Source organism: Pararhodobacter aggregans, from assembly GCF_003075525.1.
GTDB classification, from domain to species: Bacteria; Pseudomonadota; Alphaproteobacteria; order Rhodobacterales; family Rhodobacteraceae; genus Pararhodobacter; species Pararhodobacter aggregans.
The window spans coordinates 1-113475 of the sequence record NZ_QDDR01000008.1 but is presented as its reverse complement, the minus strand read 5'-3'; the positions used below and the strand labels follow the sequence as shown (position 1 = coordinate 113475).

107 protein-coding genes and 1 tRNA gene (1 of these 108 only partly in view) are annotated in these 113475 nt (G+C 68.7%); 45 read left to right on the top strand and 63 right to left on the bottom strand.

What is annotated here, in order from left to right; genetic code table 11:
- Positions 1-6: the beginning of an enoyl-CoA hydratase gene (locus DDE23_RS15475; RefSeq protein ID WP_107752691.1), read on the bottom strand. Its footprint begins 783 nt before the window's first position; 6 of the gene's 789 nt are visible here — the first part of the coding sequence; its start codon is at positions 4-6; the stop codon falls past the left edge of the window.
- A 57-nt stretch (positions 7-63) separates the two neighbouring features.
- Between DDE23_RS15475 and DDE23_RS15470 the strand changes: the two genes are divergently transcribed.
- Positions 64-498: a PaaI family thioesterase gene (locus DDE23_RS15470; protein WP_238150006.1), complete on the top strand. Its 435-nt coding sequence runs from the start codon at positions 64-66 to the stop codon at positions 496-498.
- 43 nt (positions 499-541) lie between these two features.
- On the opposite strand, the gene DDE23_RS15465 is transcribed toward DDE23_RS15470, so the two are convergent.
- A tRNA-Val gene (locus DDE23_RS15465) sits at positions 542-616 on the bottom strand.
- 182 nt (positions 617-798) lie between these two features.
- Here DDE23_RS15465 and DDE23_RS15460 point away from each other — a divergent pair.
- The gene (locus DDE23_RS15460; RefSeq protein WP_107752689.1) at positions 799-1173 is read left to right on the top strand and encodes a cytochrome-c oxidase; all 375 of its coding nucleotides are present in this window, start codon (positions 799-801) and stop codon (positions 1171-1173) included.
- A 63-nt stretch (positions 1174-1236) separates the two neighbouring features.
- On the opposite strand, the gene lon is transcribed toward DDE23_RS15460, so the two are convergent.
- From lon to DDE23_RS15430, 6 genes are all read right to left on the bottom strand, one after another.
- Positions 1237-3645 (bottom strand): endopeptidase La, encoded by a 2409-nt coding sequence (gene lon / locus DDE23_RS15455; protein WP_107752687.1) that lies wholly within the window; start codon positions 3643-3645, stop codon positions 1237-1239.
- Between the two features lie 227 nt (positions 3646-3872).
- A complete protein-coding gene (gene ribD / locus DDE23_RS15450) occupies positions 3873-4952 on the bottom strand; it encodes a bifunctional diaminohydroxyphosphoribosylaminopyrimidine deaminase/5-amino-6-(5-phosphoribosylamino)uracil reductase RibD (protein ID WP_107752988.1) in 1080 nt (359 codons plus the stop codon).
- A 112-nt stretch (positions 4953-5064) separates the two neighbouring features.
- Entirely contained in the window at positions 5065-5532 is a 468-nt protein-coding gene (gene nrdR, locus DDE23_RS15445; RefSeq protein ID WP_107752685.1) for a transcriptional regulator NrdR, read from the bottom strand.
- Positions 5533-5667: 135 nt separating this feature from the next.
- A complete protein-coding gene (locus tag DDE23_RS15440) occupies positions 5668-6093 on the bottom strand; it encodes a L,D-transpeptidase (protein ID WP_107752683.1) in 426 nt (141 codons plus the stop codon).
- Between the two features lie 118 nt (positions 6094-6211).
- Positions 6212-6895 carry an ABC transporter ATP-binding protein gene (locus tag DDE23_RS15435; RefSeq protein WP_107752681.1) on the bottom strand — a complete coding sequence of 228 codons (684 nt, stop codon included), beginning with the start codon at positions 6893-6895 and terminating at the stop codon, positions 6212-6214.
- Complete coding sequence (locus tag DDE23_RS15430) at positions 6888-8174, bottom strand: lipoprotein-releasing ABC transporter permease subunit (protein WP_107752679.1); 1287 nt, start codon at positions 8172-8174, stop codon at positions 6888-6890. Before DDE23_RS15430 ends, DDE23_RS15435 begins: the two co-directional genes overlap by 8 nt.
- 181 nt (positions 8175-8355) lie before the next feature.
- Here DDE23_RS15430 and DDE23_RS25140 point away from each other — a divergent pair, with 181 nt between their 5' ends.
- Genes DDE23_RS25140 through DDE23_RS15420 form a run of 3 tightly spaced genes read left to right on the top strand, consistent with a single transcriptional unit; the run spans position 8356 to position 9977 of the window.
- Entirely contained in the window at positions 8356-8802 is a 447-nt protein-coding gene (locus DDE23_RS25140) for a hypothetical protein (RefSeq protein WP_107752677.1), read from the top strand.
- A 4-nt stretch (positions 8803-8806) separates the two neighbouring features.
- A complete protein-coding gene (locus DDE23_RS15425; RefSeq protein WP_107752675.1) occupies positions 8807-9013 on the top strand; it encodes a helix-turn-helix transcriptional regulator in 207 nt (68 codons plus the stop codon).
- A complete protein-coding gene (locus DDE23_RS15420; RefSeq protein WP_107752672.1) occupies positions 9003-9977 on the top strand; it encodes an NAD(P)-dependent alcohol dehydrogenase in 975 nt (324 codons plus the stop codon). The genes DDE23_RS15425 and DDE23_RS15420 overlap by 11 nt, the downstream gene beginning before the upstream one ends.
- Here DDE23_RS15420 and hutU read toward each other — a convergent pair.
- From hutU to hutI, 4 genes are read right to left on the bottom strand one after another with little or no spacing between them, the layout of a single operon-like run.
- Positions 9972-11651, bottom strand: a complete 1680-nt coding sequence (hutU, locus tag DDE23_RS15415) for a urocanate hydratase (RefSeq protein ID WP_107752670.1) — start codon at positions 11649-11651, stop codon at positions 9972-9974. The two genes, DDE23_RS15420 and hutU, sit on opposite strands and share 6 nt — an antisense overlap.
- A 25-nt stretch (positions 11652-11676) precedes the next feature.
- A complete protein-coding gene (gene hutG, locus DDE23_RS15410) occupies positions 11677-12471 on the bottom strand; it encodes an N-formylglutamate deformylase (protein ID WP_107752669.1) in 795 nt (264 codons plus the stop codon).
- Positions 12468-13985 (bottom strand): histidine ammonia-lyase, encoded by a 1518-nt coding sequence (hutH, locus tag DDE23_RS15405; protein ID WP_107752667.1) that lies wholly within the window; start codon positions 13983-13985, stop codon positions 12468-12470. The genes hutG and hutH overlap by 4 nt, the downstream gene beginning before the upstream one ends.
- A complete protein-coding gene (gene hutI / locus DDE23_RS15400; protein ID WP_107752665.1) occupies positions 13979-15163 on the bottom strand; it encodes an imidazolonepropionase in 1185 nt (394 codons plus the stop codon). Before hutI ends, hutH begins: the two co-directional genes overlap by 7 nt.
- Positions 15164-15229: 66 nt before the next feature.
- On the opposite strand from hutI, the gene DDE23_RS15395 reads away from it, so the two are divergent.
- Positions 15230-16594: a formimidoylglutamate deiminase gene (locus DDE23_RS15395; RefSeq protein WP_107752663.1), complete on the top strand. Its 1365-nt coding sequence runs from the start codon at positions 15230-15232 to the stop codon at positions 16592-16594.
- Positions 16594-17262 (top strand): UTRA domain-containing protein, encoded by a 669-nt coding sequence (locus DDE23_RS15390; protein WP_107752661.1) that lies wholly within the window; start codon positions 16594-16596, stop codon positions 17260-17262. The genes DDE23_RS15395 and DDE23_RS15390 overlap by 1 nt, the downstream gene beginning before the upstream one ends.
- 216 nt (positions 17263-17478) lie before the next feature.
- Here DDE23_RS15390 and DDE23_RS15385 read toward each other — a convergent pair whose 3' ends face one another.
- The 7 genes from DDE23_RS15385 to DDE23_RS15355 form a co-directional block, all read right to left on the bottom strand.
- Positions 17479-18393 carry an aminotransferase class IV gene (locus tag DDE23_RS15385; protein ID WP_107752660.1) on the bottom strand — a complete coding sequence of 305 codons (915 nt, stop codon included), beginning with the start codon at positions 18391-18393 and terminating at the stop codon, positions 17479-17481.
- Positions 18394-18444: 51 nt separating this feature from the next.
- A complete protein-coding gene (gene phoB / locus DDE23_RS15380; protein WP_107752658.1) occupies positions 18445-19137 on the bottom strand; it encodes a phosphate regulon transcriptional regulator PhoB in 693 nt (230 codons plus the stop codon).
- 9 nt (positions 19138-19146) lie between these two features.
- Positions 19147-19857 carry a phosphate signaling complex protein PhoU gene (gene phoU / locus DDE23_RS15375; protein WP_107752656.1) on the bottom strand — a complete coding sequence of 237 codons (711 nt, stop codon included), beginning with the start codon at positions 19855-19857 and terminating at the stop codon, positions 19147-19149.
- 69 nt (positions 19858-19926) lie between these two features.
- On the bottom strand, positions 19927-21009 hold the full coding sequence (locus DDE23_RS15370) for a sensor histidine kinase (protein WP_238150005.1): 1083 nt from the start codon (positions 21007-21009) through the stop codon (positions 19927-19929).
- A gap of 70 nt (positions 21010-21079) precedes the next feature.
- Positions 21080-21973: an endonuclease/exonuclease/phosphatase family protein gene (locus DDE23_RS15365; RefSeq protein WP_107752654.1), complete on the bottom strand. Its 894-nt coding sequence runs from the start codon at positions 21971-21973 to the stop codon at positions 21080-21082.
- Positions 21974-21978: 5 nt separating this feature from the next.
- Positions 21979-22743 carry a 4-hydroxy-2-oxoheptanedioate aldolase gene (gene hpaI, locus DDE23_RS15360; RefSeq protein ID WP_420330168.1) on the bottom strand — a complete coding sequence of 255 codons (765 nt, stop codon included), beginning with the start codon at positions 22741-22743 and terminating at the stop codon, positions 21979-21981.
- Between the two features lie 24 nt (positions 22744-22767).
- Positions 22768-23922 carry a M20 aminoacylase family protein gene (locus tag DDE23_RS15355; protein WP_107752650.1) on the bottom strand — a complete coding sequence of 385 codons (1155 nt, stop codon included), beginning with the start codon at positions 23920-23922 and terminating at the stop codon, positions 22768-22770.
- A gap of 222 nt (positions 23923-24144) precedes the next feature.
- On the opposite strand from DDE23_RS15355, the gene DDE23_RS15350 reads away from it, so the two are divergent.
- Genes DDE23_RS15350 through DDE23_RS15320 form a run of 7 tightly spaced genes read left to right on the top strand, consistent with a single transcriptional unit; the run spans position 24145 to position 34162 of the window.
- Positions 24145-24903, top strand: coding sequence for an IclR family transcriptional regulator (locus tag DDE23_RS15350; protein ID WP_107752648.1), 759 nt, complete (start codon positions 24145-24147; stop codon positions 24901-24903).
- A 7-nt stretch (positions 24904-24910) separates the two neighbouring features.
- Positions 24911-28753, top strand: coding sequence for a hydantoinase B/oxoprolinase family protein (locus tag DDE23_RS15345; protein WP_107752646.1), 3843 nt, complete (start codon positions 24911-24913; stop codon positions 28751-28753).
- Positions 28754-28812: 59 nt separating this feature from the next.
- Complete coding sequence (locus tag DDE23_RS15340) at positions 28813-30387, top strand: ABC transporter substrate-binding protein (RefSeq protein WP_107752643.1); 1575 nt, start codon at positions 28813-28815, stop codon at positions 30385-30387.
- A gap of 60 nt (positions 30388-30447) precedes the next feature.
- A complete protein-coding gene (locus DDE23_RS15335; RefSeq protein ID WP_107752641.1) occupies positions 30448-31455 on the top strand; it encodes an ABC transporter permease in 1008 nt (335 codons plus the stop codon).
- Complete coding sequence (locus tag DDE23_RS15330; RefSeq protein ID WP_107752639.1) at positions 31452-32339, top strand: ABC transporter permease; 888 nt, start codon at positions 31452-31454, stop codon at positions 32337-32339. The genes DDE23_RS15335 and DDE23_RS15330 overlap by 4 nt, the downstream gene beginning before the upstream one ends.
- A 1-nt stretch (position 32340) precedes the next feature.
- Positions 32341-33366: an ABC transporter ATP-binding protein gene (locus DDE23_RS15325; RefSeq protein WP_107752637.1), complete on the top strand. Its 1026-nt coding sequence runs from the start codon at positions 32341-32343 to the stop codon at positions 33364-33366.
- Positions 33359-34162, top strand: a complete 804-nt coding sequence (locus DDE23_RS15320; protein ID WP_107752635.1) for an ATP-binding cassette domain-containing protein — start codon at positions 33359-33361, stop codon at positions 34160-34162. The genes DDE23_RS15325 and DDE23_RS15320 overlap by 8 nt, the downstream gene beginning before the upstream one ends.
- Before the next feature lie 134 nt (positions 34163-34296).
- On the opposite strand, the gene DDE23_RS15315 is transcribed toward DDE23_RS15320, so the two are convergent.
- Positions 34297-35556: a flavin-containing monooxygenase gene (locus DDE23_RS15315; RefSeq protein WP_107752634.1), complete on the bottom strand. Its 1260-nt coding sequence runs from the start codon at positions 35554-35556 to the stop codon at positions 34297-34299.
- Between the two features lie 192 nt (positions 35557-35748).
- On the opposite strand from DDE23_RS15315, the gene DDE23_RS15310 reads away from it, so the two are divergent.
- From DDE23_RS15310 to DDE23_RS15300, 3 genes are read left to right on the top strand one after another with little or no spacing between them, the layout of a single operon-like run.
- Positions 35749-36165, top strand: a complete 417-nt coding sequence (locus DDE23_RS15310; RefSeq protein ID WP_107752633.1) for a RidA family protein — start codon at positions 35749-35751, stop codon at positions 36163-36165.
- A 4-nt stretch (positions 36166-36169) separates the two neighbouring features.
- On the top strand, positions 36170-36844 hold the full coding sequence (locus DDE23_RS15305) for a DUF1028 domain-containing protein (RefSeq protein ID WP_107752632.1): 675 nt from the start codon (positions 36170-36172) through the stop codon (positions 36842-36844).
- Complete coding sequence (locus tag DDE23_RS15300; RefSeq protein WP_107752631.1) at positions 36841-37794, top strand: LysR family transcriptional regulator; 954 nt, start codon at positions 36841-36843, stop codon at positions 37792-37794. Before DDE23_RS15305 ends, DDE23_RS15300 begins: the two co-directional genes overlap by 4 nt.
- A 28-nt stretch (positions 37795-37822) precedes the next feature.
- On the opposite strand, the gene DDE23_RS15295 is transcribed toward DDE23_RS15300, so the two are convergent.
- The 5 genes from DDE23_RS15295 to cysD all read right to left on the bottom strand — a co-directional run bounded on the left by DDE23_RS15295 (position 37823) and on the right by cysD (position 47621).
- A complete protein-coding gene (locus DDE23_RS15295; RefSeq protein ID WP_107752630.1) occupies positions 37823-38719 on the bottom strand; it encodes a transglutaminase family protein in 897 nt (298 codons plus the stop codon).
- Between the two features lie 9 nt (positions 38720-38728).
- Positions 38729-41143, bottom strand: a complete 2415-nt coding sequence (locus DDE23_RS15290) for a circularly permuted type 2 ATP-grasp protein (RefSeq protein ID WP_107752629.1) — start codon at positions 41141-41143, stop codon at positions 38729-38731.
- A 16-nt stretch (positions 41144-41159) separates the two neighbouring features.
- Positions 41160-44606, bottom strand: a complete 3447-nt coding sequence (locus DDE23_RS15285) for a transglutaminase family protein (RefSeq protein ID WP_107752628.1) — start codon at positions 44604-44606, stop codon at positions 41160-41162.
- A 175-nt stretch (positions 44607-44781) separates the two neighbouring features.
- Positions 44782-46683, bottom strand: coding sequence for a sulfate adenylyltransferase subunit CysN (cysN, locus tag DDE23_RS15280; protein WP_107752627.1), 1902 nt, complete (start codon positions 46681-46683; stop codon positions 44782-44784).
- On the bottom strand, positions 46683-47621 hold the full coding sequence (cysD, locus tag DDE23_RS15275; protein WP_272947886.1) for a sulfate adenylyltransferase subunit CysD: 939 nt from the start codon (positions 47619-47621) through the stop codon (positions 46683-46685). The genes cysN and cysD overlap by 1 nt, the downstream gene beginning before the upstream one ends.
- A 45-nt stretch (positions 47622-47666) precedes the next feature.
- Here cysD and DDE23_RS15270 point away from each other — a divergent pair, with 45 nt between their 5' ends.
- The 3 genes from DDE23_RS15270 (at position 47667) to DDE23_RS15260 (ending at position 50017) form a co-directional block, all read left to right on the top strand.
- Positions 47667-48692, top strand: coding sequence for a hypothetical protein (locus DDE23_RS15270; protein ID WP_133239577.1), 1026 nt, complete (start codon positions 47667-47669; stop codon positions 48690-48692).
- A 36-nt stretch (positions 48693-48728) separates the two neighbouring features.
- Complete coding sequence (locus DDE23_RS15265) at positions 48729-49214, top strand: metal-dependent hydrolase (RefSeq protein WP_107752624.1); 486 nt, start codon at positions 48729-48731, stop codon at positions 49212-49214.
- A gap of 71 nt (positions 49215-49285) precedes the next feature.
- On the top strand, positions 49286-50017 hold the full coding sequence (locus DDE23_RS15260; protein ID WP_107752623.1) for a glycosyltransferase: 732 nt from the start codon (positions 49286-49288) through the stop codon (positions 50015-50017).
- Positions 50018-50020: 3 nt separating this feature from the next.
- Here the strand turns inward: DDE23_RS15260 and DDE23_RS15255 are convergent, their stop codons facing one another.
- A complete protein-coding gene (locus DDE23_RS15255) occupies positions 50021-51031 on the bottom strand; it encodes a nucleotidyltransferase family protein (RefSeq protein ID WP_192883734.1) in 1011 nt (336 codons plus the stop codon).
- A 75-nt stretch (positions 51032-51106) separates the two neighbouring features.
- Positions 51107-52081 (bottom strand): KpsF/GutQ family sugar-phosphate isomerase, encoded by a 975-nt coding sequence (locus tag DDE23_RS15250; RefSeq protein ID WP_107752622.1) that lies wholly within the window; start codon positions 52079-52081, stop codon positions 51107-51109.
- A 162-nt stretch (positions 52082-52243) separates the two neighbouring features.
- Here DDE23_RS15250 and DDE23_RS15245 point away from each other — a divergent pair, with 162 nt between their 5' ends.
- Genes DDE23_RS15245 through DDE23_RS15235 form a run of 3 tightly spaced genes read left to right on the top strand, consistent with a single transcriptional unit; the run spans position 52244 to position 54706 of the window.
- A complete protein-coding gene (locus tag DDE23_RS15245; protein WP_107752621.1) occupies positions 52244-52936 on the top strand; it encodes a glycosyltransferase in 693 nt (230 codons plus the stop codon).
- A 16-nt stretch (positions 52937-52952) separates the two neighbouring features.
- A complete protein-coding gene (locus DDE23_RS15240; RefSeq protein WP_107752620.1) occupies positions 52953-53831 on the top strand; it encodes an N-acetylglucosamine kinase in 879 nt (292 codons plus the stop codon).
- Positions 53828-54706, top strand: coding sequence for an N-acetylmuramic acid 6-phosphate etherase (locus tag DDE23_RS15235; RefSeq protein ID WP_107752619.1), 879 nt, complete (start codon positions 53828-53830; stop codon positions 54704-54706). Before DDE23_RS15240 ends, DDE23_RS15235 begins: the two co-directional genes overlap by 4 nt.
- A gap of 464 nt (positions 54707-55170) precedes the next feature.
- Here DDE23_RS15235 and serS read toward each other — a convergent pair whose 3' ends face one another.
- A complete protein-coding gene (gene serS / locus DDE23_RS15230) occupies positions 55171-56463 on the bottom strand; it encodes a serine--tRNA ligase (protein ID WP_107752618.1) in 1293 nt (430 codons plus the stop codon).
- Between the two features lie 133 nt (positions 56464-56596).
- Between serS and DDE23_RS15225 the strand changes: the two genes are divergently transcribed.
- Entirely contained in the window at positions 56597-57157 is a 561-nt protein-coding gene (locus tag DDE23_RS15225; RefSeq protein WP_107752617.1) for an RNA polymerase sigma factor, read from the top strand.
- Complete coding sequence (locus tag DDE23_RS15220; RefSeq protein WP_107752616.1) at positions 57144-57491, top strand: DUF6768 family protein; 348 nt, start codon at positions 57144-57146, stop codon at positions 57489-57491. The genes DDE23_RS15225 and DDE23_RS15220 overlap by 14 nt, the downstream gene beginning before the upstream one ends.
- Before the next feature lie 7 nt (positions 57492-57498).
- Here the strand turns inward: DDE23_RS15220 and DDE23_RS15215 are convergent, their stop codons facing one another.
- From DDE23_RS15215 to DDE23_RS15205, 3 genes are read right to left on the bottom strand one after another with little or no spacing between them, the layout of a single operon-like run.
- The gene (locus DDE23_RS15215; RefSeq protein WP_107752615.1) at positions 57499-57987 is read right to left on the bottom strand and encodes a hypothetical protein; all 489 of its coding nucleotides are present in this window, start codon (positions 57985-57987) and stop codon (positions 57499-57501) included.
- A 52-nt stretch (positions 57988-58039) separates the two neighbouring features.
- The gene (locus DDE23_RS15210) at positions 58040-61168 is read right to left on the bottom strand and encodes an efflux RND transporter permease subunit (RefSeq protein ID WP_107752614.1); all 3129 of its coding nucleotides are present in this window, start codon (positions 61166-61168) and stop codon (positions 58040-58042) included.
- Positions 61165-62463 (bottom strand): efflux RND transporter periplasmic adaptor subunit, encoded by a 1299-nt coding sequence (locus DDE23_RS15205; RefSeq protein WP_116548248.1) that lies wholly within the window; start codon positions 62461-62463, stop codon positions 61165-61167. Before DDE23_RS15205 ends, DDE23_RS15210 begins: the two co-directional genes overlap by 4 nt.
- Before the next feature lie 124 nt (positions 62464-62587).
- On the opposite strand from DDE23_RS15205, the gene gatC reads away from it, so the two are divergent.
- From gatC to DDE23_RS15185, 4 genes are read left to right on the top strand one after another with little or no spacing between them, the layout of a single operon-like run.
- Positions 62588-62878 (top strand): Asp-tRNA(Asn)/Glu-tRNA(Gln) amidotransferase subunit GatC, encoded by a 291-nt coding sequence (gene gatC / locus DDE23_RS15200; protein ID WP_107752612.1) that lies wholly within the window; start codon positions 62588-62590, stop codon positions 62876-62878.
- Positions 62875-64359, top strand: coding sequence for an Asp-tRNA(Asn)/Glu-tRNA(Gln) amidotransferase subunit GatA (gene gatA / locus DDE23_RS15195; protein ID WP_107752611.1), 1485 nt, complete (start codon positions 62875-62877; stop codon positions 64357-64359). The genes gatC and gatA overlap by 4 nt, the downstream gene beginning before the upstream one ends.
- 34 nt (positions 64360-64393) lie before the next feature.
- Positions 64394-65185 (top strand): hypothetical protein, encoded by a 792-nt coding sequence (locus tag DDE23_RS15190; protein ID WP_107752610.1) that lies wholly within the window; start codon positions 64394-64396, stop codon positions 65183-65185.
- A 1-nt stretch (position 65186) separates the two neighbouring features.
- The gene (locus DDE23_RS15185; RefSeq protein WP_107752609.1) at positions 65187-65846 is read left to right on the top strand and encodes an N-acetylmuramoyl-L-alanine amidase; all 660 of its coding nucleotides are present in this window, start codon (positions 65187-65189) and stop codon (positions 65844-65846) included.
- A 266-nt stretch (positions 65847-66112) separates the two neighbouring features.
- Here DDE23_RS15185 and DDE23_RS15180 read toward each other — a convergent pair whose 3' ends face one another.
- The 3 genes from DDE23_RS15180 to DDE23_RS15170 form a co-directional block, all read right to left on the bottom strand.
- On the bottom strand, positions 66113-67411 hold the full coding sequence (locus DDE23_RS15180) for a DUF3422 family protein (RefSeq protein ID WP_107752608.1): 1299 nt from the start codon (positions 67409-67411) through the stop codon (positions 66113-66115).
- 126 nt (positions 67412-67537) lie between these two features.
- Positions 67538-68491 carry a YcjF family protein gene (locus tag DDE23_RS15175; RefSeq protein ID WP_107752607.1) on the bottom strand — a complete coding sequence of 318 codons (954 nt, stop codon included), beginning with the start codon at positions 68489-68491 and terminating at the stop codon, positions 67538-67540.
- Between the two features lies 1 nt (position 68492).
- Complete coding sequence (locus DDE23_RS15170) at positions 68493-69902, bottom strand: YcjX family GTP-binding protein (RefSeq protein WP_107752606.1); 1410 nt, start codon at positions 69900-69902, stop codon at positions 68493-68495.
- 99 nt (positions 69903-70001) lie between these two features.
- Between DDE23_RS15170 and DDE23_RS15165 the strand changes: the two genes are divergently transcribed.
- Together DDE23_RS15165 and truA are read left to right on the top strand one after the other, a co-directional pair.
- Positions 70002-70814: a Rossmann-fold NAD(P)-binding domain-containing protein gene (locus DDE23_RS15165; protein WP_107752605.1), complete on the top strand. Its 813-nt coding sequence runs from the start codon at positions 70002-70004 to the stop codon at positions 70812-70814.
- Between the two features lie 79 nt (positions 70815-70893).
- The gene (gene truA / locus DDE23_RS15160) at positions 70894-71664 is read left to right on the top strand and encodes a tRNA pseudouridine(38-40) synthase TruA (RefSeq protein WP_107752604.1); all 771 of its coding nucleotides are present in this window, start codon (positions 70894-70896) and stop codon (positions 71662-71664) included.
- 3 nt (positions 71665-71667) lie between these two features.
- Here the strand turns inward: truA and DDE23_RS15155 are convergent, their stop codons facing one another.
- The 3 genes from DDE23_RS15155 to DDE23_RS15145 form a co-directional block, all read right to left on the bottom strand.
- Positions 71668-72831 carry an acyl-CoA dehydrogenase family protein gene (locus DDE23_RS15155; RefSeq protein WP_107752603.1) on the bottom strand — a complete coding sequence of 388 codons (1164 nt, stop codon included), beginning with the start codon at positions 72829-72831 and terminating at the stop codon, positions 71668-71670.
- Between the two features lie 95 nt (positions 72832-72926).
- Entirely contained in the window at positions 72927-74051 is a 1125-nt protein-coding gene (locus DDE23_RS15150; protein WP_107752602.1) for a CaiB/BaiF CoA transferase family protein, read from the bottom strand.
- Between the two features lie 208 nt (positions 74052-74259).
- Positions 74260-75783, bottom strand: a complete 1524-nt coding sequence (locus tag DDE23_RS15145) for an MFS transporter (RefSeq protein ID WP_107752601.1) — start codon at positions 75781-75783, stop codon at positions 74260-74262.
- A 75-nt stretch (positions 75784-75858) separates the two neighbouring features.
- On the opposite strand from DDE23_RS15145, the gene DDE23_RS15140 reads away from it, so the two are divergent.
- Positions 75859-76398: a TetR/AcrR family transcriptional regulator gene (locus DDE23_RS15140; protein WP_107752600.1), complete on the top strand. Its 540-nt coding sequence runs from the start codon at positions 75859-75861 to the stop codon at positions 76396-76398.
- Between the two features lie 29 nt (positions 76399-76427).
- On the opposite strand, the gene DDE23_RS15135 is transcribed toward DDE23_RS15140, so the two are convergent.
- A complete protein-coding gene (locus DDE23_RS15135; protein WP_107752599.1) occupies positions 76428-76748 on the bottom strand; it encodes a nuclear transport factor 2 family protein in 321 nt (106 codons plus the stop codon).
- Between the two features lie 102 nt (positions 76749-76850).
- Between DDE23_RS15135 and DDE23_RS15130 the strand changes: the two genes are divergently transcribed.
- A complete protein-coding gene (locus DDE23_RS15130) occupies positions 76851-77759 on the top strand; it encodes a LysR family transcriptional regulator (protein WP_107752982.1) in 909 nt (302 codons plus the stop codon).
- On the opposite strand, the gene DDE23_RS15125 is transcribed toward DDE23_RS15130, so the two are convergent.
- Positions 77747-78298 carry a helix-turn-helix domain-containing protein gene (locus DDE23_RS15125; RefSeq protein ID WP_107752598.1) on the bottom strand — a complete coding sequence of 184 codons (552 nt, stop codon included), beginning with the start codon at positions 78296-78298 and terminating at the stop codon, positions 77747-77749. The two genes, DDE23_RS15130 and DDE23_RS15125, sit on opposite strands and share 13 nt — an antisense overlap.
- A gap of 69 nt (positions 78299-78367) precedes the next feature.
- Between DDE23_RS15125 and DDE23_RS15120 the strand changes: the two genes are divergently transcribed.
- Complete coding sequence (locus tag DDE23_RS15120) at positions 78368-79549, top strand: benzoate/H(+) symporter BenE family transporter (RefSeq protein ID WP_107752597.1); 1182 nt, start codon at positions 78368-78370, stop codon at positions 79547-79549.
- Here DDE23_RS15120 and DDE23_RS15115 read toward each other — a convergent pair.
- Positions 79527-80435, bottom strand: a complete 909-nt coding sequence (locus DDE23_RS15115; protein ID WP_107752596.1) for a DMT family transporter — start codon at positions 80433-80435, stop codon at positions 79527-79529. The genes DDE23_RS15120 and DDE23_RS15115 overlap by 23 nt on opposite strands.
- A gap of 182 nt (positions 80436-80617) precedes the next feature.
- Positions 80618-80929: an ETC complex I subunit gene (locus DDE23_RS15110; protein WP_107752595.1), complete on the bottom strand. Its 312-nt coding sequence runs from the start codon at positions 80927-80929 to the stop codon at positions 80618-80620.
- Positions 80930-81100: 171 nt separating this feature from the next.
- Between DDE23_RS15110 and uvrB the strand changes: the two genes are divergently transcribed.
- Together uvrB and DDE23_RS15100 are read left to right on the top strand one after the other, a co-directional pair.
- The gene (uvrB, locus tag DDE23_RS15105; protein WP_107752594.1) at positions 81101-83299 is read left to right on the top strand and encodes an excinuclease ABC subunit UvrB; all 2199 of its coding nucleotides are present in this window, start codon (positions 81101-81103) and stop codon (positions 83297-83299) included.
- A gap of 6 nt (positions 83300-83305) precedes the next feature.
- Positions 83306-83785 carry a YdcF family protein gene (locus tag DDE23_RS15100; protein ID WP_157958041.1) on the top strand — a complete coding sequence of 160 codons (480 nt, stop codon included), beginning with the start codon at positions 83306-83308 and terminating at the stop codon, positions 83783-83785.
- Here DDE23_RS15100 and DDE23_RS15095 read toward each other — a convergent pair.
- Together DDE23_RS15095 and DDE23_RS15090 are read right to left on the bottom strand one after the other, a co-directional pair.
- On the bottom strand, positions 83782-84183 hold the full coding sequence (locus DDE23_RS15095; RefSeq protein ID WP_107752592.1) for a universal stress protein: 402 nt from the start codon (positions 84181-84183) through the stop codon (positions 83782-83784). The genes DDE23_RS15100 and DDE23_RS15095 overlap by 4 nt on opposite strands.
- Positions 84184-84255: 72 nt before the next feature.
- On the bottom strand, positions 84256-84846 hold the full coding sequence (locus DDE23_RS15090; RefSeq protein ID WP_107752591.1) for a rhodanese-like domain-containing protein: 591 nt from the start codon (positions 84844-84846) through the stop codon (positions 84256-84258).
- A 150-nt stretch (positions 84847-84996) separates the two neighbouring features.
- Between DDE23_RS15090 and gyrA the strand changes: the two genes are divergently transcribed.
- The 5 genes from gyrA to gluQRS all read left to right on the top strand — a co-directional run bounded on the left by gyrA (position 84997) and on the right by gluQRS (position 90636).
- The gene (gyrA, locus tag DDE23_RS15085; protein ID WP_107752590.1) at positions 84997-87696 is read left to right on the top strand and encodes a DNA gyrase subunit A; all 2700 of its coding nucleotides are present in this window, start codon (positions 84997-84999) and stop codon (positions 87694-87696) included.
- 54 nt (positions 87697-87750) lie between these two features.
- The gene (locus tag DDE23_RS15080) at positions 87751-88101 is read left to right on the top strand and encodes a DUF6614 family protein (RefSeq protein WP_107752589.1); all 351 of its coding nucleotides are present in this window, start codon (positions 87751-87753) and stop codon (positions 88099-88101) included.
- Positions 88102-88160: 59 nt separating this feature from the next.
- Positions 88161-88379, top strand: a complete 219-nt coding sequence (locus tag DDE23_RS15075) for a hypothetical protein (protein WP_107752588.1) — start codon at positions 88161-88163, stop codon at positions 88377-88379.
- A gap of 81 nt (positions 88380-88460) precedes the next feature.
- Positions 88461-89792, top strand: a complete 1332-nt coding sequence (trmFO, locus tag DDE23_RS15070; RefSeq protein ID WP_107752587.1) for a methylenetetrahydrofolate--tRNA-(uracil(54)-C(5))-methyltransferase (FADH(2)-oxidizing) TrmFO — start codon at positions 88461-88463, stop codon at positions 89790-89792.
- A 1-nt stretch (position 89793) separates the two neighbouring features.
- Entirely contained in the window at positions 89794-90636 is an 843-nt protein-coding gene (gene gluQRS, locus DDE23_RS15065; RefSeq protein WP_107752586.1) for a tRNA glutamyl-Q(34) synthetase GluQRS, read from the top strand.
- Between the two features lie 20 nt (positions 90637-90656).
- On the opposite strand, the gene hisI is transcribed toward gluQRS, so the two are convergent.
- A complete protein-coding gene (gene hisI / locus DDE23_RS15060; RefSeq protein WP_107752585.1) occupies positions 90657-91016 on the bottom strand; it encodes a phosphoribosyl-AMP cyclohydrolase in 360 nt (119 codons plus the stop codon).
- A 34-nt stretch (positions 91017-91050) separates the two neighbouring features.
- Here hisI and DDE23_RS15055 point away from each other — a divergent pair, with 34 nt between their 5' ends.
- Positions 91051-91491 (top strand): iron-sulfur cluster assembly scaffold protein, encoded by a 441-nt coding sequence (locus tag DDE23_RS15055; protein ID WP_107752980.1) that lies wholly within the window; start codon positions 91051-91053, stop codon positions 91489-91491.
- 126 nt (positions 91492-91617) lie between these two features.
- On the opposite strand, the gene DDE23_RS25725 is transcribed toward DDE23_RS15055, so the two are convergent.
- From DDE23_RS25725 to sciP, 5 genes are all read right to left on the bottom strand, one after another.
- Entirely contained in the window at positions 91618-91746 is a 129-nt protein-coding gene (locus DDE23_RS25725) for a hypothetical protein (RefSeq protein WP_272947883.1), read from the bottom strand.
- Positions 91747-91824: 78 nt separating this feature from the next.
- Positions 91825-93912, bottom strand: a complete 2088-nt coding sequence (gene recG / locus DDE23_RS15050) for an ATP-dependent DNA helicase RecG (RefSeq protein ID WP_107752584.1) — start codon at positions 93910-93912, stop codon at positions 91825-91827.
- On the bottom strand, positions 93909-96149 hold the full coding sequence (ligA, locus tag DDE23_RS15045) for an NAD-dependent DNA ligase LigA (protein WP_107752583.1): 2241 nt from the start codon (positions 96147-96149) through the stop codon (positions 93909-93911). The genes recG and ligA overlap by 4 nt, the downstream gene beginning before the upstream one ends.
- A gap of 57 nt (positions 96150-96206) precedes the next feature.
- Entirely contained in the window at positions 96207-96920 is a 714-nt protein-coding gene (gene ctrA, locus DDE23_RS15040) for a response regulator transcription factor CtrA (protein ID WP_107752582.1), read from the bottom strand.
- 91 nt (positions 96921-97011) lie between these two features.
- Positions 97012-97290: a CtrA inhibitor SciP gene (gene sciP / locus DDE23_RS15035; RefSeq protein WP_107752581.1), complete on the bottom strand. Its 279-nt coding sequence runs from the start codon at positions 97288-97290 to the stop codon at positions 97012-97014.
- 152 nt (positions 97291-97442) lie between these two features.
- Between sciP and mnmA the strand changes: the two genes are divergently transcribed.
- Positions 97443-98582, top strand: coding sequence for a tRNA 2-thiouridine(34) synthase MnmA (mnmA, locus tag DDE23_RS15030; protein ID WP_107752978.1), 1140 nt, complete (start codon positions 97443-97445; stop codon positions 98580-98582).
- A 6-nt stretch (positions 98583-98588) separates the two neighbouring features.
- On the opposite strand, the gene DDE23_RS15025 is transcribed toward mnmA, so the two are convergent.
- From DDE23_RS15025 to pyrH, 14 genes are all read right to left on the bottom strand, one after another.
- The gene (locus DDE23_RS15025) at positions 98589-98900 is read right to left on the bottom strand and encodes a hypothetical protein (RefSeq protein ID WP_107752580.1); all 312 of its coding nucleotides are present in this window, start codon (positions 98898-98900) and stop codon (positions 98589-98591) included.
- A gap of 196 nt (positions 98901-99096) precedes the next feature.
- Complete coding sequence (gene lpxB / locus DDE23_RS15020; RefSeq protein ID WP_107752579.1) at positions 99097-100266, bottom strand: lipid-A-disaccharide synthase; 1170 nt, start codon at positions 100264-100266, stop codon at positions 99097-99099.
- Complete coding sequence (locus DDE23_RS15015) at positions 100263-101063, bottom strand: LpxI family protein (protein WP_107752578.1); 801 nt, start codon at positions 101061-101063, stop codon at positions 100263-100265. Before DDE23_RS15015 ends, lpxB begins: the two co-directional genes overlap by 4 nt.
- Positions 101060-101857, bottom strand: a complete 798-nt coding sequence (gene lpxA, locus DDE23_RS15010) for an acyl-ACP--UDP-N-acetylglucosamine O-acyltransferase (RefSeq protein WP_107752577.1) — start codon at positions 101855-101857, stop codon at positions 101060-101062. The genes DDE23_RS15015 and lpxA overlap by 4 nt, the downstream gene beginning before the upstream one ends.
- 3 nt (positions 101858-101860) lie before the next feature.
- Positions 101861-102346 (bottom strand): 3-hydroxyacyl-ACP dehydratase FabZ, encoded by a 486-nt coding sequence (gene fabZ / locus DDE23_RS15005; protein ID WP_107752576.1) that lies wholly within the window; start codon positions 102344-102346, stop codon positions 101861-101863.
- 91 nt (positions 102347-102437) lie between these two features.
- Entirely contained in the window at positions 102438-103124 is a 687-nt protein-coding gene (locus DDE23_RS15000; RefSeq protein WP_107752575.1) for an OmpH/Skp family outer membrane protein, read from the bottom strand.
- Positions 103124-105367 (bottom strand): outer membrane protein assembly factor BamA, encoded by a 2244-nt coding sequence (bamA, locus tag DDE23_RS14995; protein WP_238150001.1) that lies wholly within the window; start codon positions 105365-105367, stop codon positions 103124-103126. The genes DDE23_RS15000 and bamA overlap by 1 nt, the downstream gene beginning before the upstream one ends.
- 349 nt (positions 105368-105716) lie before the next feature.
- Positions 105717-105884, bottom strand: a complete 168-nt coding sequence (locus DDE23_RS25135) for a hypothetical protein (protein ID WP_157958040.1) — start codon at positions 105882-105884, stop codon at positions 105717-105719.
- Between the two features lie 114 nt (positions 105885-105998).
- Positions 105999-107324, bottom strand: coding sequence for an RIP metalloprotease RseP (gene rseP, locus DDE23_RS14990; protein ID WP_107752574.1), 1326 nt, complete (start codon positions 107322-107324; stop codon positions 105999-106001).
- Positions 107325-107338: 14 nt separating this feature from the next.
- Positions 107339-108517 carry a 1-deoxy-D-xylulose-5-phosphate reductoisomerase gene (gene dxr / locus DDE23_RS14985; protein ID WP_107752573.1) on the bottom strand — a complete coding sequence of 393 codons (1179 nt, stop codon included), beginning with the start codon at positions 108515-108517 and terminating at the stop codon, positions 107339-107341.
- Entirely contained in the window at positions 108517-109305 is a 789-nt protein-coding gene (locus DDE23_RS14980) for a phosphatidate cytidylyltransferase (RefSeq protein WP_238149999.1), read from the bottom strand. Before DDE23_RS14980 ends, dxr begins: the two co-directional genes overlap by 1 nt.
- On the bottom strand, positions 109302-110018 hold the full coding sequence (uppS, locus tag DDE23_RS14975) for a polyprenyl diphosphate synthase (protein WP_107752572.1): 717 nt from the start codon (positions 110016-110018) through the stop codon (positions 109302-109304). Before uppS ends, DDE23_RS14980 begins: the two co-directional genes overlap by 4 nt.
- A 56-nt stretch (positions 110019-110074) precedes the next feature.
- Entirely contained in the window at positions 110075-110638 is a 564-nt protein-coding gene (gene frr / locus DDE23_RS14970) for a ribosome recycling factor (protein WP_107752571.1), read from the bottom strand.
- Positions 110639-110772: 134 nt separating this feature from the next.
- On the bottom strand, positions 110773-111495 hold the full coding sequence (pyrH, locus tag DDE23_RS14965; RefSeq protein WP_107752570.1) for a UMP kinase: 723 nt from the start codon (positions 111493-111495) through the stop codon (positions 110773-110775).
- An 86-nt stretch (positions 111496-111581) separates the two neighbouring features.
- Here pyrH and miaA point away from each other — a divergent pair, with 86 nt between their 5' ends.
- The gene (gene miaA / locus DDE23_RS14960) at positions 111582-112532 is read left to right on the top strand and encodes a tRNA (adenosine(37)-N6)-dimethylallyltransferase MiaA (RefSeq protein ID WP_107752569.1); all 951 of its coding nucleotides are present in this window, start codon (positions 111582-111584) and stop codon (positions 112530-112532) included.
- Between the two features lie 128 nt (positions 112533-112660).
- Positions 112661-113475, top strand: an 815-nt coding sequence (locus tag DDE23_RS14955; RefSeq protein ID WP_116548247.1) for an AraC family ligand binding domain-containing protein, incomplete at its 3' end; no start/stop codon positions are given.

Sequence of the window (113475 nt, the reverse complement as noted above, 5' to 3'; positions counted from 1 at the left end):
GGTCATCTTGCCCTCCCCGTTCCTTTGGCCTGAGTCTATGCGGGTCAGCAGCGGGAGGAAAGCATGCAGACCCAGACGGACGCCCAGATGGACGCGACGTCCCTCAACGCCTTCATGCAGCGCGAGTTTCCGCAGGTCGCCAGCCAGTTCCGCATCGAGCGGGTGGCGCCGATGCAGGCCGATGTGCGGCTGCTGGTCGGCGAGCAGCATCTCAGACCGGGCGGCACGGTCAGCGGGCCCAGCATGTTCGCCCTGGCCGATCTGGCGATGTATGCCGTGCTGCTGGCGATGATCGGGCCGGTGGCGCTGGCGGTGACCACCAATGCCTCGATCGATTTCATGAGGAAGCCCGAGGCCGGGCGCGACCTGATCGGCCGGGCGCGGCTGCACAAGCTCGGCCGGACGCTGGCGGTGGGCGATGTGCTGATCGTGAACGAAGGGTCCGAGGCGGTGCTGGCGCGGTCGGGCATGACCTATGCGATCCCTCCCCGGCGGTAAACGCAAAGGACCGCAGCCTGTCGGCTACGGTCCTGAATGGGGATGGTGGGCGATAACGGATTTGAACCGCTGACATCTTCGATGTGAACGAAGCGCTCTACCGCTGAGCTAATCGCCCGCCGTGCGCGGGTCTATAGCGGCTCATGCGGGTGGGCTCAAGGGGGAAGTGTGCGATCTTGTGCAGCTTTTTTCCGCTGCGAAACCGAGATCCCGGATCCTGCTTTTCCCACTCACGAAACCGTGAACCATGCTAGGTTTCGCGCCGGGGGCGCGGCCCCTGGCTCTGGGTGGGAGGACCCGATGAACCTTTCCAAAAGCTTCCTGATCCTTGGTGCGTTGTATCTGCTGGTCGGCCTGAGTTTCGGCATCTACATGGGCGCGGCCCAGGAATTCGACCTGGCGCCGGTCCATGCGCATATCAACCTTCTGGGCTTCACGCTGATGACGCTGTTCGGCATCGTTTACCGGATCATTCCGGGGCTGGCCGACACGATGCTGGCGAAGGTGCATTTCTGGCTGTTCCAGATCGGCGCCTTCCTGCTTCTGGTGCTGCTCTTCGCGCTCTTGTCCCATATGGGACCCGAGGCGACGCTGGGCCCGCTCATGGGCGTGGTCGAGGTGGTGGTGCTGCTGTCGATCGTGGCCTTCCTCATCAACCTCTGGCAACGCGCCTGATCCCTGCATGAAAAGACCCGCCCCCGGTTGTCCGGGGGCGGGTCATGTCGGCAGGAACGGACCTCAGTGCGCCGTGGCCGACGAAGGGGCGTCGGAGCGGCCCAGGCGGGCGGCGATGGCGGCGGCCTCCTCGGCGGCGGCGTCCCAGTCGATCGGATCAGGCTGGCGCACCAGCGCGTGTTGCAGAACCTCACGCACATGGCTGACCGGCACGATTTCCAGCCCCGATTTCACGTTGTCGGGGATCTCGGGCAGATCCTTGGCGTTCTCGACCGGGATCAGCACCTTGGTTATGCCCCCGCGCAAGGCCGCCAGCAGCTTCTCCTTCAACCCGCCGATGGCGCTGGCATTGCCGCGCAGCGTGACCTCGCCGGTCATGGCGATGTCCTTGCGGACCGGGATGCCGGTCAGGACCGAGACGATGGCCGTGACCATGGCCAGACCCGCCGAAGGGCCGTCCTTGGGCGTGGCGCCGTCCGGGACGTGGACGTGGATGTCCATCGTCTCGAACACCGGGGGCTTGACGCCGATCTGGGGGCTGATCGAGCGCACATAGCTCGACGCCGCGTCGATCGATTCCTTCATCACGTCGCCCAGTTTCCCGGTCGTCTTCATCCGGCCCTTGCCCGGCAGCTTCAGCGCCTCGATCTGCAACAGATCGCCGCCCACCTGCGTCCAGGCCAGCCCGGTGACCACGCCGACCTGATCCTCCTTCTCGGCCAGGCCGAAACGGTGGCGCGGCACGCCGAGGAAATCGTCCAGATTGTCGGCCGTCACATCGACATGCGTGGCCTCCTTGCGGACGATCTGGGTGACCGCCTTCCGCGCGATCTTCGACAGCTCACGCTCGAAGTTCCGCACGCCGGCCTCGCGGGTGTAGTGGCGCAGCACCGCCGTCAGCGCATCGTCCGAGACGGAGAGTTCCGACTTCTTCAGCCCGTGGTTCTTGATCGCCTTGGGCAAGAGGTGCCGGCGGGCGATCTCGGCCTTCTCGTCCTCGGTATAGCCCGAGAGCGGGATGATCTCCATCCGGTCCAACAGCGGCCCCGGCATGTTGTAGGAGTTGGCCGTGGTGATGAACATCACGTCCGAGAGGTCGTATTCCACCTCCAGATAATGGTCGACGAAGGTCGCGTTCTGTTCGGGGTCCAGAACCTCCAGCATCGCCGAGGCCGGGTCGCCCCGGAAATCCTGCCCCATCTTGTCGATTTCATCGAGCAGGATCAGCGGGTTGGTGGTCTTGGCCTTTTTCAGCGCCTGGATGATCTTGCCGGGCATCGAGCCGATATAGGTCCGGCGGTGGCCGCGGATCTCGCTTTCATCGCGCACGCCGCCAAGGCTGATGCGGATGAATTCGCGCCCCGTGGCCTTGGCGACCGAGCGCCCCAGCGAGGTCTTGCCGACGCCCGGAGGGCCGACGAGGCACAGGATCGGCCCCTTCAGCTTTGCCGACCGCGATTGCACGGCGAGATATTCGACGATGCGCTCTTTCACCTTGTCGAGGCTGTAGTGATCCTCGTCGAGGACTTTCTGCGCCCGGTTCAGGTCCTTCTTGACGCGCGATTTCACGCCCCAGGGCAGGGCCAGCAGCCAGTCGAGATAGTTGCGCACGACCGTGGCTTCGGCCGACATCGGGCTCATCGACTTCAGCTTCTTCAGCTCGGCCTCCGCCTTGTCGCGGGCCTCCTTGGAGAATTTGGTCGATTTGATGCGGTTTTCCAGCTCGGTCAGCTCGTTCTGGCCGTCCTCGCCTTCGCCCAGCTCCTTCTGAATGGCCTTCATCTGCTCATTCAGATAATATTCGCGCTGGGTCCGCTCCATCTGGCTTTTCACGCGCGACTTGATCTTGCGCTCGACCTGCAGGACGCTGATCTCGCCCTCCATCAGGCCATAGATCTTCTCCAGCCGCTCGGCCACGTCGAGCGTCTCCAGCAGTTCCTGCTTGCGCGCCACCTCGACGCCCAGATGCCCGGCGGCAAGATCCGCCAGCCGCGCCGGTTCACCGGCATCGGCGATGGCCGAGAGCGCCTCCTCGGGGATGTTGCGCTTGATCTTGGCGTAACGCTCGAAATCGTCGCTCACGGCCCGGGTCAGCGCCTCGACCGCCTCGGGATCGCCCGCGGTCTCGTCGAGGATCACCGCCTCGGCCTCGAAATGCTTGTCGTTCTCCAGGAAGCGCGTCACGCGCACCCGGCTCTTGCCCTCGACCAGCACCTTGACCGTGCCGTCGGGCAGTTTCAGGAGTTGCAGCACATTGGCCAGCACGCCCACGCCGAACATGCCATCGGCATCGGGATCCTCGGCCGCGTGGTCGATCTGGGTGACCAGCAGGATCTGCTTGTCATCGCGCATCACCGTTTCCAGCGCGCGCACCGATTTGTCGCGGCCCACGAACAGCGGCACGATCATATGCGGAAAAACGACCATATCGCGCAGCGGCAGCACTGCATAGGCGTTGGTTTGGTTCGTCATACCTGACCTCAACTCGTTTGTGTCGTGCTCCCCCGCCCTCCCGGGATCACCCAGGTCTTGGGGGGATACGAGCCCTTTCGACGACATATCTGGTACCAGCCGCCCGGGAATTCAACTCCACCCGGGCAGGGTCTGCCCCCAGTGTGGCACAAGTATGCACCGATGGGGGCTCTTTTGCGAACTGGTCAACAAACCGTCACCGGACTGTCTTGCTGCCCAAAGCCGCGTCACCCGTCCCGGCGGCGGCGCCAGCGATGCATCAGATCGGCGCCCATCGCCTCGCAGCCGACCAGTTCCCAATCGGGCGCGTCGATCTCGGTCACCCCCAGCGCCGCCAGCCCGGCCGTGCCGTCCGAACCAAAGAGCCGCCCGGCGGTGAAGACCACCAGCTCATCCGCCAGCCCGGCCTGCACCAGCGAGGCCGCAAGCCCGCCGCCCCCCTCGCAGAAGATCCGCGTCAGCCCCCGCTCACCCAACCGCCGCAGCGCATCGGCGATGTCGATCCGCCCCAGCGCATCGGTCTCGCAGGCGATGAGCTCGGCGCCCCGCGCCGCCCAGGCCATGCGCGCGGGGACCGAGGCCTGGGGCCCGTGCAGCATCCAGACCGGCGCCTCCAGCGCGCTGCGACCCAGCCGCGACTCCGCCGCCACCCCCAGCCGCGAATCGGCGACGATCCGCACCGGCTGGCGCGCGATCCCCAGATCCCGCACCCGCAGGTCCGGGTCATCGGCCCGCGCCGTGCCCGACCCGACCAGCACCGCATCATGGCTGGCGCGCATCAGATGCACCCGGCGCCGCGCCTCGGGCCCGGTGATCCAGCGCGAAGCGCCGGTCACCGTGGCGATCCGCGCATCAAGCGTCAGCGCCAGTTTCAGGGTGACCAGCGGCCGCCCCTCGGTCAGCCGCATCAGGAATCCCAGATTGGCCCGCCGCGCCGCCGCCGCCTCGACCCCCTCGGTGACCGCGATCCCGGCCGCGCGCAGCATGGCATGGCCGCGCCCGGCGACCCGCGGGTCGGGATCGGTCAGCGCCGTCACCACCCGCGCCACACCCGCCGCGATCAGCGCCTCGGCGCAGGGCGGGGTCTTGCCGTGATGGGCGCAGGGTTCGAGCGTGACATAGGCCGTGGCGCCCCGCGCCGCCGCCCCCGCCTGGGCCAGCGCCCGCACCTCGGCATGGGGCCGCCCGCCGGGCTGGGTCCAGCCGCGCCCCAGCACCACGCCGTCGCGGACGATGACGCAGCCCACCGCCGGGTTGGGCCAGGTATTGCCCAGCCCCCGCGCCGCCAGCCCCAGCGCCAGACGCATGAACCGCCGATCGGTGTCGCTCGCGCCCTGTGCCATCTTCGTTCTTCAAATATCCTCGGGGGGTGAATTGGCCGTCAGGCCAAGAGGGGGGCAGACGGCCCCCCTGCCCCGGTCACTCCTCGCTCGCCGTCGCGGGCCTGAGCTCGGACACGAATTTGTCGAAATCGCCCGCCGCCTGGAAGTTCTTGTAGACCGAGGCGAAGCGCACATAGGCCACGGTATCGATCCGGGCCAGTGTCTCCATGACGATCTCGCCGATCACCCGGCTGGCGATATCCGTCTCGCCCATCGATTCCAGCCGCCGCACGATGCCCGAGATCATCTGCTCGATGCGCTCAGGCTCGACGGGCCGTTTCTGCATGGCAATGCGGATCGAGCGTTCCAGCTTGTCGCGGTCGAAGGGCTCGCGCTTGCCCGAGGATTTCACCACCACCAGGTCGCGCAGCTGGACGCGTTCATAGGTGGTGAAGCGCCCCCCGCAGGCGGGACAGAAGCGGCGTCTGCGGATCGAGACGTGATCCTCGGCAGGGCGGGAATCCTTGACCTGGGTATCGACGTTTCCGCAGAACGGGCAGCGCATGTCCTCTCCCTCGGGGTGGGTTCTTGCAAATCCACAGGGACTATAGGCGAGCCTCCATCCCTTGGGTAGGTGAAAAAGCCCGCCCCCAGATCGGGGGGCGGGCCTGTGGCTTCCGGGGCTCAGGGGAGCGGCCGGTCAGTCGGTGACGACGACGCGCATGTTCTCCATCCCCTGCTCCTGCACCATGGCGAAGAGGAGCGAGGCGTTCTCCTCGTCCAGCCGCACGCAACCGGCCGAGGCCGGGCGACCCAGGCGGCTGACCGCATCGGTGGCGTGGATCGCGTAATCGCCGTCATAGAAGATGGCGAAATACATCGGTGCGTTGTTGTAGCGGCTGGACCGGTGCCAGCGTGACAGCCATTGCGGCTGCCATTCGCCGCGCGGCGTGATCTTGCCCGCCCGCGCGGTCGAGACCGGCCATTCATAGCGCAGCATGCCGTCGACATAGAGGTAGAGCGTCTGCTCCGACACGCTGACCCGGGCAACGATCGCCTCGGCGCTGGCCGAGACGGGTGCAAGGAACAGGGCAGCCGCAAGCGCGGCCCCGATCATGGACTTCATTCCAACCCCCCGGTGGAAAAGGACTTTTACTAACGGGCGTGGCAGCGCCCATCCGGTCCAGTTCCCTAAAGCGGGGGTGGAGAGTCAAGAAATCCGGCTGGAATCCGCCGATTCCGCCTCAACCTGTTGCGATTCTGCCCGCATCGAGGCGCAGAACCCGGTCCATCCGCGCCGCCAGATCCAGATTATGCGTGGCGATCAGCGCCGAGAGCCCGGTGGCGCGCACCAGATCCATCAGCACGCCGAACACCTGATCCGAGGTCCCGGGGTCGAGGTTGCCGGTCGGCTCGTCGGCAAGCAGGATCTGCGGCTGGTTGGCCATGGCCCGGCAGAAGGCCACCCGCTGCTGCTCGCCCCCCGACAATTGCGCCGGCCGGTGGCCGCCGCGGGGCGAGAGCCCGACCTTGTCCAGCAGCGCCTGCGCCCGGGCCTGCGCCTCGGCCCGCGGCACGCCATTGGCGAGCTGCGGCAGGACGATGTTCTCGGCCGCGGTGAATTCGGGCAGCAGGTGGTGGAACTGATAGATGAAGCCGACCTGCTGGCGCCGCGCCGCGGTGCGGGCGGCATCGCCCATTCGCGTCATGTCAAGCCCGTCGATCACCACCTGCCCCTGATCGGCCGTGTCCAGCAGCCCGGCGATATGCAGAAGCGTCGATTTCCCGGCGCCCGAGGGGGCGACCAGCGCCACCACCTCGCCCCGCGCCAGCTCCAGCGAGGCGCCGCGCAGCACCTCGACCGGCCCGGCGATGCCGCCGCGATAGGTCTTGACGATGCCGTCCAGGATCAGGGCGGGGTCACTCATAGCGCAGGGCCTCGACCGGGTTCATCCGCGCCGCGCGGCGGGCGGGAAAGATGGTGACGATGAAGGACAGGCCCAGGGACAGCGACACGGCCTTCAGCACGTCCCAGAGCCTGAGCTCGGCGGGTAGCGCATAGATGCCGCGGATCGAGGCATCCCAGACCCCGCCCCCGGCGACATAATTCACGAAGGCAAAGATCGGGTCGATATAGAGCGCGAAAAGACAGCCCGCCAACACGCCGATGGCCGTCCCCACCACGCCGATGAGCGAACCGCAGAGGAAGAAGATCCGCAGCACCGAGCCCTCGCTCAGCCCCATGGTGCGCAGGATGCCGATGTCGCGGCCCTTGTTCTTCACCAGCATGATAAGGCCCGAAATGATGTTCATCGCCGCGATCAGCACCAGGATCGACAGGATGATGAACATCACGTTGTCCTCGATATCGAGGGCCCGCAGGAAGCTGCCCGCGCTGTCGCGCCAGCTCCAGATCATCGCCCGCTCACCGGCGGCGCGCAGCAGCGGATAGGTCATGTCCTCGACATGCTCGGGATCGGTGAGCATCACCTCGATCTCGTCCGCCACCCCGTCGCGGTTGAAAAAGCTCTGCGCCTCGGTGAAGGGCAGATAGACCCGCGTGCGGTCGATGTCGTAGCGCCCGGCGCTGAAGATATAGACCACCTCATAGGCGTTGACCCGGGGGCTGGTGCCAAAGGCGGTCTGCACGCCCTCCGGCGAGATGATGCGGATCCGGTCGCCGACCTGCACCTGCAAGTCGCGCGCCACGCCCTCGCCGATGGCGATCCCCTCCTCGAAGCGGTCGATATCGCCGCGGGCACGGGACGAATGGGCGATGCGGGGGATGGCCAGCAGGTCCTCGGTGCGGATGCCGAAGACCTCGACGCCCGCGTTGCGCCCGCCGTTCGAGGCCATGACCTGGCCCTTGATCAGGGGCGCGGCGCTGATGACGCCCGGGACCGCGGCCAGCCGCTCGGCCACGCCGTCGTAATCCTCGATCGTGTTCGACATCTGGCCCGTGGGGCTGACGGACGAGGTGTAATAGATCGTCGCATGGGCATTGGCGCCGAGGATGGTGTCGACGAATTCCGACCGGAAGCCCGACCGCACGGCCAAGGTCGCGATCAGCGCGAAGACCGCCAGCGCCACGCCGATCAGCGAAATCAGCGTCATCACGCTGACACCGCCCTCGGTGCGCCGGGCCCTGAGATAGCGCCAGGCGATCTGCCATTCAAAGGCGGCGAAGGGCGGGGTCTTGGCGGGCATGTCGGGGGCTGTCCGGCGAGGGGAGCGCGGCGGGGCCGCGCAAGGCGTGCGCAAGGTCGGGCGAAAGGCTGATGCGGTCAAGGGGGGTCTTGGTCACGCTGTCGTAGTGTATAGTATTCTTTACATCACGTCCTCTTTGCCTTACCCCATGTCCAATCGAGTCGACCTTTGAGAGCCCGCCATGTCCTTTACCGAGCGCAGCACGATTGCCGAGCTGGTCACCTCCCTCGCGGTGATCGCGCTTTTCACCTGGGTGATCGTCACCCGTCAGGCCGAGGGCGCCTTTGCCGGGCCCGAAGGGCTGCAGATCTGGGCGCGGCAGATCCTGTGGATGATCCCGGTCGGGATCGGCGTCGGCATCGGCGTGAGCGTGCTTCTGGCGCTGGCCTATCACGTCACCTTGCGTGAGGCCTTCGACGGGCTGGTCGATGAACGCGACCGGATCATCGTGCTCTTCGGCTGGAAGGTCACGGCGATCACCATTTCAACCGGGTTTGTCGCGGCCCTGGCGGCGCTGGCCTGGGGCGTGACGCCGCTGCTGGCGCTGAACCTGATGCTTGCCTCCTTCGCGGCCGGGGACCTTGCCGGGAACGCGGCGCGGCTCTGGCGCTACCGGCGGGGGTACTGAGCCCTTGGCGCAGATCACCAACACGATCCGCCGCCTGCGCTTTGACGCTGGCGAGATGACGCAGAAGGATCTGGCGGCGCGGGCGGGCGTCACCCGGCAGACCATCAACGCGCTCGAAGCGGGCAAGTATTCCCCCACCCTGGACCTCGCGTTCCGCATCGCCCGGGTCTTCGGCAAACCCCTGGAGGAGGTATTCCGCTATGACGACTGACACCATGCAAGCCGCCACCGCCCGCCGCTATGGCGGACCCGGGGTCATGGCCATCGAGACCCTGCCCCGCCCGGTCCCCGGCCCCGGTCAGGTGCTGGTCAAGGTCGCGGCCTTCGGCGTGACCCGGGGTGACGCGCGGATCCGGGGCCTCGACGTGCCGCGCGGCATGGGGCCGATGGTGCGGGCCTTCTTCGGCTGGACCCGCCCGAAACGCCCGGTGCCGGGGCGCGAATTCTCGGGCGTGATCTCGGCGCTGGGTCCGGGCGTCAGCGGCTGGAGCGAGGGGGAGCCGGTTCTGGGCATCACCGACGGCATGACGATGGGCGCGGGCGCCGAATATTGCGTGGTCACCACCGACAAGATGCTCGCCCGCCGCCCCGACAGTCTGACCGAGGCCGAGGCAGCCGCCCTGCCCTTCGGCCTGATGACCGCGGCCGATTTCCTGATCGACCAGATGGGCCTGCGCGCGGGCGAGCGGCTTCTGGTCAACGGCGGCAGCGGCGCCGTGGGCATGGCCGCGACTTGGCTGGGCGCGCATCTGGGGGCGCGGGTCACGGGCGTCGCCTCGGCCACGAACCACGCGGCGATGACGGCGGCGGGGGCCGAGCAGGTCGCCGATTACGCCCGACCGCTGCCCCAAGGCCCCTATGACGCGATCCTCGACGTGGCGGGGACGCTGCCCTATGCCAAGGCCGCGCCGCTGCTGGCGCCGGGCGGTCGCCTCGGCCTCGTCACCGCCGATTTCGCGGGTCAGATCGGCGCCGGGCTGCGGCCCCGGCGCGGGTCGCACCGGCTGTGCAGCGGGGTGGTCAAGGAAAGCCCCGAGAAACTGGCCCGGGTGCTGGATCTGCACGCGCAGGGATACCGGCCCGAGGTCACGCTCCTGCCCTTCGCGCAGATCGAGGAGGCGCATCGCCTCGCCTCCTCGGGCCACAAGCGCGGCAATGTGGTGGTGACGCTATAGGATGCCGGGTAGCACCAGTTGGTGCTCGCGCGCGCAATCCTTCGCGATCTCATAGCCCGCGTCCGCGTGGCGCATCACGCCCGTCGCCGGGTCGTTCCACAGCACCCGGCCCAGCCGGCGGTCGGCCTCGGCCGTGCCGTCGCAGACGATGACCATGCCGGAATGCTGGCTGAAGCCCATGCCGACGCCGCCGCCGTGATGCAGGCTGACCCAGGTCGCACCCGAGGCGGTGTTGAGCAGCGCATTCAGCAGCGGCCAGTCGCTGACCGCGTCCGAGCCGTCCATCATCGCCTCGGTCTCGCGGTTGGGGCTGGCGACCGAGCCTGAATCGAGGTGATCGCGCCCGATCACCACCGGCGCCTTCAGCTCGCCCGTCCGCACCATCTCGTTGAAAGCGAGGCCCGCCCGGTGCCGGTCGCCAAGGCCGATCCAGCAGATCCGCGCCGGCAGGCCCTGAAAGGCGATCCGCTCGGCCGCCATGTCCAGCCAGCGATGCAGATGCGCGTTCTCGGGGAACAGCTCCTTCATCTTGGCGTCGGTCTTGGCGATATCCTCGGGGTCGCCCGACAGGGCGCACCAGCGGAAGGGCCCGATCCCCTTGCAGAACAGCGGCCGGATGTAGGCCGGCACGAAACCCGGGAAAGCGAAGGCGTTTTCAAGGCCTTCGTCCAGCGCCACCTGACGGATGTTGTTGCCGTAATCCAGCGTCGGAACACCGGCATTCCAGAAATCGACCATTGCGGCGACATGCGCCTTCATGCTGGCCCGCGCCGCCTTTTCCACCGCTTTCGGGTCGCTCTCCTGCCTGGCGCGCCATTCGGCGACCGACCAGCCGAGCGGAAGGTATCCATGGACAGGATCATGTGCGCTGGTCTGGTCTGTGACAATATCGGGCCGCACCTCGCCCGCCTTCATCCGGCGCACGAGTTCCGGAAAGACCTCGGCCGCGTTGCCGATCAGCGCCACCGATTTGGCCTCGCCCCTGGCGGTCCAGTCGGCGATCAGCGCCAGCGCCTCGTCGAGGCTATGCGCCTTGGCGTCGCAATAGCGGGTGCGGATGCGGAAATCGGCCCGCGTCTCGTCGCATTCCACCGCCAGACAGCACGCCCCGGCCATCACCGCCGCCAAAGGCTGCGCGCCGCCCATGCCGCCCAGACCTGCGGTCAGGATCCACTTGCCGCGCAGGCTGCCGGCGTAATGCTGGCGCCCGGCTTCGGCGAAGGTCTCGTAGGTTCCCTGCACAATGCCTTGAGTTCCAATGTAAATCCATGACCCGGCGGTCATCTGGCCGTACATCATCAACCCGGCCTTATCGAGCTTGTTGAAGTGATCCCAATTGGCCCAATGCGGCACCAGATTGGAATTGGCGATCAGCACCCGCGGCGCGTCGGCATGGGTCTGGAACACGCCCACCGGCTTGCCCGACTGCACCAGCAGCGTCTGGTCGCTTTCCAGCGTTTTCAACGTGCTGACGATCAGATCGAAGTCCTTCCAGGTCCGCGCCGCCCGGCCGATCCCGCCATAGACCACCAGCTCATGCGGGTTCTCGGCCACATCGGGATGCAGGTTGTTCATCAGCATCCGCATCGCCGCCTCGGTCTGCCAGGACTTGGCGGTCCGCTCGGGGCCGGTCGGGGGGAAGATGTCGCGCGTGTTGTGGCGGGGGTTGTTCATGGGAAACCTCGTGTAATCAGCGCGTTCAGGCGCGAAGTTGCGGTGCCAGGGCAACGAGCCCCTGCAAGATCCCGCGCAGGATGGCGCGCAGGCTTTCGGCTTTGGCTGGGTCATAAGCGAAGGGCGGCGCCTCAGTGGCCAGATGGGTGATCTGCGCCAGTTCCATCTGGATGGCATGGACGCCCTGTTCGGGCCGCCCGTAGTGGCGCGTGGTCCAGCCGCCCTTGAACCGCCCGTTCAGGACCGTCCGGTAACCCGTTGCCTTGGCGCAGGTTTCCGCGACCAGCCTCTCGATCCGGGCGTCGCAGGACGCAGTGTTCACCGTACCGATGTTGAAATCCGGCAGCGTGCCGTCGAACAGAAAGGGAATCCGCGACCGGATCGAGTGGCAATCGTAGAGCACCGCCACCCCGTGCCGCGCCTTCACCCGCGCCACCTGCGCCGCCAGCGCCGCGTGATAGGGGGCGTGAAAACGCATCCGGCGATCCTCGACCTCGGCGGCATCGGGCGGTGTCTGCCAGATCGGCATGCCGTCGAAATCCGTCTGGGGCACCAGCCCGGTCGTGTTCTGCCCGGGATAGAGGCTTTCGCCGTCCGGCGGGCGGTTCGCGTCGATCACATAGCGGTGGAAGGTTGCCCTGACCACCGTCACATCCGGTAGCAAGTCCTTGTAAAGCTGATCAATATGCCAATCGGTATCGGCCAGGATCCGGCCCTGCGTGTTCAGCGCCTCCAGCACCTCAGCTGGCAGATGGGTGCCGGTGTGCGGCATCCCCAGGATCAGCGGCCCCGCGCCTTCGGTGACCTCGACCGGATTCATAGCGCGAACTCCAGACCTGCCGCGGAGGCCAGCGCATCGCCCCGCAGCAGCGCTGCCGCCCGCTCGATCTCGGGCGCGAGATAGCGATCCTCGGCCAGCGGCGGCACTTCGGCCCGGAGCGCTGCCACCGCATCGGCCAACCGGGGCGCTGTCGCCAGGGGCGCGCGGTAGAAGATCCCCTGCGCCGCACAAAGCGCCTCGACCCCCAGGATCACCGACAGGTTGGCGTTCATCCGCTGCAACCGCCGCGCGGCATGGGCGGCCATGCTGACATGGTCCTCCTGATTGGCCGAGGTGGGCGTGGAATCGGTCGAACAGGGATGCGCAAGGTGCTTGTTTTCGCTCATCAAGGCGGCGGTCGTCACCTCGGCGATCATGTAGCCGGAATTGAGCCCCGGATCGGGCGTCAGGAACGGCGGCAGGTCGTGACTGAGCGTCGGATCGACCATCAACGCCACCCGCCGCTGGGCGATCGCGCCGATCTCGGCCAGGGCCAAAGCGGTAATATCGGCCGCAAAAGCAACGGGTTCCGCGTGGAAGTTCCCACCCGAGAAGATGCCGTCCTCGGTCACCAGCGGGTTGTCGGTCACCGCATTCGCCTCGATTTCCAGCGTGCCGGCGACCTGCCGCAGCAGATCCACGGCAGCGCCCAGAACCTGCGGCTGGCAGCGGATGCAATAGGGGTCCTGCACGCGGCTGTCGCCGTCGCGGTGGCTCTCGCGGATCTCGGAACCGGCCATCAAGTCTCGCATCGCCGCCGCCACGTCGATCTGCCCGCGATGACCGCGCAGCGCATGGATCGCCAGTTGCAGGGGCGCGGTCGAGCCCATGATCGCGTCGGTCGAGAGGCAGCCGGTGACCAGCGCGGCCCGGGCCAGACGCCAGCCGTCGAAGAGCCCGGTCAGCGCCAGGGCGGTAGAAAACTGCGTGCCGTTGATCAGCGCGAGCCCCTCTTTCGGCCCCAGGGTGATCGGAGCAATTCCAGCTCTTTCAAGCGCTTGCAAGCCGTTCATGCGCTGACCCGCGAAGAACGCCTCGCCATGGCCCAACATGACCGCCGTCATATGCGCGAGTGGCGCGAGGTCACCCGAGGCCCCGACCGAGCCCTGCGCGGGCACCAACGGCGTGACGCCTGCGGCGATCAGCGCCTCGATCTGGGCGATGACCTCCCACCGCACGCCCGAAGCGCCGCGGCCGAGGCTGAGGAGCTTCAGCGCCATCATCAGCCTGGTGGTGCCCACGTCCAGCGCCTCGCCCACGCCGCAGCAATGGCTGAGGATCAGGTTGCGCTGCAGGGTCGCGGTATCCTCGGCCGCGATCTTGACCGAGGCCAGCTTGCCGAAGCCGGTGTTGACGCCATAGACCGCCGCGCCCCCCTCGGCAGCCTGCCGAACACGGGCGGCGGCGGCCTCGACCGCGGCGCGCGCGGCGGAGTCGAGGCGGAAAGCCGCGCCCTCGCGCCAGAGCGTTTCAAGCTGCGCGAGCGGGGCGGCGCCGGGGGTGAGGATCAGCATTCCTGGCCTTCGAAATAGCGGGTGTGGAGCGGGTTGAAACCGATGCGATAGGCGAGTTCGGCCGGGTCCCCGACGTCCCAGACGGCCAGATCGGCGCGCATCCCCGGGGCAAGGCGCCCGCAATCGGTGACGCCGAGCGCCCGGGCCGCGTGTTCGGTCACGCCGCGCAGGGCCTCGTCAGGCGTCAGGCGGAAGAGCGTGCAGGCCATGTTCATTGCCAGTAGCAGCGAGGTCAGCGGCGAGGTGCCGGGGTTGGCGTCCGTCGCCACCGCCATCGGCACCTTGTGGGCGCGGAAGGCGGCGACGGGCGGCCCCTGGGTTTCGCGCAGCGCGTAGAAGGCGCCGGGCAGCAGGACGGCGACGGTGCCGGAGGCGGCCATCAGCCGCGCGTCGGCCTCGGTCGCGTATTCGACATGGTCGGCGCTGAGCGCGCCATAGCGGGCCGCGAGCGCCGTCCCGCCCAGATGCGAGAGCTGTTCCGCGTGCAGTTTGACCGGCAGGTTCAGGGCCTTGGCTGCGTCAAAGACCCGGGCGATCTGCTCGGGAGAGAAGGCGATGCCCTCGCAGAACCCGTCGACCGCATCGACCAGCCCCTCGGCCGCGGCGGCCTGCAAAGCGGGGATACAAATATCGGACAAATAAACGTCAGGCATTTCTTTGTGACTGAGAGGCAGGCTGTGGGCGCCCAGGAAAGTCGTCACCACCCGGACCCCCTGCCCCATACCCAACCGTCTGGCAACACGCAGCATTTTCAGCTCGGTCTCAATGTCCAGCCCGTAGCCCGACTTGATCTCGACCAGTGCAACGCCCTCGGCCCGCAGGGCTTTCAGCCGCGGCAGGGCCTGTTGATAAAGCTGCTCCTCGCTGGCCTCACGCGTGGCGCGGACGGTCGAGACGATGCCGCCCCCGGCCCGGGCAATCTGCTCGTAACTCGCGCCCTCGAGCCGCAGCGCGAATTCGGCGGCGCGGTGGCCGCCATGCACCAGATGCGTGTGGCAATCGATGAGCGCGGGCGTGACCACCCGACCGCCCAGATCCCGGCGCGAGCCGTCATGGGTGAGCCCGGCCTCGGGTCCCGCATAGAGGATACGCCCCCCGCCGATGGCCAAGGCCCCGCGATCCGGGCCGAAACCCGGCGCCAGGCGGGTATTGGTCAGGATCAGATCAGCCGTTTCCATCTTGTGCGCCTCCGTTCTTGGGCTAATATGTATATACTTATTTGACCCGTCAATGCGGAGAATCCGATGACCCGCCTCTGGGCCGAACAGGCGCTTCTCGACACCGGCTGGGCGGCGGATGTGCGCGTCACGCTCGACGGCGCGCATATCGCCCGCGTGGAAACCGGGGTTCCCGCCGCGCCCGGCGACCAGCGGCTGGACGCCCTGCTGCCCGCGCCCGCGAACCTGCATTCGCACGCCTTCCAGCGGGCAATGGCCGGGATGACGGAACGGCGCGGCCCTTCCGCCAGCGACTCGTTCTGGACCTGGCGGCAGCTGATGTTCCGCTTCCTCGACCAGCTCACGCCCGGGGATGTGGAGGCGATCGCCGCCTATGTGCAGATGGAGATGCTGGAGGCGGGCTATGGCGCCTCGGTCGAGTTCCACTACCTGCACCATGCGCCGGGCGGGCAGCCCTATGCCGACCCGGCCGAGATGTCGGCGCGGATCGTGGCCGGGGCGGCGCGGTCGGGGATCGGGCTGACGCTCTTGCCGGTGCTCTACATGCAGGGCGGCTGCGACGGCCGGGCGCTGGGGCCGGGTCAGGTACGCTTCGGCAATGATGTCAAGGGGTTCGCGCGGATTGTTGAGGGCGCGGAAGCGGCGATCAAGGCCCTGCCCGGCGACGCCCGCCTCGGCCTCGCCCCCCATTCCCTGCGCGCGGTGACGCCCGAGGCGCTGGCCGAGGCCATCGCATTGCGCCCCGGCACGCCCCTGCACATGCATCTCGCCGAACAGGTGGCCGAGGTGGAGGAGGTACAGGCTTTCCACGGCGCCCGGCCCGTCGAGTGGCTGCTGGACCATGCCGCGGTCGACCCACGCTGGTGCCTCATCCATTGCACGCAGATGCAGCGGGCCGAGACGCTGGCCCTGGCCGCGACCGGCGCCGTGGCGGGCCTCTGCCCGATCACCGAAAGCTCGCTGGGCGACGGGATCTTCGACGGCGTGGCCTGGAGGCAGGCGGGCGGGCGCTTCGGGCTTGGGTCGGACAGCAACATCCGCATCGCCTTGACCGAGGAATTGCGCGTGCTGGAACATTCCCAGCGCCTGCGCGACCGGGGCCGGGCGATGCTGGCGACGGCGGAACATTCCACCGGCCGGGTGATCTTCGAGGGCGCGGCAAAGGGCGGCGCGCAGGCGGCCGGACGGCAGGCCGGGGTGATCGCGCCGGGGATGCTGGCCGATCTGGTGGCGCTGGACACCGGCTCGGTCGATCTGGAGGGCCGGCAGGGCGACGCGCTCCTTGACAGCTGGATCTTCGCGGGCGACGACCGGGCGGTGCGCGAGGTCTGGTCGGCCGGGCGGCATCTGGTCACGGGCGGGCAACACCGCGACCATGCCGCGATCGAGGCCGCCTATCGCGCGGTGGTGCGGCGATTGAAGGCGGCGTGATGGCAATGGGCTGGCAGGAGGTGCGCGACGAGGCGCTGCGGCGCATCCGCGCCCGCGACTGGCCGCCCGGCGCGCGGATCCCCGACGAGGCGGCGCTGGCGGGCGAACTCGGCTGCACGCGGGTCACGGTGAACCGGGCCCTGCGGGATCTGGCCGAGGCCGGTCTGTTGGAACGCCGGAGGCGGGGCGGCACGCGGGTGCCGCTGACCCCGGTGCGCCGCGCCACGCTCAGCATCCCGATCATCCGTCAGGACATCGCCGAACGCGGGCAGGAACCGGGCTACCGGCTGCTCATCGACCGGCTGGAGCCGGGCAGCGCCGAGGCGCGGGCAGCGCTGGGGGACGGCCCGCTCCGCCATGTCGTGGCGCTGCACACCGCCGGTGGCGCGCCCTATTGCCTGGAGGATCGCTGGCTCTCGCCCGCCGTGGTCGAGGGCGTGGATTTCGCCGAGGTCAGCGCCAATGAATGGCTGGTGAGCCACGTCACCTATGCCGAGGCCCGGCTCTCCTTCGGCGCGATGACGGCGGATGCCGCGCTGGCCGAGGCGCTGGGCTGCCCCCCCGGCGCTGCGCTCCTTCTGCTGGACCGCAGCACAAGGGCGGAAACGCCGATCACTTGGGTGCGGCTGATCTACGCGCCCGGCCACCGGGTCGACGCAGGGCTCTGAGCCGGAAAAGAAGGAAGAGAGGGGGGCCGTCTGCCCCCCTCTGCCCTGCGGGCATTCACCCCCCGAGGATATTTGGAGCGCAAAGATGGGGCTTAACGCCCTCTTAACCTTCATCTTTGTTCTTCAAATATCCTCGGGGGTTTCTCAAGGGGGTGGAAAACCCCCTTGAGCGGGGGGTGCGGGGGGCTGGCCCCCCGCTTCCTCCGGCCCGGACGATCAGCCCGGCGGATAGACCGACGCCTCGTAGAGCGCGCGCAGGCGGGCGGTCAGGGGGCCGGGGATGCCGCTGCCGATCACCCGCCCGTCGATCTTCGTGACCGGGGTCACCCCGCCCAGCGTGCCGGTGACAAAACTTTCGTCCGCCGAATAGACCTGCGCGAGCGTCATGTCGGTTTCGCGCACGGTGATCCCGGCGGCGCGGGCGGCGGCGATCACCGCGGCCTGGGTGATGCCCTTGAAGGAATAGTTGGAGGTCGAGGTCCAGACCTCGCCCTTCCGCACCACGAAGAAATTCGTCGAATTGCAGGATGCGACGAACCCGCGCGGGTCCAGCATCAGCGCCTCGTCGGCACCCGCGTTGATCGCCTGGATCAGCGCCTGGATCAGGTTCAGCCGGGAATGAGAGTTGAGGTGAAGGTCGAAGACATCGGGCCCCGAGGTGCGGAAGGTCGAGGTGAAGAGCGTGAGGCCCTTCGCCCGCGCCTCGGGCCGCGGGGTCTTGTATTCGGCGGTGATGACCACGGTCGGGCCGGACAGTATGAAGCGCGGGTCCTGGTTGGCCGTGGCCTTCACCCCCCGCGTCACCATCAGCCGCAGATGCGCGCCGTCCTCCATCCCGTTCGCCGCCAGCACGCCGTCGATGGCGGCGTTGATGCCGTCGCGGCCCTGCGGGATCTCCAGCGCGATGGAGCGTGCGCCCTCGAACAGCCGGTCGAGATGCGCCTCGCGCTGCAGGATCCGGCCGCGGACCAGCCTGAGCCCCTCCCACACGCCGTCGCCGAAGCCGAAGCCCGCGTCGAAGACGCTGACCACGGCCTGCGCCCTGGGCACCAGCTCGCCGTTGACCCAGACCAGGACATTTTCGTTACGGGGATCAGGGACATAGCCCTGGGCGGCGGTGGCGGTGTTCATCGGGGGACCCTTTGTCAGAGGCCCCGATCCGACCGCCCGCCGCCCGGAATGTCAATCCAGCGAATAGCCCGCGCCGCGCACCGTGCGGATCGGATCGTCGCCGCCCTTGGCCATCAGCGCCTTGCGCAACCGGCCGATATGCACGTCGACCGTGCGGGTATCGACATAGATGTCGCGGCCCCAGACCCGGTCCAGCAGCGCCTCGCGCGTCCAGACCCGGCCGGATTTCTCCATCAGCGCCGACAGGAGCCGGAACTCGGTCGGCCCCAGATGCAGCTCCTGCCCGTTGCGGTGCACGCGGTGCGCCTCGGGGTCGAGCGTCAGGTCCTTGACCTCCAGCACCTGCCCCGCGCGGGCCGGGCGCACGCGGCGCAGGTTGGCGCGGACCCGGGCCAGCAGCTCGTTCACCGAATAGGGCTTGGTGATGTAATCGTCGGCGCCCGTCTCCAGCCCCCGCACCCGGTCGCTTTCGTCCGACCGGGCCGAGACCATGATGATCGCCGCATCCGCCCCGCCCTTCTGGGCCTTGAGCTGGCGGCAGACCTCGATGCCCGAGACGCGCGGCAGCATCCAGTCCAGCAGGATCACATCCGGCGCCTCTTCGGCCGAGACCAGCAGGGCCTCCTCGCCGTCCGAGGCCGTGGCCACCCGAAAGCCCGCGGCCTCGAGGTTATAGGTGAGGAGCGCGCGCTGGGCCGGTTCGTCGTCGACGACCAGGACCAGCGGCGTGTCGCTGCGGCTCATGAACATTCCTTAGTCCGGTTGCACGTCGATGGTGGCGGTCGACTCGCCCTTGGGCCGGTCGCCGAACCGCTCGCCCGTGGCGAGGAAGATCACCTGTTCGGCCCCGCCCGTCACCAGATCGCCCATCCGTTCGACGTTCTTGGCGATGAAAGTGTAGTGCAGGCAGGCCGAGATGTTGCGCGGATCTTCCATCATATGGGTGATGAATTCGCGGAAGAGGGCGTTGGTCATGTGATCGACCTCGATATCGCGGTGGATCACATCCTCGGCCAGCGCGGTGTCGAGCCGGGCGAAAGCGTCCAGCATGTCCTTGAGCATCTGGCCCACCTGCCGCGCCTGGCGGCGGATCGCGGCGCCCGCACCCTCGATCTGCGGGGCCGAGGACAGGACCGGCACCCGCTTGGCCATGTTCTTGGCGTAATCGCCCAGCCGCTCGATATCGGCCGCCATCTTCATCACCGCGATCACCGCCCGCAGATCGCCAGCCTGCGGCTGGCGCAGCGCCAGAAGGCGGACGACATGCTGGTCGATCTCTTCCTCCAGCGCGTCGATGGCGTGATCGCCCTCGACCACCTGCTGGGCGAGATCCTCGTCGCGTTCCTCCAGCGCCCGGGCGCCGAGGGTGATGGCTTCCTCGACGCGGCCGCCCATGCCCAGCATCAGGTCACGGATACGCTCCAGGTCGTCGTCGAAGGCGGAATCGATATGCAGGCGGGTCATGCGCAATCTCTGTTGTTTGGACGCACCTTAGAGGTGCAATGTGACACTTCGGTGAAACCCCGGCCGCGATCAGGCCACGGGCAGCACCACGGCAAAGGTCGAGCCCTCGCCGCGGGTGGAGCGGATGGACAGCCGCCCCCGATGGCGGTTGATGATATGCTTGACGATGGCAAGGCCCAAGCCCGTGCCGCCCATGGTGCGCGAACGGTGGCCGTCGACGCGGTAGAAGCGTTCGGTCAGCCGCGGCAGGTGCAGCGCGTCGATCCCGTCGCCGAAATCGCGGATCCGCACCTTCATCACCGGGCCGGGGAAGCCGGGCGATTGTTCCTGCCGCTCGATCTCGATCTCGATGCGCCCGCCCGAGGCGCCGTATTTCATCGCGTTCTCGACGAGGTTGTGGAACACCTGCACCAGCTGGTCGCGATCGCCGGGGATCGCCGGGGCGTCGGGCAGGTCGCGGAAATCGACGGTAATCCCGGCGTCCTCGATCTGCGGGCGCAACGCCGCCAGCGTCGCCCGCACCACTTCGCTGAGCGAGACCTGGGCACGGGGGCGCACCCGTTCCTCGGCCTCGACCCGGCTCAGCGACAGAAGATCGCTCACCAGCCGCGACATGCGCTGCGCCTCGCGCTCCATGATGTCGAGGAAATTGGCCGTGGCCACCGGGTCGCCCTTGGCGGGGCCCTTCAGCGTTTCGATGAAACCCGCCAGCACGGTCAGGGGCGAGCGCATCTCATGGCTCACATTGGCCACGAAATCGCGGCGCTGTTCCTCGGCATGTTCGACCTGGCTGATGTCGCGCAGCGTCACCAGCACCGCGGCAAGGCCGCCGGTCGCCACCACCGGCGCCACGGTCACCCGCAGGATCGTCTCGCGCGTGGGGGTGGTCTGGATCATCCGCGCCTCGACCATGCAGGGGGCGCCCGGCGGATCGGTCAGGGTCGCCAGCCCCTTTTCCAGCGCCGCGGCGGGTTCGGGCTGGCGGATGTAGCTCAGCGCCGACGAGCCGACCAGGGGTGCCGAGAACAGCTCGCGCGCGGGCGGGTTCGCCAGCAGGATGCGGCGGTCGGGGCCGACCAGCAGTGCGGGGTCAGGCAGCGCGTCAAGCAGCGAGCCGCAATGGGTCAGGTCGGCGGTCATGGCAAGGCGCATTCTGGCTGGTCCGGGGTCGCAGGTCTTGTCGCAGCCCCTTGTAACAGAACCATGACGCCCGGGCACCCGGTCACAGCCCGGGCAGATCCAGCAAAAGCGCCGCGTGATCGCTGGCATGGGGCCGGTCGTCGCCCACGTCCGGCAGGCGCGGCTGATCGCCCCCGGCACTGCGGGCAAGCCCTGCGCGGATCGCCCGCGGCACGGCGTGCGGGACGCGCGCGGCCAGCGCGGGCGAGGCGATCATCGCATCCGGGCAGCCCCGCCTTTCGCCCTCGGCCCAGGTCCAGCGTTCGCCCTCGGGCATGCGTCGCGTCAGATCGACGCCGAAGGGCGCCAGCAGCGGCGCCACGGCCCGGGCGCCCTCGGGCGGGTCGTTGACATCGCCGAGCACCAGCCAGAGCGCGGCGGCCGGATCGGCAAACCGCCGCTCGATCACCCGGCGCACCGCCCAGGCCTCCAGATGGCGGCGGGTCCAGGCGGCCTCGGGATCGGGCCAGGGCGCCTTGAAATGCACGACGAACAGCGTGAGCGGCCCGAAATCCGCCGCCAGCAGGTCGCGGCTGAAGACCGGCAGATCCGCGCGCCCGTCGAGCCCCAGATCGCCTGCCCTCAGCCGGGCATGGCTTTGCGCGGCGAACGGCCTGCGCGCCATCAATGCGAGGTCGCGCCCTGCCCCGTCATTGCCCTGAAGACAGGCCCGCCAGGGCCAGGGCGCCGCCCCGGCCCCGCGCAACAGGTGGTCGTGGAAATAATCGAGCGAGTCGCGGTCGAAGACCTCCTGCAAGGCGCAGACATCGGCCTCGGCCCGGGCCAGCACCGCCGCCGTCAGCCGCCGGTCGGCGAAATCGAGCGCCCGGTCGAGGGCGCTGTCCCCATCCGAGCCATCGCGCGCACCGTCCAGCCGCTCGCGCCCCTCGGGCCGCCGGAGCCGCAGGTTCTGAACGTTGAAGGTCAGAACCCGCATGGCGTTCAGCGGAACTTGGCCGCCAGCGCCCTCAGCGCATTGGCCAGCACGGTGACGTCGATGCCCACGGCGCAGAAATTGGCGCCCGCAGCGATCCATTCCTTCGCCTGCGCCTCGTCCGTGGACAGGATCCCCGCCGCCTTGCCCGCCGCGCGGATGCGCCGGATCGCGTCCTGGATCGCCTGTTTCACCTCGGGCGTGTCGGGCTTGCCGCGAAAGCCCATATCCGCCGACAGATCCGCCGGGCCGATGAACACGCCATCCACCCCCTCGACCGCCAGAATATCGTCCAGCGCCGCCATCCCGGCCCGGTTTTCGACCTGCACCAGCAGGCAGACCTCGGCATCGGCGCGGTGGATGTAATCGGGGATGCCGGAAAAGCGCGAGGCCCGGGCCAGCGCCGCCCCCACACCGCGAATCCCCTCGGGCGGGTAACGCATGGCGCGGGCCAGTTCCGCCGCCTGCGCGCCCGATTCGACCATGGGAATGAGCAGGGTCTGCGCGCCGATATCCAGCGCCTGCTTGACCATCCAGACCTCGCCGATCGGCAGGCGGATCACCGGATGGGACGCCGAGCGCCCCAGCGCCGACAGCTGCCGCCGCATGGAGCGGATGTCATTGGGCGCGTGTTCGCCGTCGATCAGCAGCCAGTCGAAACCCGCCTCGCCCGCGATCTCGGCCGCGTAGTCATCGGCCAGACCGACCCAGCAGCCGATCTGCGTGCGTCCCTCGGCCAGCGCTGCCTTGAACCCGTTGTGTTGCATCGCAATTCCCCCCTTGCCAGCGGCGCCACCCTAGCGCGTGCCGCGCCGCTCCACCAGACGGGCGAAGATGCTGGCGCCGACCGGCAGGATACGGTCATCAAAGGTGAAATGCGGGTTGTGGACCGGCACGCCCGAGCCATGGCCGAGGTTGAAGAAGGCGCCCGGCACCATGGCTAGCAGATCGGCCATGTCCTCGGACCCCATGATGACCTCGGCATCCGCCGCAGCCCTGTCGCCGACCACGTCGCGGGCGGCCTCGACCAGATGGTCGACGCTCTGAGGATCGTTGCGCAAGGGGCTGAAAACGCCGCGAATATCGACCTCGATGGTGACATTGTGCGCCAGCGCCATCCCGGCGCAGATCTGCCGCATCCTTGTGTCGATCAGGTCGCGATCCTCGGGCCGGAGGAAGCGGAACGTGCCGCGCAGATCGGCGTGATCGGGGATCACGTTATAGGCCTCGCCAGCCAGAAACGCGGTCACCGACAGGACCACGGGATGCAGCGGATCGGCGTTGCGGGCGGTGATCTCCTGCAGCTCCTTGACCAGCCCGGCGCCGATGGTCACCGGGTCCTTGGCGAAATGCGGATAGGCGCCATGCGCGCCCTGCCCCTGCACGCGGATGTCGAAGAACGAGGCCCCGGCCTGCGCCAGCCCCGGGCGCAGCGTCACCTGCCCCATCGGGTGATAGGGCGAATTGTGCAGGCCATAAAGTTCGTCGCAGGGAAACCGCTCGAAAAGCCCGTCGGCGATCATGGCGCGGGCGCCGCCCAGCCCCTCCTCGGCCGGCTGGAAGATGAACACCGCCGTGCCGTCGAAATCCCGCGTCTCGGCCAGATAGCGGGCGGCGCCCAGCAGCATGGTGATATGCCCGTCATGGCCGCAGCCGTGGAAAACGCCCGCGTTTTTCGAGGCATAGGGCAGGTTCGTCAGTTCCTCCATCGGCAGCGCGTCCATATCCGCCCTGAGCCCGATCCGCCGCCCCGGCCCCCGCCCTTCCAGCACGCCGACCAGCCCGGTCCCGCCGATCCCGCGCGTCACCGCGATCCCCCAGCTTTCCAGCAATTCGGCGATGCGGGCCGAGGTCCGATGCTCCTCAAACCCCAGTTCGGGATGGGCGTGGAAGTCGTGGCGCAGCGCGGTCAGATCCGCGGCGAAGGCATCGATTCGGGGCAGAGTTTGCATGGGATTTCCGGGGGTTGAAGCGTCTCACGCGAGCGTGGCACCGCCCGGAGGCTTCGGCAAGTGCCCACACGAGGCCGAAAAAGCGGCAGGACTGCCCCTCTCGGCAGCAGTCAAAAAAACCGGGCTTCGCACATTGCAAAGACCGTTGACACGAATCACTCGCCGTCAAATAGTTGCATTCATCGGAACCGCAGTTCCATTTTTTGCAACTTTCTGGTCGCCATGTCCATCCTCAATTCCGCTGCCGCCGTCCTGCGTTGTTTCGGAGCCGAGTGCACCGAGCTCACCGTCATGGACACGGTCGAGAAGCTCGGCATCCCCAAGAGCAACGCCTCGCGGCTGCTCAGGGCGATGCGCGACGCGGGCCTGCTGGAGACCATCGGCCAGACCAAGCGCTTCCGCCCCGGGGTGCTGGTGCTGGATGCGGCGATCAGCTACCGGCGGTCCTCGAGCCTTGTCGAACGCGCGGCCGAAGCGGTGGCCAAGATCAGCACCGCCACCGGGCACACCGGCTATGTCAGCAAGCTGATCGACACCGAGGTGGCGGCGGTGACCGACCATCCCGGCACCCATTCGTTGCGCGTCGTGTCGAACATCGGCCGCCGCCTGACCGCGCATGGCAGCGGCACCGGGCGCGCGCTGCTGGCGCTACTCAGCGATGACGAGGTGCGGGCGCTTTTCGCGGATGGCATCGTGCCGCCCTCGGACCTGTCGCCGCAGAGCATCGACGAAGTGCTGGAACGGCTGGCCGAGGTCCGGCGCACCGGCGTCTCGTTCTCGGCGCAGGAATCGACGCGGGGCGTCGACGCGCTTTCGGTCGCGGTGCGCGACCCCGAAACGGGCGAAGCGGTCGCCCTGTGCATCGTCTGGCCGGCGGCGCTGGCCACCGAGGAAGACCGCAAAACCATCGAAACCATGTTGCTCGACGGCGCGGCCGAGGTCTCGGCCGCCCTGGGCGACAGGACACTCAGGAAAAGGTAAGGAAGACATGAGCGGAGCAAGCGGCACCGGGCGCTGGAGGGTCGGGTTCGACATCGGCGGCACCTTCACCGACTTCATCCTCTATGATGGCGCCCAGGGCAGCGTGACGCTGCACAAGCGCCTGACCACCCCCCACGACCCGGCCGAGGCCGCGTTGAAAGGGCTGGAAGAGCTGGTCGCGCTGCGCGGCATCGCGCTGTCGGACGTGTCCGAGATGGTGCATGGCACCACGCTGGTGACCAACGCGGTGATCGAGCGCAAGGGCGCGAAGCTGGGCCTCATCACCACGCAGGGCTTCCGCGACATCCTGGAGATGGGCACGGAACAACGCTATGACATCTATGACCTTTTCGTCGAATTCCCCGAGCCTTTGGCAACCCGCGACCGCCGGATCGAGGTCGCCGAGCGCCTGAACGCCGCGGGCGAGGTTCTGACACCCCTGGACGAGGCCGGCGTCACCCGCGCTGCCAAGGCCTTGGTCGCGCAGGGCTGCGAGGCGATCGCGGTTTCCTTCCTGCATGCCTATCTCAACCCCGCGCATGAGCGCCGCGCGGCCGAGCTGATCCGCGCCGCGGCGCCCGGGATCGCCGTGTCGATCTCGTCCGACGTGGTGGCCGAGATGGGCGAGTACCAGCGCACCGTCACCACCTGCGCCAATGCCTATGTGCAGCCGCTGATGGACCGCTATCTCAAGCGGCTGGAGGCGGAGCTGCGCAAGCGCGGGTTCCTCGGCTCGCTCAGGCTGATGCATTCGGCGGGCGGCCTCGTGTCGCTGGCCACCGCCCGCGAGCTACCGATCCGGCTGCTGGAATCGGGGCCTGCGGGCGGCGGTCTGGCGACCGCGCTCTTTGGCGAACTGGCGGGCCGGGCCGATGTCATCTCCTTCGACATGGGCGGCACCACGGCCAAGGCCTGCATGATCGAGGACAACCGCGCCGAAATCGCCCCGATGATGGAAGCCGCGCGGGTCCATCGCTTCACCAAGGGTTCCGGCCTGCCGATCAAGGCGCCGGTGATCGACATGATCGAGATCGGCGCGGGCGGCGGGTCCATCGCCGCGCTCGATGAGGTGGGTTTGCTGAAGGTCGGGCCCCACTCGGCGGCCTCGGACCCCGGCCCGGCCTGCTATGGCCTGGGCGGCCTGCAGCCGACCGTCACCGACGCGAACCTGGTGCTGGGGTACTACGACCCCGGCTTCTTCCTCGGCGGTCGCATGACGCTGGATCTGGAGGCCGCGCGGCGCGCGGTCGGCGCCGTCGCCGCGCCCTTGGGCTTGGGGATCGAGGAAGCGGCGCTCGGCATCCACAAGGTGGTGGCCGAGAACATGGCCGCCTCGGCCCGGGTCCATCTGATCGAAAAGGGCAAGGATCCCCGCAATTACGCCATGGTCGCCTTCGGCGGCGCCGGTCCCGCGCATGCGGTGAACGTGGCGCGCGCCATGGGTGTGGGCGAGGTCATCATTCCCCCGGCCTCGGGCGCGGCCTCGGCATTGGGCTTTCTGGTGGCGCCCCTCAGCTTTGAAGGCGTCCGCTCGCACCGCGTTGAACTGACGGGGGATTTCGACGCGGAGCCGCTCAACGCGCTGTTGCAGGCGATGGAGGAGGAGGGCCGCGGCCACCTGACCGCCGCCGGGGTGAAGGCGGCCGACATCAAGGTCGAGGTCCACGCCGACATGCGCCTCGTCGGCCAGATGCACGACATTTCCGTGGCCCTGCCGCCGGGTCCCATCGGCGCCGACAGCCTGCCCGCGATCCGCGAGGCTTTCGCCAAGGCCTATGAGGGGCGCTACACCAAGGTCTTCGACGGCGCGCGGATAGAGGCGGTGAACTTCCGCCTGCGCTGCGTCGGGCCGCAGCCCGCGATTTCCGTCACCGGCGCCGCCGGCGGTGCGGGCAGCGAGGGGCGCGTCAAGGGCACCCGCCGCGCCTGGTTCGCGGATGGCGATTTCGAGGCCAAGGTCTATGACCGCTATGCGCTGGTCCCGGGCGATACCTTCGACGGCCCCGCCATCGTCGAGGAGCGCGAGGCGACCACGATCATCGGCCCGCGCGACAGCGTGAAGGTCGACAATGCGCTGAACCTCTGCATCCGCGTCGCCGCGACCCAGCAGGCCGAAACCCGGATCCCGGCGGGCATGAGTCGCGAGGATGCGGTCACGCTGATCCAGGCCGACCCCATCGGGCTGGAGATCATGTGGAGCCGTCTGGTGAACGTGGCCGAGGAGATGTGGCAGACGGTCTGCCGCACCGCCTTTTCGCTGGTCATCTCGGAAGCGCAGGATTTCGCCTGCGAATTGCTGGATCCATTGGGCGAGACGCTGGCCCACAGCCCGCGCGCCATGCCGGTCTTCAACCTGACCCTGCCCCGCGCGGTCAAGGCTCTGCTGGAACGCTACCCGGCCGAGACGCTGCAGCCGGGCGACGTGCTCATCACCAACGACCCCTGGCTCTGCGCCGGGCACCTCTTCGATCTGGCCATCGTCACGCCCGCCTTCCGCAACGGGCGGCTGGTGGGGCTGCTGGGGACCGTCGGCCATGTCTCGGACATCGGCGGCACCAAGGATTCGCTGAAAGCGCGCGAGATCTACGAGGAAGGCCTGCAGATCCCGCCGATGAAGCTGTTCGAGGCGGGCAAGCCCAACGAGACGCTGTTCCGCATGATCGGCCAGAACGTCCGCAACGGCGAGCAGGTGATCGGCGACATCCAGTCCTTCGTCACGGCGAACGTGATCGGGGCCGAGCGGCTGGAAGCCTTCATGGCCGAATACGGGATGGAGGATCTGGGCGCGCTGGCGCAGGTGGTGCAGGACCTGTCGGAGGGCGCGATGCGCGACGCGGTGCGGGCCATTCCCGATGGCACCTATACCGGCACCATCACCAACAACCCGCTGGGCGAGGTGATGACCTATCCGGTCGCCATCAAGGTCGAGGGTGACGCCATGGTCATCGACTTCGACGGCGCCCCGCCGCAGCTGGCGCAGGGGGGGCTGAACTCGACGCTGAACTACACCGCCGCGCATGCGACCTATCCGCTGAAATGCATGCTGACGCCGAAGGTTCGCGGCAATGCGGGCTGCTACCGGCCCTTCACCGTCAAGGCGCCCGAGGGCTCGATCCTGAACTGCACCTATCCGGCCTCGGTCAATATCCGCACCCGGACCGGCTGGTATCTGGCGCCCAACATCTTCCAGGCGCTGGCCGGCGCCCGGCCCGAGGATGTGCAGGCCTTCACCGGGCTCGCCGTGGCCTCGACCGTCTACGGGCAGGATGCCACCGGCGCCTTCTACTCCGACATGCTGTTCTGCGGCGGCGGACAGGGGGGATCGGACCGGGGCGACGGGCATTCGGCGCTGCTGTGGCCGACCTCGGCCGCCAATACCTCGATCGAGCTGATGGAAAGCCGCGCGCCGATCCTGATCGAGGAAAAGGCCTTCGTCCCCGACACCGGCGGCGCCGGACGGCATCGCGGCGGTCTGGGCCAGCGGGTCGTGTTCCGCAAGCTGACCACCGACGGGCGCACCACCCTCGCCTCGGTCTTCCCCGAGGGCGTCAACAACCCGATCCCGGGCCTCTTCGGCGGCCAGCCGGGGGGGATGGCGCGCGGGCGGGTGATCGGCCCCGATGACGGGCTGATCGAGGATTGCGGCACCGGCAAGCTGGTGGAACTGCGCACGCCCGGCGAACGGGTGGAGCTGATGCTGGGCGGAGGCGCCGGGTTCGGCGATCCGGCCGACCGCGACCCCGCGCTTGTCGAGCACGACCTGAGGCTGGGCTACGTCACCCTCGACTATGTCCGCCGCTATCACCCTTCGGCCCTGACGGCGCGCGCAGAACTCGCCGCAACGGCCTGAGATCCGACCATCCCAACCGGCCGGTGCCGACCCGGCCGGACCCCAACACGGAGACCCGAATGTCCACCATCGACCTCAAGACCCTCTCGCGGCGCAGCTTTCTGGCCCTCAGCGGCGCCGGACTTGCTGCCGCCAGCTTCCCGCAGCAGATCTTCGCCCAGTCGGGCCGGAACATCCTGATTATCGCCTCGACCCAGGATATCCCGAACTACGACCCGCATACGGCGACCGGCTATTCGGCCAGCTTCTTCCTGCGCAACACCTACGAGCCCCTGGTCCGCGTCGCGGGCAACCCGCCGGAACCGGTGCCTGCCCTGGCCGACAGCTGGGAGGTCAGCGCGGACGGCAAGACCTATACCTTCATGCTGAACCCGGCGGCGGTCTTCCACGACGGCAGCCCGGTCACCGCCGAGGATGTGGTCTTTTCCTACCAGCGCGCGCTCAGGCTCGCCCGCGGCAACAGCTGGATGATCCGCGGCATCGTCGAGCCCGAGGGCGTGACCGCCGTCGACGCCCATACCGTGCGCTTTGACCTGGCGACGCCCTTCGCCGCCTTCCTGCAGGTGATCCCGTGGATCTTCATCGCCTCGAAAGCGATTGCCGAGGCCAATGAGGGCGGGGACGACAGCACCACCTATCTGCAGGCCAATGTCGCGGGCTCGGGCCCCTTCAAGCTGCGCCGCGCCGAAGCGGGCGCGCTCTATCAGCTGCAGCGCGCCGACACCGCCTGGCAGACCGGCGGCGGCAACCTCGACGGGGTGATCTGGCAGATCGTGCGCGAAAGCTCGACACAGCGGCTGATGCTGCAACGGGGCGAGGTGCATATCTCGGTCGACCTGACCTCGGAAGACATGGACGCGCTCGACGGCGCGCCGGGCGTGGTGCGGGTGATCGAGCCGGAATACCGCACCTTCTCGATCAAGATGAACACCGAACAGGGCCCGATGGCCGACATCAACATGCGCAAGGCCGTGGCCTATGCCATGAATTACCAGGCGATGCTCGATGCCTCGGGCTATGCCGAGCTGATGACCGGTCCGCTGCCCAACGGCATCCTCGGCCACAACCCCGAGCTGGAGGTCTACCGCACCAACCTCGATCTGGCGCGCGAGCATCTGGCGATGACCGACACGCCCGAGGGCGGGATCACCCTGCGCATGGTGCATGTGAACGGGCTGGAACAGCAACGCCGCTGGGCGCTCATCATGCTCGACAGCCTGCAGGCGCTGAACATCCAGCTGGACATCACGCCGATGAACTGGCCGGACATGGTGGCGGCCTGCCAATCGCCCGAGACCTTCCCCGACCTCTTCCCGGTCTATCAGACGGCCAATTACGGCGATCCCGACAACATCGCCTATGCCGCCTATCATTCCTCGCGCAATGGCGGCTGGCAGAACGCGGTCTACCACAACCCCGAGGCCGACGCGCTGATCGAGGCCGGCCGGACCGAGATCGACCCCGCCCGCCGGGTGGAGATCTACGGCCAGTTGCAGGAATTGCTGGTCGCGGATTGCCCCGACATCTTCGGCGTCCTCGAAAAGCGCCGTCTGGGGATGCGCGACGCGGTGCAGGGCTTTGCCTTCACCCCCGTCGCCTCGAACGCGATCGAGGCCTGGCCGCTGTCGCTGTAACCCTTCCGGGCGCGGGTTCAGACCCGCGCCCGCCCCTTCCCAACGCGAGGCCCCGAGGCAATGCTGCGGTTCATCCTGAGGCGGATCCTGCTGATCCTGCCGGTGCTGATCGGCATGACGATCATCATGTTCGTCATCGCCCGCGTCCTGCCGGGCGACCCGGTCGGCCTGGCCGCCGGTCCCAACGCCACCCGCGCCGAGATCGAGGCGCTGGCGCGCGAATTCGGCCTCGATCAGCCGCTGTGGGTCCAGTACTGGACCTATCTCTCGGGGCTGGTGCAGGGCGATTTCGGCACCTCGCTCTTCTCCCGCCGTCCCGTGGCAACCGACCTTGCCGCCTATCTGCCCGCGACGCTGGAGCTGGTCTTCTCGGCCCTGTTGCTGGCCATCGTCGTCGGCATCCCGGCCGGGCTGATGGCCGCCGTCTGGCGCAACAAATGGCCGGATTATCTGTCCAACATCCTGTCCGTCGCCGCCATCTCCATGCCGCGCTTCTTCCTCGGGCTGCTGTTGCAGCTCTGCTTCGCCATGTGGCTGATGTGGCTGCCGCTGGGCGGACGCTTCCCGATCATCTTCGACCCGCCGCCGGGCGTGACCGGCTTTTACACCATCGACTCGATCCTCGCCGGTGACTGGGAGTCCTTCTGGACCGCCATGCGCTACCTGGCCCTGCCCGCCATCGCCATGTCGCTGTCGCCGCTGGCCACGATCCTGCGGATGATGCGGGCCTCGACCATCGAGGTGATGCACCAGGATTACGTCACCACCGCCCGGGCGCTGGGCCTCTCACCCCGCCTCATCGTCTTCAAATACGTGCTGCGGAACGCGATCTCGGCCTCGCTCACCGTCATCGGCCTCTATTTCGGCTGGTTGCTGGGGGGCACGGTGCTGGTCGAGACTGTCTTCGACTGGCCGGGCATCGGGCTTTACGCCACCTCCGCCATCGTGTCCCAGGATTTCATGCCGGTGGTCAGCGTGGCGCTGGTGATCGGGGTCCTCTTCGTCACCGCCAATATCGTCATCGACGTGCTTTACGGCCTCATCAATCCCAAGGTCCGCTACCAATGACCGACGTGTCCCAGGACAGCCGCCGCAGCGCCCGGGCCGAGGCCTCGCGCCGCGCCTTCTACCGCTTCCGCCAGAGCCGCCTGTCGATGGTGGGCGCGACCATGGTCGCCGTGGTGCTGTTCTTCACCCTGTTCGGCAACCTGCTCGCCCCCTACCCCGAGCACGTGCGGGGCGGCCTGAACACCGCCGAGCGGTTCCAGGCCCCGTCCCTCGCCCATCCGTTCGGCACCAACGAACTGGGCCAGGACGTGCTGTCGCTGGTCATGGCCGGCACCCCGGTCTCGGTCGCGGCGGGCTTTGCCGTGGTGCTGATCGGCACCGTGCTGGGCGTGGTGGTCGGCGCCCTGGCCGGGTTCAACGGCGGCTGGATCGACGATGTGCTGATGCGGTTTTCCGACCTCATGCTGACCATCCCCAGCCTGATCCTGGCCATGGCGGTGGCCGCCGCCCTCGGCCCCGGCTTCGTCAACATGATCATCGCCATCGCCCTGTCATGGTGGCCGGGCTATGCGCGGCTGGTCCGGGGCGAGGTGTTGCAGGCCCGCGAAGAGGTCTATGTCGCCGCCGCCCGCGCCATCGGCGCCAGCCCGGCCCGGGTCCTCTTCCGCCACATCCTGCCCAACATCGTCTCGCCGATCATCGTCAAGATGTCGCTCGACATGGGTTTCGCCATCCTGACCGTCGCGGCGCTGGGCTTCATCGGCATCGGCGTGCGGCCGCCGACCCCGGAATGGGGGACGCTCTTGTCCATCGCCCGCAACTACATGCCGGATTTCTGGTGGACCGCGGTCTTCCCGGGCCTTGCCATGTTCCTTGCCGTCTTCGGCTTCAACCTTCTGGGCGACGGGCTGCGCGATGTCCTCGACCCGCGTGCGAGGCGCTGAGATGACCGCCCTTCTCGACATCCGCGACCTGCATCTGTCGATGCATTCCTTCGAGGGCGCCGCCAAGGTGCTGTCGGGCGTCAGCCTCAGCGTCGAAAAGCGTCAGATCTGGGGACTGGTGGGCGAGACCGGCTGCGGCAAGTCCTTGACCGGGCTGTCGGTGTCCCGCCTGGTCCGCACGCCCCCCGCCGAATACACCGGCGGCCAGATCCTGATGGACGGAACCGATGTGCTGGGGCTGAGCGAGCCGCAGATGCGGGCGCTGCGCGGGCGGCGGGTCGGCATGATCTTTCAGGACCCGACCACCAACCTGAACCCCGCCTTCCGCATCGGCACCCAACTCATTGACGTGGCACTCGCCGCCGCAAAGCACGATCCCGCCATTCTGGGGCTGGAGCCCGGCGCCGGACGGCGGGCGCGCAAGGCCGCCGCCCGCAAGCTCGCCATCGCCATGCTGACCGAGGTCGGCATCCCGGCGGCGGAATCGCGGCTGGACGATTACCCGCACCAGTTTTCCGGCGGGATGCGGCAACGGGTGCTGATCGCCATGGCGCTGATCGGCCGCCCGGGCCTGTTGATCGCCGACGAGCCGACGACGGCGCTGGATGTCTCGGTTCAGGCGCAGATCCTGACGCTCTTGAAGCAGATGGTGGCGACGCATGACATGGGCGTCGTTCTCATCACGCACAACCTCGGCGTGGTGGCGCAGACCTGCACCCATGTAGCGGTGATGTACGCCGGAACCATCGTGGAAAAGGGCCCGATCGAGGCGGTTCTGGCCGATCCCGCCCATCCCTACACGCAGGCCCTGCTGCGCGCGATCCCCGACCGCAGCGTCAAGCGCGGGCAATTGCAGGGGCTGGCGGGCGCGGTGCCGAACCTGATCCACCCGCCCCCCGGCTGCCGTTTCGCGCCCCGTTGCGCGCTGGCCCGGCCGTCCTGTCTGGAGGGGCCGCCGCCGGTCCATACCCGCGCCCCGGGCCATGCCGTGGCCTGCCCGGTGGTTGAGGAGGTGCAGCATGCTTGAGATCGAGAATGTCTCGCGCGTTTTCGCGGCCCGCAAGGGCATGTTCGGCTCCACCCCCGGCGTCCGGGCGCTGCACGAGGTGAGCCTGTCGGTCAGGAAGGGCGAAAGCTTCGGGCTGGTGGGCGAAAGCGGTTCGGGCAAGACGACGCTGACCCGGCAGATCCTCAGGCTGGATACGCCGACCTCGGGCCGGATCCTGTTCGAGGGCGAGGATATGGCCCGCCTCAGCCCTGCCGCGCTGCGCGCGCTCCGGGCCAAGGTGCAGATCGTGTTTCAGGACCCCTATGCCTCGCTCAATCCCCGCATGTCGGTGCATGACATCGTGACCGAGCCGATGCTCATCCACCGCGCCACGCTGGGGCTGAACCGGCAGCAGCGCACCGACCGGGCGGCGGAATTGCTGGAGCTGGTGGGGCTGGGTCCGCAGCACCTCTACCGCCATCCGCATGAATTCTCGGGCGGGCAGCGGCAGCGGATCTGCATCGCCCGGGCGCTGGCGCCGGGGCCGTCGCTGGTCCTGCTGGACGAGCCGACCTCGGCGCTGGACGTCTCGGTGCAGGCGCAGGTCCTGAACCTGCTGATCGAGCTGCAACAGCGGCTGGGGCTGACCTATTTCTTCATCAGCCACGATCTGGGGGTGATCCGGTATATCTGCGACCGGGTGGCGCTGATCTATCGCGGCGAGATCAAGGAACAGGGCGAGACCCAGCGCCTGTTCGACGCGCCCGAGAGCGATTACACCCGGTCGCTGCTGGCGGCGATGCCGCCGGATGTGGGGCGGGTCGCGGGGCGGTAGCCGCCGCCCGACTGGCGCCCGTAGGGTGCGTGCTCGCACGCACCTTTCCCCCTCCTCGCCCGATATGTCTCGCGCCAAGGGCCACGCCCCGGGGGGCGGCGCGGGCGCTGCCCCCCGGGCCGCCGGGCAGGAGGCTACCGCCCCGCCGCCCGCATCCCCTCGTCATAGACGCTGTAGGCCCGCTGAATCCCGATCTGGTCGGCGATGAAGCGCGCGTCGTGCCAGACGCCCCAGATAAAGGCCGAGCCGCGCCGGGTCTGCCAGGGCAGGCCCACGAAATAGACCCCCGGCACGCGCGAGACGCCCCGCGCATGCAGCGGGCGCCCCTCCGCGTCGAAAGTATCGACCTGCAACCAGCTGAAATCGTAGCCATATCCCGTGGCCCAGAGGATCGTGGTGATCCCCTCGGCCGCCAGATCCAGCGACAGGATCGGATCGCTCACGCAGGCCGGATCGGGCGGCAGCACCCGCGCCTGGGGCTCCTCGGGCAGCGCAAGGCCGTGGCGCAGAGCCCAGGCATCGGCCTCGTCCAGGACCGAGAGGTAATTCTCGTCGCCCTTGCGGATATTCTCGCGCAGGTCCGGCGCGAAGCGCATCACGCCCCCCTCGAACCCCTCGGCCCGGCCCAGCAACGTCATGCCCTGATGCGCCAGCGCCCGGAATTCGATGGTCTTGCCGCCCTGCGCGCCACTGACCGCGATGGTCACATGCTCGGTCCCCGGCGCGGGCGTGTCGATGTCCCACTTGCCCAGGACGCCCAGCCACCAGCAGTAATCCCGCCCGCGATAGGCCCGGGGCGGCCGCCCGTGCGGGCCCACGGACAGGAACACCCGGCGCCCGGCCTGCATCAACTCGTCCGCGATCTGCACGCCCGAGGATCCGCCCCCCACCACCAGCACCGCCCCCGGCGCCAGCTGCCCCGGATTGCGGTAATCCGCGGAATGAAGCTGGGAAAACCCGGCATCCTGCGGCACCAGGGGCGGAATCAGCGGCCGCTGGAAGGGGCCGGTGGCCGCGACGATGTTGCGGGCATCGAACACCCCGGCCGAGGTCTCGACCCGGAAGCGCCGTGTCCCCTCGATCCGCGTGGCGCGGGTCACGGTCACGCCCTCGCGCACCGGGGCGGCGATCTGGGCGGCATAATCGGCGAAATATTGCGCCACGGATTCCTTGTCGGGGAAGGCCTCGCCATCGCCCGCGAAAGTCCGGTGCGGGAAGCGGTCGTGCCAGGCGGGACCATTGGCGACCAGCGAATCCCAGCGTCCGGTGCGCCAGCGCTCGGCGATGCGGCCGCGCTCCAGCACCAGATGACCGACGCCCTGATCGCGCAGATGCTCGCTCATGGCGATGCCCGCCTGCCCGCCACCCACGACGATTGTATCGACCTTTTCCATGACATTCCCTCGCGCGCCTGATCCCCCCAGCCTAGGCGCCCTGCCCCTGCCCCGAAACACGGCATTGGCGAAGCCTTGCTTGGGCAAAGCCTAAGCCTTGTTAGGCGGATCCTCAGCAATGCTAAGCAACATCGTTGTGTTCGCCCCGCGCCCGCGCGATCATTCTGCCGAAAACCCTTCAAGGAGCCCGCCATGGCCCATAGGCGCCTTCGCCCCTTCAACACCCGCGACACCTATCCCGAACAGAGGCTCGACAACGACCTGTGCCAGGCGGTGGTGACCCGGGGCGGCAGCACAATCTGGATGCGCGGCCAATGCCCGCAGAACCTGGACGACGCGAAAAGCATCGACAGCCACGACCCGGTCGAGCAGACCCACAAGGTGATGCAGAACATCCGCCAGTTGATCGAAGAGGCGGGCGGCAGCATGGAGCATCTGGTCAAGGTGGTGGTCTATATCACCGATGTCCGCCACCGCGAGGCCGTCTACCGCACCATGGGCGAGTACATCAAAGGCGTCTTCCCCGTCTCGACCGGGCTGGTGGTCACCGCGCTGGCCCGGCCCGAATGGCTGGTCGAGATCGACGCCACCGCCGTGATCCCGGATTGAGGCGATGACCTTCTCGCTGGTGGCCCGCTGCGCTGAAACGGGGATGTTCGGGATGGTGATCTCGTCCTCCTCCCCCGCGGTTGCCGCGCGCTGCGCCCATGCCCGCGCGGGCGTCGGCGCCGTCGCCTCGCAGAACGTGACGGACCCGGCGCTGGGGCCGCAGGTGCTGGACCTGATGGCGGGCGGCATGTCTGCGGCCGAGGCGGTGGCCGAGGTCACCCACCGCGCGCCCTTCATCGACTACCGGCAGATCCTGGCGGTCGATGCGCAGGGCGGGACGGCGGTGCATTCGGGGGCCCGCGCGCTGGGGATCTGGACCTCGGCGCAGGGGGTCGATTGCGCCTCGGGCGGCAATCTGCTGGCCAATGACGGCGTGCCCGCGGCGATGGTTGCGGGGTTCGAAGGCAGCGACGGCCCCTTGGGCGACCGGCTGATCGCGGCGCTGCGGGCGGGGCTGGCCGCGGGGGGCGAGGCGGGGCCGGTGCATTCCGCGGGCCTGCTGATGGTCGACCGGATGCCCTGGCCGGTCGCCGATCTGCGCTGCGACTGGACCGAGGATTGCCCCATCGAGGCCGTTGCAAAGGCTTGGGAAATCTACGCCCCGCAGATGGCGGCCTATGTGCAGCGGGCGCTCGATCCCCGCGCCGCCCCCTCCTACGGCGTCCCGGGGGACGCATGAGCCGGGGCGCGCCGCCCCTGCGCTACACGCTGCGCCAGCTTGAGTATTTCGTGGCCGTGGGCGAGGCGGGCAGCATCGCCCGGGCGGCGCAGCGGATCAATGTCTCTTCGCCCTCGATCTCGACCGCGATTGCCCAGCTGGAGCAGGAATTCGGCCTGCCGCTTTTCGTGCGCCAGCACGCGCAGGGCCTCTCGCTGACCCAGGCCGGGCGCGAGATGCTGGAACAGGCCCGGGTCGTGTTGCGCGAGGCCGGGGCGCTGCGCGACATCGCCGGCGACATCTCGGGCAAGGTGCGGGGGCCCCTGTCCGTGGGCTGCCTGCTGACCTTCGCGCAACTGGTCCTGCCCGCCATGCGCCGCGGCTTCGAAGAGCGTTTCCCCGAGGTCCGCGTCCGTCAGCAGGAGCTGAACCAGGTCGAACTCTTCAGCGCGCTGCGGCGGTCCGAGATCGACGTGGCGCTGACCTATGATCTGGACCTGCCCGCCGATCTGCAATTCACCCCCCTCCTGCATCTGCCGCCCATCGCGCTGATGGGCGCGGGCCATCCGCTGGCCGATTGCGAGAGCGTCAGCATCGACCAGTTGAAGGATCACCCGATGGTGCTGCTGGATCTGCCGCTCAGCGCCGATTATTTCCTGTCCTTCTTCGAGGCGATCCATGCCCGGCCGCTGATCGCCGAACGAACCCGCGACATGGCGGTGATGCGCTCGATGGTGGCCAATGACTTCGGCTATTCCATCGTCAATGTCCGGCCGCTGAGCGATATCTCGCCCGATGGTAACCCGGTGCGCGCCGTGCCGATCGAGGGGCCGATCCGGGCCATGCGCATGGGTTTCCTGACGGCGCAGGACGCCGACCGCTCCAGCGCGGTGCGCGCCTTCATCGAGAACGGGGTCGGTCTGGTGCGCTCGGGCAGGCTGCGGCGGATCGGCGGGCTTCCGTTGGTCTGAAGCAGGCTTAGGGTCCGGCTAATCCCGCTCAGGCCGCGCCCGATTTCTCCAGAACCGGGATCATGTCGACCGCGTGCCGGGTCTCCTGCCCGCCCGCGGTGCGCATCGCGCCCATTACCGGCGCCACATCGCCGTAATCGCGCCCGCGCGCCACGACCACGTAATCCTCGCCCGCGTGCTGGTTGTTGGTCGGATCGAACTCGATCCAGCCCATGACCGGCCCGGCCCAGGCCCGGACCCAGGCATGCATCGCATCGGCGCCCTCCAGCCGCGGCTGGCCGGGCGGCGGCAAGGTGCGCAGGAAGCCCGAGACATAGCCCGCCGGGATGCCCACCGCGCGCAGCCCCGCGATCATCACATGGGCGAAATCCTGACAGACGCCGGATTTCTGCGCGAAAGCCTCCTCCGGCCCCGTCTCGACCGAGGTGGCGGCGCTGTCGAAGCGCATCGCCTTGTGCAGCGCCCGTCCCAGCACCTCGATCGCCTGACGGGCGGTCATGCCGGGGCTCACCACCTTGCGGGCGAAGGCGGCGATGGCGGGCACCGCGGGCACCCGGGCCGAGGCGCCGGTGAAATGATGCGGCGAGGCGGGGCCGAGGTCGGCGAGATCGGCCACCGCCCCGGGCAGCTCGGCCAGCAAGGGCGAGAGATCCGCCCCCTCGATCCGCGCCAGCCGCTCGACCCGCAGCGCCAGGGTCAGCCGCAGGTTGGAAATCGGCTGGTGCCAGACCGCCGCCGTCGTCGCATTGCCGAAGAAATCCTCGCCCTCGCGCCGTTCATCGGGGCGCGGCAGAATGCCGAGCCGCCGGGCGATCACCCGCTGCTCACCGGGCAGGTCGCAGGGCAGAAGGCGCATCAGCGTCCGCGAGCGGTCCGAGGTCGCCGCGTAATCGTAATCGATGGCAAGGGTGATGTCGTAGAGCATGCGCGCCCCTTACCGCAGGTAGGCGGCGGTGATCAGGTCGGAAATGCCGGAAAGCTGCGCCCTGAGCCTGAGCAGATGGGCCGGGCGGATCCTCTCGGGCGCGGTGACGCTGAGGAGCGCGTCGATCGGCACGATGGCGCGCGAGAGCGGCGCGAGGCGGCCGTTCTCCATCGCGCCCGGCAGGGCCGCGGCCTGTTCGCGCAGCGCCCGGATCTGGAACAGGACCGAGCGCGGGTTGTCCGCATCGAGCGCCAGCAGATCCACGACCGTGTTGCGCGAGGTCTCGACCGAATAGCGGCGGCGATGGGTGATGACGCTGTCGGCGACCTCGACCGCGAGGTCCAGCGCCCCCTCGGGCGCCTCGGCATCGGTCAGACCGTGCAGCAGCGCAGTCAGCGCATCGGCCCGTTCCAGCGCCCGGCCCATCGACAGGAAGCGCCAGCCCTGGAAGCGGTACATGTTGTCCTGCACCAGCCCCGAAAAGCCGGTGATCTTGCGCACCAGGATACCCATGGCGCGGGCCGCGTCGTCGCCGGGCTCGATCTTGCTGAAGGTGCTGCGCGCCGTGCGGTCGAGGTCGGTGATCGCCGCCCAGCCATCGACGGAAAAGCGGTCGCGCACCTTGGCCGCGCAGAGCCGCGCCGCGCCGATCCGGTGCAGCAGCGCCTCGGGCATCGGCTGGGCGACGTCGATGCCATAACCGCTGAGAAAGGCCCTGAGCCGTCGCAGCAGCGGATCGGCCGGGTTGTCGGTCGCCGCCAGCCGCAGGTGATAGGCGCGGATCAGGCGGATCGCGTCCTCGGTCCGCTCGACATAGCGGCCCAGCCAATAGAGGTTGTCGGCAGCCCGCGCGGGCACCACGCCGGGGCTGGCGCGGCGGAAGGGCTCGTCGGCGCGCGGCGACATGGAGATCTGCGGCACCGGCCGGTCCGAGACGATCCAGACATCGGCGACCGAGCCGCCCTTCTGCATCGCCAGCGCCGAGGCATCGCCCGAATGCCCGATCCGCGCATAGCCGCCCTTCATGAAGCGCCAGCCCTGCGGCGTGCGGGCGGCGAAGACCCGGATGGTCATGGGGCGCGGCAGGATCCGCCCCTCGGCCAGCGTCTCGCCCGGGGCGGTGACCCAGGCGGGGGTGGTGGACAGCGCCACCGCCTCCTGCCCGACCAGCGCGGGCCCCTCGGCCTCGATCCAGGCGCGGGGGTCGCGGGCGGGCTTGGCGCCGGGGGCGGCCTGCGCCGCCACGTCGAAGGGCAGGTCCGAGGACAGCGCGGGCCCGATCAGCATGCGCGCCGCATTCTGGCGCACATAGGCGCGTTCGGCCGCGCCGCCGCACCACCAGGTGGCGATATTGGGCAGGGTCAGCGGCTTGCCGGTCAGCACCTCGCTGATGCGCGGCAGGAAGGCCATCATCGCCCGCATTTCCAGCACTCCCGAGCCCAGCGCGTTGACCAGCGCAAGATTGCCCGCCCGCACCGCCTCGACCAGTCCCGGGGTGCCGATCCGGCTGTCGGCGTTCAGCTCCAGCGGGTCGGCAAAGGCCGCGTCGATCCGCCGCCAGAGCACGCCCAGCGGCTGCGGCCCCTCGATGGTGCGGACCTTGGCCTCGCCATTCTCGACCAGCAGATCCTCGCCTTCCAGCAGCATCAGGCCGAGGTAGCGCGCGATATAGGTCTGTTCGTAATAGGTGTCGTTCGAGGGGCCCGGCGTCAGGATCGCCGCCCGCGCCGCCGGATCGCCGCCCGCCTGCGCGAGACCGGCCATCGCCGCCTTGAACTCGCCGAAAAAGCCCGCCAGCCGGTGGATATAGGCCCGCGGGAAACGCTCGGGGAAGATCCGCCCGGTCGCCATGCGGTTCTCCAGCGCGAACCCTGCGCCCGAGGGCGCCTGCATCCGGTCGCCCAGCACCAGCCAGGAGCCGTCGGGCGAGCGGCCGATCTCGAAGGCCAGCAGGTGCAGGTAATGGCCGCCCGGCGGCTCGACCCCCACCATCGGCCGCAGCCATTGCGGCGAGGCGGCGATCAGCGAGGCGGGCAGATGCCCCTCGCTGACCAGCTTTCCCGGACCGTAGAGGTCGGCCACCACCGCCTCCAGCAGATCCGCGCGCTGGGCCAGCCCGGCGCAGATCTGCGCCCATTCGCTGTCATGCAGGATCACCGGCAGATGCGAGAGCGGCCAGTCGCGTTCCGCCATCGGGTCGCCGGAATACTGGCGGAAATAGACGCCCGCGTCGCGCAGATACTGGTTGCCGCGCTCGAACCGCGCCGCGATTTCGGCCGGTGTCAGCCGGGCGAAACGCTGGACGAAGCGCTGCCAGACCGGCCGCATCCGGCCGTCGCCGTCGAACACCTCGTCGGCCACGCCCGGCAGGCGGGCATAGTCGGCGAAAAGATCCGGCTCGGTATCTGGCAGGGCGGGCGGCATGGGGGTCTCCTGCCGCTCACATCAGCCCCGGCGGGCGCCGAAGGTCAAGCGTCAAAGGAAACTCGGGGTGCGGGGTCTCGGGCGCCGGGCGATAGGACCCGGCACTGTGGCCATGGGGTTCGAACCGCGCGAGCCTGCGGGCCTCGGCCTCGTAGGCATTGACCGGGAAGGTGTCGTAATTGCGCCCGCCGGGATGCGCCACGTGATAGGTACAGCCCGCAATCGCCCGGCCCGTCCAGTCGTCGTAGACATCGAAGACCAGCGGCGTGTTGACCGGCAGCACCGGATGCAGGCTTTCCGCCGGTTGCCAGGCCTTGAACCGCACCCCGCCGACGCTGACGCCCGAGGTGCCGGTGCGCGCCATCGGCACCGGACGGCGGTTGACCATGACGCGGTAGCGGTCCTGATGCAGCGTGGTCAGTTTCACCTGCAGGCGTTCGACCGAGCTGTCGGTGTAGCGCACGGTGCCGCCGATGGCCCCCGTCTCGCCCAGCACATGCCAGGGCTCCAGCGCCTGTTTCAGCTCCAGATGCACGCCTTCCGCCTCGATCTGGCCGCAGAAGGGGAACCGGAACTCGGCCTGGGCCTCGAACCAGACCGGGTCCATGTCGTAGCCATGCAGCCGCAGGTCGGCGAGCAGGCTGAGCAGATCCTCCCACAGGTAATGCGGCAGCATGAAGCGGTCGTGCAGCACCGTGCCCCAGCGCACCGGACGGCCCTGCACCGGCGCCTTCCAGCAGCGCGCGATGATGGCGCGCAGCAGCAATTGCTGGGCGAGGCTCATGCGCGGATGGGGCGGCATTTCGAAGCCGCGGAACTCGACCAGCCCCAGCCGCCCGGTCGGGCCATCGGGGGAATAGAGCTTGTCGATGCAGATTTCCGAGCGGTGGGTGTTGCCGGTCACATCGGTCAGCATGTTCCTGAGCAGCCGGTCCACCAGCCAGGGCGGCGGCAGGGCCCCGCCGTTCACCGGATCGCCGATCTGGCCCAGCGCGATTTCCAGCTCATAAAGCGTGTCATGCCGCGCCTCGTCGATGCGGGGCGCCTGGCTGGTCGGCCCGATGAAGAGGCCCGAGAAGAGGTAACTCAGCGCGGGATGGCGCTGCCAGATCAGGATCAGCGATTTCAGCAGGTCCGGGCGGCGCAGGAAGGGGCTGTCGAGCGTGGTGGCGCCCCCCACCACCACATGGTTCCCGCCGCCGGTCCCGGTGTGGCGACCGTCGATCATGAACTTGTCGGCGCCAAGCCGCGATTGCCGCGCTTCGTCATAGATCGCCTCGGTGGTGGCGACGCAATCCTCCCAGCTATGGGCGGGGTGGATGTTCACCTCGATCACCCCCGGATCGGGGGCCACGCGGATCACGTTGAGGCGGGGATCATGCGGGGGCGAATAGCCCTCGATATGCGGGGGCAAGTTCAGCTCGGCCGCCGTCACCTCGGCATTGGCGATGAGTTCGAGGTATTCCTCGAGCGTTTCGCAGGGCGGCATGAAGAGGCAGAGTCGCCCGTCCCGGGGCTCCATGGCGATGGCGGTCCGCACCCAGCCGCCCGCCGGATCCACCCCGTCGCCCAGATGCGCATCCTGCGGCTGGTAGCGCTGGCGCTCGGCCTCGGCCGCGCCGGGGCGGAAGCCTTGCGCATGGCCGGGCGTGACCGGCGGCACCATCATCGCCTGCTCGGCCTCTTCCTGGGCGATGCGGCGCGCTTCCTCGGCGATGGCGCGGCGGCGGGCCTCCAGCCGGTCGTGGAAATCGGGCAGCGGCAGGACCGGCACCGTGGGATCGGCGGGATAGGAATAGGGATATTGCGCGGGCGGGATATAGGGCAGCGAGCCCAGCGGCAGGCGGAAGCCGACCGGACTGTCGCCGGGAATGAGGAAGATCTTGCCGCGCCGCGGCTTCCACAGTTCCGAGCGCCATTTGGCGGGCTTGTCCGCCGCCTGCCACCAGCGCTGGATCGGCAGGATATAGCCCGCGGGCTCGGTCAGGCCCTGGTTGAACACCTTGGCATAGCGCGCCCGGTCCTCGGGGTTCTTCAGCTTGGAATTCTCGGGCGAGACATTCGGCGGCAGGTTGGCTTCCTTGAGGATCCATTCCGCCGGATCCTCATAGGCGGGCTGGGCAAAGCCCTGGTCGAGGCCCAGGTTCTTCGCGAAAGCCGCCATGAAGCGCCCGGCATCGTCGGCGGTGGCCGGCGAGGCAACCGGCGCCTCGCGCGCCACGAGATCGGGGTTCTTCCACACCGGCTGACCGTCGCGGCGCCAGTAGAGCGAGAAGGTCCAGCGCGGCAGGCTTTCGCCCGGATACCATTTACCCTGCCCGTAATGCAGGAAACCGCCCGGCGCGAAACGCTGGCGCAGGCGGCGGATCAGGTCATCGGCGAGCGCCCGCTTCTGCGGCCCGACGGCGGCGGTGTTCCACTCGGCGCTTTCGAAATCGTCGATGGAGACGAAGGTCGGCTCGCCGCCCATGGTCAGGCGCACATCGCCCGCGGTCAGGTCGGCATCGACCTTGCGGCCCAGCGCGTTGAGCCGGTCCCAGGCCTCGTCCGAGAAGGGCTTGGTGATGCGCGGATGCTCGGCCACCCGGCGGATCTGCATGTCGAAGGCGAAATCGGTCTTCAAGCCGGGGTCCGCCGTGAACCCGCCCGAGATCGGCGCCGCGTTGCGGTAATGCGGCGTCGCGGCCAGCGGGATATGGCTTTCGCCCGTGAACAGCCCCGAAGTCGGGTCAAGCCCGATCCAGCCCGCGCCGGGCAGGAACACCTCGACCCAGGCATGCAGGTCGGTGAAATCGTGGTCGGTGCCGGACGGGCCATCCAGCGATTTCACATCGGGCGTCAACTGGATCAGATAGCCCGAGACGAAGCGCGCAGCGAATCCCAGATGCCTGAGCACCTGCACCAGCAGCCAGGAACTGTCGCGGCAGGACCCCGAGCCGATGCCCAGCGTCTCCTCGGGCGTCTGCACCCCGGGCTCCATGCGGATCGTGTAATTCACCACCTGCGCGATGCGGGCATTCAGCCCGACCAGCATGTCCACCGTGCGCTGGCGGCTGAAATCGAGCCCGCCGATCAGCTGCGCCAGAAGCGGGCCCTCGGCCTCGGGCGTGCGGTAGATCGAAAGATCCTCTTTCAGCTCCTCGGGATACTCGAAGGGCCAGTGTTCGGCGCTTTCCTCGACGAAGAAATCGAAGGGGTTGTAGACCGTCATGTCGGCCACAAGATCGACCTCGATCTTGAACTCGCGCACCGGGTCGGGGAAGACGAAGCGCGCCAGCCAGTTCCCGTAAGGGTCCTGCTGGTGGTTCACGAAATGCCCGCCGGGGCTGACCTTCAAGGAATGCGAGATGACCCGCGTCCGGCTGTGCGGCGCCGGTCGCAGGCGGATGATCTGCGGTCCCAGCGTCACCGGCCGGTCATAGGTGTAATGCGTCAGATGGTGGATCGAGGCGTAGATTGCCATTCGCAGGGGCCTTGTCGCACGGATCGTTTTCAGCCCCACCTTAGGCCGAGACGCGCCGCATGCCAGCGTGAAACGCTTGCCCTGCCCTGTCGCAGCCGCTTTTCGCGGCAGGCGCCGAAAAAACCGGCACCGGGACGGGAGGGTCCGGCAGGCAGCGCCCGCCGGGCCCGTATCGTCAGGGGATCAGCCGGGCGATGATCAGATCGGCGGCCTCGTCCACGCTGGTTGCCGTGGTGTCGATGCGCAGTTCGGGCGTCTGGGGCGCCTCATAGGGGCTGTCGATGCCGGTGAAGTTCTTCAGCTGCCCCGAGCGCGCCTTGGCATAAAGGCCCTTCACGTCGCGCCCCTCGGCCACGCTGAGCGGCGTATCCACGAAAACCTCGACGAATTCGCCGGGCTGCATCATGCCGCGCACCATGTCGCGCTCGGACCGGAAGGGCGAGATGAAGGCGGTGATGACGATCAGCCCCGCATCGGTCATCAGCTTCGCCACCTCGCCCACCCGGCGGATGTTCTCCACCCGGTCGGCCTCGGTAAAGCCCAGATCCTTGTTCAGCCCGTGCCGCACGTTGTCGCCGTCCAGCAGGAACGTATGCCGGTTCATCCGCGCCAGCTTTTTCTCCAGCGCGTTGGCGATGGTCGACTTGCCCGAGCCGGACAGCCCGGTCAGCCAGACCACCGCCGGCTTCTGGTGCTTCATCGAGGCGTGGTGGTCGCGCGTGATGTCGGTCGCCTGCCAGTGGATGTTCGACGCCCGGCGCAGCGAGAAATGCAGGATCCCGGCGCCCACGGTCCGGTTGGTCAGCTTGTCGATCAGGATGAACCCGCCCAGATCGCGGCTCTCGGCATAGGGTGCGAAGGGGATCTCGCGGTCCGTCGTCACCGTCGCCACGCCAATCGCGTTCAGATCCAGCGTCTTGGCCGCCAGATGTTCCTGCGTGTTGACGTTGATCTCGTATTTCGGCTGGCTGATCGTGGCGCTGACAATCTGGGTGCCGATCTTCAGCCAATAGGCGCGGCCCGGCACCATCTCGACCTCGTCCATCCAGACGACCGCCGCCTCGAACTGGTCGGCGACCTCGAGGGGTGATTTGGCGGCGACGATCACCTGCCCGCGCGAGCAATCGATCTCGTCCGTCAGGGTGATGGTCACGGATTCGCCCGCGACGGCCAGATCTCGGTCGCCCTCCAGCGCCACGATCCGCGCCACTTTCGAGGTCTTGCCCGAGGGCAGCACCCGCACCTCGTCCCCCGGCCGCACCACGCCCGAGGCGATCATCCCGGCAAAGCCCCGGAAATCGAGGTTCGGCCGGTTCACCCATTGCACCGGCAGGCGGAAAGGCTTCGCCTGATCGGCGCTGGCATCGACCTCGACGCTTTCCAGATAGGGCAGCAGGGCCGGACCCTGATACCAGGGAGTATTGGCCGAGGGGGCGGTGATGTTGTCGCCCTTGAAGCCGGAAATCGGGATCGCGGTGAAATCCGTGATGCCGATGGAGGAGGCGAAGGCCCGGTAATCGGCGACGATCCGGTCGAAGACCGCCTGATCGTAGCCGACCAGATCCATCTTGTTGACCGCCAGCACGATGTTCTTGATGCCCAACAGGTTCACCAGATAGGAATGCCGCCGCGTCTGGGTCAGCACGCCCTTGCGCGCGTCGATCAGGATCACGGCCAGATCGGCGGTCGAGGCGCCGGTGACCATATTGCGGGTGTATTGCTCGTGGCCCGGCGTGTCGGCGACGATGAACTTGCGCTTTTCAGTCGCGAAAAAGCGATAGGCCACGTCGATGGTGATGCCCTGCTCGCGCTCGGCGGCGAGGCCGTCGACCAGAAGGGCGAAGTCGATCTCGCCGCCTTGGGTGCCGACGCGCTTGCTGTCGGCTTCCAGCGCCGCCAGCTGATCCTCGAAGATCATCTTCGAATCGTAAAGCAGCCGCCCGATCAGCGTCGACTTGCCGTCATCCACCGACCCGCAGGTGATGAAGCGCAGCATGGTCTTGTGCTGGTGGGTTTCCAGATAGGCGTCGATGTCCTGGGCGATCAGCGCGTCGGTCTTGTAAACGGGATCGCTCATCAGAAGTACCCTTCCTGCTTCTTCTTCTCCATCGAGGCGGCCTGATCGTGGTCAATGGCCCGCCCCTGCCGCTCGCTGGTGGTGGTCAGCAGCATTTCCTGAATGACCTCGGGCAGCGTCTGCGCGGTACTCTCGACCGCGCCGGTCAGGGGGTAGCAGCCCAGCGTCCGGAAGCGGACCGAGCGCATCACCGGCTCTTCGCCCTCGCGAAGCGGGAAGCGGTCATCGTCCACCATCAGGATCAGCCCGTCGCGCGTCACCGTCGGGCGCGGGGCGCTGAAGTAGAGCGGCACGATTTCAATGCCTTCGAGGTGGATGTACTGCCAGATATCCAGCTCGGTCCAGTTCGAGATCGGGAAGACCCGCATCGACTCGCCCTTGGCCTTGCGGGCGTTGTAGAGCCGCCAGAGTTCCGGGCGCTGGTTCTTCGGATCCCAGCGGTGGTTGGCCGAGCGGAAGGAAAACACCCGCTCCTTGGCGCGGGATTTCTCCTCGTCCCGCCGGGCGCCGCCGAAGGCCGCGTCAAAGCCGTAGAGGTCCAGCGCCTGTTTCAGCCCCTCGGTCTTCCACATGTCGGTGTGCAGGGACCCGTGGTCGAAGGGGTTGATGCCGCGCTCCTTGGCCTCGGGGTTCTGGTAGACCAGCAGCTCCATCCCCGCATCCCGCGCGGCCTTGTCGCGCAGCTGGTACATGGCCTGGAATTTCCAGGTCGTATCGACATGCAGCAGCGGGAAAGGCGGCGGCGCGGGGTAGAAGGCCTTCTTCGCCAGATGCAGCATGACGGCGCTGTCCTTGCCGACGGAATAGAGCATGACGGGCTTTTCAGCCTCGGCCACCACCTCGCGCAGGATGTGGATGCTCTCGGCCTCCAGCCGCTGCAGGTGGGTCAGGGTCTTCACGGACATTCCCGTATCCTTGTCTTTGTCGTTGACGGGCAGATAGCAGCGCGCCTATCTGTCATCACCCCCCAAATGGGGGGTCTCATGCGGATACCAGCGGAGGACAGCCCCGACATGCTGGGAGGCAGCCCCGAAACCGAGGTCCTGCGCCTGCTCCACGCCTCGGCCGCCGGGGCGGGGGTGGAGGCCTGGCAGCCCTTTCTCTCGGCGCTGGCCGAGTTGACGCGGGCCCGGGGGGCGCTGCTCAGGATCGAGGCCGCGGGCCTGCATGAAGCCCATGTCGGCACCCCCGCGCCCCTGCCCCCGCCCGAGGTTCTGCGCCCGCTCCGCCGGGACCGGGTCTATGCGCAGGACGAACTGGCCACCCCCGCGCCGATGCGGCTGATCCGCCTGTCGCCGCGCCCGGAGGCCCAGGCATGGCTTGTGCTTACCCATCCCCTGCGCGATTTCCGCGCGGTGGATGCGGCGCTGCTGGACCGGTTGTCGGTTCATCTGGCGCAGGGGGTGAAGACCTGGCTGACGCTGACCCGCGACCGTGCCGCTGCGCAGGAAAGCGCGCGGCTGGCCCGGGCGCTGGGGGCCGGCTGGCTCTGGCTCGAAGCCAGCGGCCGGGTGATCGAGGCCGATGCCACCGCCCGCGCCCTGCTCGGTCCCCGGCTGGCGGCGAACGGACGGCTCGACCTCGGCGACCCGCTCCTGACCCGCGCCTTCCGCCGGGCTCTGGATCAGGCCGTTACCGGGACCGAAACCCCCGGGATGGTGACCCTCTCGCGCAATCCCCTGACCCAGCTCGCCCTCCATCCCGGCCTTGCCGCCCCTGCCCCCGGCCTCGACCCGCTGGTCCGGGCGGGGGTCCGGCAGGCCCCCGCCGCCGCCACGCTGGACGCCACCGCCCTCGCGCGCTCGCTCGACCTCAACCGCAGCGAGACGGCGCTGGCGGTGCTGCTCTGCGACGGGCTGACGCTGGCCGAGGCCGCGGAACGGCTTGGCTGGACGCTGGAAACCGCCCGCAGCGCCTCGAAACGGATCTACGCGCGATCCGGCAGCAGCGGCCAAAGCGCGCTCATCCGCCGCATGCTGACCGGCGCCGACTGGCTCGCGCAGAGGTGATTGGCTCCGTCCCCGCCTGACCGCCATGGTGCCGTCATGCTGACCGCACATCTCCCTTCGGGCTATGTCCTCGCCCGCCATGCCCCGCCCGGCCGCTGGGTGATCCCCGCCGCGCTGATCGGAGCGGTCCTGCCCGACATCGACATGCTGTGGTTTCACCTCATCGACCAGGGCCAGGTGAACCATCACCGCTACTGGACCCATGTGCCGCTGTTCTGGGCGGCGATCGCCCTGCTGGTCCTGCCGCTGGTCTGGCGCAGCGCGGCCCGCGCCCCGGCGCTGGCGTTTTTTGCCGGCCTCTTGCTGCACCTGATCCTGGACAGCATCAACGGCGGGATCCTGTGGGGCGCCCCGTTCAGCCCGCAGCTTTTCCACCTGGTCACGGTGCCGCCGACCTATGACCATTGGGTAATCAGCTTCCTGCTGCATTGGACCTTCGCGCTGGAACTGGCGATCTGGCTCTGGGCCGCATGGCTTTATCGCCGGTCCCGGCCGCTTTCCGCCCATCGCCCCCCGGTTTGATCCCGATCAAGGCGCAGGCCTCCCCGCCCCCCCACAACCGGCGCATCACTCACCGACGCCGGAGCGCCCCCATGATCAACCTTTTCATCGGCTACGACCCGCGCGAGGCGGTGGCCTATCACGTCTGCGCCAACAGCGTGATCCGCCATGCCTCGGTCCCCGTGGCCTTCACGCCCTTGGCGCTGAAGGGCCTTCAGGGCTACGCCGAAACCCATACCGACGGCTCGAACCAGTTCATCTACAGCCGGTTCCTGCTGCCGCATCTGATGGGCTACAAGGGCTGGGCGCTGTTCGTCGACGGCGACATGCTGTTTCGCGACGACATCGCCAGGCTCTGGGCGCTGAGGGATGACAGCAAGGCGGTGATGTGCGTGCATCACGACTACAAGACGAAGATGGAAACAAAGTATCTGGGCGCGAAGAACCAGAATTACCCGCGCAAGAACTGGTCCTCGGTCGTGCTGTGGAATTGCGGGCATCCGGCCAATGCCGTGGTCACGCCCGAGTTCGTGATGAATGCGACGGGCGCGCAATTGCACCGTTTCACCTGGTTGACGGACGATCTGATCGGCGAGATCCCGAAGGTCTGGAACTGGCTGCCCGACGAATTCGGCCCGAACCCGCAGGCGAAACTCCTGCACTGGACGCTGGGCACCCCCTGTTTCCACGAATTCGCCCATGCGCCGATGGCCGAGGAATGGCACCGCGAGAAGCTGCTGACCGATTACTCGCTGCAACGGGTGATCGACGGGCCCTTCGAGGGAGAAGCGGGGTATGACGCGGCGCAGCTCGCGGCGGAATAGGCGTCAGAGACCGGCCAGCAGCGCCCGCGTCTCGGGCATCCGGGCGAGCGAGGCCTCCAGCCGTTCGCGCCAGCGCGGCCCGATCCCGCGCGCGATCTCCAGCGCGCGGGACAGGTCGTCCGGCCGGTCCTCGGCCATGGCCTCGATCAGGAACGCCGCCTGTTCGCGGTCCTTGACCGCGCGCAGGCTGCCAGCCCCGTCGCGGCGCCGGTCGGCGACGATCAGCTTGTGGATCGCGTAGCGCTCGGGCCGCGGGACCTGCACCAGCACGCCCGCGCGGTAGAGCGCGGCCGCCGGGATCGGCTCGGCGATCAGGAAATTCAGATAGTTGAGCCCCTGCGCACTGACCCCCAGCGCCGGCAGGTCGCGCAAGCTCTCCTCGCCGAAGGCGGGCGTCAGGAATTCGACCAATTGCCCGCTGCCGCCCTGCGCCCAGCGCCAGGTCCGGCGCGCATCAAGCGCGGGCAAGGGATCGAATTTCAGCGCCGAAAAGGTCTCGGCCAGCCCGGGATCCACCTGATCCTCCAGCGCGATGCTGAGCTTCTCGAACTGGGCGATGTCGATGTCGCCGGTATTGGCCATGCCCCCCAGCGGCAGGCGGATGCCCAGTTCCCCCTCATAGAGGCGAAAGGCATTGGTGCCGACGATGGTGCCGCCCAGCCGGAAGACCCCCGCCGCGGCCATCGCCGACAGGATCGCGCCCGTCGCGCGATCCGTGGGCGTCATCCCCTCGGCCCGGAGCAGGCGCACGAGGCGCGCGCGTTCGGCCTGCCGGGTCTGGGCCGTGGCGCGCAATTCCTCGATCCGGTCGATCCGGGTGCGGGTCTCGGCGCTGTCCTCGCCGATATAGACGAAGCGCGTCTCGGTCCCGACCCGGCGGGCCGCGTACCAATAGCCCTTGTCGCCGCGCGTCTTCAGCGTCGGCTTGCCCTCGACGCCCGACAGCGCGTCATCCTTCAGAAGCCGCACGAGGTCGGTATAGGCGCTGGTCGCGATGCTGCTCAAGGGCGTCATGCCTAGCACTTTCATCTTTTGCTTGGCACATCATGCCAAACAAAATCATAAATTGCTAGGCACAAGCGCCACCCCTCAGGCCAGCCCCGCCTTCAGCAGCACATGCAGCCTGAGCAGGCCCACCGGCCGCCCCTCGCCATCCACCACCACCAGCGCCGTCACCTTGCGGTCGTTCATCACCGCCAGCGCCTCGGCCGCCAGCATGTCGGGCGGTACGGTCTTGGGCGTGCGGGTGGCCACGTCGCCGGCGGTCCTGGCCATCAGCCCGTCGATGTTGCGCCGGATGTCGCCGTCCGAGATGACGCCGGTCAGCCGCCCCTCGCCATCCACCACGCAGGCGAGGCCGAAGCCCTTGCCGGTCATGGCCAGCAGGACCTCCTGCATCGGCGTCGTCGCCCCGACCAACGGCAATTCGTCCGCCTCATGCATCAACTGATGCACCTGCGCCAGTCGCGCGCCCAGCTTGCCGCCGGGGTGGAAGACGCGGAAATGCTCGTGCAGGAAACCGCGCTGCTCCATCAGCGCCACCGACAGCGCGTCGCCCAGCGCCAGCGTCAGCGTGGTCGAGGTGGTGGGCGCCATGCCGATCGTGCAGGCCTCGGGCTCGTTGGGCAGCGTCAGCCGCAGATTGGCCGCGCGCATCAGGGTGCTGTCGGGGTTCTTGGAGATGCCGATCAAGGGGATCGAGAAGCGCCGCGCGTGCTGGATCATGTCGCCCAGTTCCGCCGTCTCGCCGGAATTGGAGATCAGGATGCAGACATCGGCATTGGTCACCATGCCCAGATCGCCATGGCTCGCCTCGGCGGGATGGACGAATTGCGCGGGCGTGCCGGTCGAGGCCAGCGTCGCCGCGATCTTGCGCGCGACATGGCCCGATTTGCCGATGCCCGACAGGATCACCCGCCCGCGGCAGGCCAGCATCGCCTCCACCGCGGCGAAGAAATCCCCGGGCAGCGCGTCGGCCATCTTCAGGACGGCCTCGCCTTCGGTCCTGAGGACCCGTTGTCCGGCGGCCAGTACCGCCTCTCGTTTGAGTCGTGTCTCTTGCATGCGGTCTGAATACGCCGTTTGCGGCGCGTGTAAACAGGGCAGCGCGGTAATCGGCCACCCGCCGCCCTGCCCCCTCGAAAGATGCATCCCCAGCCGCTATAAGACGGCAAGCGACCCGCAGGACGCGGGCAAGCCAGTCCCCTGACGGTTGAAGAGAGACCGATGACCCAGACCCTGAAGATCTATGTCGGCTACGATTCGCGCGAGGATATCGCCTGGCAGGTGGCGCGCCATTCGACGCTGCGCCACGCCACCCGGCCGGTCGAGATCCATCCGCTGAAGCAACCCGCGCTGCGCGAGCTCGGCCTCTATACCCGCGGCGCCGATACCGCGACGACCGAGTTTTCGCTCACCCGGTTCCTGACGCCCTATCTCGCCGCGCATGACGGCTGGTCGATCTTCATGGATTGCGATTTCCTGGTGACCCGCGACATCACCGAGATCCTGTCCTTGCTGGACCCGGCTAAGGCGCTCTACTGCGTGCAGCACGATTACACCCCGGCCAATATGGTGAAGATGGACGGCAAGCAGCAGACCATCTATCCGCGCAAGAACTGGTCCTCGTTCATGGCCTTCAACGGTGCCCATCCGGGCGTGAAGGCGCTGACGCCCGGCGTCGTCAACAAGGAGACGCCGCAATACCTGCACCGCTTCTCGTGGCTGGACGATGCCGATATCGGCGAACTGGACCGCGAGTGGAACTTCCTCGAAGGCGAATACGCCAAGCCCGAGGCCCTGCCGATGTGCGTGCATTACACCAATGGCGGGCCCTGGTTCGACGATTGGCAGAAGGTCGATTTCGGCGATGAATGGCGGGCCGAGCGCGACCTCTATCTGGCGCAGGCCGCCGAATAGACCCAAGGGACAGGCAATGCTCTATTGCGGCGTGGACATGGGCGGCACGGCCAGCCGCTGGGCCTTGGTCGACGCCGGGGGCGCGCTGGTCGCCCGGGGTGAGAGCCCCGGCGCCACCGGCCTGATCTTCACGCCCGAGGCACGGGGGGCTTTCACGGCCGCCCTTGCCCCGGCCCGGTCCAAGGGCGCGCTCGCCGGGGCCTATATCGGCGCGACCGGCGCCGGGTTCGACGCGGACCCCTCGCTGCAGGCGGCGGCGGCCGAGGCTCTGGGCCTTCCCCCGGAAAAGACAACCGTCGTCAACGACATGGTGCTGGCATGGCGGGCAGTCTGGCCCGAGGGCGGCGGCCATGTGGTGACCGCCGGCACCGGCTCGGTCGGCTTCTCGCTCAAGGGCGGCGCGGTGACGCTGGTCGGTGGGCGCGGGCTGATGCTGGACGATGCCGGATCGGGCGGCTGGATCGGCCTGCAGGCGGTCCGCGCGCTCTGGCGGCATATCGAGGAGACGGGCGGCACCCGCGGCGCCGAAGCCCTGGCCGAGGCGCTGTTCACCGCCATGGGCGGCAGCGACTGGGACGCGACGCGGCGCTACGTCTATGGCGCCGACCGCGGCGGGCTGGCGGCGCTGGCCCGCCCGGTGGCCGACGCGGCGGCCCTCGGCGACCCGCTGGCGCTGGCCCTGATGGCCGGGGCCGGGGCCGAGATCGCCCGCCTCTGCCGCCTGATCCACGCCCGTGCGGGTCCCGGCCCGGTCGCGGTCTTCGGCGGCGCGCTGGGACTGCATCCCTCGATCAGGGCGGGGATCCTTCAGGGAACCGCGGACCTGACCCTGACCTTCCCCAATCCCGACGCGGCCCTCGCCGCCGCGCATATCGCCCTGACGGAGGCCCGATGAGCTCTACCGAAGAGGCCCCCGCCCGCTTTGCCGGGATCGAGACCTGGCCCACCCGCGATCTCGCCGCCGCGCTGCTGGAGACGCAACTCGCCGCCGTTGCCGCCGCGGCCGGGACGTTGCCGATGCTGGCCCGGGCCATCGACGCCTGCGCCCTGCGGCTGGAGCGCGGCGGGCGGCTGATCTATCTGGGCGCGGGAACCTCGGGGCGGCTGGCGGTGCTGGACGCGGCCGAGCTGCCGCCGACCTTCGACTGGCCCTCGGACCGGGCGGTGGCGCTGATGGCGGGCGGCCCCGGCGCCTTGCTGAAAGCGGTGGAAGGGGCCGAGGACAGCCTGACCGAAGCCCCGGCGGCGCTGGCCGCGCTGGGCCTGTCCGAAGCGGATGTGGTGATCGGCGTCGCGGCCTCGGGGCGAACGCCCTTCGTGCGGGCAGGCCTCAGGGCGGCGCGGGAGGTCGGCGCGCTGACGCTGGCGATAATCAACGCGCCCGAGGCGCCGCTGGCGCGCGAGGCCGAGATTGCCCTGGTCGCCGATACCGGGGCCGAGATCATCGCCGGCTCCACCCGGATGAAAGCGGGGACGGCGCAGAAGGTGCTGCTGAACTGCCTGTCGACCGGGGTGATGATCCGCCTGGGCTACGTCCACCGCGGCCGGATGGTCGAGATGCGCCCGACCAATGCCAAGCTGAAGGCAAGGGCGGTGGCGATGGTGGCGGACCTGACCGACGCCCCGGTCGAGGCGGCGGAGGCGGCGCTGGCCGAGGGCGGGACGATCAAGGTGGCGGTGGTGATGCTGTCGCTGGGGCTGTCGCGGGACGCGGCCGAGGCGCGGCTCGCGGCCACGGGCGGCAAGCTGGCGGCGGCGTTGCAGGGGTGAGGCGGGGCGGTTTCGCCCGGGTCGGTCGCGGAAGGTGCGTGCAAGCACGCACCCTACGGGGGGTGTGGCGGCGAGTTGCCCCCTCCCGGCGCCCGCGGGATTGGCCGCCCGGTAGGGTGCGTGCTTGCACGCACCTTCCGCGACCGACCCCACAAGGTGGGACGAAATCCCACCCTACAGGGCTCTAGCCGACTTGACGTGAGCCCTCTCGTGCCTGCCGCGTTGGGTGGGATTTCACCCCACCAACGCAAAGGCACCCATGGACCGGCCAACCACAACGGGATCCGCTTGGGTGGGATGAAACCCCACCCTACAGGGGCACCGTCCGACCTGAGGCGAGGCCTCTCAGGCGCAACCGCGTAGGGTGGGATTTCATCCCACCTCCGCCCATGATCGCGACAAACCCGTAGGGTGCGTGCTCCGCACGCACCATCCGAACCACGCCTGGGCTCCCTGCGGCAGCCTCAGACCAGCGCGCCCTCGGCCGAAATCCGGGTCTTGCCGCCAAGCCAGGGATGCAGCGCCGCGGGCAGCGTCACCGACCCGTCCGCCTGCTGCCCGTTCTCCAGCACCGCGATCAGGCAGCGCCCCACCGCCAGACCGGACCCGTTGAGCGAGGCCAGATACTCGGGCTTGCCGCCACCCTCGGGCCGGAAACGGCCGTTCATGCGGCGGGTCTGGAAGGTGCCGCAGGTGGAACAGGAGGAAATCTCGCGGTATTTCCCCTGCCCCGGCAGCCAGACCTCGATGTCATGCGTCTTCTGCGACCCGAAGCCCATGTCGCCGGTGCAGAGCACCACCGTGCGGTAGGGCAGCTCCAGCTTTTCCAGGATCGCCTGAGCGCAGGCCGTCATCCGTTCGTGCTCGGCCAGCGCCTCGTCGGGGTGACAGAGGGTCACCATCTCGACCTTCTCGAACTGGTGCTGGCGCAGGATGCCGGTCGTGTCCTTGCCGGCCGAGCCTGCCTCGGACCGGAAGCAATGCGTATGCGCCGTCATCCGCACCGGCAGGCTGGCGCCGTCCAGAATCTCACCGGCGGCGAAGTTCGTCATGGTGACTTCCGAGGTCGGGATCAGCCACCAGCCGTTCGTCGTCTCGTAGCTGTCCTCGGCGAATTTCGGCAGGTTGCCGGTGCCATACATCGCCTCGGGCTTGACCAGCACCGGGGTCCAGCATTCTTCCAGCCCGTGCTCGGTCGTGTGCGTGTCGATCATGAATTGCGCCAGCGCCCGGTGGACGCGGGCCACGGCGCCCTTCAGCACCATGAAGCGGCTGCCCGAGAGTTTCGCGGCCAACCCCAGATCGAGACCGGGCTTCACCGCCGGAATGTCGAAATGCTCGACCGGGGTGAAATCGAGCGCCCGGGGCTCGCCCCAACGGCGGATCTCCACGTTGTCGTTCTCGTCAGCGCCATCCGGAACCTCGGCCAGCGGCAGGTTCGGGATCACCTCCAAGGCTGCGGTCAGGGCCGCATCCTCGGCCGCGGCCTCGGCGGTCAGCGCGGCGATCTCGGCCTTCTTCTCGGCCACCAGCGCGCGCAGGCGCTCGAACTCGGCGTCATCGCCCCGGCCCTTGGCGGCGCCGACTTCCTTGGAGGCGCGGTTCTGCTCGGCCTGCGCCGTCTCGGCGGCGAGGATCTTGGCCCGGCGCCCCTCGTCCAGCGCCAGCAAAGCGGCCGATTGCGGCGCCAGACCCCGGCGGGCCAGGGCGGCGTCGAAAGCGGCGGGATTCTCGCGGATGGCGCGGATGTCGTGCATGATGTCCTCGAATTCGGTTTGGCGCAGGTATGCACCAAAGCGGGACGCGGGAAAAGACGGTGTTGATTTCACCGCCGCGATGAACCGAAGGCCCCCGGATCGGCACCTTGAGGCAAAGGGCAAGGACAAGGTCATGGCCGAGACAGCGAAACTCAGGGCGCTCATTGCCTATCACGCCGCGGGCGCCCGGCTGGGACGCGAGAGGGATCTCGCGGCGCTGGTGCAGCTGTGCTCGCCGCGGCTCCTGGCTCATGCAAGGCGCCTGACGGATGACACGGAGACGGCGCGCGACGTGGTGCAGGAAAGCTGGATCGCCATCGCCCGCGCCCTGCCCGGCCTCAGGGACGAAACCGCGTTCCTGGCCTTCGCGCTCCGCATCGTCACCCGGGCCGCGGCGCGCGATCTCGGGCGCAGGCAGCGGCGGCGGGTGGCCGACAAGGGCTTCGGCGACAGCCAGCCCGACCATGTCGCCGCCCCCGACACCGCGCCCAGCGCCCCCGATCTTCAGGCGGCCATCGCCGCCCTGCCCCCGCCGCAGCGCGCGGCGCTGGCGCTGTTCTACCTCGAGGGGCTGTCGGTGGCCGAGGTGGCCCATGCCCTCGATATCCCGCCGGGCACCGTCAAGACCCGGCTCATGCATGCCCGTGCCCGGCTCAGGGCGCATCTGGAAGGAGAAACCGATGGACAATCTTGACCGCCTGATCGCCGAGGCCCTGGCCGAGGATGACAAGGCAATGCCCGACCCCGGCTATTTCCCGTTGGCCCTCAGCATCTTCCACGGCCGCAGCAGCTGGACCAACTGGGTGGTGATGGCGGTGCAGATCGTGCTGTTCCTCGCCGCTGTCTGGGCGGGCTGGCATTTCTACACCGCGACCGAGGCGCTGGCGGCCACCAAATGGGGGATCAGCGCCGCAACGCTGGCCATCGTCGCCACCCAGCTCAAGATGGCGCTGATGCCGGTGATGCAGGCCAACCGCGTGCTGCTGGCGATCCGGCGGCTGGAATTGCGGCTGGCCGGGGGGCGGTAGGCCCGCGTCAATTCTGCTGTTGCAGCAACAGCTCGAACGAGACCCGGCACCCCGGGGTGCCGGCGAAATTGCGGATATCGCCCCAGATGCGCACCGTTTCGGCCGTCTCGGCCCCGATCAGGGCCGGATACATCGAGCGGAAGCGCACCTGCGTCGGCCGCCGCTCCCGCGCCGAGGAGAAATAGGCGTCGTCGAGGATCTGGTACAGCTCGACCGGCTGGAAGGCGGTGGTGAAATTGCCGTCGATCTGCACGGCAAAGGCCCGGTCCATGGCGAAGAAGGCCAGCAGGCTGCGGTCGGGGTTGTAGCCGATATTGGCGGGCTCGAAGCGGACCATGAAGGCGGCCGAATTCTCGATCCAGCCCGCGTTCACGCATTCTTCGGAAAAGAAATTGATCGTGCCGCCGCCCTGAAACCTGCCGTTGAAGGCTTGGGCCGGGGATCCCGGTGTCAGGGTCGCAGCGACAAGGGCGAGGAACAGGGCAAGACGCAGCATGGCAAGGCTCCAAAGCCGGAAAGCGGTTGCGCCCTTCTAGCTGGCCTCCGTGTCAGGATTGAGGCGATTCCCGTATAAGTTGTGGATCCTCGCCGGCCCTGGGGCGGGCCCGCGCCAGCCCCAGATCGTCAAGGATCGCGTAAAGCGCGGGCAGCACCACCAGCACCAGCAGCGTCGAGGCCAGCATGCCGAAGACCACGCTCACCACCAAGGGCTTCAACACCTGCGCCTGAAGCGAGGTTTCGGCCAAGAGCGGCACCATGCCGATGATGGTGGTGCCGACGGTGATGACGATGGGCCGGAACCTGGCCCGGACCGCCGCCCCCGCGCCTGCCGCCAGCGTCAGCCCGTCGGCCACCCGCGCCTTGGTGACCTCGACCAGCAGGATGGCGTTGTTCACCACGATCCCCGCCAGCGAGGCCGCGCCCATCATCGACGGCATGGAAATGTCATAGCCCGTCGCCCAATGCCCCCAGACCACACCCAGAAAGGCCAGCGGAATGGTCAGCATGACGATCACCGGCTCGGCATAGCTGCGGAACTGGAAGGACAGCACCAGATAGATGCCCATGAGCCCGATGACGAAGCCCCGCACGATGGAGCCCGACGTCTCGGCCAGATTCGCGGCCTGCCCCTCGACATGGACCCCGAGGCCCGGCACCTCGGCCTCGATCTGCGGCAGCAGGGTCGCACGCAGCGCGGCGGTGATGGCATCGGCATTGCCGAGCCGCTGGTCGACATCGGCCTGAACCGTGACCCCGCGCAGGCCGTCGACCTGGGTGATCGTGCCCCAGCCGCGCGCCTCCTCGACCCGGACCACGGTCTCGAACGGGACGCTGCGGCCATCGGCCAGCAGGAAGCGGAAATCCTCCAGATCGGCCAGCGCATCGCGGTCGGTTTCGGTGAGGATCAGCTCGACCTCATGGGCGATGGTGCCGCGGCGCACGTCTTCCAGCGGGGCGCCCAGGAAGGCTGCGCGCAACTGGTTCGCCACCTCGGCCGCGGTCAGGCCCAGCGCCGGGGCGCCCTCGGTCAGGGTGAGCCTCAGTTCGGGCTTGCCGGGCCTGAGGTCGATCATGGCGTTGCGGATGCCCGCGTAGCCTTGCAGTTCGGCCAGCACCCGGGCGGCTTGGCTGTGCAACATGTCAAGGTCGGGATGGGTGAGCCGGATCTCGATGGCCACGCCCTGCGGACCGATCCCCGGTTCGGCGATAATCAGGGACGAGGCGCCGGGCAAGGGTCCGATCTCGGCCCGCCAGGCCTCGGCAATGGTGTCGAGGGGGGTGGCGCGGATCTCGGCGCTGAGCAGATCGGCGCCCACCGTCGCCACATGCGCCCCGGCCTCGCCGGCCGAGACGTTGCGGTTCATCCGGGTGATCCGCCGCACCACCAGCGGCTGACCCCCGGGCTGGTCGGGCGAGAGCCTGTCACTGACCCGGGCCAGCGCCGCCTCGACCTGCGCGACGGCCTCGGCGGTGCGGGCCAGCGGCGTGCCCTGCGGCATCAGGATCCGCGCCTCCAGCACATCGCCGTCGATGTCGGGCAGCGCCTCGCGCTTGACCAGACCCGAGCCGACCGCACCCAGTGTCAGGATCAGCCCGGCAATCGCCAGACCGACGGTCAGATACCGCCCCCGGATCGCCAGATCGGCCAGACGGCCCATCCCCTCGCGCAGATGGTCGAAACCGCGGTCGAAGCCCCGGCGGAACCGCCCCGCGGGCTTGCCCGCGCGGTCGCCCTCGTGGCGCAGGTGGTGGGGAAGGATCAGAAAGGCCTCGATCAGGCTGGCCGCCAGCGCCGCGATCAGCACCACCGGCAGGACCTGCAAGACCTTGCCCAATTGCCCGGCCAGGAAAGACAACGGCCCGAACACCGCGATGGTGGTCAGGAACGAGGCCATGACCCCCGGCGCCACCGCCATGACGCCGCGCACCACCCCCGCCAGACCGTCGCCCCGCGCCGATTCCACGGCGATGGAATCCGACAGCACGATGGAATCGTCCATGACGATGCCGATGGCCATGAGCAGCGCCACCAGCGTTATCATGTTCAGCGTCAGCCCCATCAGCGCCATCATCGCCAGCGCGCCCGCCATCGCCACCGGCAACCCCATCGCGGCCCAAAGCGCAAGGCCCGGGCGGAAGAACAGGCTCATGACGATGACCACCAGCACCAGCCCCGCCGCGCCGTTGCGGATCAGCATGGCCAGACGGTCGCGCACGATCGAGGTCGTGTCCTGCACCACCTCGACCCGCAGCGTGGGCGGCAGCTGCGCCGTCTCGGCGCCGATCTGCCCGCGCAGGGCCTCCAGCGCGCGCAGCGCGTCGGTGCCCCGGGGCTTGTGGATCTCCAGCAGGATCGCGGGCACGCCGTCGACATAGGCGCGATCCTCGAAGGGCGCGTGGATCTCGCTCACCCGCGCCACATCCCCCAGCACCAGCCGGGCGCCGTTATCCTCGACCAGCACGGGCAGCGCTTCCAGTTCCTCGATGCTGCGCCGCTCCTCGGTCAGCCTGAGCCGCAGGTCGCCGCCCGGGGTCTCCAGCGTGCCCGCGGGCTGGTCGAGGCTCTGCGACCCCAGCACATTGGCCAACCCCGCCGGCGTCAGCCCGTGCTGGGCCAGCACCGCGCGGTCAGCCTCGATCCGGAACTGCCGGGTGCCAAGGCCCGAACGGTTGACCAGCGCGATCTCGGGCAGCGCCGCCAGCCGGTCGGCCAGCCCCTCGGCATAGAGGTCGAGGTCGCGCAGCGGCAGCGCCCCCGACACGGCGACCGAGGCCACCACATCGGTGCGGTGCAATTCGCGCACCAAGGGCGCCTCGGCCCGGGACGGCAGCGTATCCAGCGCGCCCACCTCGGTCCTGAGCGCGTTGACGAAGCGGATGGCGTCGCCTCCCTCGGCCATGGTGGCGACGGCGCGGGCGCGGTTGTCCTGCGCCGTGCAGCGCAGCTCTTTCAGCGCCTCCACCCCCTGCACCGCATCCCAGAGCGGACGGCAGATCGCCTCCTCGACCTCGGCGGCGGTGGCGCCACGATAGGTCACGGCGATCTCGACCTCGGTATCGCGGAAATCCGGGAAGGTCTCGCGCACCAGCGTGGGCAGCGACAGCGCGCCCACCGCGAGGAACAGGATCAGCAGCAGATTGGCCGCCGTCGGATGGCCCGCGAACCAGCGGATCACGGCGAAACCGCCGTCAGCGCCATGCCCGGGATGGCGGGCGCGATGTCATCGAGCACCAGCCGCTCCCCGGCCGAAAGCCCCTCGGCGATCACCGCAAGGTCGCCCTGCCGGAACGCCACCGTCACCGCACGCAATTCCAGCCGCCCGTCCGCGTCCATCAGATAGACCGTGCCGCCATGCACCGCCCCGGCCGGAATGGCGATCACCTCGGGCAACTCGGGGCCGGTCATCGTCACCTGCACCTGCAGGTTGCCGACCAGCGGGATGCGCTCGGGCGGATCGGCGCCGTCATAGGGATCGGCGACCTCGATCACCGCCTGCACGGTCCGCGCCCTTGGATCCAGCGCCGGCTCCACCCGGGTGAGGCGCCCCTGCCAGATCTGGCCGGGGTTGCTGACCGGCTCGACCGCGACCTGCACCAGCCCTTCGCGTTCCTGATCGACGATATCGAGGATGCTGCCGTCGATCACCACGCCGCTGAGCATGCGCTGAAAGGCGGCGATGGGCACCTGCGCCAGAACCTCGGCCCGCGACAATCCCTCGCCCGAGACCAGCATCTGCCCCACCGACACGACCTGATAGAGTTCCGCCGGGGCCGAGGTGATGCGCAGATCGAAGGGCGCGGCGATCTCGGTATGGGACAGATCCCGCCGCGCCCGGGCCAGCGAGGCCTCGGTCCGGGCCACCTGCGCCGCGTTGCGGTCCTGCCGGGACGGGATCAGCGCCAGGGCATTCTGCAGTTCCACCACCGTGCGCCGGGCCGCCAGCAAGGCCCGCTCGGCCTCGTCCCGGCGCGCGGCGGCGGCGGTGCCCTGCGCCACCAGCTCGCGCGTCCGCGCCGCATCGGCTTCGCTCAGCGCCAGGCGCGCCTCCTCCAGCTCCAGCACCCGGCGGGTATTCTCGGCCTCGGCCGCGATCTGCGCGGCTTCTGCGGTGAGCGAGGCCAGATCCGCCTCGGCCTGGGCGATGGCCAGCTGATAATCCGCCGGATCTATCCTGAGGAGTGCCGCCCCCTCGTGCACCACCCGGCCGCTGGCCAGATCCGGGTCGCGCCACAGGACCGAGCCGCGAACCTCGCTCATCGCTGTCCAGCTGTCGGCCGCGCGCACATTGCCCCAGCCCTGCGCCACCGGCACGAAGGGGGCCGCCGTCACCGCCGCCACCCGGACCGCAAGCCCGGTCTCGGCGCCAGCGACCCGCCCCGGCCCCGGCGCCTCGGCCACCAGCCGCGCCGCGCCCGCTGCCGCCAGCGCGATCGGCGCCACTACCATCAACAAGGCCATAAGCCGCCGCATACCCTACCCCCGATCTTGAGCCTTCCACGCTAGACCCGGCCCGTTCCGTCGGCAACCCGCGCCGCCGCGCTTGCACCCATCCGCCCCTGCGGCTAAACCGCTCGCCATCTCAGTGGAGAATGCCATGTCCACCATCGACATCGAAACCGCGCGCCGCGTGGCCAAGCTCGCCCGCATCCGCGTCCCCGACGAGAACCTGCCGCAGCTGGCCGAGCAACTCTCGGGCATCCTGAGCTTCATGGAGCAATTGAACGAGGTCGATGTCACCGGCATCGAGCCGATGACCTCGGTCACGCCCATGCGCCTCAAGCGTCGCCCGGATGGCGTGACCGATGGCAATATCCAGGACCGGATCCTGAAGAATGCCCCCGATGCCCGCGAGGGCTTCTTTGCCGTGCCGAAGGTGGTGGAATGAGCCTGAACACCCTGACCATCGCCGCCGCCCGCGACGCGCTGAAGAAACGCGAGGTGACCTCGGTCGAGCTGACCGAAGCCTGCCTCACGGCCATCGACGCGGCCGACGCGCTGAACGCCTTCGTCCACAAGACACCCGAGATCGCGCTCGAACGCGCCCGGGCCGCCGACGCGCGCCTGCAGGCGGGCGAGGCCCCGGCGATGTGCGGCATCCCCGTGGGCATCAAGGACCTGTTCTGCACCGAGGGCGTCCCCTCGCAGGCCGCGTCCAACATCCTCAAGGGCTTCCGCCCCGAGTATGAATCGACCGTTTCGGCGCAGTTGCGCGACGCGGGCGCGGTCATGCTGGGCAAGCTCAACATGGACGAATTCGCCATGGGTTCGTCCAACGAATCCTCGTGCTACGGCAATGCCGTGAACCCCTGGCGGCGCGGCAACGACGCAACGCCGCTGACCCCGGGCGGCTCGTCCGGTGGCTCGGCCTCGGCGGTGGCGGCGGACCTCTGCCTCGGCGCCACCGGCACCGATACCGGCGGCTCGATCCGCCAGCCCGCCGCCTTCACCGGCACCGTGGGGATCAAGCCGACCTACGGGCGCTGCTCGCGCTGGGGGATCGTCGCCTTCGCCTCGTCGCTGGATCAGGCCGGGCCGATGACCAAGACCGTGCGCGACGCGGCGATCATGCTGGGCGCCATGGTCGGCCATGACCCGAAGGATTCGACCTCGGCCGACATCCCGGTCCCGGATTTCGAGGCGGCGCTGACCGGCGACATCCGCGGCAAGACCATCGGCATCCCCCGCGAATACCGCATGGACGGCATGCCCGAGGAGATCGAGAAACTCTGGTCCGACGGCACCGCCATGCTGAAGGACGCGGGCGCCAGGATCACCGACATCTCGCTGCCGCACACCAAATACGCGCTGCCCGCCTATTACGTCATCGCCCCGGCCGAAGCCTCGTCCAACCTCGCCCGCTATGACGGCGTCCGCTACGGCCACCGCGCCAAGCTGGCGCCCGGCGACGGCATCACCGAGATGTACGAAAAGACCCGGGCCGAGGGTTTCGGCCCCGAGGTGCAGCGCCGCGTCATGGTCGGGACCTATGTGCTGTCCGCGGGCTTCTACGACGCCTATTACAACCGCGCCCGCCGGGTCCGCGCCCTCATAAAGCGCGACTTCGACGAGGCCTTCGCGGCCGGCGTCGATGCCATCCTGACCCCCGCCACGCCCTCCTCGGCCTTCGGCCTGGGCGAGATGGCGGATGCGGATCCGGTGGCGATGTACCTCAACGACGTGTTCACCGTGACCGTGAACCTCGCTGGCCTGCCGGGCATCTCGGTGCCGACCGGGCTCGACAGCCGCGGCCTGCCGCTGGGCCTGCAGCTGATCGGCAAGCCCTGGGGCGAGGCGGATCTGCTGAACACGGCGCAGGTGCTGGAGACCGCGGCCGGTTTTGTTTCCAAACCGCAAAAATGGTGGTAATCTGCTCGAAAAATATAATCGAGCAGAGGCAGACATGCGCATCTTGGCACTGGCGGCACCGCTGGCCCTTCTGGGCATGGCGGGCTGCGCCCCGGGACCGGACAATCTGGCGACCATGACCAACAGCGGGGTCGGCTTCGGCGACTACCAGCGCTACCTGCGCGACCGCAGCACGACACCCGCCTCTGCCCGCTCGTCCATTCCCTATTCGGTCCCGCCCGAAAGCCGCACGGCCGCAATCGTGCCGCCCGCCTCGATGCCCGCCAGCGCCCCGACCACGCTGGACGCGATCCCCCAGCGCGAGCGCCCGCCCTTGAGCGCCATGGCCAGCACGCTGCCCCCGCCGCAGCCGCAGGCCCCGATCGCCACCCAGACCCTCGCCCCGGCCGCCGCCGCCCCGGCACCCGCTCCCGCCCCGGTGGCCGCCGCCAGCGCCACCGCGCCCCGCGGCGGGGTGCAGGACCAGCAGGTCTATCACGCGGGCGAGGCCCAGCGGATCACGCCGCAGGGCGCCGCGCCGCAACAGGCGCCGATCGTCACCGCCTCGATCCCGGCCCCGTCCGACCATGGCGGGCCGAACCTCATGGCCTATGCCCTGAGCCAGACCCAGACCGTGGGCACCGAGACCTATCGCCGCATCAACCCGCTGCGCTGGTCGCGCTGGGAAAACGCCTGCCTGCAATACCGCAACCAGGACGCCGCCCAGCAGGCGTTTCTGGAGGATGGCGGGCCGGAACGCGACCGCGGCAACCTCGATCCCGACGGCGACGGCTTCGCCTGCTGGTGGGACCCGACGCCGCTGCGCCAGGCCCTCGCCCGCCGCTGAGATGCCGATCCCCGGCGCCCTCTGGCATCCCTCGCCCAACCACGGCCCCCGCCGCGGCGGGCTCCGGCCCGAGCTGGTGGTGATTCATTACACCGAGATGGTCTCGGCCGAAGCCGCGCTCGCCCGGCTGTCGGATCCGGCGGCCGAGGTCTCGGCCCATTACCTGATCGGCCGCGACGGCAGGCTCTGGCAGCTGGTCGAGGAAGAGGCCCGCGCCTGGCACGCCGGCGCCGGGGAATGGCAGGGGCGCGGCGACGTCAATTCCCGCTCCATCGGCATCGAGCTGGACAATGACGGCAAAAGCCCCTTTGCCGCGCCGCTGATGGACCGGCTGGACGCGCTGCTGCCCGGGATCCTCGCCCGCTGGACGATCCCGGCCAAGGGCGTCATCGCCCATTCCGACATGGCCCCCGCCCGCAAGATCGACCCCGGCCCCCGCTTCGACTGGCAGCGCCTCGCGCGGAGAGGCCTCGCCCTCTGGCCCGAGGCCCCGGGCGACGCCGAGACCCCGCTCCAAGCCTCGCTCGACGCCCTGGGCTATCCCGACGTCGCCCCCGACCTCCGCCTCGCCGCCTTCCGACTCCGGTTCCGCCCAAGGCACGAAGGCCCCGAAGACGCGACCGACCGGGCACTGGCGAAGGCTCTCGCCCGGCAAGGGTGACGCGGGGGGCCAGCCCCCCGCACCCCCCGCCAAAGGGGGTTTTCCACCCCCTTTGGAAACCCCCGAGGATATTTAGAGAACAAAGATGAAGATTAAGAGTGCCTTAAGCCGCCTTCTTTGCGCTTCAAATATCCTCGGGGGGTGAATTGGCCGCAGGCCAAGAGGGGGGCAGACGGCCCCCCTTTCTTCGGCGCGGCGGCACGCCGCGCCGCTGGTCGCCCGAGGCGCCCGCGGCAGCGGGCAACGAGGGCGAAACCCCTCCCCCCTCAGTGCAGCCGCGCCCGGATCCGCCTCAGCGCCAGCCAGACCCCCAGCACCACCAGCGGCGTCAACACCGCCGCCACCCCGGTCTTGCCCATCCCGAAAGGCTCCACCAGCGGCGCCGCCACGTTCGACGCCAGCCCCACCGCATAGTAACTGATCGCCACGACCGACAGCCCCTCGACCGTGTGCTGCAACCGCAGCGCCAGATCGGCGCGGCGATCCATCGAGCGCAGCACCTCCTGGTTCTGCGCCGAGCGCGCCACCTCGACCTGCGTCGACAAGAGCCGCCCGGCCCGCATCGCCCGTTCCGACAGCAGCGCCAGCCGCGCCTCGGCCGCCTTCACCGTCCGCATCGCCGGGTCCCAGCGCCGGCGCATGAACTCGGCCAGCGTCTGGCGCCCCTCGAACCGGGCCTCGCGCAGGACCGCGATCCGGTCATGCACGATGGCCTCATAGGCCCGGGTCGCGCCGAAGCGGAAGGACGAGGCCATGTCGAGCCGCTCCAGCTCGGCCGAGACGGTCATCAGCGCGCCCAGCACCTGTTCGGCCTGGCTCGCGCCGCCCGCCATCTGCGCCTGCAACGCGGCCAGCCGGCGGTCCAGCGCCCCCATCTCGGCCGAGACGGCGCGCGCCCGCGCCAGCCCCAGCATCGACATGGCGCGGTACATCTCGATCTCGCAGAGCCGCTGCACCACGCGGCCGATCCGCCTTGCGCCGGTCTCAGGCCGCACGAAGACCGCCATGCGCACATGCCCCGCCGGGTCGATGCGGAAGTCCGAGGCCACCACCGCCGCCCCGTCCAGCACCGCCACCGCCGCCAGGCTCTCGGCCACGAACCATTCGTCCAGCTTGCGCCCCAGCGCCTGCCCGTCGCAGGCCCCGCCCGAAAGCGGCATCTCCTCGATGCGGAACAGGATCGAGGTCACGCGGACCCCCGGCGCCGCCTCCAGCCAGTCGGCCGGGAAGACATCGAAGGCGGCGGGGTCGAAGGGGCGGTCGGTCAGCCCCTCGGCATGGGCCATCCAGGTGGTGAATTCGGTGTGGTTCTCCCATTTCAGCCCGTGCCGCCCGGCCTCGGCCGCGTGATGCGTGGCCTCGGGCGCGGGGTGCGGCGCGCCGTGCCGGTCGAGCAGGTCCACCAGATGCGCCCGGTCACTGCCCCGGTCCCGCGCCACCGCGTCCTGCGCCGGTTTCAGCGCCAGGAACACGGCGGTCGAGGGCACGGCGATCACCGGCGAGGGCCGGGCGTGCAATTCGTTGGTCAGCGCATAGCGCAGCGGGTGGTCCTGAAGGGGCGGCATGGGAAGGGGCCTGCGCGGAAGGGGATTTCAGCCCCGCATAGCCGCTCGCTGCCTATGGGGAAACCGCGCCGTGCGGGCCGTGGCAGTATGCGAAGGTGTCCTTGCATCGCTGCAACAATTCCGGCCTCAGCCGCGGTCGAAAAGCCCTTTCAGCGCCGTTGCGGTGACGGCGCTGACCCCCGGCTTGCGCCCCATGCGGAAGGGCAGCGGGCGGCAGAGCTCCATCGCCGCCAGCCCCACCCGTGCGGTCAGCGCGCCGTTCACCACCCCCTCGCCGAAGCGGCGCGAGAGTTTCGACAGAAGGCCCCCGCCCGCCACCGAATGGATCACGTCATCGGTCACGGCGACCAGCCCCGTCGCCATCAGATGCACCGCGACCGAGCGCGCCAGCCGCCAGTTGCCGAAGGCCCCGGGCCGTCCGCCATAGATCTCGGCAATCCGCCGGATCATCCGCAGATTGGCGCTGAGCGCGGCGGCCACATCGGCGAAGGCCAGCGGGATGATCGCCGTGGCCAGCGCCACCGCCCGCGCGGCGGTCTGGATCTCGATCTCCACCCGCGCGTCGAGGCCGATCAAGAGATGCGCCTCCGCCCCCTCGATCACCGCTTCGGCGTCCAGCGCCTCCAGCGTCCGGTCCTCGGCGCCATAGAGCCCGGCGACCCGGGCCGCCACCGCCCGCGCCTCGGTCAGATCGCCCGACACCAGCGCCGCCGAGGCCCGCGCCCGCAGCCGGTCCAGCCGGCTGACCCTCGCATAGCCCAGCGCCTCCTTCCCGGCCCAGAGGACCAGCGCCAGCGCCAGGACCCCGGCCAGTACGGCGGCCAGCCAGCCCAGCACAGGCGCCCGCTCGATCAGCCTTGCGGCGAAATCCCAGGCGGCGACGCTGACCGCCAGCGAGACCAGCGCGCCCCCCGCCGCCAGCGCCCAGCTGCCGGGCCCCGCGCCGCGTTTGCGCGCCATGCTGCCCAGCGCCGCCTGCATCGCCGCCCCCTCGGGCGCGTCGACCTCGGGCGCGGCGGCGACATCGGCCGGGGCCTCGGTCGCGTCGAGTTCAATCAGGATCGGTCCGCGGTTGTCCATCTCATACCAGCCTGTCGCCAATCAGGAATTCCGCCGCCGCGTCGAGCCTTATGTGCGGCAGCCCCTGCCCCGGCACCCGGCTGAGGACCGGCGGCGCAAAGGACATCACGCCGTAATCGCCCTGCAACCAACGCTCGGCCCCTTCGCGGGCGGGCAGCAGCAGGCGCGAGGGGTCCTCGGGCAGATCGCCCGCGTTGACCGCCACCTGCCGCCCGTCCGCCAGCCGCCCCCGCACCAGATCGACCTCGCGCCCGCCGTGGCTGCGCTGCTCCTCAACCGTCGAGCGCAGCGCCGCGATCGACATCGCCGCCGTCTCGGCGCCGGAAAAGCGCGCCCGGTCCCGCGCCTCGCGCAAGAGCGCCTCGGCCAGCGCGGTCAGGCGGGGGTGCTGGCTGTGGTGCAGATGGTCCGCCTTGGTCGCGGCAAAGAGGATCTTCTCCACCCGCCGCCCCCGCAACATCGAGGTGAAGAACCCGTTCGCCCCGGGGCGGAAGGCGGCCAGAACCTCGGCCATCGCCCGGCGCTGATCCTCCAGCGCGGCGGGGCCGCGATGCACCGCTTCCAGCACGTCGATCAGCACCACCTGCCGGTCCAGCCGGGCGAAATGCGTCTCGAAGAACGGGCGGATCACCTGCGACTTGTAGGCGTCGAACCGCCGCTCCATCTCGCGCCAGAGCGAGCCGCGCTTGCCCTCGCTGCCGGGCAAGGGCGCGAAGGTCAGAACCGGCGAGCCCGCCATTTCGCCGGGCAGCAGGAAGCGGCCCGGGGTGCAATCGGACCAGCCCGCCTCGCGCGCGGCGACCAGATAGGCGGTGAACTCGCGGGCCAGCGCCTGAGCCACGCTTTCCTCGTGCCGGGCCTGCGGGTCGATGTTCAGCAACACCTCGCGGAACACCTCGGCCTGCGGGCGCTTGGGCAGGCGCGCCAGCACCTCGGCCGACCAGCTGGCATAGCTCTTGCCCATCAGCCCCAGATCCAGCAGCCATTCGCCCGGATAATCGACGATGTCGAGGTGCAGCTTCCTCGGCCCGGTCAGCCCGCCAAAGAGCCCGGTCGGCGCCAGCCGGAACGACAGGCGCAGCTCGCTCACCGCCCGCGTCCCCTCGGGCCAGCGGGGTTCGGTCCCGGTCAGCGAGGCCAGATGCGCCTCGTAATCGAAACGCGGCAGGGTCATGTCGGGCTGCGGCTGCAACCAGGCGCCGCGAATGAGCCCCTGCTGCACCGCCCGCATCCGCTGCATCCGCCCCGGTTCCATCAGGTTATGCACCAGCGCGGTGATGAACACCGTCTTGCCCGCGCGGCTGAGGCCGGTGACGCCCAGCCGCACGACCGGCTCGAAAAACGCCTCCGACACCGTGTCGCTGACGGCGTCGATCGAATTGGTGATGAGGCCGGTCAGCGAGGATATCACGGGCGCACTCCGTCTTGCCCCCCAAGAATAGGCATTGGCGACAAGGTTTTGAAGCCCACCCCCTTGCCCCGGCCCCGCCCCCGGCCTTAGCTGCGCCTCATGAAGACGCTCCTCTCCCTCGGCCACGGGTTCTCCGGTCAGGCCACCGAAGCCGCCCTCGGCCCCGATTGGCGGGTGCTCGGCACCTCGCGCAGGCCGGGCACCGCCGTCCTCTGGCCCGGTCAGGCGGCCGAGGCGCTGGCCCAGGCCACCCATCTCATCGCCTGGGCGCCCCCGGGGCCCGAGGGCGACCCGATGCTGCCCCATCTCGCCGAGCTGCCCGCGCCGAAGCTGCGCTGGATCGGCTATGCCTCGGCCAGCAGCCTTTATGGCGACCATGGCGGCGCCTGGATCGACGAGGGCACGGCCGACGCCCCCGCCACCGGCCGCGGCCTTGCCCGGGCGCAGGCCGAACACGATTGGCAGGCCTTCGCCGAGGCCCGGCGCCTGCCGCTGGCCCTGTTGCGCATCGCCGGGATCTATGGGCCCGGCCGCTCGGCTCTCGATGCCTTGCGCCAGGGCCGCGCCCATCGCGTCTGGAAGGAGGGGCAGGTCTTCAACCGCATCCATGTCGCGGATCTGGGCCGCATCGCCGCCGCCGCGGCCGAGGCCGAACTGGCGGGCCCCCTGATCTGCGCCGATGGCGAACCGGCACCGATGGCCGATGTCACCCTCTTCGCGGCGCAGCTCCTCGGGATCGAGCCGCCGCCGCTGATCCCCTATGAGGACGCCGATCTCTCGCCCATGGCCCGCAGCTTCTACGAGGACAACAAGCGCCTGCGCTCGCGCCGTCTGGGCCCGGAACTGAAGCTCAGCCTGACCTATCCCGATTACCGCGCGGGCCTCACCGCGATCTTTGAAGCGGGTTTCTGACCCCTTCTTTGCGCCTCAAATATCCCGGGGGGTCCGGGGGGCTGGCCCCCCGGTTCCCCGCCCGCCACCGGAGCCCGCGATGCCCCGCTACGCCTTTCGCCTCGACTATCTCGGCGCCCCGTTCAACGGCTGGCAGCGCCAGGACGGCCAGCCCTCGGTCCAGCAATCGGTCGAGGAGGCGCTGGCCCGCCTCGAACCCGCCGAACCCCGCCTCGCCGCCGCCGGGCGCACCGATACCGGGGTCCATGCCACGGGTCAGGTCGCCCATGCGGATCTGGCCCGCGACTGGGCGCCCGAGCGGCTGATGGAGGCGGTGAACCATCACCTCAAACCCCTGCCGGTCGCGATCACCGCCTGCGCGCGGGTGCCCGAGGATTTCCACGCCCGCTTCTCGGCCATCGAACGGCGCTATACCTTCCGGCTGGTGGCCCGCCGGGCGCCGGTGGTTCAGGACCGCGGCCTTGTCTGGCAGGTGCGCCACCGGCTCGACCTCGGCGCCATGCAGGAGGCGTCGCGGGCGCTGATCGGCACCCATGATTTCACCACCTTCCGCGCCAGCCTCTGTCAGGCGAAATCGCCGGTGAAGTCGCTGGACGAGATCCGGATCGAGGAACACCCCTATCCCGCCGGCCAGGAATTCCGCATCCACCTGCGCGCCCGCAGCTTCCTGCACAACCAGGTCCGCTCCATCGTCGGCACGCTGGAGCGGATCGGCGCCGGGGCCTGGCCGCCCGGCCGGATGGCCGAGGCGCTGGAGGCCCGCGACCGCGCCGCCTGCGGCCCGGTCTGCCCGCCGCAGGGCCTGACCCTGACCGGCGTCGGCTACCCCGAAGACCCTTTCGCCGCCTGACCCTCAGAACGAGCGCGGCAGGCCGAGGACATGCTCGGCGACATAGGACAGGATCAGGTTGGTCGAGATCGGCGCCACCTGATAGAGCCGCGTCTCGCGGAACTTGCGCTCGATATCGTATTCGCTGGCGAAGCCGAAGCCGCCGTGGAATTGCAGGCAGGCATTGGCCGCCTCCCAGCTGGCCTTGGCGGCAAGGTATTTCGCCATGTTCGCCTCGGTCCCGCAGGGCTGGCCCGCGTCATAGAGCGCGCAGGCCCGGTAGCGCATCAGGTTCGCCGCCTCGATCTCGATGAAGGCCTCGGCGATGGGGAATTGCACGCCTTGGTTCTGGCCGATCGGCCGGCCGAAGACCGTCCGCTCCGTGACATAGCGCGTCACCCGGTCGGTGAACCAATAGCCGTCCCCGATGCATTCCGCCGCGATCAGTGCCCGCTCGGCGTTGAGCCCGGTCAGGATATAGCGGAACCCCTGCCCCTCGTCGCCGATCAGGTTCTCGGCCGGAATTTCCAGATTGTCGAAGAACAGTTCGTTGGTCTCGTGGTTGACCATGTTGGGGATCGGCCGCACCTCCATCCCCGCGCCCATCGCCGCCTTGATGTCCACAAGGAAGATCGACAGCCCCTCGGATTTCTTCGCCACCTCGGCCAAAGGCGTGGTGCGCGCCAGCAGGATCATCAGATCGGAATGCTGCACCCGGCTGATCCAGACCTTCTGCCCGTTGATGACATAACGGTCGCCCTTTCGCACCGCCGTGGTCTTCAGCTGCGTCGTGTCGGTGCCGGTCGTGGGCTCGGTCACGCCCATGCTTTGCAGGCGCAGCGCGCCCGAGGCGATCTTCGGCAAATAGCGGCGGCGCTGCTCCTCGGACCCGTGGCGGATCAGGGTGTTCATGTTGTACATCTGCCCGTGGCAGGCACCGGAATTGCCGCCCGAGCGGTTGATTTCCTCCATGATGACCGAGGCTTCGGTCAGCCCCAGCCCCGAGCCGCCGTACGCCTCGGGGATCAGCGCCGCCATCCAGCCCGCGCGGGTCAGCGCCTCGACAAACGCCTCGGGATAGGCGCGCTCGGAATCGATCCGGCGGTGGTATTCATCGGGAAATTGCGAACAAAGCGCCCGCACCGCGTCGCGGATTTCCTGATGGTCGGTTGATCGGGACAGGGTCATCGCGGGCTCCGGTTCGGGGGACGGACCAGATGTGCCAGACCGATCCCCTCAGGACAATCATCAAGGGCGCCGGACAGGCAGGAAACGCCGCCGGATCACCCGCCCGCGAACTCCTGGCGCAGGGCCTCGGTCGCCTGCCCCAGCGCTGGCACCGGGCCGGACGCGAAATCCGCGCCGCGCCCGGCCGGGCGCGGCATCGAGACCTCGCGCCCGTCGGCCAGCGTCACCGGCATCAGCCGCAACGCCGGGTGCACCTCCAGATCCGCCAGCGTGCTGTAGCGGCTCCAGGCGATGCCCGCGGCGTCGAGCCGCGCGATGGCCTCGGCCGTGGTCAGCGCGGCGAAACCGGGCTCGACCTCGGCATCGAGCCGGGCGCGGTTTTCGACCCGCAGCGCGTTCGTGGCATAGGCCGGGGCCTCGGCCAGATCGGGCCGCCCCAGCACCCCCTCGCAGAGCCGCGCCCATTCGGCATTGGTCTGCGTCGCCACGATCAGGCTGCCATCGGCGCAGGCGAAGGGCCGGTAGGGATAGATCGAGGCATGCGAAAGCCCGTGCCGCCCGGTGTCGTGCCCGCCATAGGTCCGATGCAGCAGGGGCACGCTCATCCACTCGGCCATGCCGTCGAACATGGCGATCTCGATCTGCGTGCCGCGGCCGGTCTGCCCGCGGGCGATCAGCGCCTCCAGGATCGCGGCATGGGCGTTCATGCCGGTGGCGATATCCGCCGCCGAGACCCCGATCTTCGACGGCGTCTCGGGCGTGCCGGTCACCGCGCAGATCCCGCTTTCGGCCTGCACCAGCATGTCATAGGCCCGCATCGCGGCATAAGGCGTATCCTGCCCGTAGCCATTGATCGAGACGGCGATGAGGCGCGGATAGTCACGGGCGATGACCTCGGGCGACAGGCCCATCCGGGCCAGCGCCCCGGGGACGAGGTTCTGGACCAGCACATCGGCCCTGGCCAGAACCGCGCGCAGCAGCGCCAGATCGGCCTCGGCCTTCAGATCCAGCACCGCGCTTTCCTTGCCCCGGTTGAGCCAGGCGAAATAGGCCGAAGTACCCAGCACCGCCGCATCGTAATGCCGCGCCGTCTCGCCGCCCGCGCGTTCGATCTTGATGACCCGGGCGCCCGCATCGGCCAGCCGCAGGGTGCAAAGCGGTGCCGCCACCGCCTGTTCGAGGGCGACGACCAGAAGGCCCGACAGCGGCTTACCGGACATCGCGCGGCCCCGCGCGGCGGATCGGGTCGATCTGGTCAGGCATGCAGGCGCTCCTCCGTTCGGCGGGCCGGCCGGTGGCGATGCCCGCCCGGCGCTGTCGCTGCCCGGTTGTGCGGCAGGCGCGCGCCGGCGGCAAGGAAAAGGCGGCTCCGCGAACGCGGACCCGGCTTTCAGGCGGGCACGGGCCACCAGCCTGCTGGCTGGGCCATCAATGAGGCGACCCCGCCACCTGCGGCCGGTGCCCGGCCAGGGCGAGGAACACCACCAAAGCCAGCGCCGTGATGATCCCGGCCGAGGTGCTCAGCAGCACGGCATGGGTCTGGGTGAAGGCGGCTTTCCCGGCCTCGATCAGCGCCGCGCCCTCGGCGCCGCCCAGCCGCCCCGCCACGATATAGGCGTCGCCGATGGTGCGGCTGGCCTCGGCCGCGAGGGTCGCGGGGATCGAGGCGGGCAGCTCCATGGCGCGGCTGAAGACGCCCGACATGAAGACCCCGAAAAAGGTGATGCCCAGCCCGGTGCCCAGTTCATAGCCCGTGGCCTCCAGCGACCCGGCAGCGCCGCCCTTGCTGGCCTCCACCGCGCCCATGATGGCGATGGACGAGGCGGTCAGGCCGATGCTCAGCGTCAGCCCCAGCACGGCCAGCGCCAGCGGCACCGCGAGGCCCGGCGCGTGGAAATCGCTCTGCGCCAGCATCTGCAGCGAGGCCGCGGCGATCAGCAGCGACAGGCTCGCCACAAGGCGCAGGCCGAAGCGGTTGGACAGGAACCCCGCGACCGGCCCGCCGATGGCCGCCGCCGCCATGATCGGCACCATGAAGAGGCCCGCCTGCAGCGGCGTCTTGCCCAGCACGTATTGCAGCTCTTGCGCCAGCGTCAGTTCGACCCCCGCCAGCGCGCCCGCGGCAACCATCGCCATCAGCAATCCCGCCAGGATCGCCGGATGCGACAGCAGCGACAGGTCCAGCATCGGCTCGGCCGAGCGCAGCTGCTGGCGCGCGAAAAGGGTCAGGGTGGCGATGCCGAAGACCAGCACCAGCCCGGCGACGGACCAGGGCTGCTTGCCGCCGAAACCGGCCTTGACGGCATAGACCACAGCGATCATGCCAAGGATGAGCAGCAGCGCCTGCCCGATGCGCCACTGGCCCGGTGTCGTCGCCTCGACGCGCGGCAGGAGGAACCAGCAGGCCGGAGCCACGACCAGCATGACCGGCACGTTGATCAGGAACACCGATCCCCACCAGAAATGTTCGAGCATCGCGCCGCCGACCAGCGGCCCGACCGCCGCGCCCGCCGAGCCGACCGTGCCCCAAAGGCCCAGCGCGATGGCGCGTTCGCCCGGATCCTCGAAGGTCTTGCGGATCAGGCCCAGCACGCAGGGCATGATCATCGAGCCGCCCAGCGCCAGGAACACCCGGGCCGCGATCAGCGCGCCCGCGCTTTGCGCGAAGGCCGCCCAGACCGAGGCCGCGGCAAAGATCATCAGGCCGGTCAACAGGATGCGGCGGTTGCCGACCCGGTCGGACAGCGTGCCCATCGGCACCAGCAGCCCCGCCATCAGCAAGGGATAGATGTCGATGATCCACAACACCTCGGTGCCCGAGGCATTCAGCGCCTGCGTCAGCCGCGGCACCGCGACATGCAGGATGGTCATGTCCAGCACCACCGGCAGGAAGGCCAGCATCACCGCCAGCAGCACCAGCCAGCGTTTCGGATCGGGGGTCGGAGAGGACATGGGTCACCTGACAACATCATTGCAGGCGCCGATATAAATACATACGTATGGAATTCAATCACAATGTGAGGCGCCATGGGACGGACACCGACAATCAGCCGTGAAGCCCTGCTGGATCTGGCCGACGAGATCGTGCGCCAGGGCGGCGGCGGTGCGCTGACCATCGGCGCACTGGCGCAGGCGGCCGGGATCTCGAAGGGGGGCGTGCAGTATTCCTTCGCCAGCAAGGATGCCCTCGTGCGGGCGCTGATCGACCGCTGGACCGACAGGTTCGACGCCCTGCTCGGCGATCCGGCGCCTGCGGACCCGGTCGACTTCGCGCTGCGCTACATCGAGGCGACGCGCGTCTCGCAACAGGCGATGAACGCCAAGATGGCGGCGCTTCTGGTCAGCTATCTGGAGGATCCGGCCAATCTGCAGGCCACCCGCGACTGGTATCACGCGACCTTCGCCCGCCTCGCCGGCGACAGTCCCGAGGCCCAGGCCGCCCGCGTGGCCTTTCTGGCGGTCGAGGGCCTGTTCCTGATGCGGATCAACGGCATAGACGCAGAGGGCGGCTGGACCCGGCTTCTGGACGATGTGGAAGCGGTCCTGCGGCGGCTGGGCAGGCCCTGAGGGATCTGGCCAGCCGCCGCCTGTCGGGTTCAGCCGATGGCAAGATCGGCGATCCGCCCGTCCCTGAGCCCGAAGGCGAAGGTCAGCACTGCCGGGCTTCCCGGGAAATCGCCGGTGACCCGGGCGCGGACCCTTGTCTTGCCGTCCTGCTCGGAGACTTCCAGCGGCACGGCCTCGTGGCGGTACCTGGCCTTGGCGGCCAGCCACCAGTCGCGGATCGCCGGGCCGCCCTGATGGCGCTGCCCTTCGTCATGGACGATGGCCTCGGGGGCGAAGGCGGCGGCGAAGGCCGCGCCATCTTCGGGCGCGCGGGCGGTGAAATAGGTGCTGACGGCGGCGGGAAGATTCATGGGATGTCCTTTCAGATCTGTCTCTCCCGCAAGATAGTTCTGGATCTCCATGCCGATAATCGGGATAAATCGGCATGCTTTGATGCCATGAACGGGATGATGATGGAGACCGGGCTGAAAGGGCTTGAGGCGGTGCTGGCCATCGCCCGGCGCGGTTCCTTCCGGGCGGCGGCGTTGGACCTCGGCATGTCGACCACGGCGCTGTCGCATGCCATCGGGCGGCTCGAGGCCAGCCTCGGCGTGCGGCTGTTCAACCGGACGACGCGCAGCGTGTCGCTGAGCGACGCCGGGCTGGCCTTTGTCGACCGTATCGGCCCGGCGCTGGCCGAGATCCGCGGCGCGATGGAGAGCGCGCAATCGCTGCGCAGCACCCCCTCGGGCCTGTTGCGGATCAACGCCTCGGTCCAGGCCGGGCGCGAGATCGCGCCGCTGGTGGTGGATTTCCTGCGCCGCTACCCGGAGATGCAGGTCGAGCTGGTGACCGAAGGCCGACTGGTCGATATCGTCGCCGAGGGCTTCGATCTGGGCATCCGCCCCGCCGATCTGGTGCCGCGCGACATGATCGCCCTGCCGCTGGGGAGGCCGCAACGCTATGCGGTCGTGGCCTCGCCCAACTGGGTCGCCAGCCATCCCCTGCCCCGGACCCCCGCCGATCTGCGCCCCGACGACTGCCTGCGCGTGCGCCTGCCGAACCGCGCCCTCTTCCCCTGGCAGTTCCAGCGCCAGGGCGAGTCGGTGCAGGTCGAGGCCAGGGGACGCCTGACACTGGACGAACCCGCCATCGCCCGTACCGCGGTGCTGGAGGGCGCCGGGATCGGCTTTTTCATCGAACAGGACGTGGCCGCGGATATCGCCGCCGGCCGTCTGATCCGCCTGCTTGAGGAATGGACGCCGCCCCGCCCCGGCTTCAGCCTCTACTACCCCGGCAGGCGGCACCCGACGGCCGGTTTCTCCGCCTTCCTGACGCTGGTGCGCGAGGCGGCGACGCGGGGCGGCGCTCAACGCGGATAATGCATCGTGTTGTGAAAACGCGAGGGCGTGGCCCGCGGGTTGCGATAACCATGCGGCTGGTCGGCGTTGAAGCGCAGCGCCTGACCGCACTCGACCCGCAGCCATTCCCCCTCGAGCAGGATCTCCACCGAGCCCTCGACGACGAAGACATCCTCGATCACCCCGGCGCCATGCGCCGCCGACAGATGCTGCCAATGCGGGGCGAGGTCATGCAGGAAGACCTCGCATCCGGTCCGGGGATCGAAGGGAAAGAGCGTGCGGAAGGAGGGGCCCTCCCTGACCGGCGCCTGCCCCTCGGACGGACCGCGGGTCGAGGGCGTCGCCGCCGGGCCGATCAGTGCCGTCAGCGGCAGTTGCAGCCCCTTGCAGAGCTTCCACAGCACCGCCAGCGTCGGGCTGCTTTCGCCGCGCTCGATCTGACCCAGCATCGCCTTGCTGACCCCGGTCAGCTCGGCCGCCTGCGACAGGCTCAGCCCCGCCTGCCCCCGCGCCTTGCGCAGATTGGCCCCGACCAGATCGCCGCCGCGTGTTTCTGTCATCTCTCGGCGGCCTCCGCTGCTTTCCATCTTGTGCGCTATAGCGCACGGGCGTAAAGGGGATCGACCGCAATAACGCACGATTCCTGCTTAGAGGCCGCCTTGCTCCCGTTCAAGCTTTCGCATGTCGCGGCCGGATTCATCGCCGTCCTGGTGGGCTATACCAGTTCGGTCGCCATCATCTTTCAGGCCATCGACCGGCTGGGCGCGACCGATGCCCAGGCCAACAGCTGGATGCTGGTGCTGGGGCTGGGCATGGGGCTGTCGACCCTGGTCCTGTCGCTGGGCAACCGGATGCCGGTGCTGACCGCCTGGTCGACCCCGGGCGCGGCGCTGATCGCGCTGAGCAGCGGCCTCAGCCTGCCGCAGGCCACCGGCGCCTTCATCCTCTGCGCGCTGCTCCTGATCGCCACCGGCCTGAGCGGCTGGTTCGACAAGCTCACGCGGCTCATCCCCGACAGCCTGGCCAATGCGATGCTGGCGGGGATCCTGTTTTCTTTCGGCATGAAGATCTTCGACGCGCTCGGCAGCGACAGGACATTGGTGCTGCTGATGGGCGCCGCCTATCTCGCGCTCAAGCGCCTCGCGCCGCGCTATGCGATTGCCGGGGTCTTCTTTGCGGGCCTTGCCTACGTTGCGGCGACGGGCGGGTTCGAGGGCGTCAGCCTGCCGGTCGCCCTGGCCCGGCCGGAATTCGTCATGCCCGAATTCTCGCTGCCCGCGCTGATCGGGCTGGGGCTGCCGATGTTTCTGGTGACCATGAGTTCGCAGAACATGCCGGGCGTGGTGACGCTGCGCGCCGATGGCTACAGGCCCGACATCGGCCGGGCCATCACCGTGACCGGGCTCTTCAGCCTGCTGCTGGCCCCCTTCGGCGGCTACGCCTTCAACCTCGCGGCCATCACCGCGGCGATCTGCACCGGGCCGGACGCCGACGACAATCCCCGCACCCGCTACAAGGCCGCGCTGTTCGCCGGCAGCTTCTATGTCGTCATCGGGCTGATGGGGGCCACGGTGATCGGCCTCTTCCTCATCCTCCCCAGGGCGCTGGTCCTGACCATCGCCGCGCTGGCGCTGCTGGGCTCCATCGGCAACAGCCTGTCGGCGGCGATGGCCCCGAAGGACGAGCGCGAGGCGGCACTCCTCACCTTCATGGCAACGGCGAGCGGCTTCAGCCTTTACGGGATCGGCGCGCCGTTCTGGGCGCTGCTGCTGGGGCTGGTGGTCCGGTTCAGCCTGCGCCGGGCGCGCTGACCGCCGCGCGCCGGGGCCCGGCGTTCATCATCCAGACCCCGGCGATCGCCGCGCAGAGGCCCAGCACCACCGGCAGCGACAGCCGCTCGCCCAGCACCGCCACCCCCAGCAACACCCCGATCCCCGCCCGCAGATAGCTCTGGCTGGCGACGCCCAGCGGCCCCAATGTCCGCACCAGCCGGAAATAGACCAGCAGCGCCAACCCGGTGCAGGAGACCGCCAGGATCAGCGTGGCCGCGAGCGCGGTGAGGCTTGGCCTGAGGCTCAGCGGAGCCTCGACCACGAAGGCCAGCGGCACCAGCACCAAGGTCGCCCAGATCATCGTCCCCAACGCCGTCTGCAGGGCCCCGACCCGGGCGAAGTTGCGCCCATGAAGCGCCGCCCCCGCGTAGAGCATCGCACCCGAGAGGCAGGCCAGCTGTCCGGCCAGCGACTCGCCCAGCCCCGCCAGCGCCTCGACCCCCACGATCAGCACCACGCCGCCCAGCCCCAGCAGCGCCCCCAGCAGCTTGCGCGCGTCAGGCGCCTCCCGCGTGAAGAACACGGTAAACAGGAAGACGAAGATCGGCGAGGTCGAATTCAGCACGCTCGCCAGACCGGCCTCGACATGTTGCTGGCCCCAGGCCAGCACCGTCCAGGCGCCGATACTGTTGAAGAAGGCCTGCAGCCCCAGCCTGCCCCAAAGCCGCCAGCCGCGCGGCAGGCGCTCGCCGCGGATCCTCAGGACCAGTCCGAGAAACAGCGCCGCCCCCGCGACCCGCAGCGCGATCAGCGTGACCGGCGGGATCTCGGCCACCGCCACCTTGGTAAAGATATAGGACGAGCCCCAGAGCAGCGCCAGAAGCCCCAGCAGGGCGTAATCGAGGGTCTTGTCCTGGCTCTGCATCGGGGGCTCCCTGTGATACCGGCCCGGTGTTACCCCGCCCGCATCCCCCGTTGCTTTCATCCAGGCCGAAGTATCGGCGCAGGGCGCCCCCCCGCGCAGCAAAAAAAGGCGCCCCCGACAGGGCGCCCTCGCATCAGCCTCGACCCGGATCCCGGGGGACCTGCCCCCTCCGGCCTAGCCGCTCAATGCGTCCAGACTTGCCTGCGGTTCGTGGCGAAATTCTCGCCGTAGCCCTGCACGCGGATGTTCGCCGCGCGCTCTTTCGGGGCCTGCACCACATAGTCGATGCCATTCGCGCGGGCATAGGCCTCGGCCTCGGCCTGGGTGGCGAAGCGCAGCCGCACCTGCGACTGGGTGTCACCCGAGCCGGTCCAACCCATCAACGGGTCCTTTTCGCGCGCTTCGGCCGGCGCGAAATCGAGGATCCACTGCTTGGTGCGGGCCATGCCCGATTGCATGGCGTTGCGGGCGGGACGATAGATACGGGCGCGCATGGAAGACTCCGTCTGACTTGCCGCCTTATCCGAAATTCGGCCCCCCCTGACAAGGCTTTCCGGCAAGGCTTTGCGCCGCTTTCCGCACCAGCAGGGCAGCAGCGGCCCTGCCGCCCCTTGCAGAAGAACAAAATAGGCACAATTCTAGGAGCGAAGCCAAAGGTCCGCCCGATGCACAACAACCGCCCCGATGTCCTGAACGACATGCCGATGATGGCCGCCCCCCGGCGAGAAAAGCTGGAGGGGGGCAAGCAATTCGTGCTGAAGACGCCCTTCCAGCCCGCAGGCGACCAGCCCACGGCCATCGCCGAGCTGTCGGGCGGGCTCAGGGACGGCGAGCGCAACCAGGTGCTGCTGGGCGCGACCGGCACCGGCAAGACCTTCACCATGGCCAAGATCATCGAGGAGACGCAGCGCCCGGCGATCATCCTGGCGCCGAACAAGACCCTTGCCGCGCAATTGTACGGCGAATTCAAGGGCTTCTTCCCCGACAACGCGGTCGAGTATTTCGTCAGCTACTATGATTACTACCAGCCCGAAGCCTATGTCGCCCGCACCGACACCTATATCGAGAAGGAATCGCAGATCAACGAGGCCATCGACCGGATGCGCCACTCGGCGACCCGGGCGCTTCTGGAACGCGACGATGTAATCATCGTCGCCTCGGTCAGCTGCATCTATGGCATCGGCTCGGTCGAGACCTATTCGGCCATGACCCAGGATCTGACGGTCGGCCAGCTCTACGACCCGCGCGGCTTCATCGGCGAACTGGTGGCGCAGCAATACCGGCGCAATGACGCGGGTTTCCAGCGCGGCTCGTTCCGGGTGCGCGGCGACGTGGTCGAGGTCTGGCCCGCCCACCTCGACGACCGGGCCTGGCGCTTCAGCTTCTTCGGCGAAGAGCTTGAAGCGATTACCGAATTCGATCCCTTGACCGGCAAGAAGACCGACAGTTTCGAGCAGATCCGCATCTATGCCAACAGCCATTACGTGACGCCCCGGCCGACGCTGCAGCAGGCGATCAAGGGCATCAAGGAAGAGCTGTTCCACCGGCTGAAGCAGCTGAACGCCGAGGGGAAACTGCTGGAAGCCCAGCGGCTGGAGCAGCGCACGAATTTCGATCTGGAGATGCTGGAGGCCACCGGCGTCTGCAACGGGATCGAAAACTATTCCCGCTATCTGACGGGGCGCGCGCCCGGCGAGCCGCCGCCCACCCTGTTTGAGTTCATCCCCGATCAGGCCATTGTTTTCGCGGACGAATCCCATGTCACGGTGCCGCAGATCGGCGGCATGTACCGGGGCGACTTCCGGCGCAAATCGGTGCTGGCCGACCACGGGTTCCGGCTGCCCTCCTGCATGGACAACCGGCCCCTGAAGTTCGAGGAATGGGACGCGATGCGCCCGCAATCGGTCTTCGTCTCGGCCACCCCCGCCGCCTGGGAGATGGATCAGGCCGGCGGCGTCTTTGCCGAACAGGTGATCCGGCCGACCGGCCTGCTGGACCCGATGGTCGAAATTCGCCCTGTTTCCATGCAGGTGGACGATCTTCTTGACGAAATCCGCAAGGTCGCGGCCGAAGGGCTGCGGGTGCTGGTCACCACGCTCACCAAGCGCATGGCCGAGGATCTCACGGAATATCTGCACGAACAGGGCATCCGGGTGCGCTACATGCATTCCGACATCGACACGATTGAAAGGATTGAGATTCTCCGCGATCTGCGGCTCGGCGCCTTCGACGTGCTGATCGGCATCAACCTGCTGCGCGAGGGGCTCGACATCCCCGAATGCGGGCTGGTGGCCATTCTGGACGCCGACAAGGAGGGTTTCCTGCGCTCGGAAACCTCGCTGATCCAGACCATCGGCCGCGCCGCGCGCAACGCCGATGGCCGGGTCATCATGTATGCGGACAAGATCACCGGCTCCATGCAGCGCGCCATGGACGAGACCAACCGCCGCCGCGCCAAACAGATCGCCTACAACGAAGAACACGGCATAACCCCCCAGACTGTCAGGAAAAACGTCGATGACGTGCTGAGCGGTCTGTGGCAGGGCGACACCGATCAGTCGCGCGTCACCACCAAGGTGTCGAAGCCCATGGTCGGCGCCAACCTCGCCGCCCATCTCGACGCGATGCGCACCGAGATGCGCAAGGCGGCCGAGAATCTGGAATTCGAGGAAGCCGCGCGGCTGCGCGACGAGATCAAGCGGCTGGAAGCGGTCGAACTCGCCATCGCCGACGACCCGCTGGCCCGCCAGACCGCCGTCGACGAGGCGGTCGAGGAAGCCGTCAAGACCCGCGGCCGCTCGACCGCGGGCAAGGCCGGGTCGAATGCCAAGCAGGCGGCGAAGAGCAAGGGGCGGCGGCGGTAGGGCCTGTTGTCTGACATCGACAAACCCACCGCCCTCATCCTCGGCGCCGCGGTCTGGCCCGGGGGTGAGCCCTCGCCGACGCTGGCGCGGCGGACGGCGCATGCCATCGGTCTTTACCATGCGGGGCATGTCGGCCGGATCATGGGGTGCGGCGGGCTGGGCACTCATCCCCCGACGGAGGCGGCGCTCATTGCCCGGCTTTGCGGTGAGGCCGGTATCCCCGAGGACCGGATCCTGGTCGAGGACCGCTCTACCTCCACCCGCGAAAATCTGAGGAACGCCAAGGCCTTGCTGCCCGAAGCTGCGCGGGTGGTGATCGTCACCGACCCCTATCATGCGCCACGCGCCCGGCTCATTGCCTGGCAGATCGGCCTCAGGGCCACCACCTCGAGCCCCGGCTGGGACCAGATCGGACCGAAGCAACGCCGCCGCCATGTCCCGCGCGAGGCGCTGGCGCTGGCGGCGGTGCTGCTCAGGCTGCGTTAACGGATCAGATGCACCGCGCAGGTCGCGTGGCGGGCGATGCGCGTCGCGGTCGAGCCGATCAGCGTGGTGTCGCTGCGGTGCGAGGCGAGCACGATGCAATCCGCCCCCTCGGCCTGGGCGAAATCGAGGATGGCCCGGCCCGGGTCCCCTTCCAGCACCGCGACGCCCGCCTGCGTCAGCCCCGAGGCCTGCTTGGCCAGATCGGCGCGGATCGCCTCGCGCAGCTCGTCCTGCCAGCCGGCGGGCATGTAGTCGATGGCGTAAAACGGCGCCTTTTCCATCACATGCACCAGCATGACCAGCGCGCCATGCGCCGAGAGCGCCCGGGCGATCTGCAACTCGCGGCCGATATCGACCCCCGGCTCATAGGCGACGGGAACGAGGATTCTGGCGTACATGGCAATTCCTTTCGCAAGGCCCGGTCGGGGCCGACCCCCCAGATGTAGGGGGCGCCGGCCCCGAGCCCAAGGTCAGTTCTGCGGCACCAGCACCGAGAGGCCCAGCATCCGCCAGACCTGCATGCCGCCGCGGTAATAATGGATGTGATCGGCCGGGAAGCCCGCCTCGATCATGCGGCGGATGGCGGTGGGCGACTGGCCGCACCAGGGGCCGTTGCAGAACAGCAGCACCTGCTTCGGATCCTCGCAGGTGAAACCGTCGATATCGACCTCGCAGCCCACCTCGCCCAACCGGTCGGCCATTTCCGTATAGGGAATGTGGATCGCGCCGGGGATGGTGCCGCCGCGGTAATCGGCCTGCACGCGGCTGTCGATGACCAGCACATCCGGATCCTGAAGCGCCGCGATCACCTCCAACTCGCCCACCGTGGTCACACCCTCGGCCGGGCTCATCGGCTGGATGCAGAAATTGGGGCACGGGCGCGAGGTCATGGCCCATTCGCCGGTCACGACATTGTCGTTGTCCTGAATGCGCGAGATCTCGGCCGGGCCTGCATCGGTCTCGACGGTGACCGAAGCCATGTCGGGGGTGATGTTCACCGGCTCGGCCAGGACGGGCGTGGCGGCCAGCGCCAGCATCACCAGAGGGGTCAGAAGTTTCATCGGGTCCTCCCAGACAGGTTTGCACACAGGTTTCCACCGGAAAGGTAGCACGTTGGGCCGGTTTGTCTCCCCCCGGCATTGCACCCGCGGGTGGCGGTGGGCTATAAGACCGACAACAAAATCTAGCGCCCTGACGCAGACGAGGCCCCGGTGAGCGACGACACGGAAATCCCTGACGAAGCCGAGAAAAAACCCGCCCAGCCGGGTGTCTCGATCGTGCAGGAAATGCGGACCGCCTATCTCGATTACGCGATGAGCGTCATCGTGTCGCGGGCGATTCCGGACCTTCGGGACGGGTTGAAGCCGGTGCACCGGCGGATTCTCTATGCCATGCACGAGGTCGGCAACACTTTCGACAAGCCCTACCGGAAATCCTCGCGCCCCGTGGCGGATGCGATGGGCAAGTACCACCCGCATGGCGACAGCGCGATCTATGACGCGCTGGTGCGGATGGCGCAGGGCTTTTCCATGTCGCTGCCGCTGCTGGACGGTCAGGGCAACTTCGGCTCGATGGACGGGGACAAGGCCGCGGCCTTCCGCTACACCGAGGTGCGGATGGCCAAATCCGCCAATTACATGCTGGCCGATATCGACAAGGACACGGTCGATTTTCAGGACAATTACGACGGCAAGGACCAGGAACCGACCGTCCTGCCGGCGCGGTTCCCCAACATGCTGGTCAATGGCGCGGGCGGCATCGCCGTCGGCATGGCCACCAACATCCCGCCCCATAACCTGGGCGAGGTGATCGACGCGACCAAGGCCCTGATCGAGAACCCGGATCTGACCTCCGAGGATCTGATGACCTATGTGCCCGGTCCCGACTTCCCGACCGGGGCCCAGATGATGGGCCGCTCGGGCGCGCGCAAGGCCTATCTGGAGGGCCGCGGCTCGGTCATCGTGCGGGCCAAGACCCATGTCGAGGAGATCCGCAAGGACCGCTACGCCATCGTCGTCGACGAGATCCCCTATCAGGTGAACAAGGCCCTGATGGTCGAGAAGATCGCCGAGGCGGTGCGCGACAAGCGGATCGAGGGGATCGCCCATGTCGCCGACGAATCCGACCGGATCGGCGTGCGGGTGGTGATCGAACTGAAGCGCGACGCGACGCCGGATGTGGTGCTGAACCAGCTGTTCCGCTTCACCACCATGCAGATCAGCTTCGGCTGCAACATGCTGGCCCTGAACGGTGGCCGGCCCGAGCAACTGACGCTTCGCGATTTCCTCCATCATTTCATCACCTTCCGCGAGGAAGTTGTCACGCGCCGCACGGCCTATGAGCTGAACAAGGCCCGCGAGCGCAGCCATATCCTCTGCGGTCTGGCGGTTGCGGTGTCGAACGTGGACGAGGTGGTGGCGACGATCCGCGCCTCGGCCGATCCGGCCGATGCCCGCGAAAAGCTGATGACCCGCCGCTGGCCCGCGCATGAGATCGCCGGCTACATCCGGCTGATTGACGATCCGAGCCACACGATCAACGAGGACGGGACCTATAACCTGTCCGAGGTTCAGGCCCGCGCCATCCTGGAACTGCGGCTGCAGCGTCTGACCGCGCTCGGTGTCAAGGAAGTCACCGACGAGCTGGAAGAACTGGCCGGCAAGATCAAGGATTACCTCGATATCCTGCGCTCGCGGGCGCGGATCCTGTCGATCATCACCGCCGAACTCGACGAGGTGCGCGAGCTCTTCGCCGTGCCCCGCCGGACCGAGATCATCGACTGGGCGGGCGATCTGGAGGACGAGGACCTGATCGAGCGCGAGGACATGGTGGTGACCGTGACCTCGGGCGGCTATATCAAGCGCACCTCGCTGGCCGAATTCCGCGCCCAGAACCGGGGCGGCAAGGGTCTGGCCTCGATGCAGACCAAGGAAGACGATGTGGTGACCACGCTGTTCGTGGCCAACACGCATACGCATCTTCTGTTCTTCACCACCGACGGCATGGTCTATCAGCTGAAATGCTGGCGCCTGCCGCTGGCCGGGCGGTCCGCGCGCGGCAAGGCGATCATCAACATCCTGCCCATTCCGCAGGGTGTCTCGATCGCCGCGCTGATGCCCATCGACGAGCCCGAGGACGAATGGGAAAACCTGCAGGTGGTCTTCGCCACCTCCGAGGGAGATGTGCGCCGTAACGCCTTGTCGGACTTCACCAATATCCTGCGCAACGGCAAGATCGCCATGAAGCTGCCGGACGGCGTCAGCCTGGTCAGCGCCCGCGTCGCCGACGAGGATGACGATGTCATGCTGGTCACCGCCCAGGGCCGCGCCATCCGCTTCCCGACCACCGATGTCCGGGTCTTCAAGGGCCGCGATTCGACCGGCGTGCGCGGCATCCGCCTGGCCGAGGGCGACAGCGTCGTCTCGATGTCGGTCATCCGCCATTTCGAGGCCGATCCGCAGGAACGCGCCGCCTATCTCAAGCAGCGCCGCCTGATGGCCGGGGCCCCCGACGAGGCCGAGGCCGATGACGAGGAAGCCGTCGAAGCGGGCCAGCTCAGCACCGAGCGTTATGCCGAGATGTCGGCGCTGGAGGATCTGATCCTCACCGTCACCTCGGGCGGCGCCGGCAAGCTCTCGTCCTCGCACGATTATCCGGTGCGCGGTCGCGGCGGCCAGGGCGTCATGGCCATGGACAAGGCCATGCGCGGCGGGGCGCTGGTCGCCTCCTTCCCGGTGGAGCCCGGCGATCAGATCATGCTCGCCACCTCGACCGGGCAGTCGATCCGCGTGCCGGTCGACCAGATCAGCTTCCGGTCGCGCTCGGCTGGCGGGGTGCGGGTCTTCAACACCGCCAAGGGTGAAGAGGTCGTCTCGGTCGCCCGCGTCGTCGAACAGGGCGAGGAAGAGTAACCGATTCTTCAGCCCTGCATGGTTGGATGGCCGGGTCTCCTGAGGGGCCCGGCCATGAACGTTTACCACTGCATGATCGACCTGAAACCGACCGCCAAGGCGCTGGTCTTCGCCCATGCGCTGGATGTCTGGCTCTCGCTCCTGCAGCGGGAGGGGCGGATCGAAGGCTGGCGGCTGATGCGGCTGAAGCTGAAATTCGGCGGCGACGAATGTTCGGATTTCCTGGTCGAGATCGACGTGAAGGATCTGTCGCAGCTGGACCACGCCTTCCATTACCTCGGCCAGGGGGATGAGGAGGCGGCGGAACTCCACGACCAGATGCGCCAGCATATCCAGCACGTCAATGTCGGCCTCTACCGCCCCTTCCCCGATCCTGAGCGTGTCGAACGCATGACTCTGATCTGAGGCCGCCGATTTCGGAACCTCCCGCCCCTCAAGGCGTTGGTTCTGAAAGGAGGTTTCCGATGACCGCACCCCATACCAATGTCGAGCGTGACGCGAAACGCCACAGCCCCGCCCTGACCGGCATCACCATCGCCCTGGTCGCGGCGGCACTGGCCTTCGTCGTCTTCACCCTCTGGCCCAACCCCGAGGATGCGACGCCGAGCCCCGCCGCCGTGCAGGACTCCGGCGCGCAGGTCGAGGGCACGACGCCTGCCCCGGCGCCTGCGCCGGGCCAGTAACCATCCCGATATCGTCCCGGATCGGGGGCGCCCGGGCGGCGCCCCCTTTTCTTTGCAGTCCGGCGCGGCTATTTCCGCCCCATGACACAGGAACTCCACATCGTCGGCGGCGGCATGGCCGGATCCGAGGCCGCCTGGCAGGCCGCGCAAGCGGGCGTGCCCGTCGTGCTTCACGAAATGCGCCCCCAGGTCGGCACCTTCGCCCACCAGACCGGCAATTTCGCCGAGATGGTCTGTTCCAATTCCTTCCGCTCGGACGATGACGAGCAAAATGCCGTGGGCCTCCTGCATTGGGAGATGCGCGCGGCCGGTGGCCTGTTGATGGAAATGGCCGACCGCCATTCCCTGCCCGCGGGCGGCGCCCTCGCCGTCGACCGCGAAGCCTTTTCCCAGGCGGTGACCGAGCGGCTGCTGGCCCATCCCCTGATCCGCAGCGAACCAGGTGAAATCAGGGACTTGCCAGGCGCCGGTCACTGGATTTTCGCCACCGGCCCCTTGACCTCGGACGCGCTGGCGCAGGCGATCCGGGCGGCGACTGACACGCAATCCCTGGCCTTCTTCGACGCCATCGCCCCGATCGTGCATTTCGACACCATCGACCTGTCGAAGGCCTGGTTCCAGTCGCGCTATGACAAGGGCGAGACCGAGGAGGAGCGCAAGGCCTACCTCAACTGCCCGATGACCAAGCCGCAATACGAGGCCTTCATCGACGCGATCCTCGCCGCCCCCAAGGCCGAGTTCCACGAGGGCGAGACCGCGGGCTATTTCGACGGCTGCCTGCCGATCGAGGTGATGGCCGAACGCGGCCGCGAGACCCTGCGCCATGGGCCTATGAAGCCGGTGGGCCTGACCAACGCCAACGATCCCGCGAACAAACCCTATGCCGTCGTCCAGCTGCGGCGCGATAACGCCTTGGGCACGCTCTATAATATCGTGGGCTTCCAGACCAAGATGAAGCACGGCGCCCAGGTCGAGGTGTTCCGGATGATCCCGGGCCTGGAAGAGGCCGGTTTCGCCCGTCTGGGCGGCATTCACCGCAACACCTTCCTCAATTCGCCGACGCTGCTGGACGAGCAGATGCGGCTGCGCGTCCGGCCGCATCTGCGCTTTGCCGGTCAGATCACCGGCGTCGAGGGCTATGTCGAATCCGCCGCCATGGGCCTCGTCGCCGGCCGCCTCGCCGCCGCCGAGATCCAAGGCCGCGCTCTGCCGCCGCCGCCCCGCGAGACGGCGATGGGCGCGCTGATCGCCCATATCACCGGCGATGCGGACGCCAAGACCTTCCAGCCGATGAACGTCAATTTCGGGCTCTTCCCGCCGATCGACGCCAAGGGCGGCCGTCGCGGCCGCAAGGACCGCTACAAGGCCTATACCGACCGCGCGAAAGAGGCGTTCCAGGCGTGGTTGGGTTGACGTGGCCGGGCTGATCACCCGCTTCGCTCCCTCTCCCACCGGGCCCCTCCATCTGGGGCACGCCTTCTCCGCCCTGACCGCCTGGGACCTTGCCAAGGCCGCCCGGGGTCAATTCCTGCTGCGGATCGAAGATATCGACACCGCGCGCAGCAAGCCCGCTTTCGACGCGCAGATCCACGACGACCTGCATTGGCTGAGCCTGTCCTGGCCCGAGCCGGTCATGCGCCAGTCCGAACGACGCACCGCCTATGACGCCGCCCTTGCGCAGCTGGAAGCGCTCGGCGTCACCTACCGTTGCACCTGCACCCGCGGCGATATCCGCACCGCGCTCGCCGCTCCGCAGGAGGGCGCGCCCCTGATCGGCCCCGACGGTCCCATCTATCCCGGCACCTGCCGCCATGCCGGCCATGACAATCCCGCCGCCACCATCCGCCTCGACATGGCCCGCGCCACCGCCCTGACCGGATCCGTCGGCTTCACCGAGACCGGGCCGCTGCGCCCCGGACCCCACCAGTTTGCCCCTGATTTCTTAACGACTCATGTCGGCGACATCGTGCTGGCCCGACGCGATATCGGCACCTCTTACCACCTTGCGGTGACCGTCGATGATGCCGCGCAGGGTGTCACGCTGGTGACCCGCGGCGCCGACCTGTTCGACGCCACGGCCGTGCATGCCCTGCTGCAGCGCCTGCTGGCGCTGCCGACGCCCGCCTATCACCACCATCGCCTGATCCGCGACGAAACCGGCAAACGTCTGGCAAAGCGCGACGATTCCCGCGCGCTGTCGCTCTACCGGGCCGAAGGTGCCAGCCCCACCGACATCCGCCGGATGGTGGGGCTTTAGCCCCTCCCGCCAGACGACCCTCAGCCCTCGGGCTGCATCAACTCGACCTCGGCCCCGTCCCGCACCGCAGTATAGAAACAGCTGCGCCGGTTGGTGTGGCAGGCCGGGCCCGTCTGATCCACCACCACCAGCAGGCAATCGCGGTCGCAATCCACGCGAAAATCCACCAGCTTCTGCGCATGGCCAGACGTCTCGCCCTTGACCCAGAAGGCCTGCCGCGAGCGCGACCAATAGGTCACCTTGCCGGTCTCAAGCGTTCGCACGACCGATTGCGCGTTCATCCAGGCCATCATCAGCACCTCGCCCGTGCGATGATCCTGCGCGATCGCCGGAATGAGACCTTGGTCGTCATAGCGCAGGGATTGCGGATCGAACGGCATGGCTTATATCCTCTCGCGACTGGGAGCGCCTGAAGTGTCCGAAACCTCCGATCTGATCAAGCTCTATTCGACGCGCATCCTCGCGCTGGCGGCCGAAATCCCGCATCTCGGCCGGTTGGGTGCACCGCAGGCCAGCGTCAAGAAGCGCTCGCCGCTCTGCGGGTCGACCGTGACCGTCGATCTTTCGCTGAAGGACGGCCGCGTCGTCGACTTCGCGCAGGAGGTCAAGGCCTGCGCTCTGGGCCAGGCCTCGGCCGCGGTGCTGGGCGAGGTGGTGATCGGCCGCACGCCCGAGGAACTCGAGGCCGCGGCAAGCGCCCTCGAATCAATGTTGAAGCAGGACGGCCCGGTGCCGCCTGCGCCGTTCGACGGATACGAGGCCCTGCTGCCCGCGCGCGAGTTCAAGAATCGCCACGCCTCGATCCTGTTGTCGGTCCAGGCCGCTGCCGAAGCCGCCCGTCAGGCCGCAGCCTGACACCCAGCCCTTAAGACCGCGTAAAAAAAAAACCGCCGCGACAAGGCGCGGCGGTGAGTGGCGTGTCTGGTGGGTCAAGGGCGACGGGACAGTCGGCGCCTCTCCAGACCGCAGGCAGGAAGCAGGTCAGGCCATCAGCGGCGCGTAAAGCGCAGCCGTGAAAAGAATAAACAAGGCGAGCACACCCACCGCATCGCCCAGCATCGCCAGGCGTTCATTACGAGGGTCGTTGATCTGACGAAGGATGCGGCGCATGGCGAACTCCCGTGTTGTTAGCACTTTGTTCTCATATTTGCGCGATCATTGCAAGAACATTTGCGAACAAAAGGAGATCTAACCGATTCGCATCAGCCGTATCGCCTTGTCCTGCTCCATCAGCCACAGCAGCACGCGCGCCGCCTGCCCGCGGGGTGATTGCAGTGTGGGGTCGTCGTGGAGCAGCTTGCGCGCATCCGACTGGGCAATCTGCATCAGCGAGGTCTGTCGCTCCACATCTGCCAGCCGGAACTTCGGCAGGCCGGATTGCGCCGTTCCGATCACATCCCCCGCCCCGCGGATCGCCAGATCCTCGTCGCTGATGCGGAACCCGTCTTCGGTGTCACGCATGAGTTTCAGCCGCCGCGCCGCGGTCTCCCCCAGCGGCGGATCATAGAGCATCAGGCAGGTCGAGGCGCCGCTGCCGCGCCCGACTCGGCCGCGCAGCTGGTGCAATTGCGCCAGACCGAAGGATTCGGCGCGCTCGATCACCATGATCGTGGCGTTCGGCACGTTGACGCCCACCTCGATGACCGTGGTGGCAACCAGGATGCGCGTCTCGCCGGCAACGAAGCGGGCCATCGCCGCATCCTTGTCGGCGGGCAGAAGCTGGCCATGGACCAGCCCCACCGCCTCGCCCAGTCGGGCGCGGAGGTATTCGAACCGCGCCTGGGCGGCGGTCAGGCTGACGGTCTCGCTCTCCTCGACCAGGGGGCAGACCCAATAGGCCTGTCGCCCCTCGGTCACGGCACGCCGCAGATGCTCGACCACCTCATCGAGCCGCTCGGTCGAGGCCAGCGACGTCACCACGGGTTGCCGCCCCGGCGGCTTCTCGTCCAGAAGGGAGACATCCATGTCGCCATATTGCGCCAGAGCCAGCGACCGCGGGATCGGGGTCGCCGTCATCACCAGCACGTCGACCGCGGCGCCCTTCTCCCCCAGCGCCATTCGCTGGGCGACACCGAACCGGTGCTGTTCGTCGATCACCGCCAGCCGCAGATCGCGGAATTCGACCTCACGCTGGAACAGCGCATGCGTCCCGATCAGGATGTCGATCATCCCGCCCGCCAGATCGCCAAGCTTGCGCGCCCGTTCCCGTCCCTTGTCGCGGCCGGTCAGCAACGCGACCCGAACTCCGGCGCTGGCGGCAAGCGGGGCAAGTGCGTCCAGATGCTGCAGGGCCAGAATCTCGGTCGGGGCCATCAGCGCGCCCTGCCCGCCTGCCTCGACCGCGGTCAGCAAGGCGGCCATCGCGACCAGGGTCTTGCCAGATCCCACGTCACCCTGGAGCAGACGGTTCATCCGCGTCTCGGCGCCCATATCGGCGGTAATCTCGGCGATCGAGCGGGTCTGCGCACCCGTCGGCGCATAGGGCAGCGAGTCGAGTATCTTGCGCAGCAGATGCCCGTCACCGCGCGTGATCACGCCAGGCGCCTTGCGCGCCGTGGCCCGGGCGATGGCCAGCGTCAGTTGATGGGCGAATAGTTCGTCATAGGCCAGCCGCTGACGGGGCGAAGCGCTCGGGGCCAGATCGGCCCCCGAGGTCGGGGCATGCGCCGCGCGCAAGGCGTCCGCCCAATCGGACCACCCCATCCGCGCCTTCTGCGCCGGGTCAATCCATTCCGCCAGCGCCGGAGCCCGGACCAGGGCATCCGCCATCGCCCGCTGAACCATCCGCTGCGTGACCCCGGCCGTCAGCGGATAGACCGGCTCCCAACTCGGCAGGGTTGCGGCCTCGTCGGGGCGCAGAACGTGATCGGGATGCGCCATCTGATAGACGCCGTCGAACATTTCGACCCGACCCGAAACCAGCCGCCGCTGTCCGCCGGGCAGCAATTTCTGCAGGTAATCACCCCGCGCATGAAAAAAGACCAGCTGGAATTCCTGCGATGCGTCGCGAACCAGCACCCGATAGGGCCGCCCCTTCTGACGGGGTGGCAGGTGGTTGCCGACCTCTACCTCGACGGTCGCGACCTCGGGCGGAACCACCTCGCGGACGCTGGAACGCAGGCGGCGGTCGATCCCGGAATGGGGCAGGACGAAGAGGAGGTCGCGCGGCGTTTCGACGTCCAAGCCCTTGAACAGTTTCGCAGTTTTTGGTCCGATCCCGTCGAGCCCTTCAAGCGAGCCAAAGAGTGGGAACAGGACCTCAGGCCGCCCCGTCATCCGCCGATCATCGCCAGCCAGGCGTCTTCGTCGATCACCGTGACGCCCAGAGCCTCGGCCTTGGCGGCCTTCGACCCGGCCGCTTCACCCGCGATCAGGATGTCGGTTTTGGGCGAGACCGACCCCGCGACCTTGGCCCCCAGCGCCTCGGCCCGGGCTTTGGCCTCGGCCCGTGTCATGCGGGTCAGCGTGCCGGTGAAGACCAGGGTCTTGCCGGCGATGACGCTGTCGGTGGCGCGGGCCTCTGGCGGGATGATCTCCCGCAATTCGGCGATCAGTCGCTCGATCGAGGCCCGTTCGCGCGGCTGCGTCAACGTGGTGACCAGCGAAACCGCCAGAACCGCGCCGACCCCTTCGATACCGATCAGATCCTCCCAGGCGGCGCGCGCACCGTCGGGCAAAGGCGGGACGTCCCAGACCGCGTCGCGGCTCTTCTTCACCTCGGCCCGGCGGCCTTCGTCGGCCGCCCGCGCGCGTTCGGCGTGCTCGGCCTCATCGGCGGCAAGCGCCCGGGCCGCGGCCGGGGCGGCGCGATCAACGGCCTCGATCAGCGCGGACCAGCTGCCGAAATGACGGGCCAAGTCGGCCGCGGCGACCTCGCCCAGGTGGCGGATCCCGAGGCCGAACAGGAGCCGCGCCAGAGGAATTCGTCGCCGCTCCTCGATCGCCTCGAAAAGCTTGCTGGCCGAGCGCTCACCAAAGCCGTCGCGGTTCTTCAGCTTGGCCAGATTGGCCGCATCCCGGGTCCGGAGGGTGAAGATATCGGCCGGTTCGCGGATCGGCAGCAGGTCGTCGGCGAAGAACATCTCGATCTGCCTGGCACCCAGCCCCTCGATGTCGAACGCGCCGCGACTGACGAAATGCTTCAGCTTTTCAACGGCCTGGGCGGGACAGATCAGGCCGCCGGAACAGCGATGCGTGGAATCGCCGGGCTCACGCACCGCAGCCGAGCCGCATTCGGGGCAGGTCTGCGGGAAATGATAGGGCCCCTGGTCATCGGTTCGGTGCGACACGTCCACATCCGCCACCTTGGGGATCACATCCCCCGCACGGTAGACTTGGACCCAGTCGCCGACGCGAATGTCGCGCCCACCGCGGATCGGCTCGCCTTTGCTGTCGCGGCCGGCGATGTAATCCTCGTTGTGAAGCGTCGCGTTGGACACCAGGACGCCGCCGACAGTAACAGGCGCGAGGCGCGCGACCGGACTCAGCGCCCCGGTGCGGCCGACCTGGATGTCGATGGCTTCGAGCCGGGTCCAAGCGGTTTCGGCCGGGAATTTATGCGCGATGGCCCAACGCGGCGTCGTGGCGCGGAAGCCGAGGCGGGCCTGCAGCGCGAGATCATTAACCTTGTAGACCACGCCGTCGATATCATAACCAAGGTCCGGGCGCAGCGTCTCGATCTTGAGGTAATGCTGCAGCAACTCGGCCGGCCCCGCGCAGAGGCGGGTCAGCGGATTGATGGTAAATCCCAGCGTTTCCAATCGCTTGATCGCGTCCCACTGCGTCTCGGCCAGGGGGGCGGACAGTGCGCCCCAGGCATAGGCGAAAAAGCTCAGCGGCCGGGATCGGGTGATCTCGGGGTCGAGCTGGCGGAGGGAACCGGCGGCGGCGTTGCGCGGATTGGCGAAGGTGCGGCCGCCCTGGGCATTCAGCGTGGTGAAATCGGCCTGCGACATATAGACCTCGCCCCGCACCTCCAGCAGGTCGGGCGCGCCGGTCAGAACTTGCGGGATCTGGGCGATGGTGCGGGCATTGGCCGTCACATCCTCGCCCGTCTCACCGTCGCCCCGGGTCGCGGCGTAGACCAGCAACCCGCCCTCGTAACGCAGGGAGAGCGACAACCCGTCGATTTTCGGCTCGGCGGTATAGGAAAGCGGCGCAACGGGGCCGAGGTTCAGATACCGGCGGATCCGGGCATCGAAATCCTCGACATCGCCCGCATCGAAGGCATTGGCCAGCGACAGCATGCGAACCGCGTGGCGGATCTTGCCGAAGCCCTCCGCAGGCGCCGCGCCGACGGTATCGCTGGGGCTGTCATCGCGCTTCAAGGCCGGGAAACGCGCTTCGATCGCGCGGTTGCGCCGTTTCAGCGCGTCATAGTCGGCGTCGCTGATCTCGGGCGCATCGTTCTGGTGATAGGCACGATCCGCCTGCAGGATAGCCTCGGCGAGACGTGCCAGTTCAGCGGCCGCCTCGGCCTCGGTCAGAGCATCAACCGCGCGCGCGTCGGACATGGGTCCCTCCTACCTTGTTCCCCCGTGATAGGGGCCCGGCGGAGGATTTTCCAGATCTTACGCGCTCGCCGCCCGCGGTGAGCGCGCGACGCCCCGGGACGGATCGCGCAGCACATACCCCCGGCCCCAGACGGTCTCGATGTAATTGTCGCCGCCCGTGGCCTCGGCCAGCTTCTTGCGCAATTTGCAGATGAACACATCGATGATCTTCAGTTCGGGTTCGTCCATCCCGCCGTAGAGGTGGTTCAGGAACATCTCCTTGGTCAGGGTCGTCCCTTTCCGCAGGCTGAGGAGTTCCAGCATCTGGTATTCCTTGCCCGTCAGATGCACCGAGGAGCCGTCGACATCGACCGTCTTGGCGTCAAGGTTAACCGAGATCCGCCCGGTGTGGATGATCGCCTGCGCATGGCCCTGGCTGCGGCGGATGATGGCATGGATCCGCGCCACCAGCTCGTCGCGGTGGAAGGGCTTGGTCATGTAATCATCCGCACCCTGGCCGAATCCCTTCAGCTTGATGTCGGTGCTGTCCTCTCCCGTCAGAATCAGGATCGGCGTGTTCACCCGCGCCAGACGAATCTGGCGCAGGACCTCCAGCCCTGCCATGTCGGGAAGGTTAAGATCCAGGAGGATCAGGTCGTAGTCATAGAGCTTGCCCAGCTCGACCGCTTCCTCACCCAGGTCAGTGCAGTAGACATTGAAATTGGCGTGCGTGAGCATCAATTCGATGCTCCGCGAGGTCGCCGGATCGTCTTCAACCAAAAGCACGCGCATGTTGCTGTCCCTGCATTAACTAAACTGAACTCACCTTGACAAATAATCGTTAACGGCCGGTTACCGGCAGAGACAGTCAATCACACTCTACCTAAAGTTGTCTATACTTTTGAAGCGCCGTGATCTTCAAAGCGTCGATTCCGTGCGTCTCGACCGCGTTATGCCACGAATCGAACTCCTCATCCGACAGGGCATAGCGATCCAGCGCCTCCTCCCGGTCGATCAGCCCGTGGGCAACGGCCTTCACCACGATGGCCTTTCGGCTGGCCACCCAGCGCCGTGTGCTGGCTGGCGGCAGGTCCGCGCGGCTGATGATACTCCCGTCGGGCAGCGTCACTGCCCGTGGTCCGTCGATCTTTTTCAAGAACATGGGTCACACCCTTTCCTTCATCCCGAGGCGAAGCCTGACGAAAGAAGCTTAAGGAGAAATAAAGGACACCGACCCGCAGGGCTTGAGAGTACCGCGAATTTTACTATATCTCGCCGAAACCGCCTCAACCTCCGCAGACTGACGGGATGATCATGGCACGCGACATCGGCGTGAACTCGCTGGGCTTTGCAAAACCGCCGTCGGAAACGCGGGTCGTGGTCGCCATGTCGGGCGGCGTGGACAGCTCGGTCGTGGCCGCCGAGCTCAAGGCGCAGGGCTATGACGTGATCGGCGTCACCTTGCAGCTTTACGACCATGGCGCCGCGCTGGCCAAGGCGGGCGCCTGCTGCGCCGGGCGGGACATCCACGATGCGCGGCGGGTGGCGGAAACCCTGGGCTTCCCGCATTACGTGCTGGATTACGAGAACACCTTCCGCGAATCGGTGATCGAGGAATTCGCCGAAAGCTACCTCGCCGGTGCCACGCCCGTGCCCTGCATCCGCTGCAACGAACGGGTCAAGTTCCGCGACCTGCTGGAAACCGCCCGCGACCTCGACGCCGATTGCATGGCCACCGGCCATTACATCCAGCGTGCCGAGGGCCCCGCCAAGGCCGAGCTGCACATGGCCGCCGATCCGGCGCGCGACCAATCCTATTTCCTGTTCTCGACCACGCAGGAACAGCTCGATTACCTGCGCTTCCCGCTGGGCCATCTGCCGTCGAAGGCCGAAACCCGGGCGCTGGCCGCCAAGCATGGCCTCGCCGTCGCCGACAAGCCCGACAGCCAGGACATCTGCTTCGTGCCGAACGGCAATTACGCGGCGGTGATCGAGAAACTGCGCCCCGGTGCGGCCGATCCGGGCGATATCGTCGATACCGAAGGCAGGGTGCTGGGCCAGCACCGCGGGGTGATCCATTACACGATCGGCCAGCGCAAGGGCCTCGGCATCGGCGGTCTCGGCGCGCCGCTCTATGTGATCCGCCTCGATCCCGACCAGCGCCATGTCGTGGTCGGCCCCAAGGAGGCGCTGGCAACGAAGACCGTTCCGGTGCGCGAGATCAACTGGCTGGGCGACGAGGCCTTCGACTCGCGGCCTGAATGGCCGATGCGGGTGCGCATCCGCTCGACCAAACCGCCGGCCGAGGCGATCCTACGCCCGACCGGCCCGACCACCGCCTTTGTCGAGCTGCTGACGCCCGAAGACGGCGTCTCGCCCGGCCAGGCCTGCGTCTTCTACGCCCCCGAGGGCAACCGCGTCTTCGGCGGCGGCTGGATCTGGCGCGGCTACTGACCCCGGCTACGGGCGCCGTCCGGCCAGGGCGTCAAAGGCCCGGGCCAGGATCAGCGCCCCGCCGCCGATCAGCAGCGACCGGCCGAGGGAATCGGTGACATTCGTCGGTGCGAAGACCGACACCCCGTCCCGCGCCGCCGCTGCCAGCCGCCGCAGGCCGCGCGGCTCGTCGCCCGCCTGCACCGGCTCCGGCACCGCGCCGATCCGGGGCTTGGCCAAGAGCAGGACCGCCCCCAAGGCCAGCATCCCCGCGCCATAGGTGACGGGCGAAACCCCGGAACGCGGGGCGGGCAGATCTTTGGGAACGGGTCTGGACATGGAAAGCTCCTTTCCGGACCAACCCCTCGCCCCGCCCCGCGGTTCCGGGCAAAGGCGCGCCCTGCCCCTCTTCGTTCGGCAAATATCCTGGGGGTCCGGGGGTAAAACCCCCGGGGCAGCCACCAGCGCCCGGTCCGGCGCCGCGCGCAACCGCGCCACCGGCCGGGGGCGGCACGCCCCCCGGGCGCGAGGGGGGTCAATCCCCCCGAGCGCCCGCCCCCCTGAGATAGCCCAGCACCGAGCGCGCCGCGCGCAAGCCCGGCGCCTCGCCGCCGCGGCCAAGCCGGGCCATGGTCTCCGCCATCGCCGCCTCCTGCGCCGCCCGGCCGGGTCCGCCCGCCAGCAGGGACGACAGCGCGGGCGCGATGTCCTCGGCCTTGCAGGCCGGGCCGATGAATTCCGGCACCGCCCGCGTCTCGCTCACCAGATTGACCAGCGTCACCGTGTCGATCCTCAGCATCCGGCCGATGATCGCCTGGCTGAGCGCCGCCATCCGGTAGGCGATGACCATCGGTGTGCCCGCCGCCGCCAACTCCAGGGACACCGTGCCCGAGGCCGCCAGCGCCGCATCCGCCGCGCCGAAGGCCGCGCGTTTCACCGCGACGGGCACCTCGGCCGCGTCCAGCACCACCGGCGCGCCCGGCCAATCCGCCACCAGCGCCCGCACCTGGGCGGCGCGTGAGGCCACCGTCGGCACCACCAGCCGCAGCCCCGGCACGGAAAGGCCCCGCAGGACCGCGCCGAACACCGGCCCCAGCCGCTCGATCTCGCCCCGGCGCGAGCCCGGCAGGACCAGCAGCAGCGGCGCGCCGTCCAGCCCGTGGGCGGCGCGAAACGCCGCAACCTCGGCCCCGGACGCCACGGGTTCGGCCGCCACCGGATGGCCGACGAAATCGCAGCTCATCCCGGCCGCCTGCATATAGGGCGGCTCGAAGGGCAGCAGCGCCAGCACATGGTCGACCCAGCGCGCCATCTTCGCCGCCCGCCCCGGCCGCCAGGCCCAGACCGAGGGCGCGACGTAATGCACCGTCTTCAGCCCCGGGTTCGCCGCCCGGACCAGAGCCAGCACCCGCAGGCAGAAATCCGGGCTGTCGATGGTCACCACCGCCGCCGGCTGCGCGTGGGCAATCGCCTCGGCCGTCTCGCGGATCCGCCGCTTGAGGGGGAAGTATTTCGGCAAGATCTCGGCCAGCCCCATGATGGAGAGTTCCTCCATCGGAAACAGGCTCGCCATCCCCTCGGCCTGCATCAGGGGTCCACCGACCCCCTCGAAGACCACGCCCGGCACCAGCGCCTTCAGCCCGGCCATCAGCGCCGCGCCCAAAGCGTCGCCCGAGGGCTCGCCCGCGATCAGGAACAGCCTCACGGCTCGGCCCAGAGCGCGATGCGCGCGGCATCGGCCGCCGCCAGAACGCCCTTGCGGTCCAGCACGACGACGCGGCCCGCCTGCAAGGCGATGCCGGTCAGACCCGCGGTTGCCGCGGCCAGCACCGTTCCCGGGCCGATGGTCGGCAGATCGGCCCGCAGATCCTGCCCGGCCTTGGCCCGCTTGACGAAGACGCCCCCCGCCTGCGGCTCGCGTTCGGCCCGGTGGCGGGCCACGTCCTCCAGCATCGCATCGGTACCATAGAGCGTCTCGACCCCGAGGCAGAGGCCCGAAGCCACGACGCAGCCCTGCCCCACATCCACCGCATCCAGCGCCGCCAGCACCGAGCGGCCCCGCTCGGCATCGGCGCGCTCGGCCTCGGTCGGGGAGCGTGCGCCCAGCACGCCCTCCCCGGCCAGCAGGTCCGGCGCCAGCTCGCCCAGCCCGGCGACGCGCAGGTCGTATTCCTCGATCAGGCCGATGATCCAGCGCAGCGCCGCATCGTCGCCGCCGCGCATCGCTGCCAGCAGATCGGGCACCAGCGCCGCCGTCTCGCGGTCGAAAAGCGCCGGATCCAGCCGCGGCCGATGGATCGCGCCGACCAGCGCCACCGTCTCGACCCCGCGGTCGCCGAGCGCGCGCAGGAAAGGTGACAGCCGCTCGAAATGAAACACCTGATCGACCGTCAGCCCCGCCGGCTGCACCCCTGCGGGCGCGCAGATCAGCGGCGCCTCCAGCCGGGCGGCCAGTTCCGCGGGCAGGCTTCCGGCCCCGGCAATAAGCGCGATGCGGCTCATTTCGGCGTCAGGAAGGAACGGTCCGAGGCCGAGAGGATGAAATCCGTGATCTCGCGCACATGGCGGCTCTCGGTTTCCTCGGCCAGCCGCCGGGCCCGGTCGAGGAAAGTCCCCTCGCCCTGCGCCAGCATCTGATAGGCGGCGCGCAGCGCGGTGATCTCGGCCCGCTCCACCCCGCGACGCTTCAGCCCGACCAGGTTGAGCCCGTCCAGTTCGCCCCGCGGCGCCTGCACCAGCCCGTAGGGCATCACGTCATTGGTGACCATGGTCACCGCGCCGATGATCGCGCCCTTGCCGATGCGGACGAATTGATGCACGCCCGACAGCCCGCCGACGATCACGTCGTCGCCGATCACGCAATGCCCGGCGATGGCCACGTTGTTGACCAGCACCACCCGGTCGCCGATCTGCGCGTCATGGCCGACATGGGCGCCGGTCATGATGAGGCAATCGTCGCCGACCCGGGTGACGCCGCCGCCGCCCTCGGTCCCGGTGTTCAGCGTCGCGCCCTCGCGGATGCGGGTGCGCTTGCCGACCACCAGCCGGGTGCGCTCGCCCTTGAATTTCAGGTCCTGCGGGATCTCGCCGACGCTGGCGAAGGGAAAGATCGTGCTGTCGTCGCCGATCTCGGTCCAGCCGGTCAGCACCGCGTGCGACTTGACCACCACGCCACGGCCCAGCGTCACCTCCGGCCCGATCACCGCGAAGGGGCCGATCTCGCAATCCGGGCCGATCACCGCCCCCGCCTCGATTACCGCCGAGGCATGGACCCGCGCCGAAGGATCGACCGCCACGGCTCAGCCCCGCCCTTGCAGGTCGATCATCGCCATGAATTCGGCCTCGGCCGCCATCTCGCCATCGACCGTCGCCGTGCCCTGGAATTTCCAGATCTTGGTCGAGCCGCGCAGCACGTCGACCTTCAGCTCCAGCACGTCGCCCGGCACCACCTTGCGGCGGAACTTGGCCTTGTCGATCGACATGAAATAGACCAGCGGGTTCTTGTCCACGAGGTCCAGCGTCAGCCCGACCAGCACCGCCGAGGTCTGGGCCAGCGCCTCGATGATCGTCACGCCCGGCATGATCGGCGCGCCCGGGAAATGGCCCTGGAAATGCGGTTCGTTGAAGGTGACGTTCTTGACGCCGGTCGCGACCTTGCCGACCTCGATCCCCTTGACCTTGTCGATCAGCAGGAACGGGTAGCGGTGCGGAATGATGCGCATGATGAGCGACAGATCCGCCTCGGAGGTGGTGGACCAGTCACGGGTCTGAAGGGGTTCGGACATCTGTGCACTCCGCTGGAATTCGCCTCAAGGCCCGGGGCCTTGTCCGCAGCACTAACAACTTAGCCCCCCGCCGACAAGGCAGAGCGCCGGGTCAGGGCTGCGCGGGGGCGGGCGCCGGCTCAGCGGGGGCGGCATCGGGGGTCGCGGGATCGAGGGCCGCGGGCGGGACTGGATCGGGCGGCGGGGTCACGCCTTGTTCGACCAGATTGCCCGAGGCAATGGCCGCATCGAGCCGGGCAATGGCGGTATCGGTCACATCCAGCCAGTCCGAGCCCAGGATCATCACATCGGGCTTCAACAGCGCCAGCAGCCCCTCGTCGTTCATCATCTGCACCAGAACCGGCAGCGCCGTGTCGAAGAATTGCTGCGCCTGCTGCTCGGACCAGAGGGTCAGCGCCTGGCTGGCATCGGCCCGCTCGGCGCGGATCGCCTCGACCCTGGTGTCGAAGGCATCGGCGCGGCGGCGGAATTCCTCGGCGCCGAGACCGGCGCGGGCATCGGTCAGGGCCTGCTCCTCCTCGGCCAGCTGGTCGAAAAGCCGCTGGTTTTCCGCGGCGAGCTGGCTTTCGGCCTCGCGGATCCGGGCGAGGATCTGCTGGCCCAGCACCGAGCCGCGCAGCAGCCGGTCCTGATCGAGGATGCGGAACGGCACGCTCGAGACGCCCTCGGGCGGCGGGGCCAGCACCTGGGGCGAGACCGGCGGCGCCGTCTGCGCCGCCACGAAAACGGGGGCGCCCGAGAGCGCCCCCGCCAGAAGGATCACGGCCAGGCGGGTCATCAGAACCGGGTGGCCATCGACAGGTCGAAGCGGCGGGGCTGGTCGTAATCCTCGCTCATGATCGGCGTCGAGAAGTTGAAGCGCAGCGGCCCCATCGGCGAGTCCCAGAACAGCGAGACACCGGCAGTGGCCCGGAGCGTGCGGTCGTCGATGACGCAATTGCTGTAGGGCGCGGGCCCGACGCAGGTCGTCCCCGGGTTGTCGATGCCCCAGACCGAACCCACATCCATGAACAGACCGCCATGCATGTTGTACTCGGCGGGCAGGCCGATCGGGAATTCGGCTTCCAGACGGGCGACGGCGAAGAAGTTGCCACCCAGACCGTTGCGCGTGCCATTGGGAGAATAGGCCACCGGCCCCATGCCATAGGCCGAGAAGCCGCGGAACTGGTCCGAGGTCAGCACGAAGCGCTCGTTGATCCGGCTGTCGCCCGATTGATGGGCGATGGCCCCGGCTTCGAACTCGGCCCGCAGGGTCACGTCGCCGTTGAAGACGCGGCGCTCGTAGCCCGCCATCACCGTGCTGCGCAGCCAGCGGCGGTCACCGCCCAGCCCGGCCAGATCCTGGCCGAAGCGGAACACGAAGCCGCGGTCGGGATCGCGCCCATTGCGGCGGGTGTCGAAGCTGTAGGTATAACCCACCGACGAGGTCATGGTGGTTCCCGCGTCCTGACGGATACGCGCGGCAACCGTATCAGTTCCCGTTGGAGCAGGAGTTGCGTCGTAAGGCACAGTAACCGTCAGTTCGTCGCGCGAGATCGAGGCGCGCACCGACAGTCGGCCGAATTCGCTGACCGGGAAAGTCAGCGAGGGCGAGAACTGCAACCGCTGGGTGCCGAACTGCGCCGACTCGCTCGAGGTGGTCGAGGACAGACCCACGGCGATACCGAAGGCCAGATCGCGGCCCAGAAGCGCCGGTTCGGTGAAGTTGAACGACAGGCTCCGCGCGCTCGACACCGTCGAGACCTGGACGCTCAACCGCTGACCGCGGCCCAGGAAGTTGGTCTCGTTATAGGTGATGCTGCCGCCGATGCCGTCATCCGCGCCATAGCTCAGACCGAAGCCCAGCGAGCCGGTCGGCTGTTCCTCGACCTGGACATCGACCACCGCCTGCTCGGGCGAGGACCCGGCGACCGGGTTGACCTGCACGTCCGAGAAATAGCCGAGCGCCTGGATGCGCGCCGCCGCTTCGCGGATCTCGCGCGGGTTCAGCGGGTCGCCCTCGGCCACGTCGAACTGGCGACGGATCACGTTGTCCTGGGTGGCGACGTTGCCCTGAATGTCGATCCGCTCGATGAAGACGCGCTCGCCGCGCACCAGCGCCAGCTCGACGTCGATGGTGCCGTCCCGCTCGTTGCGCACCAGACGCGGCTCGGCGCGGACGAAGCGCTGGCCGGCTTCGTAGCCCACGCGCTCGGCCTGCTGGATCAGCGATTCGACCATGGTCGGCGTGAACAGCATGCCGGTGCGGTCGGTCAGCGCCGCCTGATAGGGCGCGGCGTCGATGCCGCCGATCTCGGACACGACGGAAACCCGGCCGATTCGGTATTGTTGCCCCTCACGGATGGTGAAGGTCACATAGGCGCCGTCACGCTCGCGCGTCAGCTCCGTCACGCCGGACAGGACCTGCACATCGACAAAGCCGCGCGACAGGTAGAAATCCTGCAGCGCCTGACGGTCGCGGGCGACGCGCGCCTCGTTGTAGTTGTCGGCGCGGAACAGCGTCGACAGGCGCCCGGCCTGAACCGTGGCCAGCGCCCCGCGCAGGCGGCGCTCGCTGAACGTGCGGTTGCCCACGAACGAGATGCGCTCGACCTCGACGACCGCGCCTTCCTCGATCTCGAAGGCCAGATCGACGCGGCCGTTGGCGCGTTCGATCAGGCGCGGCGTGACCCGGGCCGACAGGCGCCCGGCCTCGGCATAGGCGGCGGCGATGGCATTGGCGTCGGCCTCGGCGGTGGCGGGCGAATAGACCCCGCCCGAGCGCGAGGTGACGACGCCGCCCAGACGTTCATCGTTCAGCCGGCGGTTGCCCTCGAAGGCGACGCGGCTGATGAGGGGATATTCCTGAACCGTGATGACCAGCGTGTTGCCGCGCGGGGTGAAATCCACCTGCCGGAAAAAGCCGGTCCCGGCCACGCGCTGATAGGCCGCGTTCAGATCCGCCCCGCTCATGCTGCGGTTGCGAACGATTCTCGCGAAGGCGACCACCTGATCGTCGTCGATCAGCGCGTTGCCCTGCACGTCGATGTTGGAAAAACGATAGGCCTGCGCTGCAGCCCCACCTGCCGCCGCGATTGAAATCGCAGAGGAAACGAGAAGAACTGCCGCCAAGCCTCGCACCGGGCGCATCGCCCCCGCGAGGGCACGCGCATGCAGGTTCACATCTGTGCCGCGCATCCAAAAGCCCCGTTATTACCGCCGTTTGTTTTGAGTCTTGCTATCGAGGCGGGGCAGGATTGTCAAAGAGTTGCGTACACCCGGAGTCGATTTCGCAGCATGTGGGGATTCACGGCATCGCCCCAAGGAAAATCCCGCCGCGCCGGGGTCGGCGGGCGGGACGATTCGCGAAAGCCCTCAGGGGGCTCGGGGGTCAGAGGCCGAAAAGCTCCATCGACGGGACTTCATGCGTCAGCAAGATCTCGACCAGTTCGCCTGCCACCACCAGCCCGGCAACCGTGGCCAGAAGGAACCACAGACGGTCCGAGGACAGGGCATAGAGATTGCGCAGGCTGCGCGTGGCGGGAAGGACCAGATGCATGGCAAGGCTCCGAGATCAGGCGGGACGCCGAGGGAATTCCCCTTCGGTATCCCGCCCAATCATGGCACAAATGCGGCCGAGCCATGACTGCCTGAGGACAGGGTTAACCGGACCTTAGCAGAACAGGTCGTTCCCCAGCGCAAAGAGCATCATCGCCCCCAGCAGCACCAGCCCCGTGGTCATCAGCGCGCCCATCACCCGGTCGCTCGGCGGCTTGCCGCGAACGGCCTCGTAGGCGTGGAACACCAGATGCCCGCCGTCGAGAATCGGGATCGGGAACAGGTTCAGCAGCCCCACCGCCGTCGAGAGCACGGCGATGAACCAGATGAAGCTCGCCAGCCCGTCCTTGGCCATCTCGCCCGAGGTTTCGGCGATGCCCACCGGCCCCGACAGGTTGCAGGTGCTGATCGCGCCGGTAATCATGTGATAAAGGCCCGAGATCGAATTCGACACGATGGTGCCGATCTGGCCGACCGCCAGCGGCAGCGCCTCGGTCAGCCCCACATTCCGCACCGGATGCTCGAAGAAAGTGCCCGATTGCAGGCCGATCAGCCAGCGCGTCTCGAACCCGCCATCGGCCAGCGGCAGATCGGTCCGGCGCGGGGTCAGCGACAGGTCGATGACCTCCCCGCCCCGCCAGATCTCCAGCGCCACCGGCTCTCCGCCCGCCGCGCCGACCAGCGGCGGCAGTTGCGAGAAGGCCAGGACCGGGGCGCCGTCCACCGACAGCACCACATCGCCGGTCAGCATCCCCGCATCCCGCGCCGCCGAGGCCAGCGCGATCCCCGCCGCCCGGGCCGGAATCGGATGCGGCCCCTCGACCGTCAGGACGGCGCCGTCCCGCTCGACCGTGTAGGGAACCGTGGCGACCGGCTCGATCTCGTTGGCGACGGTGTAGAAATCGCTCAGTTCCGGCGTCGGGCGGCCGTCGACGGCGGTAATCAGATCGCCCTCTTCCAGCGCCACGGCTTGCGGCAAGGGAAAGATCTGGCCGACGCGCGGCTGGTCGGCGGGCAGGCCCTGAACGGCGATGAACCCGGCGAAGACGGCGATGGAGAAGAGGAAGTTGAAGGCAGGCCCGGCAAAGATCGTCGCCGCCCGCGCCCAGAGCGGGGCGCCATGCATCGTGTGCCGTCGCTGGCCCGCGTCGAGATGCGACATCACCGCCTCATCCGCCCCGGCCGAGGCGGCGTTGGCGTCGCCCAGGAACTTGACGTAGCCGCCGAAGGGCAAGGCGGCGATCTGCCATTGCGTGCCGCGCTTGTCGGTGCGCTTGAACAGCACCGGCCCGAAGCCGACCGAGAAGACCTCGGCATGGATGCCGGACCAGCGGCCGACGATGTAATGGCCGTATTCATGCACCGTCACGATGATCGACAGCGCGACGATGAAGGCCCCCACGGTAAAGAGCAGATTGCCGAAATCGGGCAGAAGACCCATGCGTTTTCCTTTTCTCAGACCGCCGCCGCGCGGCGGGCCTGGGCCGCGGTCCCCGCCAATGCGCGGGCCTCGGCATCAATGGCCAGAACCTCGGCCAAGGTCTCGGGCCGACGGTTGATCGGGGCGCGGGCGGCATAGGCGGCCAGCGTCGCCTCCACCACCGGCGCCATGTCGAGAAACCCGATGCGTCGGGCGATGAAATGGTCGAGCGCGACCTCCTTGGCGGCGTTGAACACCGCGCCCGAGGCGCCCCCGGTCTCCATCACCTGCCGCGCCAGGTCCAGCGCCGGATAGCGCCGGTAATCGGGTTCGGCGAAATCGAGCCGCCCGGCGCGCGCCAGATCCAGCCGCGCCACCGGCAGCTCGGCCCGCACGGGCCAGTTCAGCGCATAGCCGATCGCGTGGCGCATGTCGGGCGCGCCCAGATGCGCCATCACCGCCCCGTCGCGGAAGGACACCATGGCATGGACCAGCGATTGCGGGTGAATGAGGACCTGCACCTGCTCGGGGGCGAGGCCGAAGAATTCATGCGCCTCGATGACTTCCATCGCCTTGTTGAACATCGAGGCCGAATCGATGGTGATCCGCTGCCCCATGTCCCAGTTGGGATGCTTGCCTGCCTCGTCGGGCGTGGCCTGGGCCAGCCGCTCCAGCGGCCAGTCGCGCAGACCCCCGCCCGAGGCGGTCAGCGTCACGGTTTCGACCGCGCCGATCTCCTCGCCGGTCAGGGCCTGGAAGACCGCCGAATGCTCGCTGTCCACCGGCAGGATGGTGGCGCCATGGGCCCGGGCCTCGGCCAGCAGCAGGGGCCCGGCGGTCACCAGCGATTCCTTGTTGGCCAGCGCCAGGATCTTGCCCTGCGAGAGGGCGGCGAAGCCCGGCGCCAAACCCGCCGCGCCGACGATGGCCGACATGACCCAATCGGCCGGGCGATAGCCCGCCTCGACCACCGCGCCGGGGCCGCCCGCGACCTCGATCCCGGTGCCCGCCAGCGCCTCTTTCAAGGGTTTGTAGCATTCCTCATGCGCCGTGACGGCGAGCCGGGCCTTGTGCACGACCGCCTGCCGCGCCAGCAGATCGACGTTGCGCCCGCCGGTCAGCACCTCGACCGCCACATCCGCGCGCCGGGCCAGCAGGTCCAGCGTGCTGACCCCGACGGAGCCCGTCGCGCCGAAGACCGAAACCCGCCGCATCAGGCCGTGAGCCCGGCGAAGGCACCAAACAGCGCCAGCACCAGCGCCAGCGCCGCCACGGCGATGATCGCATCGAACCGGTCCAGAACGCCGCCATGCCCCGGGATCAGATTGGAGGAATCCTTGACCCCCATCCGCCGCTTGATGGCGCTTTCGGCGATGTCGCCCAGCTGCCCGGCGAAGGCCAGCACGGCCGAGATCGGCACCAAGGCCCAGGGCATCCCCGCCCAGAGGACGAAGGCCACGCCCACCAGCGCCGCCAGGATCCAGCCCGCCACGGTGCCCGACCAGGTCTTCTTGGGGCTGAAGCGCGGCCAGAATTTCGGCCCGCCCAGAATGCGACCGGCGAAATAGCCTGCCACATCCGAGGCAATGACGATCAGCAGCAGCCAGAGCACGAAGGTAAAGCCCATGCCGTCCCGCAGCAGGATCAGCCCCTGCGCCGCCCAGAGGATCAGCCCGTAATAAAGCCCATAGATCACCCGGTCCTTCGGCATCCGCCAGGCCATGACCGCCGCCCCCAGCGCCAGCCCCGCCAGACCGATCCAGCCCGGCTGATACCAGGTAAAGACGGCGACCAGCAGCGCCGCGACCAGACCCGCGGCCTCGGCCCGGCCATCGGGCCCGGCAGGCGCCATCATCCGGGTCAGCTCCCACCCCATCAGCGCCGCCAGCACCAGACCCAGCAGGCCGAAGGCCCAGCCGCCCAGCCAGAGCGCGCCCAGCCCCACCACGGCCATCGCCAGACCCGAGATCACCCGCGCCCTGAGATCCGAGAAATCGCTCACGGCTTCACCCCGCCGAACCGCCGGTCCCGCCCCGAGACGCGGCGCAGGATCTCGCCCAGAACCTCGGGCGTGAAATCGGGCCAGAGGACGGGCGTGAATTCGTATTCCGCGTAAGCCGCCTGCCAGAGCAGGAAATTCGACACCCGCGTCTCGCCCGAGGTGCGGATCACCAGATCGGGCTCGGGCAGGAAAGCGGTGTCCAGCTCGGCCTCGAGCAGCGTGTCGGTGATCGCCGCGGGGTCCAGATCACCCGCCGCCACCTGCCGCGCCAGCCGCCGCGCCGCGCGCACCAGCTCGTCCCGGCCGCCGTAATTGATGGCGATGGTGAAGGTCAGCTTGGTATTGGCCTCGGTGCGCTTCTCGATCCAGGCCATCAGCTCCTGCAGCTTCGGATCCAGCCGCCGCCGGTCGCCGATGAAGCACATGCGCACATTCTCGCGCGACAGCGCCTCGGCCTCGCGCTGGATGTAGCGGGCGAACAGCTTCATCAGCCCCAGCACTTCCTCGGTCGAGCGTTTCCAGTTCTCGGTCGAGAAGGCATAGACGGTCAGATGCGTGATGCCGAGATCGGGCGCAGCGCGCACGATCTCCTTGACGCGCTCGGCCCCCTTGCGGTGGCCAACCAGCCGGGGCCAGCCCTTCTGCGTTGCCCAGCGGCCATTGCCATCCATGATGATGGCAACATGACAGGGCGTGCCGGACGGATCGGGCATGGGAACTCCGGGTCAATAAGAACAAAGGCGCGGCCCCGAAAATACGGGAGGGGCCGTTACACCTGCATGATTTCTTCCTGCTTCGACTCGAGAGTCTTGTCGATCAGGCCAATATGCTTGTTGGTCAGCTCCTGAACCTCGGATTCCCAGAATTTCTGGTCGTCCTCGGACATGCCGTCGCCCTTGGCCTTCTTGATCTGGTCCATGCCGTCGCGGCGCACGTTGCGCACGGCGACGCGCGCATGTTCGGCGTATTGCCCGGCCACCTTGGTCAGCTCGCGGCGGCGTTCCTCGTTCAGCTCGGGGATCGGCAGCATGATGATCGTGCCGTTCAGCTGCGGGTTGATCCCCAGCCCCGATTCACGGATCGCCTTTTCCACCTTGTTGACCATCGCCTTGTCCCAGACGTTGATCGTCACCATCCGCGGTTCCGGCACGTTGACGGTGCCCAGCTGGTTGATCGGCGTCATCTGGCCATAGGCGTCGACCTGAATCGGCTCCAGCATGGACCCCGAGGCGCGGCCGGTGCGCAGCGAGGCGAATTCCGTCCTCAGCGAGGCGATCGCCCCCTCCATCCGACGCCCGAGGTCGTCAATATCAATCTCGATGTCGTCGGCCATGGCGCACGCGTCTCCGTCAGGCAATCAATCATGTCGAGGCGTTTTAGGGCCTCCTCGGGACTTTGTATAGCGCGCTGACCGGGAAGTGAAGCAAACCCGCCGCTTAGGCGCCCCCTCCCGGCCTTGCGCGGGGCTCAGCCCGAGACGCGGGTATAGGTCCCCTCGCCCGCCAGAATCGAGCGGAAGCCGCCCGGCGCATCCAGCGAGAAGACGATGATCGGCAGCTGGTTGTCCCGGGCCAGCGCGATCGCCGTGGCATCCATCACGCCGAGATTCTTCTCCAGCGCCTCGTCGTAGCTGACCACGTCGTAACGCACGGCATCGGCGTGTTTCTTGGGGTCCTTGTCATAGACGCCATCGACCTTGGTGCCCTTGAACACCCCCTCGCAGCCCATCTCGCTGGCGCGCAAGGTCGCCGCGGTATCGGTGGTGAAATAGGGGTTGCCGGTGCCCGCGGCGAAGATGCAGACGCGCTTTTTCTCCAGGTGGCGGACGGCGCGGCGGCGGATGTAGGGCTCGCAGACCTGATCCATCGGAATGGCGCTGATGACGCGGGTGTGGATCCCCAGCGCCTCGAGCTGCGATTGCATGCCGAGCGCGTTCATCACCGTCGCCAGCATCCCCATGTAATCGGCCGTGGTCCGCTCCATCCCCTGGGCCGAGCCGGCGAGGCCGCGGAAGATGTTGCCGCCGCCGATCACCATGCAGATCTCCACGCCGAGGTCGTGGACCGCCTTCACCTCCTGGGCGATGCGGGCCACGGTCGGCGGGTGCAGCCCGTAACCCTGATCGCCCATCAGGGCTTCGCCCGAAATCTTCAGCATCACGCGGCGATAGGCGGTGGGAGTGCGATCCATGGCGGGGCCTTTCCTGGCAGCACGCGGCCCCTGCCGGAAGGCAGGGCCTGGGGCGTTTGAGGGGGGTGGTTACATTCGCGCGCAAAATGTCGGAAAACCCCGGCAGGATCAACGCCTCAATCCAGCCCCGGACCATCCCCTCACGCATGTTCGCCGACCTGCCCCTGCCCGACCCCGCGCGCCCCGTGCTGATCGCCGGCCCCACCGCCAGCGGCAAGTCGGCGCTGGCCCTGCGCATCGCCCGGGCGCAGCGGCGCAGCATCGTCAACGCCGACGCGCTGCAGGTGCATGACAGCTGGCGCGTGCTGACCGCCCGCCCCTCGGCCGCGGACGAGGCCGAGGCGCCGCATCATCTTTACGGCCATGTCGGCCGCGACGATCCCTATTCCGTCGGCCATTGGCTGCGCGAGGTCACGCCGCATCTGCCGGAAAACCCGGTGATTGTCGGCGGCACCGGCCTCTATTTTCTGGCCCTGACCGAGGGTCTGGCCGAGATCCCGCCGACCCCGCCCGAGATCCGGGCCGAAGCCGACCGGCGCCTTGCCGGGCAGGGCCTCGGGGCGCTTCTTGACGACCTCGACCCCGAAAGCCGCGCGCGTCTGGACCCGCAGAACCCCGCCCGGGTGCAACGCGCCTGGGAAGTGCTGCGCGCCACCGGCCGCGGCATCGCCGCCTGGCAGGCCGAGACCGGCGCGCCCTTGCTGCCGCTCGCGGCGGCCACCGGGCTGGTGCTGATGCCGCGAATCGACTGGCTGAACGCGCGAATCGATGCCCGTTTCGAGACAATGCTGGCCCAGGGCGCGCTGGACGAGGCGCGCGCCGCCCTGCCCCGCTGGCCCGCGGATCAGGGCCTGCCCACCGCCCCCCTGTGGACAAAAGCCATCGGCGCGCCGGAACTCATCGCCCATCTCAGGGGCCAGATCTCGTTGGCCGAGGCCCGGGACGCCGCTACATTGGCCACGCGGCAATACGCCAAGCGCCAGCGCAGCTGGTTCAGGAAGCGCATGGCCGACTGGTATCCCGTACTTATCCCCTGACTTGTCCAGAGTCACATTCCTGCAACGGAATGATTCGGAATCGGGCTTTGCTCACGCTCGCGTGTGATTCCCCTTCCTCTGTGTCGTCGCGGTTTCCTAGGCTGGAAATCCGCTGCCACGGAACAACCATGACGATCATTCCCGATACCCCCTCGCGCCTGCGCCTGACGCCGATCTCGCGTCTGGCCGCCGGTGGCCGCTGGCGGGTCGAGGCGATGCGCTCGCTGCGTGAGCCGGTTCTGCTGTTCTTCACGCAAGGACAGGGCCGCATCACCATCGCCGGCTCGACCCGCGCCTATGGGCCGAACAACACCATCTTCATTCCGCCGGGCGTCATGCACGGCTTCGATTTCGCGCCTCGCGTGCAGGGTTCGGTTGTGTTCTTCGGCCGCAACCACGGGCTCGACCTGCCGTCGACGCCGCAGATGCTGCGCCCGCGCGATCCGGTCAGCCAGAAGGAACTGATCGCCATCCTCGAGGCGATCCAGCGCGAGCTGGAAAGCCACCGCTCGGGCTCGCAGAAGGCGGCGCAGCACCATCTGGGGCTGTTGGGCGTCTGGATCGACCGGCAGCTGGAACGCGACCGGGCGCTCGAGACGATGCCGCAGCGCCCCGGCGCCGCGCAACGGCTGGCGGCGCGCTATGCAGCGCTGCTGGAACGCGATTTCCGCTCGAACCGGGCGGTGGCGGATTACGCCGAGGCGCTCGGCGTGACGCCGACCCACCTGACCCGCGTCTGCCGCGCCACCGCGGGCAAAGGCGCGCATCAGATCCTGGAGGACCGGATCCTGTTCGAGGCCCGGCGCCTCTTCGAATCCGGCATCTCCTCGGCCCCGACGCCGCAGGGCCTGCTCAACCAGCTGGGCGTCGGGGCCGAGGAGATGCCGGATTCGGCAACGTTAGAGACGGAAATCGCCCGGTTGCGCCGGGCCCGCGACGCGCT

Bases quoted from the DNA above. Each gene is read 5' to 3' on its own strand.
- DDE23_RS15470 (WP_238150006.1), top strand. From the start codon at position 64: ATGCAGACCCAGACGGACGCCCAGATGGACGCGACGTCCCTCAACGCC.
- DDE23_RS15460 (WP_107752689.1), top strand. From the start codon at position 799: ATGAACCTTTCCAAAAGCTTCCTGATCCTTGGTGCGTTGTATCTGCTG.
- lon (WP_107752687.1), bottom strand. From the start codon at position 3,645: ATGACGAACCAAACCAACGCCTATGCAGTGCTGCCGCTGCGCGATATG.
- ribD (WP_107752988.1), bottom strand. From the start codon at position 4,952: ATGCGTCTGGCGCTGGGGCTGGCGGCGCGGGGGCTGGGCAATACCTGG.
- nrdR (WP_107752685.1), bottom strand. From the start codon at position 5,532: ATGCGCTGCCCGTTCTGCGGAAACGTCGATACCCAGGTCAAGGATTCC.
- DDE23_RS15440 (WP_107752683.1), bottom strand. From the start codon at position 6,093: ATGAAGTCCATGATCGGGGCCGCGCTTGCGGCTGCCCTGTTCCTTGCA.
- DDE23_RS15435 (WP_107752681.1), bottom strand. From the start codon at position 6,895: ATGAGTGACCCCGCCCTGATCCTGGACGGCATCGTCAAGACCTATCGC.
- DDE23_RS15430 (WP_107752679.1), bottom strand. From the start codon at position 8,174: ATGCCCGCCAAGACCCCGCCCTTCGCCGCCTTTGAATGGCAGATCGCC.
- DDE23_RS25140 (WP_107752677.1), top strand. From the start codon at position 8,356: ATGTCCTTTACCGAGCGCAGCACGATTGCCGAGCTGGTCACCTCCCTC.
- DDE23_RS15420 (WP_107752672.1), top strand. From the start codon at position 9,003: ATGACGACTGACACCATGCAAGCCGCCACCGCCCGCCGCTATGGCGGA.
- hutU (WP_107752670.1), bottom strand. From the start codon at position 11,651: ATGAACAACCCCCGCCACAACACGCGCGACATCTTCCCCCCGACCGGC.
- hutG (WP_107752669.1), bottom strand. From the start codon at position 12,471: ATGAATCCGGTCGAGGTCACCGAAGGCGCGGGGCCGCTGATCCTGGGG.
- hutH (WP_107752667.1), bottom strand. From the start codon at position 13,985: ATGCTGATCCTCACCCCCGGCGCCGCCCCGCTCGCGCAGCTTGAAACG.
- hutI (WP_107752665.1), bottom strand. From the start codon at position 15,163: ATGGAAACGGCTGATCTGATCCTGACCAATACCCGCCTGGCGCCGGGT.
- DDE23_RS15395 (WP_107752663.1), top strand. From the start codon at position 15,230: ATGACCCGCCTCTGGGCCGAACAGGCGCTTCTCGACACCGGCTGGGCG.
- DDE23_RS15390 (WP_107752661.1), top strand. From the start codon at position 16,594: ATGGCAATGGGCTGGCAGGAGGTGCGCGACGAGGCGCTGCGGCGCATC.
- DDE23_RS15385 (WP_107752660.1), bottom strand. From the start codon at position 18,393: ATGAACACCGCCACCGCCGCCCAGGGCTATGTCCCTGATCCCCGTAAC.
- phoB (WP_107752658.1), bottom strand. From the start codon at position 19,137: ATGAGCCGCAGCGACACGCCGCTGGTCCTGGTCGTCGACGACGAACCG.
- phoU (WP_107752656.1), bottom strand. From the start codon at position 19,857: ATGACCCGCCTGCATATCGATTCCGCCTTCGACGACGACCTGGAGCGT.
- DDE23_RS15370 (WP_238150005.1), bottom strand. From the start codon at position 21,009: ATGCGCCTTGCCATGACCGCCGACCTGACCCATTGCGGCTCGCTGCTT.
- DDE23_RS15365 (WP_107752654.1), bottom strand. From the start codon at position 21,973: ATGCGGGTTCTGACCTTCAACGTTCAGAACCTGCGGCTCCGGCGGCCC.
- DDE23_RS15355 (WP_107752650.1), bottom strand. From the start codon at position 23,922: ATGCAAACTCTGCCCCGAATCGATGCCTTCGCCGCGGATCTGACCGCG.
- DDE23_RS15350 (WP_107752648.1), top strand. From the start codon at position 24,145: ATGTCCATCCTCAATTCCGCTGCCGCCGTCCTGCGTTGTTTCGGAGCC.
- DDE23_RS15345 (WP_107752646.1), top strand. From the start codon at position 24,911: ATGAGCGGAGCAAGCGGCACCGGGCGCTGGAGGGTCGGGTTCGACATC.
- DDE23_RS15340 (WP_107752643.1), top strand. From the start codon at position 28,813: ATGTCCACCATCGACCTCAAGACCCTCTCGCGGCGCAGCTTTCTGGCC.
- DDE23_RS15335 (WP_107752641.1), top strand. From the start codon at position 30,448: ATGCTGCGGTTCATCCTGAGGCGGATCCTGCTGATCCTGCCGGTGCTG.
- DDE23_RS15330 (WP_107752639.1), top strand. From the start codon at position 31,452: ATGACCGACGTGTCCCAGGACAGCCGCCGCAGCGCCCGGGCCGAGGCC.
- DDE23_RS15325 (WP_107752637.1), top strand. From the start codon at position 32,341: ATGACCGCCCTTCTCGACATCCGCGACCTGCATCTGTCGATGCATTCC.
- DDE23_RS15320 (WP_107752635.1), top strand. From the start codon at position 33,359: ATGCTTGAGATCGAGAATGTCTCGCGCGTTTTCGCGGCCCGCAAGGGC.
- DDE23_RS15315 (WP_107752634.1), bottom strand. From the start codon at position 35,556: ATGGAAAAGGTCGATACAATCGTCGTGGGTGGCGGGCAGGCGGGCATC.
- DDE23_RS15310 (WP_107752633.1), top strand. From the start codon at position 35,749: ATGGCCCATAGGCGCCTTCGCCCCTTCAACACCCGCGACACCTATCCC.
- DDE23_RS15305 (WP_107752632.1), top strand. From the start codon at position 36,170: ATGACCTTCTCGCTGGTGGCCCGCTGCGCTGAAACGGGGATGTTCGGG.
- DDE23_RS15300 (WP_107752631.1), top strand. From the start codon at position 36,841: ATGAGCCGGGGCGCGCCGCCCCTGCGCTACACGCTGCGCCAGCTTGAG.
- DDE23_RS15295 (WP_107752630.1), bottom strand. From the start codon at position 38,719: ATGCTCTACGACATCACCCTTGCCATCGATTACGATTACGCGGCGACC.
- DDE23_RS15290 (WP_107752629.1), bottom strand. From the start codon at position 41,143: ATGCCGCCCGCCCTGCCAGATACCGAGCCGGATCTTTTCGCCGACTAT.
- DDE23_RS15285 (WP_107752628.1), bottom strand. From the start codon at position 44,606: ATGGCAATCTACGCCTCGATCCACCATCTGACGCATTACACCTATGAC.
- cysN (WP_107752627.1), bottom strand. From the start codon at position 46,683: ATGAGCGATCCCGTTTACAAGACCGACGCGCTGATCGCCCAGGACATC.
- DDE23_RS15270 (WP_133239577.1), top strand. From the start codon at position 47,667: ATGCGGATACCAGCGGAGGACAGCCCCGACATGCTGGGAGGCAGCCCC.
- DDE23_RS15265 (WP_107752624.1), top strand. From the start codon at position 48,729: ATGCTGACCGCACATCTCCCTTCGGGCTATGTCCTCGCCCGCCATGCC.
- DDE23_RS15260 (WP_107752623.1), top strand. From the start codon at position 49,286: ATGATCAACCTTTTCATCGGCTACGACCCGCGCGAGGCGGTGGCCTAT.
- DDE23_RS15255 (WP_192883734.1), bottom strand. From the start codon at position 51,031: ATGACGCCCTTGAGCAGCATCGCGACCAGCGCCTATACCGACCTCGTG.
- DDE23_RS15250 (WP_107752622.1), bottom strand. From the start codon at position 52,081: ATGCAAGAGACACGACTCAAACGAGAGGCGGTACTGGCCGCCGGACAA.
- DDE23_RS15245 (WP_107752621.1), top strand. From the start codon at position 52,244: ATGACCCAGACCCTGAAGATCTATGTCGGCTACGATTCGCGCGAGGAT.
- DDE23_RS15240 (WP_107752620.1), top strand. From the start codon at position 52,953: ATGCTCTATTGCGGCGTGGACATGGGCGGCACGGCCAGCCGCTGGGCC.
- DDE23_RS15235 (WP_107752619.1), top strand. From the start codon at position 53,828: ATGAGCTCTACCGAAGAGGCCCCCGCCCGCTTTGCCGGGATCGAGACC.
- serS (WP_107752618.1), bottom strand. From the start codon at position 56,463: ATGCACGACATCCGCGCCATCCGCGAGAATCCCGCCGCTTTCGACGCC.
- DDE23_RS15225 (WP_107752617.1), top strand. From the start codon at position 56,597: ATGGCCGAGACAGCGAAACTCAGGGCGCTCATTGCCTATCACGCCGCG.
- DDE23_RS15220 (WP_107752616.1), top strand. From the start codon at position 57,144: ATGGACAATCTTGACCGCCTGATCGCCGAGGCCCTGGCCGAGGATGAC.
- DDE23_RS15215 (WP_107752615.1), bottom strand. From the start codon at position 57,987: ATGCTGCGTCTTGCCCTGTTCCTCGCCCTTGTCGCTGCGACCCTGACA.
- DDE23_RS15205 (WP_116548248.1), bottom strand. From the start codon at position 62,463: ATGCGGCGGCTTATGGCCTTGTTGATGGTAGTGGCGCCGATCGCGCTG.
- gatC (WP_107752612.1), top strand. From the start codon at position 62,588: ATGTCCACCATCGACATCGAAACCGCGCGCCGCGTGGCCAAGCTCGCC.
- gatA (WP_107752611.1), top strand. From the start codon at position 62,875: ATGAGCCTGAACACCCTGACCATCGCCGCCGCCCGCGACGCGCTGAAG.
- DDE23_RS15190 (WP_107752610.1), top strand. From the start codon at position 64,394: ATGCGCATCTTGGCACTGGCGGCACCGCTGGCCCTTCTGGGCATGGCG.
- DDE23_RS15185 (WP_107752609.1), top strand. From the start codon at position 65,187: ATGCCGATCCCCGGCGCCCTCTGGCATCCCTCGCCCAACCACGGCCCC.
- DDE23_RS15180 (WP_107752608.1), bottom strand. From the start codon at position 67,411: ATGCCGCCCCTTCAGGACCACCCGCTGCGCTATGCGCTGACCAACGAA.
- DDE23_RS15175 (WP_107752607.1), bottom strand. From the start codon at position 68,491: ATGGACAACCGCGGACCGATCCTGATTGAACTCGACGCGACCGAGGCC.
- DDE23_RS15165 (WP_107752605.1), top strand. From the start codon at position 70,002: ATGAAGACGCTCCTCTCCCTCGGCCACGGGTTCTCCGGTCAGGCCACC.
- truA (WP_107752604.1), top strand. From the start codon at position 70,894: ATGCCCCGCTACGCCTTTCGCCTCGACTATCTCGGCGCCCCGTTCAAC.
- DDE23_RS15155 (WP_107752603.1), bottom strand. From the start codon at position 72,831: ATGACCCTGTCCCGATCAACCGACCATCAGGAAATCCGCGACGCGGTG.
- DDE23_RS15150 (WP_107752602.1), bottom strand. From the start codon at position 74,051: ATGTCCGGTAAGCCGCTGTCGGGCCTTCTGGTCGTCGCCCTCGAACAG.
- DDE23_RS15145 (WP_107752601.1), bottom strand. From the start codon at position 75,783: ATGTCCTCTCCGACCCCCGATCCGAAACGCTGGCTGGTGCTGCTGGCG.
- DDE23_RS15140 (WP_107752600.1), top strand. From the start codon at position 75,859: ATGGGACGGACACCGACAATCAGCCGTGAAGCCCTGCTGGATCTGGCC.
- DDE23_RS15135 (WP_107752599.1), bottom strand. From the start codon at position 76,748: ATGAATCTTCCCGCCGCCGTCAGCACCTATTTCACCGCCCGCGCGCCC.
- DDE23_RS15130 (WP_107752982.1), top strand. From the start codon at position 76,851: ATGGAGACCGGGCTGAAAGGGCTTGAGGCGGTGCTGGCCATCGCCCGG.
- DDE23_RS15125 (WP_107752598.1), bottom strand. From the start codon at position 78,298: ATGACAGAAACACGCGGCGGCGATCTGGTCGGGGCCAATCTGCGCAAG.
- DDE23_RS15115 (WP_107752596.1), bottom strand. From the start codon at position 80,435: ATGCAGAGCCAGGACAAGACCCTCGATTACGCCCTGCTGGGGCTTCTG.
- DDE23_RS15110 (WP_107752595.1), bottom strand. From the start codon at position 80,929: ATGCGCGCCCGTATCTATCGTCCCGCCCGCAACGCCATGCAATCGGGC.
- uvrB (WP_107752594.1), top strand. From the start codon at position 81,101: ATGCACAACAACCGCCCCGATGTCCTGAACGACATGCCGATGATGGCC.
- DDE23_RS15095 (WP_107752592.1), bottom strand. From the start codon at position 84,183: ATGTACGCCAGAATCCTCGTTCCCGTCGCCTATGAGCCGGGGGTCGAT.
- DDE23_RS15090 (WP_107752591.1), bottom strand. From the start codon at position 84,846: ATGAAACTTCTGACCCCTCTGGTGATGCTGGCGCTGGCCGCCACGCCC.
- DDE23_RS15080 (WP_107752589.1), top strand. From the start codon at position 87,751: ATGAACGTTTACCACTGCATGATCGACCTGAAACCGACCGCCAAGGCG.
- DDE23_RS15075 (WP_107752588.1), top strand. From the start codon at position 88,161: ATGACCGCACCCCATACCAATGTCGAGCGTGACGCGAAACGCCACAGC.
- trmFO (WP_107752587.1), top strand. From the start codon at position 88,461: ATGACACAGGAACTCCACATCGTCGGCGGCGGCATGGCCGGATCCGAG.
- hisI (WP_107752585.1), bottom strand. From the start codon at position 91,016: ATGCCGTTCGATCCGCAATCCCTGCGCTATGACGACCAAGGTCTCATT.
- DDE23_RS25725 (WP_272947883.1), bottom strand. From the start codon at position 91,746: ATGCGCCGCATCCTTCGTCAGATCAACGACCCTCGTAATGAACGCCTG.
- recG (WP_107752584.1), bottom strand. From the start codon at position 93,912: ATGACGGGGCGGCCTGAGGTCCTGTTCCCACTCTTTGGCTCGCTTGAA.
- ligA (WP_107752583.1), bottom strand. From the start codon at position 96,149: ATGTCCGACGCGCGCGCGGTTGATGCTCTGACCGAGGCCGAGGCGGCC.
- ctrA (WP_107752582.1), bottom strand. From the start codon at position 96,920: ATGCGCGTGCTTTTGGTTGAAGACGATCCGGCGACCTCGCGGAGCATC.
- sciP (WP_107752581.1), bottom strand. From the start codon at position 97,290: ATGTTCTTGAAAAAGATCGACGGACCACGGGCAGTGACGCTGCCCGAC.
- mnmA (WP_107752978.1), top strand. From the start codon at position 97,443: ATGGCACGCGACATCGGCGTGAACTCGCTGGGCTTTGCAAAACCGCCG.
- DDE23_RS15025 (WP_107752580.1), bottom strand. From the start codon at position 98,900: ATGTCCAGACCCGTTCCCAAAGATCTGCCCGCCCCGCGTTCCGGGGTT.
- DDE23_RS15015 (WP_107752578.1), bottom strand. From the start codon at position 101,063: ATGAGCCGCATCGCGCTTATTGCCGGGGCCGGAAGCCTGCCCGCGGAA.
- fabZ (WP_107752576.1), bottom strand. From the start codon at position 102,346: ATGTCCGAACCCCTTCAGACCCGTGACTGGTCCACCACCTCCGAGGCG.
- DDE23_RS15000 (WP_107752575.1), bottom strand. From the start codon at position 103,124: ATGACCCGCCTGGCCGTGATCCTTCTGGCGGGGGCGCTCTCGGGCGCC.
- DDE23_RS25135 (WP_157958040.1), bottom strand. From the start codon at position 105,884: ATGCATCTGGTCCTTCCCGCCACGCGCAGCCTGCGCAATCTCTATGCC.
- rseP (WP_107752574.1), bottom strand. From the start codon at position 107,324: ATGGGTCTTCTGCCCGATTTCGGCAATCTGCTCTTTACCGTGGGGGCC.
- dxr (WP_107752573.1), bottom strand. From the start codon at position 108,517: ATGCGGCGGGTTTCGGTCTTCGGCGCGACGGGCTCCGTCGGGGTCAGC.
- uppS (WP_107752572.1), bottom strand. From the start codon at position 110,018: ATGCCCGATCCGTCCGGCACGCCCTGTCATGTTGCCATCATCATGGAT.
- frr (WP_107752571.1), bottom strand. From the start codon at position 110,638: ATGGCCGACGACATCGAGATTGATATTGACGACCTCGGGCGTCGGATG.
- pyrH (WP_107752570.1), bottom strand. From the start codon at position 111,495: ATGGATCGCACTCCCACCGCCTATCGCCGCGTGATGCTGAAGATTTCG.
- miaA (WP_107752569.1), top strand. From the start codon at position 111,582: ATGTCGGAAAACCCCGGCAGGATCAACGCCTCAATCCAGCCCCGGACC.